Source organism: Enterobacter cloacae complex sp. SHL009 (genome assembly GCF_049237205.1).
GTDB lineage: Bacteria > Pseudomonadota > Gammaproteobacteria > Enterobacterales > Enterobacteriaceae > Enterobacter > Enterobacter cloacae_M.
The window spans coordinates 56878-168996 of the sequence record NZ_JBMKIW010000010.1 but is presented as its reverse complement, the minus strand read 5'-3'; the positions used below and the strand labels follow the sequence as shown (position 1 = coordinate 168996).

Sequence of the window (112119 nt, the reverse complement as noted above, 5' to 3'; positions counted from 1 at the left end):
TTAACAGAATTTGCCTGGCGGCTTTAGCGCGGTGGTCCCACCTGACCCCATGCCGAACTCAGAAGTGAAACGCCGTAGCGCCGATGGTAGTGTGGGGTCTCCCCATGCGAGAGTAGGGAACTGCCAGGCATCAAATAAGTGAAGAGGCCATCCGAAAGGATGGCCTTTTTGCGTTTATACGCTGCACAAACTAATCCCCCAACGCCCTGCTTATACGGTAAACTACCTGCGTTTTTGCATCAGGATAGCGTCTATGAACCACTCCCTTAAGCCCTGGAATACCTTTGGCATTCAACGCAATGCTAAACAAATTGTTCGTGCCGATACTGCACAGCAGCTGCTGGATGCATGGCAAAGCGCAACAGAAAATAACGAACCCGTACTAATTCTGGGCGAAGGAAGTAATGTCCTATTTCTCGATGATTTTGCGGGAACGGTAATCGTTAACCGCATCATGGGGATTGATGTTGCAGAGCGTGCCGATAGCTGGCACCTGCACGTGGGGGCCGGTGAAAACTGGCATCATCTGGTGCAATTCACCCTCGAAAAAGGGATGCCGGGCCTGGAAAACCTTGCGCTTATTCCAGGCTGCGCCGGATCGTCACCAATTCAAAACATCGGTGCCTACGGCATCGAACTGAAACATGTCTGCGAATATGTCGACTGCATCGAACTGGCGACCGGAACGGCTAAACGTTTGACGGCGGAACAGTGCCAGTTTGGCTATCGTGACAGTATCTTCAAACATGAATATCAGGATCGCTACGTGATTGTCGCCGTGGGTCTGTGCCTGTCGAAGAACTGGCAGCCCGTGTTGACCTACGGGGATTTAACGCGTCTCGATCCGGCTACCGTAACCGCCCGCGACGTTTTTGATTCCGTTTGCCATATGCGGATGACCAAACTTCCCGATCCAAAAGTAAACGGAAACGCTGGAAGCTTCTTCAAAAACCCGGTTATCAGCAGCGAAAATGCAAAAATCTTTCTTGAAGGATGGCCAGCCGCGCCACATTACCCTCAGGCGGATGGCAGCGTCAAGCTTGCCGCGGGATGGCTTATCGATCAATGCCAGCTTAAAGGCACTTCAGTAGGCGGTGCTGCCGTTCACCAGCAGCAGGCTCTGGTGCTGATTAATCAACGCGATGCGACCAGCGATGATGTTGTACAGCTGGCTCATTATGTTCGTCAGCGTGTGGGCGAAAAATTTAACGTCTGGCTGGAGCCAGAAGTTCGCTTCATTGGCTGCACAGGTGAAGTTAATGCCGTGGAGGCTATCGCGTGAAGGACAATACCATTCCCTTAACCCTGATTGGTATCCTTGCTGACGGTGAGTTTCATTCTGGCGAGCAGCTGGGTGAACAGCTTGGTATGAGCCGTGCTGCTATCAATAAACATATCCATACGCTTCGCGACTGGGGTGTTGATGTGTTCACGGTTCCCGGAAAAGGCTACAGCCTGCCGGAGCCGATTCAATTGCTGAATGAAGAAACGATCCGCAGCCAGATCGGACACGGCAATGTTGCGGTGCTGCCGGTGATTGATTCGACGAACCAGTATCTTCTGGATCGTCTGCCTGAGCTGACATCCGGCGATGCCTGCGTTGCTGAATATCAACAGGCCGGTCGCGGCCGTCGCGGTCGCAAATGGTTTTCGCCATTTGGCGCTAACCTCTATTTGTCTATGTACTGGCGACTCGATCAGGGCCCGGCCGCTGCTATTGGCCTGAGTCTGGTCATCGGCATCGTCATGGCGGAAGTGCTGCACGATTTGGGGGCGGATAAAGTACGTGTTAAGTGGCCTAATGACCTCTACCTCAACGATCGTAAACTTGCCGGCATTCTGGTCGAACTGACGGGAAAAACGGGCGATGCGGCGCAAATCGTCATTGGCGCAGGCCTCAACATGGTGATGCGCAATGTACAAAATGATGTGGTGAATCAGGCCTGGACTAACCTCCAGGAGGCGGGGATCGTCATCGATCGTAACACCCTTGCCGTGCGTATGATTAAAGAGTTGCGCAGTTCACTCACGCTTTTTGAGCAGGAAGGGCTGGCACCGTTCCTGTCTCGTTGGGAAAAGCTGGATAACTTCATTAACCGCCCGGTGAAACTGCTGATTGGTGATAAAGAGATCTACGGGACTTCACGCGGTATTGACGCACAGGGCGCGCTGCTCCTGGAGCAGGATGGCGTGACTAAACCCTGGATGGGCGGTGAGATTTCACTGCGAAGTGCCGAATAACCGGATCGAGTTAATTATGCGAAAACCCGTGTGCGCAACGCTGGCCGTCATGATGAGTCTGCTGTTCTCGCCTCTCTCTCATGCGGATCGGGCTTGGGAGAGTTACAAGGCCCGCTTTTTCAAACCGGAAGGCCGCATTGTTGATACCGGTAATGGCGGCGTGTCGCATACGGAAGGTCAGGGTTTTGCCATGCTGATGGCGGTGGCCAACGACGATAAAGCCACGTTCGATAAGCTCTGGCAATGGACAGACAGTCAGCTGAAGAACAAAGAAAATGGTCTGTTTTACTGGCGCTATAATCCCGCAGAGTCCAACCCGGTCGCCGACAAAAACAACGCTGCAGATGGCGACGTGCTGATTGCCTGGGCGTTGCTGAAAGCCGACGCCCGCTGGCATGACAAACGCTACAGCGCCGCATCGGATGCAATTACAAAAGCACTGATTGACCACAGCGTGATCCGCTATGCCGGTTACCGCGTGATGCTGCCCGGCGTCCAGGGGTTTAAGCTTGAGGGTGAAGTGGTCCTCAATCCTTCCTATTTCGTGTTTCCGGCCTGGCAGGCCTTCTCCAGACGCAGTCATTTGCCGGTCTGGCGCGATTTGATTAAGGACGGGAAACGCCTGCTGGGGAAAATGGGCTCGGGTAAAGCGAATCTGCCCACTGACTGGGTTTCACTGGCATCAGGTGGCAAGCTGGCTCCCGCAAAAGGCTGGCCACCGCGAATGAGCTATGACGCGATTCGTGTTCCGCTGTACGTTGCCTGGTCTGATAAGCAAAGCCCGCTGCTGACGCCGTGGAAGGCCTGGTTCGGACAGTTTCCCCGGGAACAAACGCCCGCCTGGGTTAACGTGACGACCAACGAATATGCGCCCTACATGATGGAAGGCGGCCTGCTGGCTGTACGTGATTTCACTATGGGGCAGTCTTCCGGTGAACCCGAAATCACCGCTAAAGACGACTACTATTCGGCAAGTCTGAAAATGCTGGTGTGGATCGCCCAGCAATAATGTCGACATTGTCCCTCTCCCCGATGGGAAGAGGGACGTCATACCGTGTTACTGCGGATACGGTACCCAATCCCCGCCGTTCAGGCGAACGTAAGGTTTGTTTTGATACTGAATGACGACCGCGTTAGCGTTCTCTGAGACTTCTGCCGTTTGCGGCAGTTTGCTGGTGAGCTGATCCCAGTTCACGCTATCTTCCACAAACAGCTTCCCGTCAACGGCGCGGGCAACCAGTTCTGAGATCGCCAGATAGCTGGTTGGCTGTGTAATCTCAATCGGTGCGCCCTGATGCGGTGCCTTCATCCCAAAGAATTTAATGCCTGCAGGCACGTTAGTGATGGACGGGCTTGGGATATCACGCAGACCCGACACCTGCATTCTGTCACCTTTCAGCGCACCACCGTGCTCAGGCACCACAACCACCATCACTTTACGGCCTGATTTTTCCAGCTCCGTGAAGAACGCGTCCAGCTCGTCAAAGAACTTCTGCGCACGCACTTTATAATCAGCCGTTTTGCTCACGCCAGGGAAATGGTTACCGTCGTGGAGCGGCAGGGTGTTAAAGAACGTCGCGCTGCGCGGATTACTGTCTTTTTCGATGGTCTGCAGCCAGCGCTGCAGGACGGCAGTATCGTCATAAACGGGCGAACCGTCGAAGCCCAGCAGAGAGACAGGAAGACCGGTTTGATCCATCAGCGGTGCCTGCATGCCGCCCTGTTCGCGCACCTCTTTCAGGAAGTTACCGAACTGGCCGTTATGCCCCAGCATCAGGTGCTGCGTAAAGCCCAGCTTTGCGAGGTTATCGAACAGATAACACTGGTTGCCGGCGGGTTGATACAGGTTTTTATGCGATGTCTGACCGCAGCTTGCACGCAGCAGGCGGATCGCCGCCGGGCCGCTGTACGAGGTGGCAGAGTTGAAATCTTTAAACTGAATATCGAAGTGTGACCACAGCGGATGAGACATCAAACCGGCGGCGTCCACGTCGGCCCAGGAGAGAGAGCAGATATTGATCACCAGCAGTTCAAACGGCTGAGCATCCGCCGGCAGCGCATCCGGGAATTTAGTCTGTCGCTTGTCTTCCGCGGTATAGAAACTGGAGAGCCAGGCGTTCAGGTTGGTTGAGGTCGGCGGTGCGGTCTGGGTTGGGATATCGCCCACCACAGGCGTATCGCCTGCCGTTGTGACGGTTGCCGCCGCGCTTCCCCCTGTGGTAGTCACCGTGGTGGTCGGTTGACCGGCAGGCCACAGCGAAAAGTTCGGCCCAGCCAGCGTCAGCACGTTAAGCCAGATCATAATCGCGACCACAAACACCGTGACGCGGATCCACTGCGACAGGAACAGCCAGGCAACCAGCAGCACAAATACCGCGCCCATCATCTGCCAGTTAATAAAGCGCTCGGTCAGATCGAGGACATAGCTGGCGCTAAAGCCCGCCACCTGCGACCCCTGGCTCATAATGCTGTCCGGCCCCGGTAGCCAGGTATCATGCCAGAACAGCGCAAAGCCGACAGGTATAGCGACCCAGTGGCGCAAGCGATGTAGCCTGATATTCGGCAGCGGCATCAGCAGGAAGGCCATAAACACCAGGTTGAGAAGGGGATGGAAATTCAGATAGCCTGCCCACAGCAGGCCAAACTTCACCAGAAAGTAGAAGTTCCAGCCGGAAAGGCCGCGCCAGTATTGCCAGAGCGGCGAGGGTGACGAAGCGGTATAGGTAGAATTAGTCATGTTTTCGGTCTGCCTTGACGTGTGATGCCCGTGTCAGTGTTCCGGCTGGTTTTACATAGCGAGGTTTAATAAACAGCACTCTGGCCGTATCACGAATACGGCGTATGGAATGGCGCGCATAGTAGCCAAGCGGGAAAAAGATCAGCGCACAGAATATAACCAGTTGAATGATATCGCTGATGTTCATGATGATGCGTTCTCCGCGTTGTCTGTTAATAAGCGAAGGGGTTCCGGAACCCGACGCCAGACGTGTCCATCATGTCTGGCATTGAGGATCGGTTTGGCATCGCTCTTGATTGCGAGCGGTTTGGCCCATTGTTCAGGCTGGAGCGCACGCATCTGCACCAGCTCCGCGCTAATCGTATTATCTTCGAACCAAATCATACGGTTCGAGAAAATATCCCCTGTAGGCAGGGGGAAGATGTGGTTAAGCGCCGTATCGAGATCGTTTACCCGGCAGAAGGACAAAAACAGCACCAGGCGATTGTCGCCAATGGTCATGATGTCCCCTGTACGGTTCGGGCGACATAAGGTGAGAGCCTGTTCAACGCGAATACCCGGTACAGGACGCAGGGCAACCATAACCCCTTTTCCATCAGCAGGCAGAAGCGTGTTGTTCATCATGTTGCCCACGGCGTCGCAGAAGGTATCCCATTTTTGGTAACCACGCAGTTTCATCGGCTGCGTCATGGAGAGCAGCGTGGAAATATCTTCCGGTACGTGGCGGCTAAACTGCTGGCCCTGAACGCTTTCGATAAGCGTCAGGCAGCGTGACAACGGCGCATTCCATGGAATAACCATATTGGCGCCGCAGCCCAGAAGCAGGCGCTCATCGGTGGCGCGCAGGCTGGTATTATTTTCGCGCACGATGATTTTCAACGCACTGCCGCGCTGGCGGCGTAAGGTGTGGATTTGCCGTGCCAGCGTCTCAATCTGGTTATTCTGCATCAGCGAGAAAATAAGAGTTGCCGCCTGGGTTGTGCGGGCTTCATGGAAAAGGGCTTCGTTAGATTCAAACAGCGTCCAGTTTTCCGACAGGGCGGGTGCCCCCTCTAAAACCGCGATATGGCTCAGGATGCGTTTTTCATCACTGCGCGGCTGCACCACGGTTTCTTCCTGCTGCGCCAGGTGCCACTCGCCCTCGATATGTTTCAGCGTAAGCTGTTGCCTGGCACTCACGCCTTTTTCATTACACCAGAAGGCAATATCGTAGAGATAGCTGCCTGCCTGGTCACGAACGCTTGCCAGACCGAACAGGGAGCGATATTCGCCCATTAAAAGTGAAAACAGCTTGTCATTATTACTGCCGGGATTGACTATCAATAGCGTGCAATTTTGAAATTTTGCCCATTTATTGATTTTTTCCAGCCACGGCAGCAGTTTTTCAGCGGGCATATTTTGCAGGACGTTATTTGCGCATTTCAGAATCACTAAATAGTGATCGGGATCAATAGAGCACTGAACGTCGCGGGACAAAAAGTATAGACTATCGGCTTCCGATGTCATGGAAAATAATCGCACCGTCTGGGGGCCGCGACCACTTTCGAGCGTAATAATTTTCTTCGGATCTTCGCCCATGCTAATGACGGCCACGCGGGAATCCTTATCCTGAGCAGCAATTGTCTGGTTTACCAGACTGATAGCATCTTCATTACGGTCCGTATTAATCCACCAGACTCCTCCGACTGGCATGTGGCTCAATTCGTCCCATAATGACTGGATGCCAATAGAAAATATGGAGTCCACGGTGTCCCTCTTTTCGTCTAATTTATCTGTATCTCAGTTTACTAGCGAAAGCATAGAAATAAACCTAACATTGAAATTAAAGAACATCAGATTTAGCATGTAAATGAAATTTGTCAGGGCAGGAGGCCCCGCAACTTCTTTAGCGTGCGATTTTCCTTAAAGGGATGGAAAAAGAATGGATAATAACGAACCTGGAACCCCAGTCGACTCGACTCTGGGTTACACATTCCAAAACGATTTTCTGGCGCTGACGCAGGCCTTTTCTTTACCTGAAATAGATTACACCGATATTTCCCAGCGGGAACAGTTGGCCGCGGCTATTAAACGCTGGCCGTTATTAGCTGAATTCGCCCATCAACAATAAGGGAGCCATTGATGGCCATACTCGGATTACAGGGTGTCCGTGGCGGTGTGGGTACCACATCAGTTACCGCGGCGCTGGCGTGGTCATTACAGCTTTTAGGTGAATCGGTGCTGGTTATTGACGCCTGCGCCGATAATTTGTTGCGTATGTCGTTTAACGTCGACTTTTCTCGTGAAGAGGGCTGGGCCCGGGCGCTGCTTGATGATAAAGACTGGCAGGATGCGGGGATGCGCTATACCTCCCAGCTCGATCTGCTGCCGTTTGGGCAACTGACCACCACGGAACGCGAGAATGAAGCCGCGTATCAGCGCCTGTTTTCGCAATTCACGCTGGCGCTGCAAACCCTGAAAGAAAAGGGACACTACAAGTGGATCCTGCTGGATCTTCCGCACGGCGCTGGCACGCTGACCCGACAGCTTATCGCCCAGTGCGATCATATACTTTCCATCGTCAACGTCGATGCGAACTGCCATATCCGCCTGCATCAGCAGGGGCTGCCTCAGAACGCTCACCTTCTGATTAACGATTTGCGCATTGGCAGCCAGATCCAGGACGATCTGTATCAGGTCTGGCTGCAAAGCCAGCGCCGTCTGCTTCCCATTGTCATCCATCGTGATGAGGGGATGGCGGAATGCCTTGCGTCTAAGCAACCGCTCGGCGAATACCGCAGCGATTCACTGGCGGCAGAAGAGATCCTGACGCTGGCTAACTGGTGTCTGCTGAACTTCGCCAACAGGGCGGAGCATGCAGGGAGTTCTGTATGAGTCGTCTCGCCAGCTGGTTACTCATCCCACCGGTCAGTTCGCGTTTGAGCGAACATTACCGGCATTTTCGCCGTTACGGTGCGTCGGCATTTAGCGCCGCGCTCGGCTGCTTCTGGATGATTCTGGCCTGGATGTTTATTCCACTCGAACACCCGCGCTGGCAGCGCATACGTGCCCGGCACGGTGAGCTATATCCGCACATTAATCCCAACCGGCCGCGTCCTTTGGATCCGGCGCGCTATCTCATTCAGGCCATCTGGCTGGTGGTCACGTCATCCCGCTCAGAGAAAATAACGCCGCACTGGCGCAGCTTCTCCCGCGTCCAGCAGTTACGTGAGCGCTACCACCAGTGGCTGGACAGACTGCCCAACAGCGTAAGTGATAAGACCAGCCATCTGGATAACCATAAAGAGCTCGGGCATCTTCATCCGGGCCTGCGGCGTTTTATCCTCGGCGTGATCGTCGTGTTCTCGCTTATTCTGGCGCTGGTCTGTATTACGCAGCCTTTCAACCCTCTGGCGCAGTTCACCTTCCTGATCCTGCTGTGGGGCGTGGCGCTGCTGGTCCGCCGTATTCCGGGCCGCTTCTCGGCGCTGATGCTGATTGTGTTGTCATTGACCGTCTCCTGTCGCTACATCTGGTGGCGTTATACCTCAACCCTGAACTGGGACGACCCGGTCAGCCTGGTATGCGGCCTGGTGCTGCTGTTTGCCGAAACCTACGCCTGGATCGTGCTGGTGCTGGGCTATTTCCAGGTCATTTGGCCGCTTAACCGCCAGCCGGTTCCGCTGCCAAAAGACACCGCGCAGTGGCCGTCTGTTGATCTCTTTGTACCAACCTACAACGAAGATCTGAGCGTGGTGAAAAACACCATTTATGCCGCGCTGGGCATCGACTGGCCGAAAGACAAGCTCAAGGTCTGGATCCTGGATGACGGCAACCGTCCGGCGTTCCGCCAGTTCGCAGAGGAGGTTGGCGTCGAGTATATCGCCCGTCCGACTCACGAGCATGCGAAAGCCGGGAACATCAACAACGCGTTGAAGTATGCCACAGGAGAGTTTGTCTCGATCTTTGACTGTGACCACGTGCCGACGCGCTCGTTCCTGCAGATGACCATGGGCTGGTTCCTGAAGGAGAAAGAGCTGGCGATGATGCAGACGCCGCACCACTTCTTCTCGCCAGATCCGTTTGAACGTAACCTTGGCCGCTTCCGCAAAACCCCGAACGAAGGCACGCTGTTCTATGGCCTGGTGCAGGACGGGAACGACATGTGGGATGCCACCTTCTTCTGCGGTTCCTGTGCGGTTATCCGCCGTAAGCCGCTGGATGAAATTGGCGGTATCGCCGTCGAAACGGTCACTGAAGATGCGCACACCTCTCTGCGCCTGCACCGTCGTGGCTATACCTCGGCGTATATGCGTATTCCGCAGGCTGCCGGTCTGGCAACGGAGTCTCTGTCGGCGCACATTGGTCAGCGTATTCGCTGGGCGCGCGGCATGGTGCAGATTTTCCGTCTCGATAACCCACTGATTGGGAAAGGGCTCAAGCTGGCGCAACGTCTCTGCTACGTCAACGCCATGTTCCACTTCTTATCCGGTATCCCGCGGCTCATCTTCCTGACCGCGCCGCTGGCGTTCCTGCTCCTTCACGCTTATATCATTTACGCCCCGGCGCTGATGATTGCGCTGTTTGTTCTGCCGCACATGATCCACGCGAGCCTGACGAACTCGAAGATACAGGGTAAATACCGCCATTCCTTCTGGAGTGAAATCTACGAAACGGTGCTGGCCTGGTATATCGCGCCGCCGACGATGGTGGCGCTGATTAACCCGCACAAAGGGAAATTTAACGTCACCGCCAAGGGCGGCCTGGTGGAAGAGGAGTACGTCGACTGGGTGATATCCCGTCCGTATATCTTCCTGGTATTGCTGAATATCGTTGGCGTCATCGCCGGTATCTGGCGTTACTTCTACGGCCCGGAAAACGAAATCCTGACCGTCTTTGTGAGTATGGCCTGGGTCTTCTACAACCTGATTATCCTCGGCGGCGCGGTAGCGGTGTCGGTGGAGAGTAAACAGGTCCGTCGTGCGCATCGCGTTGAAATCTGCATGCCTGCGGCGATCGCCCGTGAAGATGGCCATCTCTTCTCCTGTACCGTGCACGACTTCTCTGACGGTGGTCTGGGGATCAAAATCAACGGCCAGGCGAAGGTGCTGGAAGGCCAGAAAGTTAACCTGCTGCTTAAGCGCGGCCAGCAGGAGTATGTCTTCCCGACGCAGGTTGTGCGCGTGGCGGGCAATGAAGTCGGTTTGCAGCTGATGCCGTTGACCAAAAAGCAACATATCGATTTTGTGCAGTGTACGTTTGCCCGCGCGGACACGTGGGCTCTCTGGCAGGACAGCTTCCCGGAAGATAAACCTCTGGAAAGCCTGCTGGATATTCTGAAGCTGGGGTTCCGTGGCTATCGTCACCTTGCAGAATTCGCCCCGTCGTCGGTGAAATTAATTTTCCGGTCACTTACTTCGCTGGTTTCCTGGGTCGTGTCGTTCATTCCTCGTCGTCCTGAGCGGGATGAGGCGAAGCAGGCGGACCCGGTTATGGCTCAACAATGATGATAACGCGATGAAAACAAAACTTTCCTGGTTATGTGCAGTGGCAATGGGGATGAATGTCCTCCCCGCAACAATGGCTAACGCAGCTCCTGGTAACGCAGCGGCAACGCCTGCGCCAACGGTACCTGTCGTCGCGCAAGCAACCGATCCGGTTGTCACCGCGGCACCTGGTCAAACAGAAAATATCGTGCCGAACCAGCCAACGGAGGGGAACACCCTGCCGGCAGACGGCCAGGTCATCGGGCAGGTGATGCCGGGCGTCCGGGGGGCGAATGCGCCCGTCGTTGCGGACAATGCGCCGTCGCGGGACGTGAAGCTGACCTTCGCGCAAATTGCACCGCCTCCGGGCAGTATGGTGCTGCGCGGCATCAACCCTAACGGTGGCATTGAGTTTGGCATGCGCAGCGATGAGGTCGTCTCTAATGCGGTGCTGAACCTTGAATACACGCCGTCGCCGTCCCTGCTGCCGACACAGTCTCAGCTGAAGGTTTACCTGAATGATGAGCTGATGGACGTACTGCCGGTCACCAAAGAGCAGCTGGGCAAGAAAACCCAGGCGCAGGTGCCGATTAACCCGCTGTTCATCACCGACTTTAACCGTATCCGTCTGGAATTTGTCGGTCACTACCGCGATGTCTGCGAAAACCCGGCCAGCAACACGCTGTGGATGGACATCGGGCGTAACTCCTCGCTGCAGATGACCTACCAGTCGCTGGCGCTGAAAAACGATCTCTCGGCATTCCCGGTTCCGTTCTTCGATCCGCGTGATAACCGTCCGCTCACGCTGCCGATGGTGTTTGCATCATCCCCGGACGTGACCGAGCAGCTGGCGGCCACCATTGTGGCGTCCTGGTTTGGTTCACGTGCTGGCTGGCGTGGACAGAGCTTCCCGGCGATGTATGACAAACTGCCGGACAGAAATGCCATTGTGTTTGCGACCAACGCGAAACGCCCGGCCTTCCTGCGCGATCATCCGGACGTCAAAGCGCCAACCGTTGAGATGATAAGCCACCCGGAAAACCCGTACGTGAAGCTGCTGGTGGTCTTTGGCCGCGACGATAAAGATCTGGTGCAGGCCGCAAAAGCCATTGCCCAGGGCAACGTCCTGTTCCGCGGCAACAGCGTGGTGGTGGATGAGGTGAAACCGCTGCTGGCGCGTAAACCTTATGATGCGCCAAACTGGGTGCGTACCGACCGTGCGGTGACATTTGGCGAGCTGAAAACCTATGAAGAACAGCTGCAGGCGACGGGGCTTGAGCCAGCGCCGATTAGCCTGTCACTGAATCTGCCGCCGGATCTGTATCTGCTGCGCACCAACGGCATTGATATCAATCTGAACTACCGCTATACCGCGCCAGCGACCAAAGACAGCTCGCGCATGGATATCAGCCTGAACAACCAGTTCCTGCAATCGTTCAGCCTGCAAAGCACGCAGGATACTAACCGCCTGATGCTTCGCCTGCCGGTGTTGCAGGGGCTGCTGGACGGTAAAACGGATGTCTCCATCCCGGCACTGAAGCTCGGCGCGATAAACCAGCTGCGCTTTGACTTCCAGTACATGAACCCGATGCCTGGCGGCTCGGCGGAAAACTGCATCACCTTCCAGCCTGTACAGAACCACGTTGTGATTGGCGATGAGTCGACCATCGACTTCTCGAAGTACTATCACTTCCTGGCGATGCCGGATCTGCGCGCCTTTGCTAACGCGGGCTTCCCGTTCAGCCGCATGGCCGATCTCTCTGAGTCCATCGTTGTGATGCCAAAAGCGCCAAGCGAAGGGCAGGTCACGACCCTGCTGGATACCATGGCGACCGTTGGGGGACAGACGGGATTACCGGCGATTAACGTCACGTTGACGGACGATGGCAGTCAGATCCAGAACAAAGACGCTGACATCATGGTGATCGGTACCATTCCGGATAAGCTGAAGGATGACAAACGCATCGATCTGCTGGTGAAAGCGGCCCAGTCCTGGGTTAACACGCCGCTGCGCCAGACCGAGTTCCCGAGCATTATGCCGGATGTGAACGACCGTCAGGCCAGCGCGCAGACGACCGTAACGTCTCAGGGGGCAATGGCCGCGGTGGTGGGCTTCCAGTCACCTTACAACGAACAGCGTAGCGTGGTGGCTCTCCTGGCGGATAGCCCGCGCGGGTATGAACTGCTCAATACGGCCATGAACGACAGCGGTAAACGTGCCGCGATGTTTGGTTCCGTTTCGGTGATCCGTGAGTCCGGCGTCAATAGCCTGCGCGTGGGCGACGTGTACTACGTGGGCCATCTGCCGTGGTTCGAACGCCTGTGGTATGCCCTGGCTAACCATCCGGTTCTGCTCGCCATCCTGGCGGCGGTCAGCGTGGTCTTGCTGGCATGGGTGCTGTGGCGTCTGCTGCGTATCATCAGCCGTCGTCGCCTGAACCCGGATGAGTAAGATGTGATGAAAGCCTTTCGCTGGTGTGCATTAGCAGCGTTGATGCTGGCGGCGCTTCCTCTTCGCGCCGCCTGTACCTGGCCTGCCTGGGAGCAGTTTAAAAAGGACTACATCAGTGAGGGCGGGCGTGTCGTTGATCCCAGCGACACGCGCAAAATTACGACCTCGGAAGGGCAAAGCTACGCCTTGTTCTTTGCCCTTGCGGCGAACGATCGCAGCGCGTTTGACCAGCTGCTGACCTGGACGCGCGATAATCTTGCCAGCGGCAATCTCAACGACAACCTGCCCGCCTGGCTATGGGGCCAGAAAGATAAAGAGACGTGGGCGGTGATTGATACCAACTCCGCCTCTGACGCCGATGTCTGGATCGCCTGGTCTCTGCTCGAAGCGGGCCGGTTGTGGAAACATCCGGACTATACCCGCACGGGTAAGGCGCTGCTGAAACGCATTGTCAGTGAGGAAGTGGTGAAAGTGCCGGGGCTCGGCGCAATGCTGCTTCCCGGTAAAGTCGGTTTTGCCGATGAAAACGTCTGGCGTTTTAACCCCAGCTATCTTCCTCCGCAGCTAGCGAGTTATTTCACGCGTTTTGGTACCCCGTGGACCCAGCTTCGTGAAACCAATCAGCGTCTGCTGCTGGAGAGCGCACCGAAAGGTTTTTCGCCGGACTGGGTTCAGTATCAGAAAAACAAAGGCTGGCGGTTACAGCAGGATAAATCGCTGGTGGGCGGCTACGACGCCATCCGCGTTTATCTCTGGGTGGGAATGATGAGTGATAAAGATCCTCAGAAAGCCCGGCTGCTGACGCGCTTCCAGCCGATGGCGGCAAAGACAATGAAACGGGGTGTGCCGCCGGAGAAAGTGGATGTGGCGACGGGTAAACGCACCGGGAATGGTCCGGTCGGGTTCTCTGCCGCCATGCTGCCGTTTTTACAACAACGTGATGCCCAGGCGGTTCAGCGCCAGCGCGTTGCGGACCATTTTCCCGATAATAATGCCTATTACAGCTACGTGCTGACTCTCTTTGGGCAAGGATGGGATCAGCATCGTTTTCGCTTCACCGCAAAAGGTGAATTAATACCGGATTGGGGCCAGGAATGCGCAAGTTCACAGTAAATCTACTCACTTTATCGCTTGGCCTGGCACTGATGCCGATGGCTGAGGCCGCCAACTCTCCGCAGCAGAAACAGCTGCTGGAACAGGTTCGGCTGGGCGAATCGACACAGCGTGAGGATTTGGTTCGTCAGTCGCTTTATCGTCTTGAGCTGATTGACCCGAACAACCCTGACGTCATTGCCGCACGCTTTCGCTACCTGCTGCGCCAGGGCGATAACGCCGGTGCGCAAAAAGAGCTGGATCGTCTGAAAGGGATCGCGCCGGGCTCAAGTGCATACCAGTCATCACGCAACACGATGCTGCTGTCCACCCCGGATGGCCGCCAGCAGCTCCAGCAGGCGCGTTTGCTCGCCACAACGGGACACACGCAGGAGGCGATTGCAGCCTATGACAAGCTGTTTGACGGCAACCCGCCGGGCGGCGACGTGGCGACGGAATACTGGAATGTGGTCGCGAAAGATCCTGCTCGCCGGAATGCGGCCATTAACCAGCTCAAGAAAATCAACACCAGCAGCCCCGGAAATACGCAGCTGCAGGCGACGCTGTCCCAGCTTTTGTTCCAGAGCGGACGCCGTGATGAAGGCTTTGCGGTATTGCAGGAGATGGCTAAATCGACCAACGGGCGCAGCCAGGCGTCTGATATGTGGTATGACCAAATCAAAGGCCAGCCTGCCAGCAGCGCCAGCGTCAGCGCGCTGCAAAAATACCTGAGCATATTCAGCAGTGGTGATAGCGTCGTGGCGGCGCGTGCCCAGCTCGAAGAACAGCAAAAACAGCTCGCTGACCCGGCGTTCCGCGCGAAAGCGGAAGGGCTGGCGGCGGTGGATGCCGGGCAGGGGAGTAAGGCGGTGGCTGAGCTGCAAAAAGCCGTCAGCGCCAACCATGCCGACAGTGAAGCGGTAGGCGCCCTTGGCCAGGCCTATTCCCAGAAAGGCGACCGCGCCCGCGCGGTGGCGCAGTTTGAAAAGGCGATAGCCCTCGATCCCCAGAGCGATAACCGGGGTAAATGGGACAGTCTGCTGAAGGTCAACCGCTACTGGCTGCTGATCCAGCAGGGCGATGCGGCCCTGAAGGCGAATAACCCTGCGCAGGCGGAGCGTTACTATCAGCAGGCGCGCAGTATCGACAATACCGACAGTTATGCCGTGCTGGGGCTGGGCGATGCCGCCGCGGCGCGTAAAGATAACGACGCGGCGGAGCGTTACTATCGCCAGGCGCTGCGGATGGACAGCGGCAACAGCAATGCGGTCCGCGGCCTTGCCAATATTTACCGTGCCCAGTCCCCGGAGAAGGCCTCGCAGTTTATCCAGTCTCTCTCCGCCAGCCAGCGCCGGAGCATTGATGATATTGAGCGCAGCCTGACCAACGAGCAGCTCTCCGCTCAGGCAGAACAGCTGGAAAATCAGGGGAAATACGCCCAGGCGGCAGAGATTCAGCGTCGTCGTCTGGCACTCTCTCCCGGCGACGTGTGGATAACCTATCGTCTCTCGCGCGATCTCTACAGCGCGGGTCAGCGCAGCCAGGCGGATACCCTGATGCGTCAGCTTGCCAGACAGAAACCGTCCGACCCGGATCAGGTGTACGCCAGCGGGCTCTATCTTTCCGGCAACGATCAGGACCGCGCCGCGCTGGCGCATCTGGACACGCTGCCGCGCAGCCAGTGGAACGGCAATATTCAGGAGCTTGCCGACCGCCTGCAAAGCAACCAGGTGCTGGAAACCGCCAACCGTCTGCGCGACAGCGGCAAAGAGCAGGAGGCGGAAAACCTTCTGCGTCAGCAGCCGACCTCCACCCGCATCGACCTGACGCTGGCTGACTGGGCGCAGCAGCGTGGCGATCTGGCGTCGGCGAAAACGACGTACAGCGCCGTTCTGCAGCGTGAACCGCAGAACGAAGACGCGATCCTCGGCCTGACCGAGATTTACAGCGCGCAGGGTGACAAAGATGCCGCGCGCGCAGAGCTGGCGAAATTGCCCGCCGCGCAAAACGGCCAGCCGCTGTCGCTCAACATGCAGCGCCGGATCGCGATGGCGCAGGCAGGCCTGGGCGATTCCGCCGCCGCAGAACAGACCTTCAACAAAATCATTCCGCAGGCTAAATCGCAGCCCGGCTCCATGGAAAACGCGCTGGTGTTACGTGATGCCGCGCGTTTCCAGGCGCAAAACGGTCAGCCTCAGCAGGCGCTGGAAACCTATAAAGACGCGATGGTGTCGACGGGCATCACCACGACGCGTCCGGCCGACAACGACAGTTTTACTCGTCTGACGCGTAACGATGAAAAGGACGACTGGCTGAAGCGCGGCGTGCGCAGTGATGCCGGTGACTTGTACCGTCAGCAGGATGTTAACGTCACGCTGCAGCACGACTACTGGGGTTCCAGCGGAACGGGCGGCTATTCCGACCTGAAAGCGCACACCACCATGCTGCAGGTGGATGCCCCGCTGTCTGACGGGCGCATGTTCTTCAGAAGCGATCTGGTCAACATGGACGCCGGTTCATTTGATAACAATAACGGGACCTACGATCCAAAATGGGGGACCTGCTACGAAACGCCGTGTAGCGGCAACACCCATCAGTCCGACAATGGCGCAAGCGTCGCCGTCGGCTGGCAGAATAAAACCTGGGCGATGGATATTGGCACTACGCCAATGGGCTTTGACGTCGTCGACGTGGTGGGCGGTATCAGCTACAGCAGCGATCTGGGCCCCATCGGCTATACCGTTAACGCCCATCGCCGCCCAATCTCCAGCTCCCTGCTGGCGTTCGCCGGGCAAAAAGATACTAACACCGGCACCACCTGGGGCGGCGTACGTGCCACCGGTGGCGGCGTAAGCATGAGCTATGACAAAGGGGAAGCGAACGGCGTCTGGTCAAGCCTGAACGCGGAAACGCTGACGGGTAAAAATGTGGAAGATAACTGGCGCGTCCGCTGGATGACGGGTTACTACTACAAGCTCATTAATAAAAACAACGAGCGCCTGACGGTCGGCGTCTCCAATATGCTCTGGCACTATGACAAAGACCTGAGCGGGTATACCCTGGGTCAGGGCGGCTACTACAGCCCGCAGGAGTATGTCTCTTTCGCGCTGCCGGTGACCTGGCGTAAACGCACGGAGAACTGGTCCTGGGAGCTGGGCGGCTCGGTGTCCTGGTCTCACTCTAAAACCAAAGACGAGCTGCGCTACCCGATCCAGAACCTGATCCCGACCGATGAGCCAGACCGCTATACCGACCGGGGCGCGATGGAAACCGGCAGCAGCTCCTCAGGCACGGGTTATACCGCGCGGGCCATTATCGAACGCCGCGTAACGTCCAACTGGTTTGTGGGCATGGGCGTGGATATTCAGGAAGCGAAAGACTATACCCCAAGCCATGCGCTGATCTATGTGCGTTACTCTGCTGCAGGCTGGCAGGGCGATATGGACTTACCGCCGCAGCCGCTTATCCCTTACGCGGACTGGTAATCGGATTTTCCTTAATCCATTTGTAAGTCTCTCTTAATAGCGCGGCAATCGGGTATACTCAGGCGCGCCAGGTTTACACCCTGGCGCGCCCTGCGCTTCGAGTTTTGTGGAGAGTCATTTTGCGTGTCAGCCGTTCCTTAACAATCAAACAGATGGCGATGGTTTCTGCCGTCACCATGCTGTTTGTACTGCTCTTCTGCGTAATTTTGCTGTTTCATTCCGTACAGCAGAATCGCTATAACACGGCTTCGCAGTTAGAAAGTATCGCCCGCTCGGTGCGCGGCCCGCTCTCTGCCTCTATCCTGAAAGGGGATATTCCCGAAGCGGAAACCATTTTAAAACGCATTCAGCCTGCCGGCGTCGTGAGCCGCGCCGACGTCGTCTTGCCCAACCAGTTTCAGGCGCTGCGGATGAGCTTTATCCCGGAGCGTCCCGTCCCGATGATGGTGATGCGCCTGTTTGAACTGCCGGTGCAGATTTCGCTGCCCGTTTATTCGCTCGAACGCCCTGCCAATCCGCAGCCGCTGGCCTACCTGGTATTACAGGCGGATTCCTACCGCATGTATAAATTCGTCATGAGCTGGGTGGTTACGTTAGTGACCACTTGCTTACTTATGACGCTTATTCTTAGCGTGGCGCTCACCTGGTGCATTAACCGGCTGATTGTTCATCCGCTGCGCCGTATCGCCCGCGAGCTGAATACGCTTGCGCCGCAGGATCAGATGGGGCATCAGCTTGAGCTACCGCGTCTGCATCATGACGATGAGATAGGCATGCTGGTGCGCAGCTACAACCTCAACCAGCAGCGCATCCAGCGCCAGCAGGATGAGTTAAACAGCAGCGCCACGCGCTTCCCGGTGTCGGAGCTTCCTAATAAAGCCTTCCTGATGGCGATGCTGGAGCAGACCGTTGCCCGTCAGCAAACTACGGCGCTGATGGTTATCGCCTGTGAAACCCTGCAGGACACGGCTGGCGTGCTTAGGGAGAGCCAGCGCGAAATGCTGCTGCTGACTCTGGTCGAAAAAGTGAAGTCTGTCCTGGCCCCGCGCATGGTGCTGACCCAGGTCAGCGGTTACGACCTGGTGGTGATTGCCAACGGCGTAAAAGAACCCTGGCATGCGATCACTTTAGGTCAGCAAGTACTCACTGTCATTAATGAGCGGTTGCCCATTCAGGGTATCCAGCTTCGTCCAAGCGCCAGTATCGGTATTGCGATGTACTATGGCGATTTAACGGCAGAGCAGCTTTATCATCGCGCGTTCTCGGCGGCATTCACCGCCCGGCGCAAAGGCAAAAATCAGATCCAGTTCTTCGCGCCGGAAGAGATGGAAAAGGCGCAGCAGCGCCTGACGGAAGAGAGCGACATCCTGACCGCGCTGGATAACCGCCAGTTTGCCCTCTGGCTACAGCCGCAGGTGAATTTGCTGACGGGAGAAGTGAAAAGCGCCGAGGCACTGCTGCGCGTGCAGCAGCCGGATGGCTCATGGGAGCTGCCGGAAGGGCTGATTGAGCGCATTGAGTCCTGTGGCCTGATGGTTACCGTCGGCTACTGGGTGCTGGAAGAGTCCTGCCGTCAGCTTGCCGCCTGGCAGGAGCGCGGCGTGACGCTGCCGCTGTCGGTCAATTTGTCTGCCCTGCAGCTTATGCACCCGACCATGGTTTCAGAGATGCTGGAGCTGATCCATCGTTACCGAATCAAGCCTGATACGTTAACTCTTGAAGTGACGGAGAGCCGACGCATCGACGACCCTAATCAGGCGGTCGCGATCCTGAAACCGCTGCGTAATGCCGGCATTCGCATCGCGCTGGACGATTTTGGCATGGGGTACGCCGGGCTGCGTCAGCTTCAGCACATGAAAACCCTTCCGGTGGATGTGCTCAAAATTGATAAAGCGTTTGTCGACGGTCTGCCGGGCGACAGCAGCATGGTGCAGGCGATTATCCAGATGGCGCGCAGCCTCAATCTGCATCTTATTGCCGAGGGAATTGAAACCGAAGCGCAACGCGCCTGGCTGGCAGAGGCGGGCGTGGAGAGCGGACAAGGCTTCCTTTTCGCCCCTGCTGTTCCTTCGGATGTCTTTGAAGAACGATACCTTTCTGGTGCTGACAATAACGCAAAAGTGTAATTTTGTTGCTGGCTTGTGCGAGCCAGCTCAAAGTTCTTAACATTTGTGTTTCAAATTTGAACTGAGTTTATTTCTGTCCTGTTATGTGGGTGTTATTTTAAAGCCGCAGGTTAACCATAACCTTACAAAGCCTGTGGTTTTTCTTCCCAAGGACACCTTATGAAAACCTCACTCTTCAAAAGTCTTTATTTCCAGGTCCTGACAGCCATCGCCATCGGTATTCTGCTGGGTCACTATTACCCTGAGCTGGGCGCGCAAATGAAACCGCTTGGCGACGCGTTCGTTAAGCTCATTAAAATGGTCATCGCTCCGGTGATCTTCTGTACCGTCGTGACGGGCATCGCTGGCATGGAAAGCATGAAGGCGGTCGGTCGTACCGGTGCAGTGGCGCTTCTCTATTTTGAAGTGGTCAGTACCCTTGCGCTGATTATCGGTCTGATCATCGTCAACGTGGTGCAGCCGGGCGCGGGGATGAACGTAGACCCGTCAACGCTGGATGCCAAAGCGGTCGCGGTGTATGCCGAGCAGGCGAAGGATCAGGGCGTGGTGGCATTCCTGCTGGACGTAATCCCGGGCAGCGTCATTGGCGCGTTCGCCAGCGGAAACATCCTGCAGGTTCTGCTGTTTGCCGTGATGTTTGGTTTTGCCCTGCACCGTCTGGGCAGCAAAGGCCAGCTTATCTTTAATGTGATCGAAAGCTTCTCGCAGGTTATTTTCGGCATCATCAATATGATCATGCGCCTGGCGCCGATTGGTGCTTTCGGCGCGATGGCCTTTACCATCGGTAAGTATGGCGTCGGTACGCTGGTGCAGCTGGGTCAGCTGATTATCTGCTTCTATATCACCTGTATCCTTTTCGTGGTCGTGGTGCTGGGCTCCATCGCCCGCGCGACGGGTTTCAACATCTTCAAATTTATCCGTTACATCCGCGAAGAACTGCTGATTGTTCTGGGGACCTCCTCTTCAGAATCGGCGCTGCCGCGTATGCTCGACAAGATGGAAAAGCTGGGGTGCCGTAAATCGGTGGTCGGGCTGGTGATCCCGACGGGCTACTCCTTCAACCTGGACGGCACCTCGATATACCTGACGATGGCGGCCGTGTTTATCGCTCAGGCGACCAACAGCCATATGGATATTTTCCATCAGATTACCCTGCTGGTGGTGCTCCTGCTCTCTTCTAAAGGCGCTGCAGGGGTGACGGGCAGCGGATTTATCGTGCTGGCTGCCACCATTTCCGCTGTGGGTCACCTGCCGGTGGCGGGTCTGGCGTTGATTCTCGGTATTGACCGCTTTATGTCTGAGGCGCGTGCGTTAACCAACCTGGTGGGTAACGGCGTGGCAACGGTGGTGGTGGCGAAATGGGTGAAAGAGCTGGATCACAAAAAGCTCGACGATACTCTGAATAATCGTTCAACTGACAGCAAAAATCCTGGCTTAACCTCTTAATCTTGTCACAAATGCCCGTATTCCCTTGTCGGGATGCGGGCTCCTGCGCATAATAACTGTTCGTACCTGTCATAATTCGACAAGATTTTTTTTGGGTATATTTCACTTCTGACCGTGACGTTTTGCCGAACGCGCGGTCTAATCGACGTGTTTTCATCGTCATCTTTAAGAGTGAAGCGCGTCGCGAAACACTCTTTTTTAACCAGGAATGTTGATCAGGGGTTCACATGCAGGGCACAAAAATTCGACTCTTAACCGGCGGTTTGCTGATGATGGCAGCAGCCAGTTATGTGCAGGCAGATGCGCTCCAGCCAGACCCGGCCTGGCAACAAGGGACATTAGCGAACGGTTTTCAGTGGCAGGTTTTAGCCACTCCGCAACGTCCCAGTGACCGTGTAGAAATCCGTCTGTCCATTAATACCGGTTCCCTCACGGAAAGCACCCAGCAAACCGGTTTTAGCCATTTTATTCCCCGGCTGGCGCTCACGCAGAGCGGCAGCCTGCAAGCGGTTCAGGTGCGTTCGCTTTGGCAGCAGGCCATCGATCCGAAACGCCCGCTCCCACCGGCAGTGGTCTCGTATGACTACACCATGTTTAACCTGAGCCTGCCTAATAACCGTAACGATCTGCTTAAAGAAGCACTTACGTATCTCTCCGATGCATCTGGCAATCTGGCGATTACGCCGGACACCGTCAACTATGCGCTGAGCAACAGCGACATGGTGGCGACCTGGCCTGGAGATACCAAAGAGGGCTGGTGGCGTTACCGCCTGAAAGGCTCAACGTTACTGGGACATGACCCGGCCGAACCGCTGAAACAGCCGGTAGACGCCGAACAGGTAAAATCGTTCTACCAGAAGTGGTACACCCCGGATGCGATGACGCTGATCGTGGTCGGTAACGTGGACAGCCGCGCGGTGGTGGAGCAGATCAACAAAGCATTTGGTGATTTGAAAGGCAAGCGTGAAACACCAGCCCCTGTTCCGACGCTCTCTCCGCTGCGTGCAGAGCCTGTCAGCATTATGACGGACGCCGTGCGTCAGGATCGCCTCTCCGTCATGTGGGATAACGCCTGGCAGCCCATCCGCGAGTCCGCGGCGATGCTGCGCTACTGGCGTGCCGATCTGGCGCGTGAAGCGCTGTTCTGGCACGTTCAGCAGACGCTGAGCAAGAACAACGTGAAGAATATCGGTCTTGGCTTTGACTGCCGCGTGCTGTTCCAGCGTGCGCAGTGCGCCATCAACGTTGAGTCGCCGGGCGATAAGCTGAATGCCAATCTGGGCGTGGTCGCAAAAGAACTGGCAAAAGTGCGTAAAGAGGGGCTTTCCGAAGAGGAATTCAACGCTCTCGTGGCGCAGAAAAAACTTGAGCTGCAGAAGCTGTTTGCGACCTACGCTCGCGCCGATACCGACATTCTGATCAGCCAGCGTATTCGCTCTCTGCAGAACCAGGTGGTGGACATTGCGCCGGAACAGTACCAGAAACTGCGTCAGGACTTCCTGAACGGTCTGACCGTCGATATGCTCAATCAGGACCTCCGTCAGCAGCTGTCGCAGGAGATGGCGTTGATCCTCCTGCAGCCGAAGGGCGAGCCGGAATATGACATGAAGGAACTTCAGAAAACCTGGGATTCCATTATGGCTACCGCGCCGCAGCCAGCGCAGGCCGCCACGGCTGATGATTTACATCCGGACGCGACGGATATTCCGCAGGGGCAGTAATGCGTAGACATTCCCTCTCCCTGTGGGAGAGGGTTAGGGTGAGGGCATCAGCCCGCACCTGACTTAAACAGGCATCGCCTCGCGCGGAATAATCGCCCCGCGATACTGAATCACCGTGCTGGCCGTCAGGTGACCACGCTGTGCCGCAGCTTCCGGCGTTCCACCCGTCAGCCGTACTGCCAGATAGCCCGCGCTGAATGAATCTCCGGCCGCCGTGGTATCAATCACTTTCTCTTTGGCAAGCTTCACCGCCGGCACGTTAACCAGCGCTTCACCCGCCACCGCAACCAGGCATGAATCCGCCCCGCGCTTAATCACCACTTCGCTCACGCCTGCCGCCTGCGTGCGTGCAATCACCTCCTCTACCGGTTTCTCACCCCACAGGGCGTCTTCATCGTCGAGCGTGAGGAAGGCGATGTCGGTGCACTGCAGCATCTGCTGATAGACCTGCTGCGTCTCTTCGCGGCTGGCCCACAGGCGCGGGCGGTAGTTGTTATCGAAAATAACCTTGCCGCCGTTTGCACGGCATTCTCGCAGCAGCGAGAGCAGCTTTTCACGGCTGGTAGGGCTCAGGATCGCCAGGCTAATCCCGCTCAGATAGAGGTAATCAAAGGTCGCCAGCTCTTCGCAGATGGCCGCTGCCGCGTCGCTCTCCAGCCAGAATTTGGCCGCGGCTTCGTTACGCCAGTAATAAAACGTGCGTTCGCCGGTGCTGTCGGTTTCGATGTAATAAAGCCCAGGGAGGCGGTTCTCCATACGCTGAATCAGCGACGTTTCAACATGTTCACTCTGCCAGGCCTCCAGCATTTGCTGGCTGAAGCTGTCCGTACCCAGGGCGGTCACGTAGTTCACGGTAAGCGCGTCAGGCGCAACCTGACGGGCAATATAAACGGACGTGTTTAACGTATCGCCACCAAATCCGCGGCTGACTTCCGCGCCTTTTTGTGACAGCTCAATCATGCATTCGCCAATCACGGCAATTTTTTTGGACATAGTCGTGAACCTGAACAGAAGAATTATCAGCAGTGTGCGCTGAGTGAATTAACCGGTCAACTATATTAAAACAACGTTCCATTATTTTATTTGAACCAGCGCGTGTTCCCGCGCATTTCTGTCATCTTAATTTCATTTTCCCGGTGAATTGAACATAAAGTTCTCAATTGTCGCGCCGATAATCCTGTGACGAGTCCAGAAAGGCTATCCCAACAACAGGACATCTGAAATGAAGTCAGAGCAGGTTATCCAGCGGCTGAGCACTACGCCTGAGGCAAGTATTGAGAACTTGCAGGAGCATCGCTACTGGCTGCAATGTGAGCGTGCGTACACCTATCAGCCGATCTACCGAACAGATGGTCGACTGATGGCAATTGAAATTTTGACCGTCGTTACGCATCCCTCAAACCCTACTCAGCGCATCGCGCCGGATCGCTATTTTGCCGAAGTTGCCGTTCGCCAGCGTCTGGACGTGCTGGAAGAGCAGCTTCGTATGCTGGCGACGAAGCAACCTTTTTTCGAACAGCACGATATCCTCGCCTCAGTAAACGTCGATGGTCCAACCCTGCTGGCGCTGCGTCAGAACGCAAAATTGCAGGAGCTGATCGCCACCCTGCCGTGGATGCGCTTTGAGCTGGTGGAGCATGTCCGCCTGCCGCAGGATTCCTCTTTTGCGTCTATATGCGAATACGGCCCGCTGTGGCTGGATGACTTTGGCACCGGCATGGCGAACTTCTCCGCCCTGAGTGAAGTGCGCTACGACTACATCAAAGTGGCCCGCGACCTGTTCATTATGCTGCGTCAAACCCCGGAAGGGCGGAATCTGTTTACGCTGTTATTACAGCTGATGAACCGCTATTGCCAGGGCGTGATTGTTGAAGGTGTGGAAACACTGGAAGAGTGGCGTGATGTGCAAAACTCCCCCGCAGCGGCGGCGCAAGGCTATTATCTCTCCCGCCCGGTACCCATGGATCGCCTCGATAGCGTTATAACGACCCTCTGATAAGCCCGCTTCCCTTTGTCTGGACTATAGTTTTACAGGACAGGTCATCAGGAAAGGGGATAAAAATGACGAGAACAACCAGGGTAATCTCCTGGACAGCAGGGATTTTCTTGTTGTTGATCGTGGTCGTCGCCATCATTATTGCGACGTTTGACTGGAACCGTCTCAAGCCGACCATCAACCAGAAAGTCTCAACCGAACTGAACCGCCCCTTCGCCATACGCGGTGATTTAGGGGTGGTGTGGGAGCGTCAGAAAGAGGAGCCTGGCTGGCGAAGCTGGATCCCCTGGCCACACGTCCATGCCGACGACATCATTCTCGGCAACCCGCCGGATATCCCGGACGTCACCATGATCCACCTGCCGCGCGTTGAAGCCACGCTGGCTCCGCTGGCGCTCCTCACCAAAACGGTCTATCTGCCGTGGATCAAACTTCAGCAGCCCGATGCGCGTCTGATCCGACTTTCAGAAAAAAACAATAACTGGACGTTTAACCTTGCCAGCGACAGCGAAAAAGATCCGAATGCCCAGCCTTCCTCCTGGTCATTCCGTCTCGACAATATTCTTTTCGATCGCGGACGGATCGCCATCGACGATAAGGTCAGCAAGGCGGATGTGGAGATCCTCGTCGATCCGCTGGGCAAACCGCTACCGTTTAGCGAGGTCACGGGCACGAAAGCAAAAGGCGACGCGGCAAGCGTGGGTGACTATGTCTTCGGCCTGACGGCAAAAGGACGCTACAACGATCGGCCTCTCAGCGGTAAAGGGAAAATTGGCGGCATGCTGGCGCTGCGGAGCGAAGGCACGCCGTTCCCGGTTCAGGCGGACTTCCGTTCCGGTAACACCCGCGTGGCGTTCGTTGGCACGGTCAACGAGCCGATGAATATGGGCGGCGTCGACCTTCAGCTTAAATTTGCCGGCGATTCGCTGGGCGAGCTGTATGAACTGACCGGCGTGCTGCTGCCGGATACCCCGCCGTTCGAAACGGACGGGCATCTGGTTGCCAAAATCGACACCGAAAAATCGTCCGTTTTTGACTACCGGGATTTCAACGGACGCATCGGCGACAGTGATATTCACGGCACGCTGACCTACACCACCGGAAAACCGCGCCCGAAACTGGAAGGGGATGTTGAGTCCCGTCAGCTGCGTCTGGCCGACCTGGGCCCGCTAATTGGCGTGGACTCGGGTAAAGGGACCAAGTCGAAAGAGGTCAAAAAGGATGTTCAGCCTGCCGGCAAAGTGCTGCCATACGATCGCTTCGAAACCGACAAATGGGACGTGATGGATGCGGATGTGCGCTTCAAAGGCGGAAAAATTGAACATGGCAGTACGCTGCCGATCAGCAATCTTTCGACCCATATCCTCCTCAAAAACGCCGATCTGCGCCTGCAGCCGCTGAAATTTGGCATGGCGGGCGGGACGATTTCCTCGAATATTCATCTGGAAGGTGATAAAAAGCCGATGCAGGGAAGAGCGGAGATCCAGGCGCGTCGATTGAAGCTGAAAGAGCTGATGCCGAACGTAGAACTGATGCAGAAAACCCTCGGTGAAATGAACGGTGATGCCGACATTCGCGGCGTGGGGAACTCGGTGGCGGCGCTGCTGGGCAGCGGCAATGGTAACCTGAAGCTGCTGATGAACGACGGGCTGGTGAGCCGAAACCTGATGGAGATCCTGGGGCTGAACGTCGGTAACTACGTCATCGGGCAAATCTTCGGTGATGACGAGGTGCGGGTAAACTGCGCGGCGGCCAATCTGGATCTGGTTAACGGCGTGGCGCGTCCGCAGATATTTGCCTTCGACACGGAAAACGCGGTGATTAACGTGACCGGGACCGCCAGCATGGCCTCGGAGCAGCTTGATCTGACGATTGACCCGGAAAGTAAGGGGATCCGCATCATCACCCTGCGCTCGCCGCTTTACGTGCGCGGAACCTTCAAAAACCCGCAGGCGGGCGTGAAGCCCGGACCGCTGATTGCGCGCGGTGCGGTGGCTGCGGCCCTGGCGACACTGGTTACCCCGGCCGCAGCGCTGCTGGCGTTGATTTCGCCGTCTGAGGGCGAAGCGAATCAGTGCCGGACTATTTTGTCGCAGATGAAGAAGTAGCTCCCTTTCTCCCTCTCCCTGTGGGAGAGGGCCGGGGTGAGGGCATCAGGCCGCAGTGAATTACAGAGCCTGGTGCTTAGTCTCGTGCGTCAGCAGCAGCGCAATCAGCGTCAGCGCCGCCATGGCCGCCAGATAGACCCCCACATAGAACAGACCATAGTTCGCCTGCAGCCAGGTGGCGATATACGGCGCAACGGACGCGCCCAGAATAGAGGCAACGTTGTAGGAGAACGACGCGCCGGTATAACGCACTTCCGTCGGGAACAGCTCGGGCAGCAGCGCGCCCATCGGGCCGAAGGTCAGCCCCATCAGGCTCAGGCCAATCAGCAGATAGGCCATCACCAGCGCCGGGCTACCTGAACCCAGCAGCGGCGGAAAGACGAACAGAGCAAACAGCATGATGAGCGTGGTGATTGTAATCATGCTTGCACGACGACCGAATTTATCCGCAAGCAGACCCGCAATCGGAACCATCACGCCAAACCCGATCACCGCCATCATCAGCATCCACAGCACTTCGTTACGCGGCAGCCCCAGGCCAACCGGCGCGGCGGCGGTACTGAACGTCATGGAATAGACGGTCATAATGTAGAACAGCGTATAGGTTGCCAGCATGATGAACGTTCCCAGTACGGTCACGCGGACGTGTTTGGTCAGCAGCGTACCCAGCGGCACTTTCACCTGCTTGTTCGCCGCGGCCACTTTCGCAAAAACAGGAGTCTCATGCAGCGAAACACGCACATACAGGCCAATCAGCACCAGCACGGCTGAGAAAATAAACGGGAGACGCCAGCCCCAGCTCATGAACTGTTCATCCGTCAGCAGCCACGAGAGCAGCAGGAACGTCCCGTTGGCAAAGAAGAAGCCAATCGGCGCGCCCAGCTGCGGGAATGAACCGTACAGCGCGCGCTTGCGCGCCGGGGCGTTCTCGGTGGCCAGCAGCGCCGCGCCGCCCCATTCACCGCCCAGCCCCAGACCCTGACCAAAACGCGCCAGCGCCAGCAGGACCGGCGCCAGAATGCCGATGGTTTCATAGGTCGGCAGCAGACCGATGGCTACGGTGGAGATGCCCATCGTCAGCAGCGAGGCCACCAGGGTGACTTTTCGGCCAATGCGATCGCCAAAGTGTCCAAACAGCGCAGAGCCAATTGGACGCGCAACAAACGCGATGGCAAAGGTCGCCAGAGACTGCAGCGTGGCCGCCGTCGGATCGCCCTGCGGGAAGAAAATATGCGGGAAGACGATGACCGCGGCGGTGGCATAAATATAAAAGTCGAAGAACTCAATGGCGGTGCCAATCAGCGAGGCGACGACAACTTTATTGCGCGAGTTTACCGGAACGTTTTCCGTTCCTGAGTCGAGTGTGGTGGCTGTTGCTTGCATAATATTTTCTTATTTTTGTCGAACGAAAGGCCATATTACGCACAGCAAAAGCGACATTTCAATCTGTAACAAAGCCGCGCGCTGGTGATAAAAGCAACAAAAAGCGGATAATTTTCAGTCCAGCGAAAACACGTCTATGAAATGCTTCACAGATTTTAAATATTAGTCAATTAAACTGATTTTCGGTTAAATAAAAGTTACGGACTGGATTTATATGCTGAAATGATGAATCGGGCTGAAATTTCAGCCCGAGAGCGGGGCTAGCGGTGCGTTTTACCGGGCATTCGCGTGTCGCCTTTGTACTCGGCGGTGGCAATCCATGCCGCGCAGAACAGGGTCAGGCGCGCGAAAAAGTAGAAGAAGGCCATCAGTCCCAGCACCGAGCCAAACGCCGCGCCAGAAGGGGATTTCACCAGCGACGGCAGCGTGTAGGTCATCACGATTTTGATCACCTCAAAGCCGATCGCCGCAATCAACGTGCCGCGAATCAGCGCCTTCTTGCGCGGACGATGGCGGGGCAAGCGCCAGAAGATCCAGAAGAACAGCAGGTAGTTGGCAAAGATGGAAATGGCCAGCCCAATGCCGCGCCAGGCGGGCTTCAGCCATTCGATGTAATCAAGGTAGAGCGCGGAGATGATCATCTGCTGCGCCGAGCCCGCCACGGAGGTAATGGAAAGCGTCACGATCAGCGCGACGAGCAGGCCAATCAGCGAAACAAAATCGCGGAGATACTTCACCCAGATTTTCTCCTCGTCCTGCGGCTTACGCTCCCAGACGTCGCGCGACTGGGCGCGGATGGCCTCGCGCAGGTTGCCCATCCAGTTAACGCCGGAGTAAAGCGCAATCAGCAAACCGACGATACCCACGGTGGTACGCTGCTGAACGGCGGTATTGATGGTGCTCTTGAGGGTGCTGGCAAGGGTCGGGTCACTGACGTTATTCAGGATTTTATTGAATATATCCTGCAGCAGCGTCGGGTGCGACGCGAGCACAAAACCGGCTGCCGCAAACGACACCATCAGGATTGGGATCATCGACAGGAAGGAAAAATAGGTGATGGCGGCACCAAACTGGTTCCCCATGCGGTCATTAAACCGTTCTGTGGCGCGTATCAGGTGCGCAATCATGGGAAACTGCTGAATTCTCGCGGCGATGCCGGTGACGGTCCCCAGCGCTTTGCTGGCGGTGCCTGGCGTTTTGGCCTCTTCGGGCCCGGTTACCATCTTTTTGACGGGCTCATACTCTAAATGTTGGGTGGGTCGTTGCGGGTTGTTTTCCGGCGTCACGCGCATTTTCCTTTTCGTTGAGCTGGATGTGTTTTTGAATTATAGCTTGCGGCTAGTCCACGTAAGCTTTTGTGAGTTCGGTAAGCCACTCCATGAACAGATGGACCCGGCGGGAGAGGTTGCGGCGGTGAGGGTAAATCAGGGAGACGGGCATCGCTTCGGCCCGGTATTGCGGGAGGATCTCAATCAGTTTCTTCGCGCGCAGTAAATCGCGCACCCCAACCCGCGGAACCTGAATAATGCCCAGCCCGGCGAGACAGGCAGCCTGGTAAGTTTCCGTGCTGTTGACGGTTAACACCCCGCCTGTTTTTATCCACTGCGTCGCACTGCCGTTATAAAACTCAAAGCCCTGCGGGCGGGTTCCCAGCATCGCGGCGTAGTGGATCACGGCGTGCGAGCCTAAATCGTCCAGGGTTTCCGGATAGCCAAATCGCGCCAGATAGTCCGGGCTGGCGCAGTTAATCACCGACAGCTTGCCCAGCGGACGGGCAATCAGCCCTGAATCCTTCAAAGTGCCGACGCGCACCACGCAATCAAAACCTTCGCGGATCACATCCACCAGACGATCGCTGCTGCTGAGCTCGAGTTCAATGCCCGGATAGTGCTGCAGAAAAGCAGGCAGTTTGGGGATGACTAAATTTCGAGCAACGCCGACGGGCATATCCACGCGGAGCCGACCGCTGATGCTGGAGGGATCGTGCTGAAACATACCGTCGAGTTCATCAAGGTTTGCCAGCAGATCTTTCGCCCGTTCGTAATAGACCATGCCGTCCTGCGTCAGGCTGACGCGGCGCGTGGTGCGGTGCAATAGCTGGGTGCCAAGCCGGTTTTCCAGGGCCTGAATTTGCCGCGAGACGCTGCCTTTCGGCAGGGTTAATGTTTCGGCCGCGCGGGAAAAACTTTCCAGTTCCGCGACGCGGACGAACAGCTGCATTGCGTGAATTTTATCCATAGAGGAAGCTCATTGTTGTTTCTGGTGAAACAGTGAAGCGTTTTAACCCATCTTTATTGATTTTCTATCACCTAATAAGCTCTTTCTCAATCTCCTTAACAGCCAAAACGAGGTTTATGATGAGTGAACGTATCGCATTAGTGACGGGTGGTAGCCGTGGTCTGGGCAAAAACGCTGCGTTAAAGCTGGCGGCAGACGGCACGGGAATTGTCCTGACATACAACCGTAGCCAGCAGGAAGCGCTGGATGTTGTGCATGAAATTCAGCAAAAAGGCGTCAACGCAGCGGCATTACAGCTCAACGTCGGTGATATCACGAGTTTTGATCATTTTGCCCGACAGCTTCAGGAAACCCTTAAGACCGTCTGGCAGCGCGAAACCTTTGACTATTTATTGAACAATGCCGGAACGGGTTTATACGCGCCCTATGCCGACACGACGGAGGCTCAGTTTGATGAAGCGCTGAACATTCATTTCAAAGGACCTTTCTTCCTGACCCAGCGCCTGCTTCCGCTGCTTAACGACGGGGGACGGATCCTCAACGTCTCCAGCGGGCTGGCCCGTTTTACCCAGCCGGGCTCAGGGACCTACGCGGCCATGAAGGGGGCGATGGAAGTGCTGACGCGTTATCAGGCGAAAGAACTGGGCGCGCGCGGAATTTCCGTCAATATTATTGCGCCGGGCGCGATAGAAACTGACTTTGGCGGCGGACGCGTGCGCGACAACACGGAGCTGAATCAGCTTCTGGCCTCGCAGACGGCGCTGGGACGGGTGGGGCTGCCGGACGATATTGGCGATGCCGTTGCGGCACTGCTCAGCGATAAGCTGGGCTGGATGAATGCGCAACGTATTGAAGTATCAGGCGGTATGTTCCTGTGATACACGGGCTTAGGGGGAAGGAGCCCCTTAAGGAAACCCTTAGTATGGATGTGTCTGCATACTGACAGTGATAAAGAACGCAGGCAGCCATAGCCGATAACCCATTTTCATCACGATATTTCTCCAGAGAAAGGCCCGGATGTTTTTTTATTAACGCAGCGGCCGCTGAGAATATTTTCAGCGAATGACGTTTGATATTCGTTTCCTCTAAATAGTGACATTAAAGAGGAAACGACGTCCGGGAAATATCTGCTAAAAAGCGGTTGGTCAGGAATTATTATTCAGGTATTCCTGCTGTAATAAACCAAATAGCCAGTCATTTTGCCAGCGCCCCGCAAGGTAATAGCTCTCGCGTAATTCACCTTCCAGACGAAAGCGGGCTTTTTCCAGCAGGCGTCTTGACGCGACATTTCCCGCGGTGACGGTGGCGGTGAGTCGCCGTATACCGCCCTGATGAAAAGCGTAATCGCAAAGCATTTTCAGGGATTCAAAGCCGTAACCTTTCCCCTGCGCCTCGGGCGCGAAAAGGAAGCCCACTTCTGCGCAGTCCTCCTCCCGCTGAATATACCCGGTAACGCCCAGCGGGGCCTGTGAGGCGGTGTCACGTACGACGAGACAAAGCCAGTGGGCGCTGCCCGGTGCCCATGGGGCCAGGCGCGAATCAAACGCCTCGCGGATCGCCGCGACGGGACGGTCTTCCGCCACAAAGCGCATCACGTCCGGGTGCTGCTGTAGCGTCAGAAAAAAGGGCCAGTCTTGTTCCTGCAGGGGCGAACAGGTCAGGCGAGAGGTAATTAAAACCGGCATTCAGATTCTCCTGAAACATTTTAAATCATTTTAGGGTTGTCACTTTATTTCAACAGAAAGTCAGGTATGGTTAACCGCGTATAAATAAAAAGAATAAAGGGCGTTTCGTGCCCATTCCGGATGTCTTCGTTGTCGCTTAAGGAAAACAATGACTCTCAGCACATCACATCATATTCGCGAACAGTTTGAACACTGTCTGGCGGTCATTCGCCATGCGTCGGTGGAAATTTTACTCCTTCTGAATGTACATGCTTCTGAGGGCAAAGATCCACGCTGGTTCCTGGAACAACTCGACAGCGCGCGATTAGCTCTGGGCGGCTGGGGAGCCGTTGCGAAAAAACTCAACCTGAATGATGCCGAGATGTCGGAATTTACGCTCCAGCTGCGCCTGCTGCAGCAGCGCGTTCCGCAGTATGAAAGCGGACAGGATGTGAGTGAAAACCAGCTTATTGCGGCGATGCGGTTTGTGACCGCTCTGGAGCATCTTCGCCTGCAGCAGCCGCTGTTGACCTACAGCACTGACCTGGCACCGGGAAGCGAACTCCAGCAGCAGCAGGCGCACAAGCAGGTACGCGCGATTGAGCTGATGATTAAAGGGCTCATCCAGCAGGCCTGGCCCGATCAGGTGCGGCTGAACAACCATCTCAAGACCCTGTTTAACGCTGACCGCGTGCGGCGCTGGCTGAAGCTTGGCGAGATCAATGATGTCCTCAGCGGCATGATGTTCAGTGAACTGGCGCAGATGCTGGTGGATAAAAAAGAGTTCAGCCGCTATTACGCTTCGCTGTTCAGCGACCCGTCCATGCTGACGCTGCTGGTTGAACCGCGCAAAACGCTGCAAACCTTCCTCGATGACATTCGGCAAATCCGCAACAGCATCACCGTTCAAAAAACGTTAAGCTCGGCGCAAATCCAGCTGCTGGATAACTACTATGCGCAGATCGCGCGGCCCGTTCAGCGCGCGTTTGAAGAGGGGAGAACGCGCGTCAATCCGGCCGGATTCATGGCGGTAGATGCCAGCGAATTGCATACCTTCTGGGAAAAGGCGCAGAAAATGGATCGGGTCACCGGTGGGGATCTGTTTGAAGTCCGTGACACCATTGAAAAGCCGACCCAGCGCGCGCCGCGTACCCCCGAACAACGCGAGCAGCTCATTTCCGGTGCGCTATGGGGGGCGGTTGGCGTCATGGTGATTGCTATCGTGGCGGGGGGCTTCTGGCTGGTGACCAGCAGCAAACCGCAGCCTGCAACCGCCAGCGCGGCTGAAGCGGCTTCTCCGCAGGAAATGCGCGAGACGCCTTCTTCGCGCGAAACGCTCACGCGCATGGGGGTCACCTGGGACGAGAATAATTTCCGCTCGGCCATTAACCGCAACGATACCCGCGTGACCCTGCTGTTTTTGCAGGGCGGCATGGACTGGAAGCTCTCCTGGACCGAAGAGGCGATGTCGGCAGGCTATGACGATGTGCTGGAGCTGATGTTACGCTACCGGCAGAACATGGTGGAAGAGAAGCCGTGCCGTCGCTTCATCAACACGCTCAGCCACGCCATGTCGAACGGCGAGTCTCTGACCTCGGTACGTAAAGAGTATCTCAAAGCTTTCTGCACCGTTCCTGCGGTGGTGAAACGCCAGCAGCACGATCTCGACATGGCCACACGCCGCGCGCAGTCGCAGCCGGATGCCACCACGAAAAAATGGCAGTCCATTCAGACTGCCATTTATGAGGTGATTCGCTGATCTCTTTTCCCTCTCCCTGTGGGAGAGGATCGGGGTGAGGGCACCAGACCGCACCCTGCTTAAGGTTCCCCATATAGCCCAATCAGCCGCCGCACCACGCCGTTCGTCCAGCCGAAACCGTCCTGCAGCGGATACTCACCCCCGCCACCTTCGCGCGGCGTACTGCTGGCGATGTGGTACTTCTCAATCAGCTTGTGATGCGTCTTATAAAAATGGTTCACCGTATGCAGCCAGCTCCAGGCGATCTCATCGCCCAGCGAGTCGTTGCCGTACTGCTTGAACCCCTGAATCGCCATCCACTGCAGCGGCGCCCAGCCGTTGGGTTTATCCCACTGCTCGCCGGTTTCGTACTCGGTGGCCAGAATTCCACCCGGGGTCAGCAGCCGCGATTTGACCGCATCAGACAAACGTTCTGCCTGCTCGTGCGTCGCCATTCCAACATACAGCGGCACAATGCTGGCGGCAGAAAACAGCGCCAGCTCTTCGCGTCGCCAGTCGTAATCGCGGTAGCAGCCGCTCTCCTCGTCCCACAGATAGCGGTTCACCGCCGCGCGGCGATCGTTGGCTTTCTGGCGGAACGCCTCTGCCGTTTCTTTATCTCCTTTCGACGCCGAGATGTTGGCAATAGCGCTTTCCAGTTTGAACAGGAAGGCGTTCAGATCGATGGGGATGAACTGCGTCGTGCGGATGCTGGCGAGCCGCGACGGATCGCGCAGCCAGCGGGACGAGTAATCCCAGCCGGACGCCGCACCCGCGCGCAGGTCGCGATACACCTCGTTTGGCGGACGGCCCGAGTGGCGCGCGGTTTCCACGTCCTCAATCCACGATTCGTCGCGCGGGGTATCGCGGTCATCCCAGTAGCGGTTGAGCAGTGAACCGTCCGGCATGCGCACGGCGCTGCGGTATGCCTGATTAAGCAGCAGCGACTCCGCACCGTCCATCCAGAAGGCGTACTCCATTTTGAGGTGATCAAGATAGCGTTTCGCACCTCGCACGCCGTCCTCCTCAAACAGCTCCACCATCAGCGCAAAGACCGGCGGCTGTGAGCGGCTGAGATAATAGGTGCGGTTGCCGTTGGGGATATGCCCGTAGCGTTCAATCAGCCAGGCGAAGTTGTCCGCCATACATTTGAGCAGATCGTTACGGCCGCTCTCCGCCAGCCCCAGCATGGAGAAATAAGAATCCCAGTAGTAGGTCTCGCTGAAGCGCCCGCCGGGGACGATATAGGCCTGCGGCAGCGCCAGCAGGGAAGACCAGGGAATATGATCCTGCGGCTCGCGCGTCAGCACCGGCCACAGGTTATCAATGTGCTCTTTCAGGGAGAGTCCCGGGTCGGAGACATATTCTGTGCCGTACGTTTCCGGCATCCAGAAGTGGTTCTCCACAAACTGGCGCAGGTCGAAATCCCGGTGGCGTCTGACCTTGCGGTAGCGGATCAGGATATCTAACGGATCCATCTTCGGCGCGCAGTCGGGGAAGGTTTTACTGTCCGCAAACAGCCGCGTCGACTGCACATGCTCGAACAGTTCAAGATAGCGGTCTGCGGGCGTCAACGCATCGGAGGCGGGTAGCCCCTCGATCATTTCGGGTTCCGGCTCCGCCTCAATCATTTCATCCAGTTTCAACTCGCAGGGATCGGTCTCGTAGCGCAGCTCTTCTGCAATCTCGAACTCGATGTTCTCGGTAGCCTGTAGTTTCTGGTTGAACATGGTGATAGGGACCTCCGGTTGTGTGTTCAAAAGACAGGTTTATCCGGGCGTCTTATAAGCGTAGACATTCGCTTCGGTAGATGGGGAGGGAAATGTGCGGTAGATCACTATTTTCGGAGCATTCGTTTTGCAACGATTTATGAATGTTAAAAAAATGCCCCTCAGGAGAGGGGCATCAGGATTAACGCATAGTAACAAACTCTTCCGCGGCCGTCGGGTGGATGGCCACCGTGTTGTCGAAGTCTTTCTTGGTTGCGCCCATCTTCAGCGCCACGGCGAAGCCCTGCAGGATCTCGTCCATACCAAAACCGATGCCGTGGATACCGACAATCTTCTCTTCCGGACCGACGCAGACCAGCTTCATGCGGCACGGCTGACGGTGTGAGGTGACGGCGGTGTACATCGCGGTAAATGCCGATTTATACACTTTCACCTGGTCGTCGCCGTACTGCTCACGCGCCTGCGGCTCGGTTAAGCCGACGGTGCCGATTGGCGGGTGGCTGAAAACCACGGTCGGGATGTTGCTGTAGTCCAGATGCTCGTCCGGCTTGTTGTTGAACAGGCGCTCGGAGAGACGACGACCCGCCGCAACGGCGACCGGCGTCAGCTCAACCGCGCCGGTGTTGTCGCCGACCGCATAAATGCCCGGTACGCTGGTGTTCTGGAATTTATCGACGACGATATAGCCTTTTTCGTCGGTTTTTACGCCCGTCACGCCCAGGTTGAAGTTATCGTTCGCAGGTTCACGGCCAATCGCCCAGATCAGGCAATCGACGGTCTGGCTGCGGCCATCTTCCAGCTCAAGCGTCAAGCTGCCGTCCGCGTTTTTCACCACCGCTTTTGGCACGGCGTTGGTGTGCAGGGTCGGGCCTTCGGTGTTCATCACTTCAACCAGCGTATCGACAATCAGCGGGTCAAAGCTGCGCAGCGGCGCGTGTTTACGTACGAACAGGTGCGCTTCTGCGCCCAGGCCGTTAATCACGCCGGCCAGTTCCACCGCAATGTAACCCGCGCCAACAACGGCAACGCGTTTTGGCAGGGCAGGCAGTTCGAAGAAACCGTTGGAGTCGATGCCGTATTCCACGCCCGGGATGTTCGGGTGGCTCGGACGACCGCCGGTGGCGATCAGGATGTGATCGGCGGTGATCGTCTCGCCGTTCACTTCGATCGTTTTCGCGTCCACAAAGCGGGCGAAACCGTGGATAACGTCAACGTTATTTTTACCCAGCACGTTGTCGTACGAGGTGTGAATGCGGTCGATGTAGGCGGTACGGCTGGCGATCAGTTTTTCCCAGTCGAAGCGGTTGATGGTGGTGTCAAAGCCGTAGTCCGGGCCATACATATGGATAGCCTCACGGATCTGCGCCGCATGCCACATCACTTTCTTCGGTACACAACCCACGTTCACGCAGGTGCCGCCCAGCGCTTTGGCTTCAATCAGCGCGCACTTCTGGCCGTACATGGCCGCACGGTTGATGGAGGCGATGCCGCCGCTGCCGCCGCCGATGGCGATGTAGTCATAATGCTTAGTCATTGCTTTTGTCCTTAATCGTGAATTGCCGCGATTGTATACCTGAAATCAATAGTTTCCACCGATGGCTGCGATTACTCCGGCACAATCCAACTGACGGTGGCGTGGCCTGTACCCGCTGGCACCAGCGTTTTATGCAGCCACGGCAGCACGTTGTTCATCTGCGCTTCAAGCTTCCACGGCGGGTTGATCACAATCATGCCGGAGGCGGTCATGCCGCGCTGATCGCTGTCAGGGCGTACCGCCAGCTCGATCTGCAGGATCTTACGGATGCCGGTTGCTTCCAGGTCTTTGATCATGCGTTTGATTTGCGCGCGCAGCACCACCGGGTACCACAGGGCATAGGTGCCGGTAGCAAAGCGTTTGTAGCCTTCGTGGATACCGGTCACCACCGCCTGATAGTCGGTTTTGATTTCGTACGGCGGGTCGATCAGCACCAGGCCGCGACGGGAAACCGGCGGCAGTTTGGCCTTCAGCTGCTGGTAACCGTCGGATTTTTCCACGCGGGCGCGGCTGTCTTTCTGAAATTCGGAACGCAGTAGCGGGTAGTCGCTCGGATGCAGTTCGGTCAGCTGGAGGCTGTCCTGCTCGCGCAGCAGCTGGCGCGCAATCAGCGGTGAGCCAGGGTAGTAGCGCAGCTGGCCGTTGCGGTTGAAGTGATTCACCACGCCGATGTACGGCTCCAGCTCGGCAGGCAGGTCGTCCTGCTGCCAGACGCGGGCAATCCCTTCCAGATATTCACCGGTACGCTCGGCATGCTCGCCGCTCAGCTGATAACGGCCCGCGCCCGCGTGCGTGTCCAGATAGAGAAACGGCTTCTCTTTCTCTTTGAGCGATTCGATGATCAGGCTCTGAACGGTGTGTTTAAGGACGTCGGCGTGGTTGCCTGCGTGGAAGCTGTGGCGATAACTGAGCATGGATGAATGTGTTCCAGGTAGTAAACGTAGGCCCGATAAGCGTAGCGCCATCGGGCAAAAATAGAGCGTATCGCCACAGTATACAGAAAAGTTTCCACTGCCGCGAAAGCGCAACGTCCGGCATTGAAATCCTCTACACTTAACCCCATTCTAGATCCCATATGCACAGCGCCGGATGCGCGCTTCATTCACCTATTTCAACAGGACAGCGTTTATGACCAATCCATTACTGACGCCTTTTTCGTTGCCGCCGTTTTCTAAAATCCTCCCTGAGCATGTGGTTCCAGCCGTTACGCAATCGCTGGACAACTGCCGCGCGGCGGTAGAAAGCGTGGTAGCGCAGGGCGCGCCGTACACCTGGGAAAATCTGTGTCAGCCGCTGGCCGAAGTGGACGACGTGCTGGGGCGTATCTTCTCCCCGGTGAGCCACCTGAACTCGGTAAAAAACAGCCCGGAACTGCGCGAAGCCTACGAACAGACCCTGCCGCTGCTCTCTGAGTACAGCACCTGGGTCGGCCAGCACGAAGGGCTGTACAAAGCCTACCGCGACCTGCGCGACGGCGACCACTATGCCGAACTGAGCACGGCGCAGAAAAAATCGGTCGATAACGCCCTGCGTGATTTTGAGCTGTCCGGGATTGGCCTGCCAAAAGAGAAGCAGACCCGCTATGGCGAAATCGCCGCGCGCCTGTCCGAGCTGGGCAACCAGTACAGCAACAATGTGCTCGACGCCACCATGGGCTGGACGAAGCTGATTACCGACGAAGCTATGCTTTCCGGTATGCCGGAAAGCGCGCTGGCGGCGGCAAAAGCCCAGGCTGAAGCGAAAGAGCAGGACGGTTTCCTGTTAACGCTGGATATCCCGAGCTATCTGCCGGTGATGACCTACTGCGACAACCAGGCCCTGCGCGAAGAGATGTACCGCGCGTACAGCACCCGCGCCTCCGATCAGGGGCCGAATGCCGGTAAGTGGGACAACAGCCCGGTAATGGCGGAAATCCTCGCCCTGCGTCACGAGCTGGCGCAGCTGCTGGGCTTCGAAAACTACGCCGATAAATCCCTCGCCACCAAAATGGCGGAGAACCCGCAGCAGGTGCTCGACTTCCTGACCGATCTGGCGAAACGCGCCCGTCCGCAGGGTGAGAAAGAGCTGGCCCAGCTGCGCGCCTTCGCGAAAGCCGAGTTCGGCGTGGACGAGCTGCAGCCGTGGGATATCGCGTACTACAGCGAAAAACAGAAGCAGCACCTCTACAGCATCAGCGACGAGCAGCTGCGCCCGTACTTCCCGGAAAACAAAGCCGTTAACGGCCTGTTCGAAGTGGTAAAACGCATCTACGGCATCACCGCCAAAGAGCGTACCGATATCGACGTCTGGCACCCGGACGTGCGTTTCTTCGAGCTGTATGACGAGAAAAACGAACTGCGCGGCAGCTTCTACCTCGATCTCTACGCGCGTGAGAACAAGCGCGGCGGGGCGTGGATGGATGACTGCGTGGGCCAGATGCGTAAAGCCGACGGTTCTCTGCAGAAGCCGGTCGCCTACCTGACCTGTAACTTCAACCGTCCGGTAAGCGGCAAACCGGCGCTGTTCACCCACGACGAAGTGATTACCCTGTTCCACGAGTTTGGTCATGGTCTGCACCATATGCTGACCCGCATCGAAACCGCAGGCGTGGCCGGTATCAGCGGCGTGCCGTGGGATGCCGTCGAGCTGCCAAGCCAGTTTATGGAAAACTGGTGCTGGGAGCCGGACGCGCTGGCGTTTATCTCCGGTCACTACGAGACCGGCGAGCCGCTGCCGAAAGAGCTGCTGGATAAAATGCTGGCGGCGAAAAACTACCAGGCGGCGATGTTCATCCTGCGGCAGCTGGAGTTCGGCCTGTTCGATTTCCGCCTGCACGCCGAGTTTAGCCCGGAGCAGGGCGCGAAAATCCTTGAGACCCTGGCCGAGATTAAAAAGCAGGTTGCCGTTATTCCAGGGCCAACCTGGGGCCGCTTCCCGCATGCCTTCAGCCACATCTTCGCAGGCGGCTACGCTGCCGGCTACTACAGCTACCTGTGGGCCGACGTGCTGGCGGCAGATGCCTTCTCTCGCTTCGAAGAAGAGGGGATCTTCAACCGCGAAACCGGCCAGTCGTTCCTCGATAACATCCTGACCCGCGGCGGGTCTGAAGAGCCAATGGTGCTGTTCAAACGCTTCCGCGGACGCGAGCCGCAGCTGGATGCGATGCTTGAGCATTACGGGATCAAAGGCTGATTGTTACGTGAAGATCTGCTTAGTTGATGAAACAGGCGCCGGAGACGGCGCCTTATCTGTTCTGGCGGCCCGCTGGGGGCTGGAGCACGATGAAGAAAACCTGATGGCGCTGGTGATGACGCCGGAACATCTCGAATTACGCAAGCGCGACGAACCGAAGCTCGGCGGGATTTTCGTCGATTTTGTCGGCGGCGCGATGGCGCACCGGCGCAAGTTCGGCGGCGGTCGCGGCGAAGCGGTGGCCAAAGCGGTCGGCATCAAAGGGAGCTACCTCCCGGACGTGGTCGATGCCACGGCGGGGCTGGGGCGCGATGCGTTTGTGCTGGCGTCTGTCGGCTGTCGCGTGCGGATGCTGGAGCGTAATCCGGTGGTCGCTGCGCTGCTCGACGATGGGCTGGCGCGAGGCTACGCGGACCCGGAAATCGGCCCCTGGCTGCAGGATCGTTTGCAGCTGATCCACGCCTCCAGCCTGACGGCATTGACGGATATCACCCCGCGCCCGCAGGTGGTCTATCTCGACCCTATGTTCCCGCATAAGCAGAAAAGCGCGCTGGTGAAGAAAGAGATGCGGGTGTTTCAGTCGCTGGTGGGGCCGGATTTGGATGCCGATGGCCTGCTGGAGCCGGCTCGTCAGCTTGCTACGAAGCGGGTGGTGGTAAAGCGCCCGGACTATGCGCCGCCGCTGGCGGACGTTGCGACCGCTAACGCAGTGGTCACGAAAGGGCACCGGTTTGATATTTATCCGGGTACGCCGGAATAAAAAAAGCCGGGTGGCGACTTCGCCTTACCCGGCCTACTTCCTCGAACTATCCCCTCAGCCTTTGGGAGAGGGTTAGGGTGAGGGGCGTTTAACGCACTTACTCGTCTTCTTCGTCACGCAGTGGAACAATCAGCATATCCACGTGAACGGTGTTAATCAGCTGGCGCGCTGAAGACATCAGCTTGCTCCAGAAGTCCTGATGATGACCGCAAACCACCAGGTCCATATCGTATTTCTTGATCGCATCAACCAGCACCTGGCCCAGGTCGCCGCTGCCGCTCAGGGTTTCGGTAATCGGATAGCCCGCGTTGGTGGAGAGTTCGCTCAGGGCATGGTGAGTCTCTTCGGAAATGCGTTTCTGCATATCGCCAAGATTCACGTCGATCAGACCGGTGTAGAGGTCGGAGTAATTCACGTCAACGTGAATCAGCGAAACTTTCGCATTGTAGGGACGTGCCATGGATACCGCTTTATCAACCAGCACTTTGCTCTCAGGGGAGAGGTCAACCGCGATGAGAATGTGTTTGTAAGCCATAGTGTTACTCCTTCCTTAAGTTATCGATGACTAAGTGAGAATGCCGTCGTCTGATACTTTCATTACGGCCCAGTTAAACATATTTTTCAAGCTTTGGTGTTGATAACGATTAACCTTGTGGCAAAAAAATTAACGGATCTCCTACACTATTAAATGAGCCGTTCGGATATTAAAACGCGAACCGGATCGACTTTTGGTCATTCTTTCACTGAACTGTCTGTCAGGGCATTGGGGTGCGGTAGCTCAGGAGCCTTGCTTCGTGGGCGGACGCCGGGGAGGATGTATGATTAGCACCGTCGCATTGTTTTGGGCGTTATGCGTGGTTTGCATAGTGAATATGGCGCGCTACTTCTCATCGTTACGTGCGCTGTTAGTGGTACTTCGTGGTTGCGATCCGTTGCTTTATCAGTATGTGGACGGTGGAGGGTTCTTCACCTCGCATGGACAGCCCAGCAAGCAGATGCGTCTGGTGGGATACATCTACTACCAGCGCTACCGCGATCATCACGATGAAGAGTTTATTCGTCGCTGCGAGCGCCTGCGTCGTCAGTTCATTTTGACCAGCGCCCTGTGCGGGCTGGTCGTGGTCAGTATGATTGCATTGATGATTTGGCACTGAGCATCACAGCAGGCGGGGAAAGCCCCGCCTACTTTCATCTGGCTCAGGGCTTAACTGAGAACCGGAGACTGGAGATATTGTTCTCAATCGAAATAACCTTTCCGCTATAGGCAATGTTCACTTCCCCGCTTGTATCAATACTGGCCGAGGTTATCGTGCCTGTACCTTCGATTACCGGATACTTCATAGCAAGCTGATGGATAATATCAGTGTCTTTCCCTGCAAGCGCCCCCGAGAGATAATAACGGTAGATTGGTGGTACGGTTGTGCCGCCCTGATTGTTCACGGTCATATAGAGCCAGACGCTATCGGATAATTTATAAGCGCGCTGTAGCTCATCGCTATTTCGCTGATTGGGCTGATGGTTTAACCAGAGAAATCCAATGACCAGAACCAGAAGTGAAGCGGTAACAAGGCGATGAATCCATTTAATAGCCGTTTTGAATGGCATAGTCTATTCCTTCTCTGATGTTGCGTTGGTCCGTTGGGTCGTCTCCGTAAGGCGGCTTTTCGTACCATTTTCCCCATTCCGGTTTTGAGGTACCTGCCCGGCCTTGAGCCCAGCCTGCGCCCATAAGAAGGATGTTTGCAGGGATACCTGCCGCAGTACCTGCGGCTCCGAAGTTGAAGTTACCAAATGCAGCAAAATAAGGGTCGAATTTTTTATAATCCCAGGGACTGCCATTTCGGACTTTTTGGTAGAACCAATAATACGTTGAGGGCGTGGCCATATTGCGTGACATTCCGTTAAGGCGTGCCTCACGCATATTGTTCGCTATAACGATTGAACCCGGTCCTGAGATAGGGACAGAAGCCATACATTCTCCTTTGTCTGGATTTATCTTCTGGCCGCCATGATAGTTTTTTCTGTGTTTTGAAATTGAGCAAAAAATGTTCATAAAATCCTCATGTTATCAAACACCTCATGGCAAATAGCAGCCATAAAAAAAGCGGGTCAGTTTCCTGACCCGCTTTTTTATCGCCTTCAACCGATTAAATCAGCTTCAGCGAAATCCAGTACAAACCGCCAGACAGCAGGATTGAGGCCGGAAGGGTGAACACCCAGGCCATCAGAATGTTGGTCACGGTTTTGCGCTGCAGACCGCCGCCGTCAACAATCATGGTACCTGCCACGGACGAGGAGAGTACGTGGGTGGTGGATACTGGCATACCGGTGTAGCTCGCCAGACCGATAGACACTGCCGCCGTCATCTGCGCGGACATACCCTGCGCATAGGTCATGCCTTTCTTACCGATCTTCTCGCCGATGGTGGTCGCCACACGACGCCAGCCAATCATCGTACCAATACCGAGTGCCAGCGCGACGGCCATGATGATCCAGATTGGCGCGTACTCAATGGTGTTGAGCATATCGCTTTTCAGTTTCTTCAGCAGACGTTTGTCGTCACCATTCACCTCTGGCAGCTTCGCGACTTTATCGGTCACGTCAGAGATGCAGAGCATGATACGACGCAGCTGACCACGCTGTTCAACGGCCAGTTTGTCGTAGCTCTCGATGTCGCCCAGCATGCCCTTGGCGCGTTCCAGCGCGTTAATCGCGTTAGCTGGATGGCAGTGGAATTCGCCAGGCGCGGTGGTTGCACCTGCTTCCGGAGAAGGGATCAACTGATCTACGCCGGTCGCTTTTTTCAGCAGGTCAGGATGCTGCTGGAAATAGGTTTCAACGTTGTTGACCGCATCGCGGGTACGTGTGATTTCGTAACCGGAGGCATTCATGTTCACCACGAAGCCTGCCGGTGCGACGCCGATCAGAACCAGCATCACCAGACCAATGCCTTTCTGCCCGTCGTTCGCGCCGTGTGAGAAGGCCACGCCGATAGCAGAAATGATCAGGGCGATACGCGTCCAGAACGGCGGCTTTTTCTTGCCGTCTTTCTTCTCACGCTCTGCTGGCGTCAGGTGGATACGCGCACGTTTTTTCGTGTTACTCCAGTAGCGACGCAGGATGAAAATCAATCCCCCCGCGACTACCAGACCCACGATAGGGGAGATGATCAGGGAGCCGAAAATGCCCAGTACTTTAGGCAGGTTCAGCGCATCAACAACCGATGTCCCGGTCATCAGGGCGTTGGTTAACCCGATGCCGATAATCGCGCCGATGAGCGTGTGAGAACTGGATGCAGGCAGGCCAAAATACCAGGTACCGAGGTTCCAGATAATTGCAGCAAGCAGCATTGAGAACACCATAGCGAGGCCATGGCCAGAACTAACGTTAAGCAGCAGATCCGTTGGCAGCATATGCACGATGGCATACGCAACGCTCAGCCCGCCCAGGAGAACACCAAAAAAGTTAAATACCGCCGCCATAACAACCGCAAGCTGCGATCGCATTGCGCGAGTGTAGATAACCGTCGCTACTGCGTTTGCAGTGTCGTGGAAGCCGTTGATCGCTTCGTAAAACAGTACAAAAACCAGAGCAAGCAATAATAAAAGCCCGGTATGTAAATCCAGGCCGGCAAACAAATGTAGCATAGGACGTTACGCCATTTTGAGGACATGAACGCGGCGCATTATCCAGGACAAATGCGCGGCGGGCAAAGTGAAATATAGACTTTTTTTGACATACCACCTGATTTGAGAAATGCCTCATAAAGGATATTCTTTAAATTTCAATGGAATGCCTTTGTAATATCTTTTTACGCTGGTGTGACCACAGAGGAAACTTTACAATCCGCGGCAGTTAACAAAGAGGGTTTTGACGTGGAAAGGTTTGATGCCGTGGTAATTGGCGCCGGTGCGGCGGGTATGTTTTGTGCGGCAATGGCCGGACAGGCGGGTCGTCGCGTACTGCTGCTGGATAACGGTAAAAAGCCCGGCCGTAAGATCCTGATGTCCGGCGGCGGGCGCTGCAACTTTACTAATCTGTATGTTGAACCCGCGGCCTATTTGAGCCAAAACCGTCATTTTTGTAAATCTGCGCTGGCGCGCTATACACAATGGGATTTTATCGATCTCGTGGGCAAGCACGGCATCGCATGGCATGAGAAGACGCTGGGACAGCTGTTCTGCGACGACTCCGCGCAGCAGATTGTCGATATGCTGGTGGCCGAGTGCGAGAAGGGCGGCGTCGTCATGCGTCTGCGCACGGAAGTGCTGGAGGTCGCCCGCGACGACCAGGGCTATACGCTGCAGCTGAACGGTGAAACCGTCAGCGCAAACAGCCTGGTGATCGCCACCGGCGGCCTGTCTATGCCGGGGCTGGGCGCCTCCCCGTTCGGCTATAAGATTGCCGAACAGTTTGGCCTGAAAGTCTTGCCTACGCGCGCCGGGCTGGTGCCGTTTACGCTGCATAAACCGCTTCTGGAACAGCTGCAGACGCTGTCCGGCGTGTCTGTTCCCTCGGTCATTACCGCCGAAGACGGCACGGTGTTCCGCGAAAATCTGCTCTTTACCCATCGCGGCCTCTCCGGCCCGGCGGTACTGCAAATCTCCAGCTACTGGCAGCCGGGTGAGTTCGTCACGGTTAACCTACTTCCGGAGTGCGATCTGGATGCTTTTCTTAACGAGCAGCGTACCGCGCACCCGAATCAAAGCCTGAAAAACACCCTGGCGATGCAGCTGCCAAAACGTCTGGTGGAATGTTTGCAGGCGCTGGGGCAGATCCCGGACGTGTCGCTCAAGCAGCTTAACAGCCGCGAGCAGGAGATACTGGTGGAAACTCTGACAAACTGGCGCGTTCAGCCAAACGGCACCGAGGGCTACCGTACGGCAGAGGTCACGCTGGGCGGGGTCGACACGAATGAGCTCTCTTCCCGCACCATGGAAGCGCGCAACGTGCCGAGGCTCTATTTTATTGGCGAAGTGATGGATGTGACCGGCTGGCTCGGCGGGTACAACTTCCAGTGGGCATGGGCAAGTGCCTGGGCGTGTGCTCAGGCGCTGGCAGAAGACAAGTGACATAAGCGCGCTGCCACTCGTCACGGTTGGCTTTATGGGCTGACGGTGGTTGCGTCCGTCACGGCCAGAATATTGCTCGCGGCCACGGTCCCCATCTTGATATATGACGCTGCGGTAACGCCGCCAATATGCGGTGAAATAACCACGTTTTCTACGGACTGCCAGAGGTGCGGCGCCGTCAGCGGCTCGTGGGGAAAGCTGTCCAGCGCCGCGCTGTGCAGCGTGCCATCCCTGAGCGCCGCCAGTAACGATTCACTGTGGATCAGTCCGCCGCGTGCCGTGTTGACCAGAATGGCGTTCCGCTTGCAGTGTGCAAGCGTCTGGCTATTGATCATTCCCCGATTCTCATCGGTCAGCGGACAGTGCAAAGAGATAACATCGGAACGGGAAAGAAGTCCGTTCAGCGTTTCTGCGCGTTCGCACAGGGCAGGCATGGTCTTAGCATAGGGATCGTAAGCCAGCACCTTCATGCCGAAAGCGTGACCAATAGTCGCCACGCGCGAGCCGATAGCACCCAACCCAATTAGCCCTAACGTTAAGCCCTCCAGCTCAATGGATTTATGCGTCGCCTTATCCCAGTGCCCGTCTCGCAGCCGCTTGTCCAGAGGCACCACTGACTTTGCGCAGGCCAGGATCAGCGCCCAGGTATGTTCAGCCACTGCCGCCGCGTTTGCGCCAGGCGCAGAGCGGACGGCGATGTTGCGCTCGGCCGCTGCCTCCTGGTCTATCACATCGATCCCGCTTCCGTGCTTGGAAATAACCTGCAGAGCCGGAGCCGCATCCATGACCTTCGCGGTGATCTTGCCGTAACGTACCAGGATTGCCACAGGATTGTGTCGTTTACACAGCGCGATCAGGTCATCTTCTGTGGGCTGACGGCCCGCAAACACTACCTCAAAGCCCTGCAACATCACCATGGCCTGCTCCGCCAGGTCGCTACCGGTAACCAGTACTACGTCTTTGCCCCCCATCACAGCGTCTCCCCGTCAGCTAACATTCCTGCTTTACGAAGCGCGTCATCAAGCCAGTGTGGACGTAAATCGCCTTCACGGATGGCGGCAAGGCGCCGGGTCTCCATCTCCAGCTTTTCTTTTGCCAGAGCGATAACCTCCTGAACCTCATCTCGCGGGATAACGACCACGCCGTCGATATCCGCGACAACCAGATCCCCGGCCTGAACCGTCGCCCCGGCGACTGAAATGGGATGATTAACCCGGCCAGAGATTAACTTTGTCGGGCCGCAGGGGTTCAGACCGGCAGAAAAGACGGGGTAGTGACCTTTGCTCAGGGTGTCGGCGTCACGTACAGCGCCATCAATAATAATGCCCGCAATGCCGCTCGCCTGAGCCTGAGTGGCCATGATTTCCCCAAGCAGCGCGCAGCTCAGGTCGCCTTTGCCATCGACGACCAGGACATCACCGGGCTGCGCCACCGCCATCGCGGCATGAATCGCCAGATTATCACCCGGACGGACTTCCACGGTGACGGCCGGACCCGCAACGGACATATGTGGGGCCAGCGGTTTGATGCGGCCATGAAACGTACCGCGGCGACCGGCCACGTCGGCCAGAATAGCTGCCTGATACTCGGCAGCCCGACGAACGTCCTCGGCAGAAACGCGCTCGAAATGGCGATTAATCTGTTTTTTTTCAGTAACGGACATAAATGCCTCCATATTGTTTTACTTAGTACAATGCAGGTGTACAGAACAAAACAACTATAGCGGTGTTGCTTTTCTTTTAGCCAGACCCGAGGTGGCGTTTGTGATGTAAACACGAAGTGACTCACAAAATTTGAGGTACACTCACTGCCGGGCTAACAAGGAGATAATGATGGGGAATGAAGGCGTTGTAGCGGTTGAAAAAGCGCTGGCTTTACTGGATTGCTTCCGTCCTGGAGATGAGAGCCTGACGCTGACCGCGCTGGCACAGCTGTCGGGTTATCACAAAACCACGGTTTACCGCTTGATGAATTCTCTTGAACGGATGAATTACGTCGTCAGGCATGAGGACGGCAATTATGCGCTGGGCCCACGTCTGCTTTACCTCGGCAAGCTGTATGAACAATCTTTTCACCTTTCCCGGGTGGTTCAGCCAGAGCTTCAGGCCTTATCCCTGGCGTCTCAGGAGAGTGCCAGCTGGTATGTGCTGGAGGGAGGGCAGCGGCTTTGCCTGTTTCGCGCTGAAGCGTCGCATGGCCTGCGACACAGCAATCTTCCCGGCAGCCAGTTCCCGCTCGATAATTCGGCCATCAGTAAGGTATTGCGTCATTGGGGGCTCAATGAAAGCCTGCCGGAAGAAGACGCGGAACTCCCTTTCTACACGTCAGGCGCACGCGATCCCCATACCGCTGCGTTTGCGATGCCTGTCTTCGGCGTTCACGACAAGCTGGTTGCGGCGTTAGCCCTGACCGGTCCCATCTCGCGGTTGACGGAAGATCGTCGTGAGAAGGAAATAGGGCAGTTGATGAAGGCGGCTGCAAGCCGTCTTTCGCAGAAAATGGGAGCCAGTAAGCCCTTCTGTCAGCAGTTCTTTGGTGAAACGAGCGACGCGGCGGAAGAAAATCTTTAAACGCAGAAGCGGGACAAATGTCCCGCTTCTGTCATCGTTAATGCGTGACCTGTTTTTCGTGTAGCTGAGCGCGGCGGGCCTGTCGCCCCATAATGAGCACCGCGATACCCCCGGCCACGCACAGCGCGGCCAGCGGAAGCATAGCCAGCGTGTAGCTGCCCGTCCGCTCATTGATAATGCCGTACGCGTTTACCATCACCGCCCCGCCTATCATGTTTGCGATGGCGCCAATCGCGGCCAGTCCCGCCGCCGCTGAGGTACTGCTCATCCAACCGGATGCCAGCGCCCAGAAAGGCCCTTTCATTGAATAAGCGCCTATCAGCATAATGCTGAGGATAACGATCGTGGCAGACAGCGAGACGCTCACAAAGGCGGCGAACACACCGGCGGCAATCATGAACAGCGTGAGTGCGGTATGCCAGCGGCGTTCGTTGGTACGATCGGAATTCCGTCCCCATACAATCATGAGAACAGATGCCAGACCGTAAGGAATAGCGTTAAGCAGACCTGTCTCAAGGTTATCGAGATGGAAGGATTTCAGCAGTTGAGGAGACCAGACGCTGATCGTGGTGCCCGCGGAAGATGCGCCCGCGTAAATCAGCGCCATCAGCCAGATTTGGCGATGCTTCAGCAGCTGCCACGTCGTCTGGTGCCCGATACTCTTTTGCTGATTGCGCTCGGTTTCCAGCGTGGTTTCCAGCCACTGTTTCTGTTCGCTGCTGAGCCAGCTCGCCTGATGAGGGCGATCCCGGAGAATAAACCAGGCTGCAATACCCAGCAGCACCGCCGGCAAGCCTTCAATAATGAACAGCAGATGCCAGCCGCGAAGACCCAGCCAGCCATCCAGTGACAGTATCAATCCGGAAAGCGGGGAGCCGATGAAGTTAGCGAGCGGGATGGCGACCATAAATGACGCAATAATGCGTGCGCGGTAGCGGGACGGGATCCACCAGGTCAGATACAGCACGACGCCCGGGAAGAAGCCCGCCTCTGCAGCACCGAGAAGAAAACGGACGATATAGAGCGACGTGGTGTTCTGCACCAGGGACATACACATGGAAACGATGCCCCAGCTGATCATAATGCGCGGGATCCACAGTCGGGCGCCGACTTTCTGCATTGCCAGGTTACTGGGTACTTCAAACAAAAAATAGGCCACGAAGTAAAGGCTGCTGGCGAAGCCAAACGCCGCTTTGCTGAGGCCAAGGTCCTCATTCATCTGCAGCGAAGCCATGCCGATATTCCCGCGATCGATAATGGAGACCAGGTAACTGACAATCAGAAACGGGAGAATACGCCAGATCACCTTCCGCATCGTCTCTCTTTCTATGTCCTCGGTGGCGGTAGCGCCGTTACGTAAATGTTCTGTCATTGTGTCCTCGCAGGGTTTGTTCTTTGTTTTATTAGGTACAACTCAGTTTTATTAAACAAAACCACTATAGCGACGGCGCGTTATTTTTATCCAGTTAATGGAAGGTTTAAATGATGTAAATAAGAGGTGACTCACAGATAGTGCGCTTCAGATATATCGTTCACAGCAGCCGAACCAGCCGCAAAGAGAGTACGCTGCAAGGGAGATAATCACGCAACGCAATTATTGCACCAACTTTTCCTCGCCATTCAACTAAGCTTCGACCGGGTGCCCCGCCGCATTAGCGGGGCCATATTTCTTTTGGTCGAGCACGCATCATGCAGCTACTCAGTATTATTATTTTGCTTACCCTAACCGTGGTGATCCATTCGCTGTGGATGTTTGGCGTTTTAAAATTCATCAAATTAGAAGTCGATTCGGCGGTACGCATTGTTTTACGCAATGTCGGTATCGTGATCTCCATGATCTTCGCCCATCTCCTTGAGGCCGGGTTGTTTGCTGCGTTTTATTTTGTCATCGATGCGTTTAATGACTGGAACACCAGCTTCTATTTTTCACTGGTCAGCTACGCCACCGTGGGATACGGCGACGTCACGTTACCCCAACACTGGCGGCTTATCGGCGGGGTGGAAGGACTGGTGGGCGCGTTGATGGTGGGCTGGTCCGTGGCGGTTCTGGTGGCGGTGCTGCAGCGTTTGCGCGGCATGAGCGCCTAAACGACAGATGCGCGATCCCCGCCTGGTAAGGTAAAGTACACCCCTCTTTACGTAGCCGACAGGGCTGCGGCTTTGAGGGTGAAAAGGCTGATTAACGGCCCACCCTTTTCTGTTCCTGGTTTACGCCAGTTTGCATGGTGTTGTGTTTTGTCTGCCAAAAGGGTTTTGTATGTCTGCTGCTCATCTCGGTTTCCCGACGGAAACCATTGTTGTCTTTGTGGTGATGGCCGTTGGGGCGATGTTTATCGACCTCTTTATGCACCGTCACGATAAACCCGTCTCGCTGAAAAGCGCGGCGATGTGGTCCATTTTCTGGGTCATGATGGCGATGGCCTTCGCCGGATTCCTGTATGTTCACCACGGCGCCGAGATGGCGAGCCTGTTCCTCACCGGCTATGCGCTGGAAGAGGTGCTCTCCGTCGATAACCTGTTCGTGATGATGGCGATCTTCGCCTGGTTCGGCGTGCCGGATAAGTACCGTCACCGCGTGCTCTACTGGGGCGTGCTGGGGGCGATTGTCTTCCGCGGCATCTTTGTGGCTATCGGCACCAGCCTGCTAAGCCTGGGGCCGTACGTTGAGGTGATCTTCGCGCTGGTCGTCGGCTGGACGGCGGTGATGATGCTCAGGCGCAATGAAGAGAGCGACGAAGTGGAGGATTACTCGGGTCATCTCGCCTATCGTCTGGTGAAGCGCTTCTATCCGGTCTGGCCAAAAATTAGCAGCAATGCCTTTATTCTGACGCAGAAAGAGGTGGATGCGGAGCTTGAAAAGCCGGAAAACCAGGACGTGATGGTCGGACGCGTGAAGAAGGCGAAGCGCTATGCGACGCCGCTATTACTTTGCGTGGCCGTCGTCGAGCTCTCTGACGTCATGTTCGCGTTTGACTCCGTGCCGGCCATTATTGCCGTGAGCCGCGAGCCGCTGATTATCTACAGCGCCATGATGTTCGCCATTCTCGGCCTGCGTACGCTTTACTTCGTGCTGGAAGCGCTGAAGCAGTATCTCGTGCACCTTGAGAAAGCCGTGGTGCTGCTGCTGTTCTTCGTGGCGTTCAAGCTGGGGTTAAATGCCACCGATCACTTCTGGCATCACGGTTACAGCATTGGCGCCACGGCCAGCCTGTTTGTGGTGCTTGGCGTGCTGGCGCTGGGGATTATTGCAAGCGTGATGTTCCCGGGAAAACGTGAGGCCTGATGTACCGCCTTTCTCCCTCTCCCTGTGGGAGAGGGCCGGGGTGAGGGCACCGGACCGCACCTAACCCTTAATCGGTGAATTCCGACGCTTGCGCGGGTGGTGGAAGTGCCGCCAGTGCGGATCCTGCGCCGCCGCCAGCAGTTCGTGGTCGCCGCGAGTGTCTCCCCAGGCGCGCAGGTGATAGGCGTTAAGATCGCCATACACTTTCTCCAGCCTTGCCACCTTCTGGGCGCAGCGGCAGTTATTGCCCGTGATGCGCCCCGTCAGCTTGCCGTCTTTCACTTCCAGCTGCGTGCCAATCAGCTTAATGCCGAGCTTATCAGCCCACGGCTGGAGCACCAGCGCCGGGGACGCGGAACAGATGGTCACTTCCGCACCGGAATTCACCTCAGCCGCCACCGCCAGAACCCCTTCGGGGCGCATCAGTTTGTTCCAGTATTTTTCGCAAAAGGCTTCCGCCTGCTGGCGCAGCCAGTGTTCATCCACGCCCGTCAGGAAGGTTTTAATCAGCACTTCCTTCAGCTCATCGCGCGTCAGCTTGCGACGCACGCAGTGCAGCGTAGGCAGCGCCATGCGCACCAGTCGGCCCGCGAAGTAACGTTTGCCGAAGGCAAAACGCAGGAAAGGAATAAAGCTGTCGTGGTGCGTTAATGTCCCGTCAAAGTCAAAGACAGAGAGCACGCTGGATTTAGCCACCGTCTCGTCGGCAATCATATTGGTCATAAATACGTCTTAGCTGAAATACACATTCTGCGGATCAGTTTACCTGCTTTAGCTGGACAGTCCTTATATCACCACTCTTTTTTCTCGATCTTGCGATCTCAAAGTGAGTCCATTTTTGGCCTCGATAACAATTGGTGAAAAAACGAGCTGTCTATATTATCGCCACATCGCAAGATATTTAGGGGAACCATTGGCCCCCACAGGTAAGGAAAAACTCACTCACTACTTCTTTTTTGATATGACTCTTAGATCGCTTATTTCAATCCTCACGTTAAGTTTTGCTTCGTTTTCTGCGTTCAGCTTTCAACTTCCAGCGTCGATGTTATCGATGAACAGTGAACTGGCAGCATCACCGGCGAAATCTGCGCTGGTGCATCAGGAAACAGGCCCGCTGCGCTCGCGTATTCTCGATCAATACCAGAAGTGGAAAGGCACCCAGTACCGGTGGGGCGGAACCACGCATCGCGGGGTAGATTGCTCCGCGCTCATGCAGCACCTGTTCACCGACGCGGCACATCTTAATTTGCCGCGCACGACGAGTGAACAGATCCATCGCGGCGTGCAGGTGGCGCAATATCGCCTGAAAGCCGGCGATCTGGTCTTCTTCCAGACGGGCCCGAACCGCAAGCACGTTGGCGTTTATATTGGCGAAAACCAGTTTATTCATGCCTCAACCAGTCAGGGCGTAACGGTTTCAACCCTGACGGATGATTACTGGCAGGCACACTACATTACCGCCCGTCGCATCGCAGGCAGTGCGGCCTGACAGAGCGTCAGATGATGTCATCCACGACGCCACCGTCGACGCGCAGCGCCGCGCCCGAGGTGGCGGAGGCCTGGGTCGAACAGACATAAATCACCATATTGGCCACCTCTTCAACCGTGGCCGCGCGCTGGATAACCGAGCTGGGGCGGTTGGTCATCACAAACTCTTTCGCCAGCTGCTCCAGCGATTTGCCGGTTTTTTCGATTTCATCTTTCATCATCTCTGCGAAACCGTCAGACATCGTCGGGCCCGGCAGGACGCTGTTTACCGTCACGCCGCTCCCCGCCACGAACTTTGCCAGCCCGCGCGCCAGCGAGAGCTGCGCCGTTTTGGTCACGCCGTAGTGGATCATATCCGCCGGAATATTGCAGGCCGACTCGGAGGAGATAAACACCACGCGTCCCCAGCCTTTCTGCACCATGCCCGGCAGCAGGGCGCGGGACAGACGCACGCCGGACATCACGTTAGTCTGCCAGTAACGCTCCCAGGTCTCATCGTCGGTGGCATAGAAATCCTGCGGACCGTAAATCCCGGCGTTGTTGACCAGAATATCGACGTCATTCGCCACCTTCAGAAGCGACTCGACCCCTTCCGCCGTGCTGAGATCGGCAATCGCGGCGCGCACCTGCACGCCCGGCACCACCTGCTGGAGCTGCTGAATGCCTTTATTCACCGATTCCGTGCTGCGGCCATTGACGATCACTTCCGCACCGCTTTCTGCCAGACCTCTGGCAATGGCGAACCCGATCCCGCCGGTTGAGGCGGTCACCAGCGCCACTTTCCCCGCAAAGTCGATTTTCATCATCTGCTCCTTATCGTTTTAACGTTCGGACCTTAAAGCGTAGCAGGTGAGGATGACGGCTCCTGGCTAAAAAGGCGCAATAGCGTCTCAACCTGTTCATCAAGCGGGGCGAGGGAACGCTTAACAATCAGGTGTAGCGGCGTTGCCCTGCGCGCGCCGTGGCTCAGCGGCAGGCGTTTTAGTACGCCCTGATCCAGCTGGGTCTGGATGCGTTCCTCCGGCAGCCAGCCGTAGCCGACCTGAGAGACGACGGCCTCTATGGCGGCATCGATGGTGGAGAAGGTCCACGACTCGCCGGCAGCACGCGCGGCGGGCTGGCTGTCCGCAATCTGGATGAGCGGCCACGGGCGCAGCATCTCATCATTGAGCGGCGCGTCGAGGTGAAACAGGGGATGCCGGGAATGGGCCACGGCAACAAAGTCGATATTCATCAGCCATTCGCCGAGCCCGGTAATGTCCTGGCGGCGGGTTAAGACCATCACATCGGCTTCGTCGTTAATGGCGTCGGCGCGGGTATTTTCCAGCACCTCGGTCAGACGTACCTGAGTCTGCGGATACTGCTGCTGGAACTGACTAAGAATAGCGAACAGGCGGCGGCGCGGGAAAATGGAGTCCACCACCAGATCTAACCTCGTGCGCATCCCGTTGCGAAGAGTCGCTGCGCGCGTCTCAACATACGAAAACGCTTTCAGCAGCGGTTTAACCTGGTTGAGAAGAAGCTCTCCGGCCGGGGTTAACACCGCCCGTCGCCCCTCCGGGACCAGCAGCGCCACGCCGAGTCGCTCCTGCAGCAGCGACAGGTTATAGCTCACCGAGGACTGGCTGCGGTGCGTTTCTTCCGCCGCTCTGGCAAAGCTGCCCGCCTCAACTACCTTTTCCAGTAAAGACCATTGTTCAAGCGTCGTCTTATGCATGATTTATCTAAAATTTGGATGGATTTGATTAAAACATAGCGTTATTTATTCATTTTTTGAAGGGGTACAATCTTCTCATCAAAACAAAGGAGACATTTTATGAACACCTTCGACAAACACGACTTGAGCGGCTTTGTTGGTAAACATCTTGTATATACCTACGATAACGGCTGGAACTACGAGATTTACGTCAAAAATGAGACCACGCTTGATTACCGTATTCACAGCGGTCTGGTAGCCAACCGTTGGGTGAAAGATCAGCAGGCTTACATCGTGCGGGTAGGGGAGAGCATCTATAAAATTTCCTGGACCGAGCCAACCGGCACCGACGTCAGCCTGATTGTGAACCTGGGCGACAAACTGTTCCATGGCACCATCTTCTTCCCGCGCTGGGTCATGAACAACCCGGAAAAAACCGTCTGCTTCCAGAACGATCATATTCCGCTGATGAACAGCTATCGCGATGCGGGCCCGGCGTATCCAACCGAAGTGATTGATGAATTTGCCACAATCACCTTTGTACGCGACTGCGGTGCAAATAATGAAAGCGTTATTGCCTGCGCAGCCAGTGAATTACCGAAAAACTTTCCAGATAACCTGTAATAAGCGCGACAATTAACTAAAAAGAAAAGTTCCCGGCTATTTCATATTATTATGAAATAGCTGGGATTTTTTTTGTTTGTTGAGGATTGGTTTAAAACAATTCATTTCAGAATGTTGCAGAAGATCACATTAAAAATAATTAAACGTAATTTAACTTGTTGTTTTTCAAGCAGCTGCTAGTTGTTTTATAACGTTGCATACCTTGTCTTAATTTTTCCCTAAGGAAAGAGAGCTACTTTGATATAAGTTTATGGTTCGTTGAAATAAACGGGCTGGCATTTGGTTAATATCAAAAACATGCCATTTTTATTGCAAGGAAATTAATAATGAGTGATTTTCTGCCTTTTTCGCGGCCGTCGATGGGCGCTGAGGAAATTGCGGCGCTTCAGGACGTTTTGATGTCGGGCTGGATCACCACCGGGCCAAAGAATCAGGAACTTGAAGAGGCATTCTGTCAGCTTACCGGGAATCAGCATGCGATTGCCGTCTGTTCAGCCACCGCGGGTATGCACGTCACGCTGATGGCGCTGGATATTGGCCCGGGCGATGAAGTCATTACCCCTTCCCAGACCTGGGTCTCCACGCTGAATATGATCGTGTTGCTGGGTGCCACGCCGGTCATGATTGATGTGGACAAAGATACATTAATGGTGACGCCAGAAGCCGTTGAAGCCGCCATTACCCCGCGTACCAAAGCCATTATCCCCGTTCATTATGCCGGCGCGCCGTGTGAAATCGACGCCATTCATACCATCGGCGAACGTCACGGTATTCCGGTTATTGAAGATGCGGCCCATGCCGCCGGAACGTACTACAAGAACCGTCATGTGGGCTGGAAAGGAACGGCGATTTTTTCCTTCCACGCCATTAAAAATATGACCTGCGCGGAAGGCGGCTTAGTCGTCACGGATAATGCCCAGCTGGCACAGCGGATCCGCAGCCTGAAATTCCATGGCCTGGGCGTAGATGCCTATGACCGCCAGACGCACGGCCGCGCGCCGCAGGCGGAAGTGATCGCGCCGGGCTATAAATACAATCTGGCGGACATCAACGCCGCGCTGGCGCTGGTGCAGTTAGGCAAACTGAAAGAGGCCAACAGACGCCGCCAGGAAATTGCTGAACGCTACCTGCGTGAGCTTGCCGATACGCCGTTCCAGCCGCTCACCATTCCGTCATGGCCGCACGTGCACGCCTGGCACCTGTTTATTATTCGCGTTGACGAAACGCGCTGCGGGATCTCACGCGACAACCTGATGGCGGCGCTGAAAGAGAAAGGCATCGGTACCGGCCTCCACTTCCGCGCGGCGCACACCCAAAAATACTACCGCGAGCGTTTTCCTGATGTATCGCTCCCGAATTCTGAATGGAATAGCGCGCGTATTTGTTCGCTCCCTCTTTTCCCGGATATGACTCATGACGACACAACCCGCGTCATTACCGCACTCCATCAGCTTACAGGACATTGATATGTTCAGTGCACCGCCTGTACAAAAAGTTTCCGTGGTAATCCCGGTTTATAACGAGCAGGAGAGCCTGCCCGAACTGATCCGCCGTACAACCGCCGCCTGCGATACGATGGGCAAGGCTTATGAAATTCTGCTGGTAGATGATGGCAGTAGCGATCATTCCGCGCTGATGCTGACCGAGGCCGCGCAGGCCGAAGGCAGCCATATTGTTGCCGTGCTGCTCAACCGCAACTACGGCCAGCACTCGGCGATTATGGCGGGGTTTAGCCACGTCACGGGCGATCTGATCATCACCCTGGACGCTGACCTGCAAAACCCGCCGGAAGAGATCCCGCGTCTGGTCGCCAAAGCCGATGAAGGCTATGACGTGGTCGGCACGGTACGTCAGAACCGTCAGGACAGTCTGTTCCGCAAGCTGGCCTCACGCACCATCAACCGCCTTATCCAGCGCACGACCGGTAAAGCGATGGGCGATTACGGCTGCATGCTGCGCGCCTACCGCCGCCACATTGTCGACGCGATGCTGCACTGCCATGAGCGCAGCACCTTTATTCCGATCCTCGCCAACACCTTTGCCCGCAAGGCAACGGAAATTCCGGTTCTGCACGCCGAGCGCGAGCACGGGGAATCGAAGTACAGCTTTATGCGTCTCATCAACCTGATGTATGACCTCATCACCTGCCTGACCACCACGCCGCTGCGTCTGCTGAGCGTGTTCGGCAGCATCATCGCCGTGGCCGGTTTTGCGCTGTCCGTTCTGCTGGTGGTGCTGCGACTGGTCTTTGGCCCGCAGTGGGCGGCGGAAGGGGTCTTCATGCTCTTTGCCTTGCTGTTTATGTTCATCGGCGCCCAGTTTGTCGGGATGGGCCTTCTCGGTGAATACATTGGCCGTATCTATAACGATGTTCGCGCGCGTCCGCGCTACTTTATTCAACGTGTTGTCCGTCAGGAACACAAAGCATCTCAAGAGGAAATTCACCCATGAAAGCTGTTGTATTTGCCTATCACGATATGGGGTGCACGGGCACGCTGGCCCTGCTGGAAGCGGGCTATGACATTGCGGCAATCTTTACCCATCCGGACACGGCCGGAGAGAATAACTTTTTTGGCTCCGTGGCGCGTATCGCCGCCGAGCGCGGGATCCCGGTTTATGCTCCGGACGACGTCAACCACCCGCTGTGGGTGGAGCGCATCCGCGCGCTCGCGCCTGACGTAATCTTCTCGTTCTACTATCGCAGCCTGCTTTCCGACGAGATCTTAGGTCTGGCCGCAAAAGGCGCCTTTAATCTTCATGGTTCTCTGCTGCCCGCCTACCGCGGCCGCGCGCCGCTGAACTGGGTGCTGGTGAACGGTGAAACGGAAACGGGCGTAACGCTGCACCGCATGGTGCGCCGTGCGGACGCGGGCGCTATCGTGGCACAGCAGAAGGTCGCTATTGATGCGGACGAAACGGCGCTGCAGCTGCATCAAAAGCTGAATGCGACGGCGCAGACGCTGCTGCGTGATGCACTTCCAGGCATCCTCAACGGCACCTTCAGCGAGACCGCGCAGGATGAGAGCAAGGCAAGCTGCTTTGGCCGCCGCGCGCCGGAAGATGGTCGTCTGGACTGGAATAAGCCTGCCCGCCAGCTGCACAACCTGGTGCGCGCTGTGACCGACCCGTGGCCGGGCGCGTACAGCTTTGCTGGCGTAAGCAAATTTATCGTCTGGAAATCCCGCGTGCGTGACGATATTCCGGCTGCCAAACCGGGCACCGTCGTCTCTGTCTCTCCGCTGATTGTGAGCTGCGGCGAGCAGGCGCTGGAGATCGTCACCGGACAAACCGACAACGGCCTGTACGTTCAGGGCACGCAGCTGGCGCAGTCTCTGGGTCTGGTGGCCGGGGCGCTGATTACTAGCGCGCCGGTGGTTGCCATCAAGCGCCGTACCCGCGTGCTGATCCTCGGCGTGAACGGCTTTATCGGTAACCACCTGACCGAACGTCTGCTTAAAGACGACAACTACGAGATTTACGGTCTGGATATCGGCGCGGATGCCATCAGCCGTTTCCTCGACAACCCGCGTTTCCACTTCGTGGAAGGGGACATCAGCATCCATTCCGAGTGGATTGAATACCACATTAAAAAATGCGACGTGGTGCTGCCGCTGGTCGCCATTGCCACGCCAATCGAGTACACCCGTAACCCGCTGCGCGTGTTCGAGCTGGACTTCGAAGAGAACCTGAAGATCATCCGCGACTGCGTGAAATACGACAAGCGCATCATCTTCCCGTCCACGTCTGAAGTGTACGGCATGTGTACCGATAAGAACTTCGATGAAGACACCTCCAACCTGGTGGTCGGGCCGATCAACAAACAGCGCTGGATTTACTCCGTCTCCAAACAGTTGCTGGACCGCGTGATTTGGGCCTACGGTGAGAAAGAAGGCCTGCGCTTTACCCTGTTCCGTCCGTTCAACTGGATGGGCCCGCGTCTGGATAACCTCAACGCGGCGCGTATCGGCAGCTCCCGTGCGATCACCCAGCTGATCCTGAACCTGGTAGAAGGCTCGCCAATTAAGCTTATCGAAGGCGGGAAACAGAAACGCTGCTTTACGGACATCAGCGACGGTATCGAAGCGCTGTTCCGCATCATCGAAAACAAAGATAACCGCTGCAACGGTGAAATCATCAATATCGGTAACCCGGACAACGAAGCGAGCATTCGCGAGCTGGCAGAGATGCTGCTGGCCAGCTTTGAGCGCCATCCGCTGCGCGACAAGTTCCCGCCGTTTGCCGGCTTCCGCGAAGTGGAAAGCAGCAGCTACTATGGTAAGGGCTACCAGGACGTTGAGCACCGTAAGCCAAGCATTCGCAACGCGAAGCGCTGCCTCAACTGGACGCCGACGGTGAAGATGGAGCAGACCATTGACGAAACGCTCGATTTCTTCCTGCGCACCGTGGAGCTTTCGGAACAGGCCTCATGAAAAAAGTCGGTTTACGCATTGATGTCGACACCTTCAGGGGAACGCGTGACGGCGTACCCAAACTGCTGGAACTGCTGAACAAACACGATGTGCGTTCCAGCATTTTCTTCAGCGTGGGGCCTGACAACATGGGGCGCCATTTATGGCGTCTGATTAAACCGGCATTTCTGTTCAAAATGCTGCGCTCGCGCGCAGCATCCCTCTACGGCTGGGATATTTTGCTGGCCGGCACCGCCTGGCCCGGCAGACGTATCGGCGCGGGTAATGAAGCCGTTATCCGCGAGGCGGCGCAGCATCATGAGGTGGGTCTGCACGCCTGGGACCACCATGCCTGGCAAGCCTGGGCGGGCGTCTGGGATATCCCGCGCCTGTCCCGTGAGGTCGAGCGTGGGATGCTGGAGCTGGAGGCCATTACCGGTCAGCCCGTGCGCTGCTCCGCCGTGGCTGGATGGCGTGCGGATCAGCGCGTCGTGAAGGCCAAAGAAGCCTTTGCGTTTCGCTACAACAGCGACTGCCGCGGAACCGGACCTTTTTTGCCGCTGTTAGGCGAAAATCGCTACGGAACGGTGCAAATTCCGGTCACGCTTCCCACCTGGGATGAAGTGGTCGGGCGCGAGGTGAAGGCGGATGAGTTCAATCGCTACATTCTGGACCGCATCCATCGTGACGCCGGCACGCCGGTGTATACCATCCATGCCGAAGTGGAAGGGATTGCGTATCAGCATGATTTCGACGAACTGCTGACGATGGCCGCTCAGGAGGGCATTGAATTTTGCCCGTTGAGCGAGCTGCTGCCGGACGACCTCAGCACCCTGCCCGTGGGTAAAGTCGTCCGTAATGAAATGGCTGGCCGGGAAGGCTGGCTTGGCTATCAACAAACCGTGAGTCCGGTCCCATGAAAACAGCCCGTTATGGCTTAGCGCTTTTCGCACTGTTTATCGTTTACTACCTCATTCCGGTCGATGTCCGCCTGCTCTGGCAGCCTGATGAAACGCGCTATGCGGAAATCAGCCGCGAAATGCTGGCATCCGGAGACTGGGTAGTCCCGCATTTTCTGGGGCTGCGTTACTTTGAAAAACCGATTGCTGGCTACTGGATCAACAGCATCGGGCAGTTGCTGTTCGGGCACACGAACCTCGCCGTGCGCGCCGGGTCTATCTTCTCTACCGGCTTAGCCGCGCTGCTGGTCATCTGGATGGCATGGCGTCTCTGGCGAGATAAGCGGACCGCTATTTTCTCCGGTCTTATCTTCCTGACCCTGTTCCTGGTGTATGGCATCGGCACGTATGCGGTGCTGGATCCTATCATCACCCTGTGGCTGGTGGCGGCGATGTGCAGCTTCTGGCTGGCGTCGCAGGCCCAAACCGTTTCCGGAAAAGCGGGTGGCTATGTGCTGCTTGGGCTGGCCTGCGGGATGGGGGTGATGACCAAAGGCTTCCTGGCGCTGGCCGTTCCGGTGATTGGCGTGCTGCCGTGGGTCATTGCCCGGAAGCGCTGGAAAGAGGTGCTGATTTTTGGCTGGCTCGCGATCCTGAGCTGCGTGCTGATTGTTCTGCCGTGGGGGCTGGCCATTGCGCAGCGTGAGCCTGACTTCTGGCGTTACTTCTTTTGGGTTGAACATATTCAGCGTTTTGCCCAGAGCGACGCGCAGCATAAAGCCCCGTTCTGGTACTACATACCGTTCCTGATTGCGGGCAGCCTGCCGTGGCTGGCACTTTTGCCCGGCGCGATTCGTCTTGGCTGGAATGACCGACAAAACGCGGGTGGCGGGTTCTATCTGCTAGGTTGGGTGGTGATGCCGCTGCTGTTCTTCAGCATCGCCAAAGGCAAGCTGCCGACCTATATCCTGCCCTGCTTTGCCCCGCTGGCTATCCTGATGGCGCGCTATGCCTGCCTCGCGGCGGAAAAAGGTGCCAGAGCGTTACGCATTAACGGCGGGATTAACCTGGCGTTTGGCGTTATCGGCGTGGTGGCGGCGCTGGTGGTCTCGCCGTGGGGACTGTCGAAGCATCCGGTCTGGACGTCGGTTGAACTGTATAAAGTCTTCTGTGCGGTGGTGGCGTTCCTCATCTGGGCCGCGGTAGGCTGGTTTACGTTCAGACAGAGCCAGCAGCGCTGGTGGCTGGCGGCACTGTGCCCTGCAGGGCTGGCGCTGCTGATTGGTTTTGCCATTCCGAACCTGGTGGTGGATTCCAAACAGCCGCAGTCGCTGGTCGATACCGTGCGCGAGCCGCTTCAGGAAAGCCGATTCGTGCTGGCCAATAACGTTGGCGTGGCCGCGGGCCTGGCGTGGGAGCTGAAGCGCAATGACATCACGATGTTCGATCAAAGCGGCGAACTGCGCTACGGACTGGATTATCCCGATGCGAAAGATCGTTATGTTGATAAAGATGACTTCGCGCAGTGGCTGGCGGAGCATCGTCAGCAGGGGCGCGTATCGCTGGTGATTCTTCTGTCAAAACACGATGAAATCGCGCGCGCAAATCTGCCGAAACCGGACAGCCTGTATATTCAGGGGCGTCTGGCCCTGCTGGAGTATCTGCCGAAGTGATGACCTGGATCTGGCTGATACTGGCAAGCCTGCTCAGCTGCGCGGGACAGCTGTGCCAGAAACAGGCCACCCGTCCGGCGAAAGCCGGGCGGCGCGGGGCGCACATCGCGCTGTGGCTTGGCCTGGCACTGCTGGCGCTGGGCAGCGGGATGCTGGTCTGGCTGGTGGTGCTGCAACGCCTGCCTGTCGGTATTGCCTATCCTATGCTGAGCCTCAATTTTGTCTGGGTGACGCTGGCGGCGAAGGCGTTCTGGCGTGAGCACGTTGCTGCGCATCACTGGCTGGGGGTAGGGTTCATCATCATTGGGATTGTTATCCTGGGAGGGAGCCTGTGAAGGGTGCATTCTGGGCCATGTGCAGCGTGCTGTTAGTCAGCGCGGCGCAGCTGCTGCTGCGCAATGCCATGCAGGCACTGCCACCGGTCAGTGAGATCCTGGTGTTTGTTTCCGCGCTGTGGCACTTCTCGTCCGGCACGGGCGCGCTGCTGCTGGGGTTGACGGGGTATGTGGCGTCCATGGGCTGCTGGTATCTTGCGCTACACCGTATGGCGCTCAGCAAAGCCTATGCCCTGCTGAGCCTCAGCTATATTCTGGTGTGGGCCGCCGCGATCCTGCTGCCTGGCTGGGGGGAGCGCTTCTCCTGGCACGGGCTGGCGGGCGTCGGGTTTATTATTCTGGGCGTGTTAGTGATTTTTCTGCCCCGAACGTCCCAACGTGAATAATCGACTCGTGGGTCAGGGTATAAGGGGTCGATGTGCAGACGGCAAGGCTCAGCGAGCCGACCTGTAGCTGACTGACCGCGTGCGTCTGCGCCGTGCTGTCGATGCTGACAATCTGCCATGCGCTGCCGCCACGCTGTTTCACAATCGCTTCTTTCCGCGTCCAGATACGCCAGAACGCGGAAAGCCGTTCCTCGGGCGCTTCATGCTCCAGCTCGTCATGCTCCGTCATGCTGAACACCGCATTAGCCAGCGCCTGCCAGTTCTTCCTCGGGCGAATCACTTCGATATCGCAGCCGACTTCGCCTTCATCGCTCATCAGCAGGGCAATATCGTCACCGCTGTGGCTCAGGTTGAACCACAGCGGATGACCCTTCGCAAAGGCCGGTTTGCCCTGCTCGCCGTAAATGATGTCGGGGAGCGGGCGAGGGGATAACGTTCTGGCGAGCAGCGTCCTCCCGGCCAGCCAGGAGGCCTGTCGGGCACCCTGAGGCGCCCTGTCTGCGAGCGCTGACGCCATCGGGTCCGCGCAAAGAGTGGAGATTTTTCCCAGTAATAACTGGTACATAGCTACGCCCAGCGTTTAATGATAATCGAGGTGTTGATGCCGCCAAACGCGAAGTTATTGCTCTGCAGATACTCGCAGTCAATCTGACGGGCTTCTCCCATAATATAATCTAAAGCACCGCATTGCTCATCCGGCTGCGTTAAATTGAGCGTCGGGGCAAACCAGCCTTCACGCATCATCTGCAGGCTCATCCACGCTTCCAGCGCGCCGCAGGCACCCAGCGTATGGCCAAAATAGCTCTTCAGCGAGGAAACCGGCACGCTGTCACCATAGATAGCGGCGGTGGCCAGGCTTTCGGCGATATCGCCGCGATCGGTGGCGGTACCGTGCGCGGAGATATACCCCATATCCCGGCCGCTTAATCCCGCCATGGACAGCGACTGCTCCATGCAAATCTGCATGGTTTCACGCTGAGGCTGGGTGATATGAGCCGCGTCGCAGTTAGTGGCAAAGCCCACGATTTCGCCGTAGATCGTGGCCCCGCGCGCTTTTGCGTGCTCGAGCTCTTCCAGAATCAGGGTGCCTGCGCCTTCTCCAATCACCAGACCATCGCGCTGCGTATCAAATGGCGACGGGGTGTGCTTAGGGGCGTCATTGCGCTGGCTGGTGGCGAACAGCGTATCAAATACCGCCGCTTCAGACGGACAAAGCTCTTCCGCGCCCCCCGCGACCATCACGGTCTGATACCCGTGGCGAATCGCCTCCCAAGCGTAACCAATCGCCTGGCTGCCGGAGGTACAGGCGCTTGAGGTCGGGATGACGCGGCCGCGTAGTCCAAAGAACAGGCCGGTATTCACCGCCGTAGTGTGCGGCATCATCTGGACGTAGGTTGTCCCGGTGATGTTATTGGTGTGCTTTTCGGTGAGCATGGTCGCGAATTCGCTGACCGGACCGGTGCTGCCTGTCGAAGAACCGTAGGCGATACCGGTTTGACCGTTGGTGAGCACCGCTTCGCCAATCAGCCCCGCCTGCTCCAGCGCCAGCTCGGTGGCGCGGGTCGACATCAACGACACCCGGCCCATGGCGCGAATACGCTTGCGGGTGTAGTGTTCCGGCAGCGAGAAATCGTCGATCGGCGCGCCCAGGAGGGTATGCAGGCCATCATACACCTGCCATTCCGGCATTTTACGCACCGCGTTTTCATACGCCAGCAGCCTGCTGGACACGGAATGCCAGTTTTCGCCAAAGGCGGTCACGCCGCCCATGCCCGTAATCACCACGCGACGCGTCATAGCATTCCTCCGTTAATGGAAATGACCTGGCGGGTAACATAGCCCGCGATATCCGACATCAGATAGCTTGCCAGCCCGGCGACCTCTTCAGCCTGGCCCATACGTTTCATTGGGATGATGGACATGGCTTCCTTCAGGGCGGCTTCTTCCATCTCAATCATGCCGGTATCAATCAGGCCCGGGGCAATGCAGTTGACGGTGATTTTGCGTTTTGCCAGCTCAATCGCCAGCGCTTTGGTGGCGCCGATAATGCCCGCTTTGGCCGCGCTGTAGTTCACCTGTCCGCGGTTGCCCATCACGCCGGAGACGGACGATAAGGTGATAATGCGCCCCCCTTTACGGGTGCCAATCATCGGCATAATGCAGGGGTGAATGACGTTATAAAAACTGTCGAGATTGGTGTGGATAACGCTGTCCCAGTCGTCTTCGCTCAGCGCCGGAAAGGCGCCGTCGCGGGTAATTCCGGCGTTGCTGACCACGCCATACCATGCGCCATGGGCTTCAATCTCCTGCTCCAGCACCTCGCGGCACTGTTCGCGGTTGCCCACATCAAAGGCGAGTAAACGACCGTTGCCACCCGCCTGCGTGATGGCGTCCAGCGTCTCCTGCGCGCCTGCGGCATCACGATGGTAATGCACGCCTACGGTAAACCCGTCGGCGGCGAGCTGGCGGGCAATGGCGCGCCCTATGCCTTTGCTGGCCCCTGTGACCAGTACGGAACGACTCATGCGTTAGATCCCTGATTAAAAAGCGATGTTAATTCTTCTGCGCTCGGCTGGAAGGTGTTGACCCGGCCCGTGGCCAGCGTCTCTTCATTAGCGGAAATCGCGCATTCAAAGCTGCCGAAGCGTTCGTCCTGCATCAGCAGCTTAACGGTGATGTCCAGCGTCAGGCCTGCGGCGAAATGCCCGCTGGCGCAGACCAGCTCGCGCGCGCCGAGCACCATGCCCAGCGCGATATGTTCCTGCCCCTGCTGCTGGCGATGCCAGCCCGACCAGACGCCGACGGTCTGCGCCATCAGCTCGAGCGCGAACCAGCCCGGCAGGTCGCCATCGGCATTGAGAAACGGCGCCAGCACGCTTTGCCCGTTGACGGCCACGCGGCAGACCGCCGTGTCGTCCGTAACGTTCTCAACGGACCCCAGCAGCATCATTGGCGCCTCGTGCGGCAAATAGGCTTCGGGTGATAAGTAGCTCATGAGGCTCTCCCCAGCAGGATGCTGGCGTTATTGCCGCCAAACGCGAACGAGTTAGACAAAATGACCGGTTTTTTCAGAGCGGCGCGCTGGTGCAGCAGGCCGCACGGTGCCAGCGTGTCGTCCGGCGCGTAGCGGGCGAAGTCCTGCGGCGGCAACGGCAGATCGCGCGTCAGAATCAGCCAGCTCAGGGCCGCTTCGGTAATACCGGCGGCGCCCAGCGTATGGCCGGTAAGGTGTTTGGTTGAGCTGCACGGCACGCTTTCCCCGAAGAGATCGTGCACCACCTGCGATTCAATCTGATCGTTGAGCGGCGTGGCCGTGCCGTGCAGGTTGATGTAGCCGATATCCTGCGGCTGCATACCCGCTTCGTTAAGCGCCTGCGCGATCGCCCTTATCGCCCCTTCGCCCTGCGGATGCGGAGCGGAAATATGGTACGCATCGCTGGATTCGCCCGTTCCGAGCAGCGCCACGTCGGCGGGCTCCCGGCTCAATACCATCAGCGCGGCGGCTTCACCGATGGTGATCCCCCGGCGGTCGCGACCAAACGGCTCGCAGAGCGTGGGGGAGAAGGATTCAAGGCTGTTAAAGCCGTTGACGGGCATCCGGCTCAGGGTATCGGCCCCGCCGACGATGGCGATGTCCACCAGCCCGGCTTCAATAAGACGTTTGCCGCCGATCATCGCCCGCGCGCTGGAAGAGCAGGCCGTCGAGATCGTATAGGCCGGGCCTTCGAGCTGAAGCCAGTTGGCGAGGAAGCGGGACGGATCGCCAAGCTCCTGCTGCGGATACTGCCAGCGCGTGCTCGCTTCGCCATGGGTCATGCGGCGCACGTGCTCATCGCCCTCATCCAGCCCAGAGGTGCTGGTCCCCAGCACCACGGCCACCCGGTCGCGGCCGACGCGGGCGATAGCCTCGTCAACGGCGGGCTGAATCTGCGCCAGCGCGGCCAGCAGCAGCTGGTTATTGCGGGTGCGGTGTGCGGAGAAGGCGTCCGGGATGGGCGGAAGCTCGCCTTCCACGCCGCCCAGTACGGCTTCGGGTAAACCCTGCAGCCAGCCGGTCCGGGCGTGCATCCCCGGCGCCACGCCTGCCGTCAGGTTCGCGGCAATCTCGTCAGGCGAGTTGCCCAGCGCGTTGACCATGCCAACAGCGGATATATAAATCATCTCAGTCACCCAGATATTGAATGGTGATGTGGTATTTAAAGACGTGTTGCTCGATGCTGATCGGCTCGCGCTTGCCTTTGCGCTGAAGGTAGACAATCTCCGTCACCAGCTTGCCGCTGGCGTTGCGCAGCTCGCGCCGATCGCCATTGTCCGTTAACGTCCAGCCCTTCGGCAACTGTGGCTGCCAGGCGCTAATCGGCCAGTGGCTGAGCATCACATCGGCCAGCACCTGGCTGGCGGGCGGCAGCTGCGGCACGACGATCGACTGCTCGGTATGAATACCGGTCTCATCGTACGTCGCCAGGAACAGGCGAATGCCCACGGAAGAGAGCCCGGCCAGCGTCACCTTATGCGCATCCGCGTTGAGCATCACCAGCAGGGACTGCGTTTGTCCGTTAAAGCTGCCTGTCAGCAGCTGCTGGGAGCTTACCGCCGGGCTGATGCCGGGCGGCGGCAGCGTAACTTTGGTACCCGGCTGGAGCCAGGCCTGAGGACGCGTCTCTTTGGTATCGGTCGAATGGCTGCAGCCCGCCAGCAGCAGCGCCGCGGCCAGCGCAACGGCGCGATAAAAAGCGTTCATTTACGTTTTCTCTCTTTCTTATCCGGCATCGCCAGCGGAGCCAGCAGGAAGGCGGTAAAAATACCGCTCACCAGCACGATACCAAAGCTGCTGATGGCCTGGGTGGCGCTGAAGACGAGCATGCCCAGCGTCAGCAGCGTGGTCATCATGGCCAGCGTAATCGCCAGCATTGAGGTCAGCGGCGTACCGCGCGGGTTGCTGAAAAACAGCGTGTAGTTAATGCCAATGCCGAGCACCAGTACCAGCGCCAGCAGTGAGAACAGATTCACCGGGTGGCCCGTTGCGGCCAGCACCGCCAGGCCGCAGCTCAGCGACAGCACGGACGGCACCAGGCTTATCAGCCCTTTACGCCAGCCGAGGCGCAGCATCGCCCCGCAGGCAATCACCGCCAGCGCGGCAAACAGTAGCCCCGTCAGCAGCGTGCGGTAGAGGGCAAACAGGCTGTCAAAGCTGGCTTTGCGATCGACCCAGACGACGCCGTCATGGCGCGCGGCCAGTTCACCGAGGTAAGCGCTGTTTTTCGCGCCGTCCACCGGCACCAGCACGCCGCTTTCCCCGTTGGGCAGGGTCAGCCAGAGCAGACGCCAGCCTTCGCTGACCGGGCTTTTAAGCCACGCGTCCACGCTGACCGGCATGGCGTCGAGGTTCGGGGATACGGCGCTGAGCCCGGCGCTTTTTAGCACGTTCGTTACCGCAGGAGCAGCCTCGCGCAGCAGCTTCAGATCGCTTTTCTGGCGCGCCAGCGAGTTCAGCGGCAGGGTACGCCAGCGGGCGATCTCTCCGGCTTTCTGCGCCTGTGCCAGCGCCGGGGTAAAGGCTTCCAGCCGCTCCAGCGTTTGCTGAGGCGAGGCGCCATGGACCACAAACCATTTCTGATCGACGCTCTGTCCGGTCAGGGCGGTAATGACCTTCTCCTGCGCCAGAATATCTTTCGGCAGCGCCTGCAGCTGGGCGATGTCGTCGTCCACCCTCAGGGTGCTCATCCCTACGGCGGAGAGCAGCGCCAGCGCGACGGGCAAACCAACGGACAGTTTTTTATTGCGTCGCCAGGCGGCCAGCCAGCGCAGCATGATAACCATCAGCGGAACCGGGCGCACCGGTAAACCCCGGCACAGCCACGGATGCCAGAAAATCACCGTCAGGCAGGAGGCGCTCAGCCCGACGGCGGCGAACACTGCCATCTGGCGGATCCCGGGGAAGGGGGCCAGCATCATAATCAGGTAGGCGGCGACGGTCGTCAGCAGCGCCAGCAGCAGCGCATTGCGTACTTTGGCCAGGCTTTGCCAGGGGGAATATTCCGCGCCGTGCACCATCCGTTCGGTCAGGTAGTAGAGCGTGTAGTCGGCTGAAATACCGATGATGCTCATGCTCATCACCAGCGTCATCAGGTGCAGTTCGCCAAAGAGCAGCAGCGTCACCACCGTACCCGCCAGCGCGCCGATGGCAATGGAGAGCACGCTCAGCAGCAGCGGGCGCAGAGAGCGGAACACCGCCACGATGAGCAGGAACACGCCAAGCAGGGTGGCGATGCCCAGCGTCGAGACGTCGCGTTTGGCCTGCTGGCTGGCGTAATCGCTGTAGAACACGGTTCCGCGGGAAAGCAGCTGCGCCTGCGGGAAACGCGCTTTTAGCCTCTCCTGCAGCGCGTTAAGCGTCGTCACGAGCCGGTGGGTCTGCTGCATATCAAATGACGAGCCCGCCAGCTCGCCGTGCAGCAGATACCAGTAGTTTCCCGCCTCATCCTGTGTGACCAGCCAGCCGTCCATCAGCCGCAGCTTCTGGCCGTTTTGCGCCAGAGCGAGCTGCGAGCCGCGCATCAGCATCAGGGGATCGTTTTGCAGCTCTTTGCCGCTGACGCCGGAAAAGGCCGAATAGAGCTGAGATAAAATCCACTGCGCCTGCGCTTCTCCGCCGTTTTGCAGGCGGGCGCGGGTGGCGGGATCGATCAGGCCATTTCGGTGCTGCCAGAAGAATTCCCCCCAGGCCTTTTGCCCGGCGGCGTCCATCGGGCCTTTGACCTCGCTGAGCGAATCGCTGCTTTGCAGCAGCGCCAGCCACTGCTGCGCCACGCTCGGATCGGGCTCTTTGCCGGGGCTGACCATCCAGACCAGCTGGCGGTCGAGACGCTGCATAAACCCGTCGTTGAGCGTCGGCGGGATCGCCCCCAACGTCTGCTTCGGCAGCATGGCCAGCACGCTGCTGTTCAGACGCGCGCCGGGCAGCAGGGACAGCAGTACGCCCAGCAGAATCAGGCATAGCGTGGCCCACAGCAGCGCCGGGCGCAGGGATTTACGGTGCGGCAAAGCGTTGGCGTTCGTCATCGGTCAGGCTGGCGGGCGTCAGTTGGTGGCGTGAAAGGGCGATATCGGTACGGTCGCCCTGTTTGTCGTTGAGGCGAATCGTCTCCAGATAGGTCGCGCCGCTCAGATCGAGGGTGGCGAAAATCTTGTCCAGCGGCGTCGTTTTTGGCGTAAGCACCAGCGACCAGCGGCCAGCGCCCAGGTCTTTAAAATCGATGCGGAAGTTCTCTTCAAGCACCCTGCGGTCGGCCTGGAACAGGGCCCGCAGAAGATGGTTGAACTGGAACATCTGAGGATTATTGTCGGCGGTGACGGTCTGCGGCGGCTGGCCGTTAATGGCCTGAACCATCCGCTTGTCGTCCAGCAGGAGCGTCATCGGAAACGGCGCTTTTTGATCCCACAGCAGGCCGCTGTCGCGGGCGATCAGCATCTCGCCCAGCGAGCGCAGCGGCTGCGGCATATCTTTTATGGTGCGAACCTGTTCGAAGTGCGCGCGCACGACGGGCTGCCCGGTGAAGCGCTGCTGCAGTTCATCCAGCGTCACGGCGCTGACCAGCGGGCTGACGATCAGCGCCAGCAAAGGCAACCATCTCATGGCGTCACTCCCATTCGTTCAAACAGTATTGCCGGACTCACAAAGCACATTTCGCGGGTGGCTTCTTCCACCGCCACCTGGATGGTGTAACCGGTGGTTGTGCGTTTGCCGGTCTGCGCATCGAAAATTTGATAGGCAATGCGCAGGCGGTTTTCATACTCTTCAACGTGCGCGCGGACGCGAATACGCTGCTCAAAGGTCACCGCATCGCGGTATTTCACCCGGGTATCGACGACGGGCCAGACGTAGCCGGAGGCCTTCATCTGGCGATAGCCATAGTCAAACTGATTGAGCAGCGCCTCGCGGGCGATCTCAAAGTAGCGGAAATAGTTACCGTGCCAGACCACGCCCATCATATCGACGTCGTGGAACGGAACGGTGATCTCGACTTCAGTCGTAAAGCGGGGATCGGTCAGCACCCTTTACTCCTTTTCACTGGACTCTGGCAGATGCCAGAAATCGAAAAAATTAAACCAGTCGAGCGGCGACATGAGGGCGTAATGCTCCAGCCGCTGCGCGTAGCGATCGACGGTATTCTGCAGCGCCTGCTGGCGTTCACCGCGCGGCAGGTGCAGCGGATCTGCAAACGGTTCACAGTGCAGGACGAGCTTACCCTGCTGGCGCAGGGCAAAAATCAGCACCACAGGGCAGCGCAGGATGGAGGCCAGGATAAACGGCCCCTGTGGGAACGGCGCTGGCTGCCCCATAAACGTACTCCAGATCACCCGCCACTCGCCGCCACGCTGCGGATTCACCGCGATGCGATCGCCCACAATCGCGACCCATTCTCCCCGCTCAAGCTTCTCTTTGATGGCAATCGCGGTGTCCGGGCCGATATCGGTAACCGACATCAAATTCACGCCCGCCTGGGGCGCCATTTCGCTCATGATTTGCTTAAAGCGCTGGGCGTTCTCGCTGAAGACCAGGGCGGTGATAGTTTTGCTGCCGTCCAGCTGGGCCAGCGCCCGGCAGGCCTCAACGTCGCCAAGATGCGAGGCCAGCAGCAGCTTGCCCTGCGGCGCCGCGATATTAAGTGTTTCGCTCGCGCCGGGGGCAAAGACCACGTCGCGATCAAACTTCAGCTCACCGCGCCAGCTGGCGACTTTATCCAGCATCGCGTTGCCGAAGCGCATGAAATGGAAAAAGCTGTTGAGCCGCGGGGGAACGGGCATGTTCCGCTGACGCAGCTCTTGCTTCACCCTTCCAATCCACTGCCGCGAGGCCTGCCGCGCCGGACGCGCGATAAGCCAGTACACGCCGATCACTGGCCAAAGCAGCACGGTAAAGGCCCGCCGACCCAGCAGTTTCCAGACGCGCAGCATCAGGCGCATCCCCCACAGACCCTTGACCTCGTCCTGCTGCGCCCAGTGCTGGCGGCGTCGACGGAAAAGCAGGCCGGGCATGCGGGGCAGCATGCCGAAGAAGAGTCGGGTATGCATCAGGGAGATCCGCACGTTATCTTTTAACGCGTCGAAGTGGGACAACCCGTCTTGCGGGTAGGTGACGCGGGTGGGCAGAAAGATGCTGGTGTTGCCCTGCCAGTAGAGACGAACCATCACTTCGGTGTCAAAGTCCATCCGTTTGCCGAGCGTTTCACGCGCTGCCAGCCGCAGCGTGGGCGAGACCGGATAGACCCGAAAGCCGCACATACTGTCTTTAAGCTGCAGGGATAAGGTCTCAATCCACACCCAGACGTGGGTTATCCAGCGCCCGTAGAGCCGCGAGCGTGGAATGGAATCATCGTAAATGGGCTGGCCGGAAATCAGCGCATCCGGGTGGCGCTCCGCCAGCGCCAGCAGTTTGGGGATATCTTCAATGGCGTGTTGACCGTCCGCGTCCACCTGCACGGCGTGGGTATAGCCCGCGCGCGCGCACTCCTCCAGCCCCCTGATGACCGCGGCACCTTTCCCGGCGTTTTGTGCCAGACGGACCAGCGTCATCTGCGGCTGTTCTGCCGCAAGGCGTTCGAGCTCCTGACGGGTGACCGCTTCGCTGCCGTCATCCACCACCAGGCACGGCAGGCCGAACGGCGCGAGACGCGACAGCACGCGGGCGATCATGGCGCCGTGGTTGTAGCACGGGATCAGCACGCAGGGGCGAAAGGTTACTGACATAGCCGAATTTTCCCGCTGCTGGCGGTATGGCGCTCCGCCCCGGCGTGACGCTGGTAGCTGAAGGTCAGCATCTGACGTTCGGCATGCCACTCAAGCACCAGCGTCACCGTGGTTTCCGGCAGCAGAGGCGCCTGGAACTTCACGTTTTGAATGCTGTGAAAGCGGTAGCCCGGCGCCAGTAACGTTGTGGCGTAGTGCATCACCCAGTCAAGCTGCGCAACGCCGGGCAGCAGCGGCTGTACGGCAAAATGGCCCTGAAACCAGAACAGCGCCGCGTCGAGATGCAAAATGATTTCCAGCTTCTCCGGCTGTGTCTGGTGGCGCTCAATTTCAGGAATTTTCATGAAATAACTCCTCTAACTGCGCATAGACACGCTTGTTCATACTGTTTACCGGCATTTCATCGACAATGCGCCAGTAGCGCGGAACGGCGACCGGCTCAAGCCACGGCAGCAGGGCGCGACGCCAGGCGAACTCCTGCGCTTTTTTATCCTGCATATACCCGCGCTGGCGAACCGCTTCGTCCAGAACCAGCAGGGCGCCAATCCCCTGACGGCCTCCGCGCGTGACCGGCAGCGCCGCCGCTTCGCAAATGCCGTCGAGCTCCAGCAGGCGACGTTCGATCTCGTTAAGCGAGATGCGCTTTTCTTCAATTTTGACCACCCGCCCGCGACGACCGGCGATGCTGAACAGCCCCTCGCTGTCGAAGTGCAGGATATCGTCCAGCTGGAGTCCTTCAGCCTCGTGGATCAGTGGCGACGTGACGCGACAGGCGTCATCTTCCTGATGGAAGATAACGCCGGGGAAGGCAAGCCACGGGACGTTATCCTGCTGGCGATGGCGCCAGGCGAGGATCCCGGTTTCGGTGCTGCCATAAATTTCATCCGGGCAGATGTTAAGCCAGCCCGCGGTGGTGGAAACGTCACACCAGGGCAGCATGCCCCCTGCTGAAATCAGCATTCTGACGGGCGGCGCGGGCAGTTCCGTATCCAGGCGCTTCAGGAACGCCGGGCTGCTGATGAACAGGTAATGTCTGTCATGAGGAAGGGCGGCCAGCTGTTCAGCGTAGTAGAGCATCGCGGCATGCAGCGGCAGCCCCAGCGCCATCGGCAATACGATGCGGAATGTCAGGCCGTACAGGTGTTGCGGTACGACCGAGGCGACAACGCTACAGCCGGTCAGACGTTCGCCGAAGCGGTCAGCCAGCAGACGGGCTTCGCGATCCAGGCTGACGATGTGCTTAATCACCCGGCGCGGGGTACCCGTGGAGCCGGAGGTGAACAGCTCAACGAAGCGGCTTTCGTCAATGGCCGGCAGGGGTGCCCAGCGGCTAGCCGTCTGATGGCTGGAGGCCACCACAATCAGCTTGCCATGGAAACCGAGAGTCCGATCGCTCAGAACGCCGCTAAACAACGACTGCTGTTCTTCAAGCTGCGAGACGCGGCTATGGCCGGGGATGACCGGCGTTTTACCGGCATGCAGCGAGGCCAGCAGCGCAACGATAAACAGGTAGCTGTTTTCAAAGCACAGCGCCCAGCGCTCGCCATCCTGCTGACGCAGGGTGTCGACCAGCAAGGTCACGTCGTGGCGCAGCTGGCCAAGCGTCCAGCTACGATCGTCAAGCCAGGCAACGGGCGTATCGTCAGGGCGGGGCGCATTTAACCACTGGCCCAGCGGAAGGGGGTTAGTCATTGTGCATCTCTTTTTTAATCACCCGCTGGCGCACCAGCCACTCTGTCGCCATCAGCGTCCCCATCAGGATGTAGGCCACCATACCGTTCCACAGCGTCCACAGATGCATGTCGCCGTGGAGCACGGTGAACAGCGCCATCGCGCCGTTACCGATGAAAAAGCCGCACCAGACGAGGGTCACCTTGCGGGTATAGCGCACGCCCTCCGGGGGCAGGTTTGGCTCGAGCAGGCGCGCCAGTCGCTCGACCAGCGGCATCGCGGTCCAGAGCGAACCCCCGAACACGGCCAGCATCACGAGATTGACGACCACAGGGTAAAACAGCAGCCACTGGTGGGTTTTCAGCAGGTAGCTTGCCGCGCAGAGCGCGATGCCCGCGAGCGCCACGCACTGCACCACATACCGCATCGGGCCGGAGTTCCGCCGCGCCTGGCGCAGCCGCAGCAGCAATATCAGCGCCATCACGGGCAGCAGCCACGGCAGGCTGTTATGCGTCAGCCCAAATCCAATCAGGAAGGGCCACGCCAGCAGCATCAGCCCCGTCAGCAGTGGGATGACCGGGAACGTCCGTCCACCACGCACGAGGTCTTACTCTTCGCGCAGAAGCTGTTCGACGGCGTCTACCACATCCTGAACGGTACGAACCGACTTGAAGGTTTCCGGCTTGATTTTCTTGCCCGTTTTCTTCTGCAGATGAACAATCATGTCCACCGCGTCAATGCTGTCCAGCTCCAGGTCTTCGTAAAGACGGGCTTCGGGCGTAATGTCCTGCAGGTCGATTTCAAAGAGCCTGGTCAGCAGGCCGCAGACTTCCTGATAAATGGTTTCTTGTTCAGTCATCGTTCACATCTCAGGCGCGTTGAGCGTTGATAAAGGACGCCAGCGTGGCGACGGAAAAGAAGTGCTGGCGCATCTCTTCGCTTTCGGCAGAAAGCACCACGCCATACTGGTTTTTTACCGCCAGACCCAGTTCCAGCGCGTCAATGGAGTCCAGACCCAGCCCATCGCCAAACAGCGCGGCATCGGTATCAATATCCTCTGCGGTAAGCTCGTCCAGATTCAGCGTGGTGATTATGAGATTCTTAATTTCAAGATAAAGCGCTTGCATCATTAATTCCTGACAAAGATTGAAGGCCTGATGTTAATCGATGCTGCAGATGCCGGTTTAACTGCCTTGCCGCCAGCGCCGGTTCTTGTTCATTTGCATCGTAAAATTCGTCGATGTTCACGCGGTCGCGGACATCCACGGTGAAAACAGGTTTTTCTGGCGGTACATCATACCAGCGGCTTTTTTTATCCAGCAGGTGTTCGCTACAGTGGATCAGCACCACCCGCAGATCGCTGTTACAGCGCACGGCGATATTTGCCGCGCCGCGCTGGAGGGAGATAGCCTCGCCAAACCGGGTACGCGTGCCTTCCGGGAAGATTAACAGCGTGTCGCCCTGAGCCAGACGCTGCTGGCTGGTCGCGAGCAGGGGCTCGGCTTCGCTGTTAATCAGGTAATCCGCCGCGCGGATGACGCCGCTGACAAAGGGATTGCGCAGCAGCGCGCTTTTCACCAGGCAGTCGGTTTCGGGCATCACCGACGCCAGAATCACGTAGTCTATTAACGTTGGGTGGTTAGCCACCACCAGACAACCCCGATCGCTGCGCAGCGCGTCAAGATTGTGAATGCGATAGTCCAGTACGCCGAGGCCGCGCGCTACGGTCAGGAAGAAGCGGAAGCTGGCCGCAATGCTGCGACGCGCCAGGCGACGACGGCTGGCGCGGTCGCGCTGGACGATGAGCAGCAGGTTGAACCAGACCAGCGACAGCAGCAGCCCGCCCACGCCAAACAGCGCGAAGCAGAAGCCGGTCATCGCCAGGCGCCATAGCCAGTTAATTCGGGCAGCCAGGCGGTTCATGCGCGCGTCCATTGCCACAGCAAACGTTCGCCGGGCACCACGAACTGACGCTCCTCGCTGAGATAGCGCTGCAGGAACATCAGGCTTTGCGGCAGGGCGGGTTCTTCACCCGTGCTGCCGCTACGGGTTTCACACTGCAATCCGTTGCCGGATTCAATCACCAGCGCCAGCGCGTAGGGCCAGGTGGGCATCTGCGGCGGTAGCGCCGGATGGTAAAATTCCGGCAGCGCGCCGTCAAAATCGACCAGCAGGACGCGGGAATAGCCCGCCTGCAGCAGGCTCAGCACTTCACATAAGGCCTGCTGGAAGGTGTCCAGCCCGGCAGAAATGGATGACGAAACGATGGCCTGGCGTGCGGTAATCGTAAGATTGCCCACCGCGGAATTGTGCACGGACATCGCGAAGTCGGTGGGTGAAACGGACTGCCCGGCCGCCAGGGCATGCAGAATACGGTCGTTGCGCTCCAGCTCGCCGTGGCGGCTGGAATAGACGACGGCATCAATGGCGTGGTTTTGCAGCATGGCAAGACCAATATCCACCGCCAGCTTACTGCCTGAGTTGAGGCGGCGCGCGGTCATCATGGGTAAAGCGGTCAGGCGGGGAAGCGGGGCCGCTGGATCGACGGTCAGCTGCAGGCGTGACCACGCCTGCCACTCTGTGGCATCGCTGAGTCCTGGCGCTCTCGCCTGCCAGTCGATAATGTTCAGTGAAAATTTCATCTACGCGCGTCCGCGACAAAAAAACCGTATTCAAAGGGCAGGCTGGGCCACCCGGGCAGCTAAGCTGCTCTATTGTTCACGTTTGGTGCATATCAGCAGGGTATGACCGACCCCAAGGTTGTCCAGCCGCTGTTCAACGCTGAAACCTGCGCTCTCCAGGTAGCGATAAAACTTCTCTACGCTGTAAAACCGGCTATTGCCATTCGCCATACAGGTGAAATAGAGCGAGGTGGCATTCAGGCTGAAAGAGGCTGCTTCAAATTTCTGAGCATCCCAGAAAAGCTCCATGATGCACAAACGTGCGCCTGGCTTCATGGCCTGTGCGACGCGCGTCAGCATGGCGACAATCTGATCCGGAGAGAAACAATCCAGGAACTGGCTCATCCACCAGACGTCGGCGTCACCCGGCAATGTTGCTGGGCTAAGCATATCGACAGCATGGAATGCAATACGATGAGAAAAACCTGCTTTTGCGATGTTTTCCTGCGCCAGCGCTATCTGCTGCGGCAGATCGAGGATCGTCACGGCAACATTTTCGTCATAGCGGCAGCAGCGTAACGACCATTTACCCGTATTTCCGCCCACATCGTACAATTTTGTCGGCGAGCTTGCGAATATATATGGCAAAGCAGCGTCAAAAGCGGCGTCAGAATAGTAATGATCGAAGGCGAACCAGCTCTCTTTCGCCGGAGCTGGTAATTGGGATAACGCCGGGTAGATGGTTGGCCAGTTGCCAAACACGGCTAATCCGGCCGGTTTTTCCTCCTGCAGGGCGTCCGCCAGGTGAAATAGCCCCTGATAACAAACGTCCTGGGTGAAATCCATATTTACGCGGGTCATTTCGTCGTGTAGTAAAAAATGGCCCACTTTTGCCAGGAAATAACGTCCATTCTGTTGGGTAACGATTCGACCGCTTAATCCCATATCCAGCAGTACGCTGACGCCATAGCTGCCGAGCGTGCTGTGTTCGGTTATTTCCTCGAGGCTTGCCCCCTCTTTTCCTTGTTTATCGAGCCAGGCGAGAACGCCTGAGTTACGCAGACAAAGCGCAGTCTGGAATAACATCGGGGCAAAGGCGATGCGTTGCGCTTCGGTAATGGCATCCAGTGCGCTGAGTGTGTCCTTTTCGTACATTCCTGCGTAACCTTTGAGGGCAATAAAGAGAGGTTATCGGGCCATACGCGGCCCGACTTTAGAAAAAATTACAGCGCGGCGCCAGCGGAGAGGTTCAGCTGAATGTCGTGGTCGAGGTTATTCACCCAGCGGTTATAATTTTTGTGGATTTTACCGTCTGCCGCTTTCAGGTTAAGGCTGTTTTCATAGTTGATTGAATAGCTTGTGGCCGTGTACGGAATACTCACCTGGACCGAGTGATCGCGTGACTGCAGACGCCCCTTAATCATTCCCGGGCCGGTTTCCGTCATGATCCAGTCGCGTTTTTGGCCTGCTTTCAAAATTGCTGTTTTTACCTGATCGGCAGTATGGCCCGCGCTTACAATAGAGTGAACCTGAGCGATTGGGGCGGTACGCGCGCAGCCTGCCAGCGCGCCAACGAATACGGCAGCAGCACACCATTTAACGATCTTTTTCATCAACAACTCCATATCAATAATAACAATTAAAGGCAGTGGTTTTTACAAATAATACTCATCCGGCTTTTTGTTATCGCCAGGTGTAATTTTTAATCAATATTAATGGTTACATTACGTTGAAGCGAAGGCGGGAATAATAACATGGAAAATAAATAAGGATTTCATTTTTTATAATTTGCGTTAAATCATGAATTGCGTTTGAACGTAATGCGCGCGGCGTAATTAAAACCGGAATGAATATCGCCTTAACGCAAATAAAAATACCGCGACGGATTAGGGACGCGGTAATTTACGGTGTATTACTGACGGTTTAAACCTACCTGTACAGGCGGGTCCGTTACCCGGGTAATCGGCTTTTCGGCCTCCCCGGGCCGAGCAGGATCGCCAGCTTGCTGCCGCCTTTGGTGGTTTCCATCCAGATTTTACATACGCTGGTCAGGGGGACCGACAGCAGCATACCGACCGGGCCCAGCAGCCATCCCCAAATCAGTAAGGATAAAAATACCACCAGCGTCGACATGCCCAGACGGTGTCCCATCATGCGCGGTTCAAGAATATTGCCCAGCACCATATGCACGACGAGGAACAGCGCGCCGACCAGCATGCATTCGTAGAAACCGTTGAACAGAAACGCCTGAATCATCGGCGGCACGGCGGAAAGCACCGCGCCAATATTCGGCACGTAGTTCAGCAGAAATGCCAGCACGCCCCACATCAGCGCGAACTGCACGTCCATCAGCATCAGGCCCAGCCAGACAATGACCCCGGTCCAGACGCTCAGAAGCGTTTTCAGCGCCAGATATTTTGAGACGCCCTTCAGTGCCCGGTGTAATCCGGCAATGTGAATTTGTGGGTTGTTCAGCGCAAAGCGCAGCTTATAGGGGACGTGGCGGACTTCGAACAGCATAAACACTACCGTCATGACCAGCAGCAGAATGCTGGCCATCGCGCCGGAAAGCCCCGTCATCAAGGTGGTGGCGTAGGTCATGACCTTCTCGGAGTCCATTCTGCGCAGCATCCGTTCGGGTGAAATATGCAGATTAAGAAAGGGTACCATCTCCTGCAGCGCGACAATTTTACGCGTCAGCTCTTTGTTGTACTGCGGCAGCATGGTGGAGAATTCGCTCAGCGATGCCGCCAGCACGCCGAAGAGCGCCGTCAGGCCAATCAGCATAACAATAACCACAATGGTGATGGCTACCGGGCGGCTGACGCCCCGACGTAAAAACCAGGTGACCAGAGGATTAAGCACGATGGCAAAAAAGAGCGCCAGCAGGAGCTGAACAATAATGTCGGCGGCAGCATGGATACCCGCAAGGATAACCACCAGACAGGCGAGTTTTAATAAGATGTGGAGTCCTGCTTTGTCGGACGGGTTAGCGATCATGCGTGTTCCTTAATATGATGACCCGATAAGTGTAGTGCCCGGGCTTCGCTTCGTCTGGCACCGTTAATCTGAAAGTCGGGGCTGATTTTCTTATTGCGCCGTGGTAATAGTGAAACACTGTTGTAAAAAATCCAGGTAGAACCCCATGCCCGAACCTGCCGCTGAACCGGCACTGAGCGGACTGCGCCTCAATCTGCGCATCGTTTCCGTTGTGATTTTCAACTTTGCCAGCTATCTGACCATTGGCCTGCCGCTGGCGGTCCTGCCGGGCTATGTCCATGACGTGATGGGCTTCAGCGCCTTCTGGGCGGGGCTGGTGATAAGCCTGCAATATTTCGCCACGCTCCTCAGCCGCCCGCATGCCGGGCGCTACGCGGATACGTTCGGTCCAAAAAGCATCGTGGTGGTGGGACTGTGCGGCTGTTTTCTCAGTGGCCTGAGCTATCTGCTGGCTGCCGCAACCGGCCACTGGCCGCTGGTCAGCCTGGCGCTGCTCTGCCTGGGCCGCGTCATTCTTGGCATCGGGCAAAGTCTGGCGGGAACCGGCTCAACGCTGTGGGGCGTGGGGGTGGTAGGCGCGCCCCACATTGGCCGGGTGATCTCCTGGAACGGGATTGTCACCTACGGTGCGATGGCGCTCGGGGCGCCGCTCGGCGTGGCCTGCTATGCGCTTGGCGGGCTGTATGGGCTGGCTATCACCATTATGGCGGTCGCGCTGCTGGCAATCCTCTTTGCGCTGCCGCGTCCGAAAGTTAAGGCCAGCAAAGGCAAGCCGCTGCCGTTTCGGGCGGTGCTGGGGCGCGTCTGGCCGTACGGCATGGCGCTGGCGCTGGCGACCACCGGCTTTGGCGTAATCGCGACCTTCATTACCCTGTTCTACGACGCCAAAGGCTGGGACGGCGCAGCCTTTGCGTTAACCCTGTTTAGCTGTGCGTTTGTTGGCGCCCGCCTGCTTTTCCCTAACGGCATCAACCGCCTTGGCGGGCTAAACGTGGCGATGATCTGCTTTGCGATAGAGATTGTCGGGCTGTTGCTGACCGGAATAGCGATGGTGCCCTGGGTCGCGAAAGTGGGCGTGTTCCTCGCGGGGGCTGGCTTTTCCCTGGTCTTCCCGGCGCTGGGCGTGGTGGCGGTAAAAGCCGTGCCGCAGCAGAACCAGGGGGCAGCGCTGGCGACCTATACGGTGTTTATGGATATGTCTTTAGGGATTACCGGCCCGCTGGCGGGGCTGGTGATGTCCTGGGCAGGCGTGCCGGTGATCTATCTTGCCGCGGCGGGGCTGGTGGTGATTGCGCTCCTGCTGACGTGGCGGCTAAAAAAATGGCCCCCGGTGCAGGCACCGGAGGCCACGTCATCATCGTGAAGCGTTACTGGATCACGATGGTGTTAATGATGTTTTCAGCAGCCGTCTGCGCTTTCTGCTGATCTTCGGCTGGCAGGGTGATCTGCAGGGTCAGCAGTTTGTTATCAACCTTGCCCAGCACCACAGAAGAGTATGCGGTCTGGCCTTTTGCAGAGATGATGCTGTCGAGCTGTTGCAGCGTGTGGCCTTTCAGCTCGATGGATTTATTGGTCACGACCTGCAGCTGAGGATCGCGGCCGCGCTGCTGATCTTCCAGACGTTTGGACAGGACGGCCAGATCTTCGCTGGTGTCGTCGCCCACAATCACAATGACCGCTTTCTGCCCGGTTGCGTCGGAGTAAACGTGCATGTTGTTCGCCTGGGTCCCCAGCTTGCCGCTCTGATCGGTCATATCGGCTGGCAGAGAGAAGCTGAGTTTGCCATCCATCAGATTCACCGGCTGGCCGGTCGCGTTGCTCTCTGCGGATGCGCCCTGAGCAGGCGTTTTCGTGTCGCTGTTATCACAGGCTGCAAGACCCACAACCAGCAGGCCAATCCCGACATATTTAACCAGATTGCGCATTGACTTCTTCCTTTCGATAAACGGCCATAACGGCTCATTCGCTCATCTTATCACAACTGATAAAGCGAACCCTTAACCAGCCTGCAATGCCGTGATTTCAGATTTATCTGCCAGCCTTTTCAGCAGCATATTGAGCAGCACGCCGTACATCGGCAGGAAGAACACAATGCTGATGAGGACCTTGAAGCAGTAGTCCACCAGCGCGATTTCCATCCAGTGTTGAGCCATGAACGCATCCGGGCTGCGCCAGAAGGCGATGAAGAAGAAGGCCAGCGTATCGCTCACGTTACCGAACAGCGTGGAGGCGGTTGGCGCCATCCACCAGCGATGATTCTGACGCAGGCGGTTAAACACGTGCACGTCGAGGATCTGCCCCAGCGCGTAGGCCATAAAGCTTGCGGCAGCGATACGGGCAACAAACAGGTTGAAGTGGGTTAACGCCTCAAAGCCCTGCCAGCTTCCCATATAAAACAGAGACGAAACCACGTACGAGATGAACAGCGCCGGGAGCATGACCGAAAAAATAATACGGCGAGCCAGCGGTGCGCCAAAGATACGCACGGTCAAATCCGTCGCGAGGAAAATAAACGGGAAGCTGAATGCGCCCCAGGTGGTGTGAAAACCAAAGATGGAGATCGGCAGCTGCACCAGATAGTTGCTGGAGGTGATCACCAGCAAATGGAAAAGCGAAAGCCAGAACAACGCTTTTACGCGCTGTGATTCAGAAAACGACGTCATATTGTGACCTTTTTATACGTTGGGGTGAGGGAACCCAATAAAAACCGCAGCATGATACTGCTTTGTCAGGACATTGCAATGGTTAGTTTTTACGCAATCGTTAACCTGGTTTGCATTGATTGCAACCGGGCGTAAACTACAGCCGTTTTTACCAGACCGAGAAGACCATGACCGACCTGTTTTCCAGCCCAGACCACACTCTTGATGCCCAGGGCCTTCGCTGCCCGGAGCCGGTAATGATGGTACGCAAAACCGTGCGCAACATGCAGACCGGTGAAACGCTGCTGATCATTGCCGACGACCCGGCCACGACCCGCGATATTCCCGGCTTTTGTACCTTTATGGAGCATGAACTGGTGGCACAGCAGACCGAAGCGCTGCCGTACCGGTATCTGATTCGTAAGGGGTAGATGGGTAGTCCTCTGCGGCCTGATGCCCTCACCCCGCCCCTCTCCCACAGGGAGAGGGAGAAAGTCATCCCTTCATCCACGCGCGGATCCCGTCCAGGAACATCTGCGTTGCCATCATCACCAGAATCAGCCCCATCAGGCGTTCCAGCGCGTTCACCCCTTTCTCACCCAGCAGGCGCAGGAACAGCGACGACTGCAGCAGGATGATAAACGTCCCGCCCCAGGCGATCAGCAGGGCAATCACCAGATGGCTCATCTGGTTCGGATACTGATGCGACAGCAGCATCAGCGTGGCCAGAATCGTTGGCCCGGCGACGAGTGGAATCGCCAGCGGCACGATAAACGGCTCTTCACCCGCGGGCAGGCCGCTGCTGCTGCCTTCCGCGCTCGGGAAAATCATCTTAATGGCAATCAGGAACAGAATAATCCCGCCGGAAATCGAAACGGTTTCGGCGCGCAGGTTGAGGAATGCGAGAATTTTTTCACCGGCAAACAGGAAGATAAACATCACCAGCAGGGCGATGAGCAGCTCGCGGATCATAATCGCCCGGCGGCGCTTCGGCTCGGTGTGCTTCAGCACCGACATGAAGATAGGCAGGTTTCCCAGTGGATCCATAATCAGGATCAATAAAACCGCCGCGGAAATGATTTCACTCATCTTTAAATTATCCCTGATACTTAGTAGTGTTATTTCGATGATTAGCGCTTTTTCTGATTGCCGGGCAATCATCGATTAATTTCGCTTGCGACTTTGGCAGCATTTTGTAATGTGAAGCATATCCCAGTTCAATACTGGCTTGCACAATCAGCACACACCCTCAGCAGGAAAAAAATGCTATGAAAAACGTTGGTTTTATCGGCTGGCGCGGTATGGTCGGCTCTGTACTCATGCAACGCATGGTTGAAGAGCGCGATTTCGACGCTATCCGCCCGGTCTTCTTCTCCACTTCCCAGCTCGGCCAGGCTGCTCCGTCCTTTGGTGGTACCACAGGCACGTTGCAGGATGCTTACGATCTGGAAGCGCTGAAGGCACTCGACATTATTGTGACGTGCCAGGGCGGCGATTATACCAACGAAATCTATCCAAAGCTGCGTGAAAGCGGCTGGCAGGGCTACTGGATTGACGCGGCTTCTTCGCTGCGCATGAAAGACGATGCCATCATCATTCTCGACCCGGTGAACCAAGGCGTCATCACCGACGGCCTGAACAACGGCGTGAAAACCTTTGTCGGCGGTAACTGTACCGTCAGCCTGATGCTGATGTCCCTCGGCGGCCTGTTCGCGCAGGATCTGGTTGAGTGGGTCTCCGTGGCGACCTACCAGGCGGCGTCCGGCGGCGGCGCGCGTCATATGCGCGAGCTGCTGACCCAGATGGGCCAGCTGCACCAAAGCGTCGCGACCGAGCTGGCAAACCCGGCGTCCGCGATCCTCGATATTGAACGTAAGGTCACTCAGCTGACCCGCAGCGGCGAGCTGCCGGTGGATAACTTCGGCGTACCGCTGGCCGGTGGCCTGATCCCGTGGATCGACAAACAGCTGGATAACGGCCAGACCCGCGAAGAGTGGAAGGGCCAGGCTGAGACCAACAAAATCCTCGCGACCGCGAACACCATTCCGGTTGACGGTCTGTGCGTGCGTATCGGCGCGCTGCGCTGCCACAGCCAGGCCTTCACCATTAAACTGAAAAAAGATGTGTCTATTCCGACCGTGGAAGAGCTGCTGGCCGCGCACAACCCGTGGGCAAAAGTAATTCCAAACGATCGCGATATCACCATGCGCGAGCTGACCCCGGCTGCCGTTACCGGCACGCTGACCACGCCGGTTGGCCGTCTGCGCAAGCTGAACATGGGGCCGGAGTATCTCTCCGCGTTCACCGTCGGCGACCAGCTCCTGTGGGGTGCCGCCGAGCCGCTGCGCCGCATGCTGCGCCAGCTGGCGTAATAATTTGTTAACTACCGGGGGTGATTTTCACCCCTTTTTTTTGCGTACTACATGGAGTAACACGCGTATGTCTTATTTTTTATCAGGAGTCATCTAGAGCGTTGGCTATGCTTTAAGGAAGAGTCATTTCTTACCTGAGGTTCGAACGGAGCAGAATGGATGCACATTTTTGTGCTGTCCCGTTCAGGTCACATTAAAAGTCGTCCCGGAGCGCTTAAAAAGGACGACATAAAAAACAGGATGAATACCATGTCCGATCGTGTGGATAGAGACGTGATTAATGCGCTTATTGCGGGTCATTTTGCTGACCCCTTTTCTGTGCTTGGGATGCATCAAACTGAGGATGGCCTTGAAGTTAGGGCACTGTTACCGGATGCCACAGAAGTCTGGGTGATTGAACCCAAAACCGGCCGCAAGGTCGGTAATCTTGAATGCCTCGATTCCCGTGGCTTCTTCTCGGGCGTAATGCCCCGCCGTAAAAATCCTTTTCGCTATCAGCTCGCCGTTCTCTGGCACGGTCAGCAAAACCTGATTGACGATCCTTACAGCTTCGGCCCTCTGCTTAAAGAGATGGACGCCTGGCTGCTCTCCGAAGGAACGCATCTTCGCCCTTATGAAACACTGGGTGCCCATGCCGATACCATGGACGGCATTACCGGCACGCGGTTCTCCGTGTGGGCACCTAACGCCCAGCGCGTCTCCGTTGTCGGCCAGTTCAACTACTGGGACGGTCGCCGCCATCCGATGCGCCTGCGCCGGGAAAGCGGCATCTGGGAGCTGTTTATCCCCGGAGCGCACCCCGGGCAGCTTTATAAATTCGAGATGATCGACGCTAACGGCAAGCTGCGCATTAAAGCCGACCCGTATGCCTTCGAAGCGCAGATGCGCCCGGATACCGCGTCGCTGATTTGCGGCCTGCCGGAGAAGGTCGTCCAGACGGAGGAGCGCAAACAGGCCAACCGCTTTGACGCGCCCATCTCCGTCTATGAGGTACACCTTGGCTCCTGGCGTCGCCACACCGACAACAACTTCTGGCTCAGCTACCGTGAGCTTGCCGACCAGCTGGTGCCCTATGCCAAATGGATGGGCTTTACCCACCTTGAGCTGCTGCCGGTCAACGAGCACCCGTTCGACGGCAGCTGGGGCTATCAGCCTACCGGGCTGTATGCGCCAACGCGCCGCTTTGGCACCCGCGATGACTTCCGCTATTTCATTGATGCCGCGCACGCCGCCGGGCTGAACGTCATCCTCGACTGGGTGCCGGGACATTTCCCATCGGATGATTTCGCGCTGGCAGAGTTTGACGGCACGAAGCTGTACGAGCACAGCGACCCGCGCGAAGGCTATCACCAGGACTGGAACACGCTGATCTACAACTACGGTCGCCGTGAGGTCGCAAACTACCTGGTCGGGAATGCTCTGTACTGGATCGAGCGGTTTGGCATTGACGCCCTGCGCGTCGATGCGGTGGCGTCGATGATCTACCGCGACTACAGCCGCAAAGAGGGCGAGTGGATCCCGAACGAGTTTGGCGGCCGTGAAAACCTGGAAGCGATTGAATTCCTGCGCAATACCAACCGCATTATCGGCGAACAGGTGGACGGTGCCGTGACCATGGCGGAAGAGTCGACCGACTTTGCGGGCGTCTCCCGTCCGCCGTCATCAGGCGGCCTGGGGTTCTGGTACAAGTGGAACCTGGGCTGGATGCACGACACGCTCGACTACATGAAGCTGGATCCGGTTCACCGTAAGTATCATCACGATAAGCTGACGTTCGGGATGCTCTACAACTACACCGAAAACTTCATGCTGCCGCTGTCGCACGATGAAGTGGTGCACGGCAAAAAATCCATTCTTGACCGCATGCCGGGCGACGCGTGGCAGAAGTTTGCCAACCTGCGCGCCTACTACGGCTGGATGTTTGCCTTCCCGGGCAAGAAACTGCTGTTTATGGGCAATGAGTTCGCACAGGGACGCGAGTGGAACCACGACGCCAGCCTCGACTGGCACCTGCTGGAAGGCGGCGACAACTGGCACCACGGGGTGCAGCGTCTGGTGCGCGACCTGAACCTGACCTACCGCCACCACAAAGCGCTGCACGAGCTCGACTTCGATCCGTACGGCTTTGAATGGCTGGTGGTGGACGACCATGAGCGCTCGGTGTTTGTCTTTGTGCGTCGTGACAAGGCCGGTAACGAGATCATCGTCGCCAGCAACTTCACCCCGGTGCCGCGCGAACACTACCGCTTCGGCATTAACCAGCCGGGCAAATGGCGTGAAATTCTGAATACCGATTCGATGCACTACCACGGCAGCAACGCCGGTAACGGCGGGCTGGTACAGAGTGACGCCATAGAAAGCCACGGGCGACCCAACTCACTGAGCCTGACGCTGCCGCCGCTTGGCACCATCTGGCTGATGCGGGAGGGCGAATGACGCAGCTTACGGCAGGTGAACCCGAACCGCTCGGCGCGCGTTTTGACGGAAAGGGTGTCAATTTCACCCTCTTTTCCGCTCATGCTGAGCGGGTAGAACTGTGCGTGTTTGACGGGGAAGGTAACGAGCACCGTTACGATTTACCCGCGCGCACGGGGGATACCTGGCACGGCTACCTGGCCGGAGGACGGCCAGGCGTGCACTATGGCTTTCGCGTACACGGTCCGTGGGATCCGGCGAAGGGCCACTGGTTTAACCCGGCGAAGCTGTTGATTGACCCGTGCGCGCACCGCGTGGACGGCGAATTTAAAGACGACCCGCTCTTCCACGTGGGCTACGGCGAGCCCGACCACCGCGACAGCGCGCCCGTCGCGCCAAAAAGCGTGGTGGTGAACGATCTTTATGACTGGGAAGACGATGCCCCGCCGCAGACGCCGTGGGGCAATACCGTTATTTATGAAGCCCACGTCAAAGGGCTGACGTACCTGCACCCGTCGATCCCCAAAGAGATGCGCGGCACCTATAAGGCGCTCGGGCATCCAACCATGATCGCCTACCTGAAGCACCTCGGCATCACCGCCCTGGAACTGCTTCCCGTCGCCCATTTTGCCAGCGAGCCGCGTCTGCAGCGGCTGGGGCTTAGCAACTACTGGGGCTACAACCCGCTGGCGATGTTCGCGCTTGAGCCGCGCTATGCCGCCCATCCGGAAAAGGCGCGGGACGAGTTTCGCGATGCGGTGAAGGCGCTCCACGCGGCGGGCATTGAGGTCATTCTGGACGTCGTGCTGAACCACAGTGCCGAAAGCGATCTCGACGGTCCGACGCTCTCCATGCGCGGAATTGATAACCGTAGCTATTATTGGATCAGGCAGGATGGTGATTATGAGAACTGGACCGGCTGCGGTAACACGCTCAACCTCAGCCATCCGGCGGTCACGCATTTTGCTTATGAATGCCTGAAATACTGGGTGGAGACGTTCCACGTCGACGGTTTTCGTTTCGACCTGGCGCCCGTAATGGGGCGCACGCCGGCGTTCAGCCAGCAGGCTCCGCTGTTTGAGGCGATAAAAAACTGTCCGGTGCTCTCGCAGGTGAAGCTCATTGCCGAGCCGTGGGACATCGGGGAAGGCGGTTATCAGGTCGGGAATTTCCCGCCGCTGTTTGCCGAGTGGAACGATCACTACCGCGATGCCGCGCGCCGCTTCTGGCTGGAACGGAATCTGTCGCTGGGGGAGTTCGCCGGACGCTTTGCCGCTTCAAGCGATCTCTTTAAGCGCGACGGCAAACGCCCGTCGGCCACCGTCAATCTGTTGACGGCACACGACGGTTTTACGCTCAGGGACTGCGTTTGTTTCAATCAGAAACACAATGAGGCAAACGGCGAAGAGAATCGCGATGGCACTAACAATAACCATAGCTTTAATCATGGTATAGAAGGGTTAGGCGGAAGCCTGGACGTCATCGAGCGGCGACGCGCCAGCGTTCACGCTTTGCTGACAACGCTTTTATTGTCGCAGGGCACGCCGATGCTGCTGGCAGGCGATGAACACGGCCATAGCCAGCACGGTAACAACAATGCGTATTGCCAGGACAACACGTTAACCTGGCTCGACTGGGGTGAAGCCAACAGCGGGCTGATTCATTTTACCGCTGCGCTGATCCATCTTCGCCAGCAGATCCCCGCGCTGACCGCCGACCGCTGGTGGGAAGAGGGTGACGGCAACGTTCGCTGGTTGAATCAAGACGCGCAACCCTTAAGCGCGCAAGAGTGGCAACACGGCGTACCACGCCTGCAAATCCTGCTGTCGGATAAATGGCTGGTCACGCTGAACGCGACGGATGACGTCGCAGCGATTGTTTTACCTGAAGGGGAATGGCGAGCTGTTCCCCCCTTTGCCGGAGCGGATAATCCGGTAGTAATGGCTGTCTGGCACGGGCCTGCGCACGGAGTGTGCGTATTCCAAAGATGATAAAAAAGGAGTTAGTCATGGTTAGATTAGAGAAGAACGATCCCTTAATGTTGGCGCGCCAGCTACCATTAAAAACGGTTGCCCTGATACTTGCGGGTGGACGTGGTACCCGTCTGAAAGATTTGACCATCAAGCGCGCGAAACCGGCCGTTCACTTTGGTGGTAAGTTCCGTATCATCGACTTTGCGCTCTCCAACTGTCTCAACTCGGGCATTCGCCGTATTGGCGTCATTACGCAGTATCAGTCGCACACGCTGGTTCAGCATATCCAGCGCGGCTGGTCATTCTTCAGCGAAGAGATGAACGAGTTTGTCGATCTCCTTCCCGCTCAGCAACGCGTCCACGGCGAGAACTGGTACCGCGGAACGGCGGATGCGGTGACGCAGAACCTCGACATCATTCGCCGCTACAGCGCGGAATACATCGTGATCCTCGCCGGGGACCATATCTACAAGCAAGATTACTCCCACATGCTCATCGACCACGTCGAAAAAGGGGCGCGCTGCACCGTGGCGTGTCTGCCTGTGCCCGTTGCTGAAGCGACGGCGTTTGGCGTGATGCACGTGGATGCCGACGACAAAATTATCGACTTTGTTGAAAAACCGGCGAACCCGCCAACCATGCCCGGCGATGACACCAAATCGCTCGCCAGCATGGGGATTTATGTCTTTGATGCAGATTATCTTTATGAGCTGCTGGAAGACGATGACAAAGACGAAAACTCCAGCCACGACTTCGGTAAAGACATTATTCCGAAAATCACTAAAGCTGGCATGGCGTATGCACATCCTTTCCCGCTGTCCTGCGTGCAGTCCGACCCCAATGCGGAACCTTACTGGCGCGATGTGGGAACCCTGGAAGCCTACTGGAAAGCGAACCTCGACCTGGCGTCAGTCACGCCTGAGCTGGATATGTACGACCAGAACTGGCCGATTCGTACCCATATGGAATCGCTGCCCCCGGCCAAATTCGTGCAGGATCGCTCCGGCAGCCACGGTATGACGCTGAACTCGCTGGTGTCCGGCGGTTGCATTATTTCAGGCTCGGTGGTGGTGCAGTCGGTGCTGTTCCCCCGCGTGCGGATAAATTCATTCTGTAATATCGATTCGGCAGTCTTACTGCCTGATGTCTGGGTAGGGCGATCGTGCCGTCTGCGTCGCTGCGTTATCGATCGTGCCTGCGTCATCCCAGAAGGGATGGTGATTGGTGAGAACGCGGAAGAAGACGCTCGTCGTTTCTATCGTTCGGAAGAGGGGATCGTGTTAGTCACACGGGAAATGTTGCGGAAGCTGCAGATCAAACAGGAGCGATGATGCAGGTTTTACATGTATGTTCTGAGATGTTCCCGTTATTAAAAACGGGCGGTCTGGCAGATGTTCTGGGTGCATTACCGGCGGCGCAAATCGCCGGAGGCGTGGATACCCGAGTCCTGCTGCCCGCCTTTCCGGATATCCGGCGCGGTATACCTGATGCGAAAGTGGTGACCCGCCGTGAAACGTTTGCCGGACGCATTACCCTGCTGTTTGGACATTACAATGGCGTAGGGATTTACCTGATCGACGCGCCGCACTTATACGATCGACCGGGCAGCCCGTATCACGATACGAACCTGTTCGCCTACACCGATAACGTGCTGCGCTTTGGGCTGCTCGGCTGGGTCGGGGCAGAAATGGCGACGGGGCTGGATCCGTTCTGGCGCCCGGATGTGGTGCACGCGCACGACTGGCACGCCGGGCTTGCCCCGGCGTATCTCGCGGCGCGCGGCCATCCGGCCAAATCGGTCTTTACCGTGCACAACCTGGCGTATCAGGGGATGTACTATGCCCATCACATGAGTGAAATCGATCTGCCATTATCGTTCTATAACATGCACGGGCTGGAATTTAACGGGCAGATCTCGTTCCTGAAAGCCGGGCTGTACTACGCCGATCACATCACGGCGGTGAGCCCGACCTACGCGCGTGAGATCACCCAGCCGGAGTTTGGCTACGGCATGGAAGGGTTGCTGCAACAGCGCCACCGCGAAGGTCGCCTGTCGGGCATTCTGAACGGCGTGGATGAACAGATCTGGAGCCCGGAGACCGATCTCCTGCTGGCGGCGCGCTATGGACGTGATTCCGTGGAGGACAAAGCGGAAAACAAACGCCAGCTGCAGATTGCGATGGGCCTGAAGGTTAACGACAAAGTGCCGCTGTTCGCGGTGGTCAGCCGCCTGACCAGCCAGAAAGGGCTGGATCTGGTGCTGGAGGCGTTGCCCGGTTTACTGGAGCAGGGCGGACAGCTGGCGCTGCTCGGCGCGGGCGACCCGGTGCTGCAGGAAGGTTTCCTTGCCGCCGCGGCGGAACATCCGGGGCAGGTGGGCGTGCAGATTGGCTACCACGAAGCGTTCTCGCACCGCATCATGGGCGGTGCGGACGTCATCCTGGTGCCGAGCCGTTTCGAACCCTGCGGCCTGACGCAGCTTTACGGCCTGAAATACGGCACGCTGCCGCTGGTGCGCCGCACGGGCGGGCTGGCGGACACCGTATCCGATAGCTCTCTGGAAAACCTGGCGGACGGTATCGCCAGCGGGTTTGTCTTTGAGGACAGTAATGCCTGGTCGCTGCTTCGGGCGATTCGGCGTGCTTTCGTCTTGTGGTCCCGTCCATCGCTCTGGCGTTACGTTCAGCGTCAGGCGATGTCCATGGACTTTAGCTGGCATGTCGCGGCGCAGTCATACCGCGATCTCTATCAACGCTTGATGTAACGAGGCGAAGTTACTGATATGAACGCTCCATTTAGCTACTCTTCACCCACGCTCAGCGTTGAGGCGTTAAAGCACTCCATCGCCTACAAGCTGATGTTCACCATCGGGAAAGATCCGGTTATCGCCAACAAGCACGAGTGGCTGAACGCCACCCTGTTTGCGGTGCGTGACCGCTTAGTTGAACGCTGGCTGCGCTCAAACCGCGCCCAGCTCTCGCAGGAAACGCGTCAGGTTTACTACCTGTCGATGGAATTTTTGATTGGCCGCACGCTGTCCAACGCGCTGTTGTCGCTCGGTATTTATGACGATGTCAAAACCGCACTCGAAGAGATGGGGTTAGATTTAGAAGAGCTGATCGACGAAGAGAACGACCCGGGCCTCGGTAACGGCGGCCTGGGGCGTCTCGCCGCCTGCTTCCTCGACTCGCTGGCGACGCTGGCGCTGCCGGGCCGCGGCTACGGTATTCGCTACGACTACGGTATGTTCAAACAGAACATCGTCGACGGGCGCCAGAAAGAGTCGCCGGACTACTGGCTGGAGTACGGCAACCCGTGGGAATTCAAGCGCCACAACACGCGTTACAAGGTGCGCTTTGGCGGGCGTATCCAGCAGGAAGGGAAAAAATCCCGCTGGGTGGAAACGGAAGAGATCCTGGCCGTGGCCTACGACCAGATTATCCCCGGCTACGATACCGACGCCACCAACACGCTGCGCCTGTGGAGTGCCCAGGCCAGTAGCGAAATTAACCTCGGTAAATTTAACCAGGGTGACTACTTCGCGGCGGTGGAGGATAAAAACCACTCCGAGAACGTGTCCCGCGTGCTGTACCCGGATGACTCGACCTACTCGGGTCGCGAGCTGCGCCTGCGTCAGGAGTATTTCCTCGTTTCGGCGACCATTCAGGACATCCTCAGCCGCCACCATCAGCTGCACAAAACCTACGCCAACCTGGCGGAGAAAACCGCGATCCACCTTAACGACACCCACCCGGTGCTCTCAATTCCGGAGCTGATGCGCCTGCTGATCGACGAGCATAAGTTCAGCTGGGATGACGCCTTTGAGGTGACCTGCCAGGTGTTTTCATACACCAACCACACGCTGATGAGCGAAGCGCTGGAGACGTGGCCGGTGGACATGCTCGGCAAAATCCTGCCGCGCCATCTGCAGATTATATTTGAGATTAACGACTACTTCCTTAAGACGCTGCAGGAGCAGTATCCGAACGATACCGGCCTGCTGAGCCGTGCGTCCATCATTGATGAGTCGAACGGTCGTCGCGTGCGCATGGCCTGGCTGGCGGTCGTCATCAGCCACAAGGTCAACGGCGTGTCCGAGCTCCACTCGAACCTGATGGTGCAGTCGCTGTTTGCGGACTTCGCGAAGATCTTCCCGACGCGGTTCTGCAACGTGACCAACGGCGTCACGCCGCGCCGCTGGCTGGCGCTGGCCAACCAGCCGCTCTCTGAGGTGCTGGACGAGAATATCGGCCGTACCTGGCGTACCGATTTGAGCCAGCTGAGCGAGCTGGAACAGCATATTGATTTCCCGACGGTGAACAAAGCCGTGCGCGAAGCCAAGCTGCTGAACAAAAAGCGTCTGGCGGTCTGGCTGGCGATGCACCTCAACGTGGTGGCAAACCCGAAAGCGCTGTTCGACGTTCAGATCAAACGCATCCACGAATACAAGCGTCAGCTGATGAACGTGCTGCACGTGATCACCCATTACAACCGCATCAAGGCCGATCCAACGGCCGAATGGGTGCCGCGCGTGAAGATCTTCGCCGGTAAGGCGGCTTCCGCCTACTACATGGCGAAGCACATTATTCATCTCATCAACGATGTGGCGAAGGTGGTTAACCAGGATCCGGATATTGGCGACAAGCTGAAGGTGGTATTCATTCCAAACTACAGCGTAAGCCTGGCGCAGATGATCATCCCGGCGGCGGATCTCTCTGAGCAGATTTCCACGGCGGGTACGGAAGCATCCGGCACCAGTAACATGAAGTTTGCCCTTAACGGCGCGCTGACCATTGGTACGCTGGACGGGGCGAACGTCGAGATGCTGGAGCACGTGGGCGAAGAAAATATCTTTATCTTCGGTAACACGACAGAAGAGGTGGAGGCGCTGCGCAGGAAAGGCTACTCGCCGCGTCAATATTACGAAGAGGATGAAGAGTTACGTCAGGTGCTGACGCAGATCGCGACCGGCGTGTTTAGCCCGGATGAACCGAGCCGCTATCGCGATCTGGTGGATTCGCTGATTAACTTTGGCGATCACTACCAGGTGCTGGCGGATTATCGCAGCTACGTGGACTGTCAGGATAAGGTGGACGAACTGTACCGTCAGCAGGAGAAGTGGACCAGCGCCGCGATGTATAACATCGCTAATATGGGCTATTTCTCGTCCGACAGGACCATCAAGGAGTATGCCGAGACGATCTGGCATATTGATCCGGTGAGGTTGTAAAAGCAAAACGGCAACCTCGGTTGCCGTTTTTAGTGTTTGTTCCCTCTCCCTGTGGGGGAGGGTCAGAATGAGGGCAACAGCCCGCACCGATCGTATTACGACGCCAGCGACAGCTCACGTTTCCCCGCATTTTGCTGTAACCACTGCGCCACGCGAGACTGCTGCTCGGCGTTGAGCCACATACCTTCTTTGGTACGACGCCAGATAGCATCATCCAGACGACGAACCCACTCGTGCTCAACCAGGTAGCGCAGCTCGGCTTCATACAGCTCGTGGCCGAAATGCTCGCCCAGATCCGCAATGTCCTTCGCATCGCTCAGGAACAGCTCGGTATTGCTGCCGTAGGTGCGGGCATAGTGGCGCGCCATCCCTTCGGTGATGAACGGGAAGCGACGGCGCAGCTTGGCGGCGTAATCATCGCGATTGTCGCCGATATCACCGCCGGGCAGTACCGCGCCTTTGGTCCATGCCGGGCCAATGCCTTTATAGTACGGCGCCAGTTTTTCCAGCGCGTGCTCGGCCAGCTTGCGGTAGGTGGTCAGCTTGCCGCCAAACACGGAAAGCAGCGGCGCCTGGCCGTCAACGTCGTGAATATCGAGCGTATAGTCGCGGGTAATCGCCTGCGGTGAATCAGACTCGTCATCGCACAGCGGACGCACGCCGGAGTAGGTCCAGACCACGTCATCGCGTGACAGCTGCTTCCTGAAGTGCGCGTTATACACTTTGAGCAGGTAGTTCACTTCGCTCTCGTCGATCTCGACGTTCTTCGGATCGCCTTTGTACTCCACGTCGGTAGTGCCGATGATCGAGAATTCGTCCATCCACGGGATCACAAACACGATGCGCTTGTCTTCGTTCTGCAGAATGTAGGCCTGCTTCTGGGTATGCACGCGCGGTACCACAATGTGGCTGCCCTTGATCAGGCGAATGCCGTACGGCGAAGGCAGATGCATGCCGTCGTCGAAGAACTGCTTCACCCACGGGCCGGTAGCGTTCACCAGGCCGCGTGCTTTCCAGCTGAATTTCTCGCCGGTATCGATGTCTTCCGCTTCCACAATCCACAGGCCGTTTTCACGACGTGCAGAGGTCGCGCGGGTACGGGTTTTCACCTCGCCACCTTTCTTCTCGACCATCTGGGCATTCGCCAGCACCAGACGCGCGTCGTCCACCCAACAGTCTGAATATTCGAAACCGCGCACGATTTCAGGCTTAAGGACCGATTCTGAGCCAAAACGCAAACCTTTCGAACCCGGAAGGCTGGTGCGTTTACCCAGATGATCGTACATAAACAGACCAATGCGGATCATCCACGCCGGACGCAGATGCGGGCGATGGGGCAGGCGGAAGCGCATCGGAATCGCCAGATGCGGTGCCATTTTCAGCAGCACTTCACGTTCGGCCAGTGCTTCACTGACCAGGCGGAATTCGTAGTGTTCCAGGTAGCGCAGGCCACCGTGAATCAGTTTGGAGCTGGCGGACGACGTCGCGCAGGCGAGATCGTTAGCTTCCAGCATCAGTACGGATAAACCGCGTCCTGCGGCATCGACCGCAATACCGGCACCGTTGATGCCACCGCCTATCACAATCAGATCTTTGGTTTCCATAACACCCTCATGCACTTTCGTTAAAGCTCAGAAATGTTCGATATCGCTCATAATAGCAAAGGAACGCGCTTTTGGTAACATCAAAAAAACAATTTAGAGTGATATGGATAACATAATGGCGTTTACCCGCCGCCAGGACGTACACTACGGGGTAAAATAGTGCGACTAACTTTTCTCCCTCTCCCCGTGGGAGAGGGCTGGGGTGAGGGCATCAGCGCGCACCCAACCTGAACAACAGAAAGAGAACACCATGGATCAGTTTGAATGTATTAACGTAGAAGAAGCCCACCAGAAGATGCACCAGGGAAAAGCAGTGCTGGTGGACATCCGCGATCCGCAGAGTTTTGCGATGGGCCACACGCCGGGCGCGTTTCATCTCACTAACGACACGCTGGGCGCGTTTATGCGCGATAACGACTTCGAGACGCCGGTGATGGTCATGTGCTACCACGGCAACAGCAGCAAGGGTGCGGCGCAGTATCTGATTCAGCAGGGCTACGACGCGGTATACAGCGTCGACGGCGGCTTCGATGCCTGGCATCGTCATTTCCCGGCAGAAGTGGAATACGCTTTTGAGCGCTGATCCCGCTATACTGTCCCCTTTTGTGTGGAAATAAGCGACCGCTGCCCATGTTGATGATCACCTCTTTTACCAACCCGCGCGTCGCCCAGGCGTTTGTCGACTATATGGCGACGCAGGGCGTTATTCTGACCATTCAGCAACATACGCAGACCGACGTCTGGCTGGCCGACGAGAGCCAGGCCGCGCGCGTAAACGAGGAGCTGGCGCGTTTTCTTGAGAACCCGGGCGACCCGCGCTATCTGGCGGCCAGCTGGCAGTCCGGGCAGACCGACAGCGGATTGCACTACAGCCGTTTTCCCTTCCTCGCCACCATCCGCGAGCGCGCCGGCCCGTTTACGCTGCTGCTGATGGCGGCCTGCATTATCGTCTTCATTATCATGAACGTGGTGGGCGACCAGAGCGTGATGATTGCTCTGGCCTGGCCCTATGACCCGTCTCTTGAGTTTGACGTCTGGCGCTACTTTAGCCACGCGCTGATGCACTTCTCGGTGATGCATATCCTCTTCAACCTGCTCTGGTGGTGGTATCTCGGCGGCGCCGTTGAAAAGCGTCTGGGCAGCGGCAAGCCGATCGTTATCACCCTTATCAGCGCCCTGCTCAGCGGCTATGTGCAGCACAAGTTCAGCGGGCCGTGGTTCGGCGGGCTGTCGGGCGTCGTGTACGCCCTGATGGGCTATGTCTGGCTTCGCGGGGAGCGCGATCCGGAAAGCGGCATCTATCTGCAGCGCGGATTAATAACCTTTGCGTTAATATGGCTAATTGCCGGTTGGTTTGATCTGTTTGGTATGTCTATCGCCAACGGTGCACACGTTGCCGGGCTGGCCGTGGGGCTGGCGATGGCCTTTGCCGACACGCTCCATGCGCGAAAACGAACATAATTCTCAGGGATAATTGATGAAACAAACACAACGTCATGACGCTATTATCGAACTGGTAAAAAAACAGGGATACGTCAGCACCGAAGAGCTGGTGGAGCAGTTTGCCGTCAGCCCACAAACCATTCGTCGTGACCTGAACGACCTGGCCGATCAGAACCGCATTCTTCGCCACCACGGCGGCGCGGCGCTGCCGTCCAGTTCGGTCAATACCTCCTGGCACGACCGTAAAGCCACGCAGACGGCAGAGAAAGAGCGCATTGCCCGCAAGGTCGCCAGCCAGATCCCGAACGGCGCGACGCTGTTTATTGATATCGGCACGACGCCGGAAGCGGTCGCCCATGCGCTGCTGGATCACGAGAACCTGCGCGTGGTCACGAACAACCTGAACGTGGCCAATACCCTGATGCAGAAAGATGACTTCCGCATCATCCTCGCGGGCGGCGAACTGCGCAGCCGCGACGGCGGGATTATCGGCGAAGCGACCCTCGATTTTATCTCTCAGTTCCGCCTCGACTTCGGCATTCTCGGGATCAGCGGCATCGACAGCGACGGCTCGCTGCTGGAGTTTGATTATCACGAGGTGCGCACCAAGCGCGCGATTATTGAGAACTCACGCCACGTGATGCTGGTGGTAGACCATTCGAAGTTTGGCCGAAATGCGATGGTGAACATGGGCAGCATCAGCATGGTGGATGCGGTCTACACCGACGTGATGCCGCCAGCGGGCGTGATGCAGGTGATTAAAGATAATAATTTGCAGCTGGAATTGTGCTAGGACTTGTGTCGGGTGGCGCTGCGCTCACCCGACCTACAAAACTTTCTCCCTCTCCCTGTGGGAGAGGGCCCGGGTGAGGGCATCAGGCCGCACAAAACCTAAACGCCATACCCCATCATCTTCAACAGCTGCTGCGCATGCTGTACCGCATCCTGACGATGCGCCACGCCCAGCTTCTGATACAGATTGCGGATATGCGTTTTGATGGTGGTCGCCGCCACCGCCAGCTCGCCGGCAATCTGCTCGTTACTGTAGCCTGAATAGATCAGCCCCAGAACCTGCCATTCGCGCTGCGTGAGCGGGCTGGTGCGGATAAGCTCCGGCACTTCCGGGTGGTTCAGCAGACGTTCAACGAAGTTCTCATCAAAATGCGCAAACTTGTGCCGATGATGCTGGTTTATCTCGCGCAGAATGCGCTGGGCGCGATGCTGATCCAGCTCCGGCAGCGTGTTGAGCTGAATAAGCTGACGCAGCTGCTGCGCCATCACTTCACCTTCAATCACAAAGTGGCTGATAAACCCTGTGCGGTTAGCCAGCTGCAGCGCTTCCAGCAGCACGCGCTGGGCATCGTTTTTACGACCCGCCTGCCAGTAAAGCTGGTTCAGCAGCAGCAGGTTACGGTTCAGGTCGCTCATCAGACGCAGGCTGCGCGCGTTCTCGTTCAGCTCTTCCAGCACAATCTCTGCGGGCTCTATTTCACCGAGCAGGATCTGCGCGCGGGCAATGTTGCGCCACTGGCTCTGCAGGAAGTGGTTGTTAGCAAATTCCGGTTTTGGCGTCTGACGCAGCCAGTTGGCGGCGGATTTTTTATCGCCGGTCATCTGCCAGTAAATCACCCGGACCTTATCGGCGTTAGAGACCCAGTCGCTATGATACTGACCGTTGCCGAGCAGGTTCTCCAGGCGGTTCAGATGGTTGCGGGCGTTATCGAGATCGCCGCGCGCCAGCGAGCATTGCACCAGCAGCGCCAGGCACTGCAGCTGCTGCTGAGGCTGGAAGCTGGAAAGGACATCCACACCCTGGCGGGCGCAGCTTTCCGCTTCATCCAGACGCGACCAGGCCCACAGCAGCTGAGCGCGAATACGCAATAGGAACTCGTGCATCGGCAGCTGTTCCAGATGCTGCTCGCGAATCAGCTGGAACGCTTTCTCCTGGTTTTCCCAGGCGGCCTGCAGGAACCCCTGCGCGAATAAAATCTCGCTCTGCTGGATCAGGCTCCACAGCGCGTAGTGCCAGACATCATGACGACGCGCCATCTGTTCGGTTTGCTGCATCAGTGAAAGCGAACGCGTGAGGTCGCCTTTGCAGTGCAGCACTTCGCCGTGGACGGAGGTCGCAACGATGCGGCTGTAAAAGTTAGCCAGCGGCAGTTCATCCAGCGCGACCATCGCCAGCCGTTCAGCTTCGTCCGGGTCGCCGTCGTTAATGGCCACCTGAGCGCGCAGCGCGTTAAATTCGCCGTGCAGGGTGGTATCCATTTCGCTTTCCATCTCCTGCTCGGCGCGCGCCAGCAGGGTGTTCACTTCGCTGTAGCGGTGCTGGCTCTGCATCAGCCAGGCCTGCAGCAGCACCAGACGCGGGTTCTCCAGCAGGCTTTCCCACGGCAGGGCTTTGAGAGACTCTTCCAGCAGCGTCAGCTCGCTGTGGTTAAACAGGCCCCACGCATGATTGAGGAGGATATCGCGCAGCATGCTGGCATCACCGGCGGCCAGCGCGTGGTGGATGGCCTCGCTCGGAAAGCCTTGCGCCATCCAGCTTTCGGCAGCGGCGCGGTGGATCTCCGGCAGTTCAACCGCCAGTTCCCACTGACAGCGCTGGCGCAGGAAGCTGCCAAACAGCGGGTGATAGCTAAACCACTCGCCGGGATCGTCCATGCGCGTCAGGAAAAGACCCTGACGTTCAATCTCTTCGAGCTGCAGCTGGCCGTTTTCACACCCCGTCACGCGCACGATGAGCGCATCGTTCATGGAGCGCAGCAGAGAGCTTTTCAGCAGGAAATTACGCGTCGAGGGATCGACGCTGTCCAGCACCTCATCCACCAGGTAGTCAGAAAGGTGACTGGCGTTGATGCCCGCCAGACGCCGCGCAGACTGATGCGCCGGACTGTTGTTTTGTCGGGCAGAGAGCGCGATAAGCTGCAGCGCCGTGGCCCAGCCGGCAACGTCATCACACAGACGGCTGCTTTCGGCGGCCTCAATCGGTGATGTCAGGCGGCAGTCAAAGAACTGCTTCGCTTCCTGGTGGGTAAAGGCCAGCTGCTGGCTGCCCACTTCCAGAAGCTGATCGCGCACGCGCAGGTTGGCAATGCCCAGCTGCGGCAGGTTGCGTGACAGCACCACTAAAGTCAGGTTTTCCGGCTGATGGCGGAGGAAGAAACGCATCGATTCATGAATCACCGGATTCGTGATGAGATGGTAATCGTCGATCACCACGTAAAGCGGGCGATGCCATTCGGCCAGTTCGATAAACAGCTGAGAGAAAAGGGAGGACAGGCTGGCGTACTGGCGCTTTTGCACCATCACCTCACTGGCGACGCAGTGTCCATGGGTGGCTTGCTGTATGGCGGCAATCAGATAGCTGGCAAAACGCTCCTGCTGGTTATCGCCCTCGTCGAGGGAGTACCAGCCAAGATCGCTTTTACCCGCGGCCCATTGCGAAATGAGCGTTGTTTTTCCATAGCCTGCAGGACTCGTAACCAGCGCCAGTCGGAAATTATGCGCGCCGGAAAGTTTAGCCAACAGACGCTCGCGGACCACTGTATGGTCAAGACGAACCGGGCGACTTAATTTAGACGGAATCAACATAGGTTTCACTTCACTGTGGGGAACGAGAGATTTTATTTTTTTTGCGCTTCGTAATTAATACGATATAAGGTCGAACAGAAAGAGAACTATTGCAAGTTATGTCTGGGTTTTGTGGTTCTGAATTTGCACTCTGTCACAAAACATTCAGGCAAATGTTGGAACTTTCTCGAAAGGGCCGTAACGCCGCGTCACTGCTGGCTTGTCTGTATACATTGCCGCTGCGCTGAAACTGGTTTCAGAAAGGTATAGTGACGTCAAATTTAATAAAGTGCGGGTAAAGTTGAGTGAGAGTAATAGTCTCCGGAGATGTAACCCGATAACTAAATTATTATTCTACGTAAGTAATCATTTCAGAACGGATTAATCTCACCCGAAACTGCATTTCATTTCTTTGACATTCTCCCCGATTACTTTTTTATCTTCCGGGCACACTCGAACTATGCTCTGAGAGTGGCCTCGATCACACTTTTATGCTCATCCCCGCTACTCCTCCCTGTCTAATCCCCCACAGGAGGAGGAAGAGGGGAAATGAGCCAGGCACACTAGCGCCAACTTGTGTTTTCTTTCTAAAGGATGCCGATCCCCTATGTCACAGCCTACCTTCAACAAAGCTCAATTCCAGGCTGCCCTGACGCGTCAGTGGCAGCGTTTTGGCCTTCATGCTGCAAACGAGATGACGCCTCATCAGTGGTGGCAGGCCGTGAGCGGTGCGCTCGCAGAGCAGCTGGATGCTCAACCGGTGGCGAAGCCTGTTAAAGGCCAGCGTCACGTGAACTATATCTCTATGGAATTCCTGATTGGCCGTCTGACGGGCAACAACCTGTTGAACCTTGGCTGGTATCAGGACGTCGGTGACGTCCTCAAAGAACACGACATTAACCTGACCGACCTGCTCGAAGAAGAGATTGACCCGGCGCTGGGCAACGGCGGCCTGGGACGTCTGGCAGCCTGTTTCCTTGACTCCATGGCGACCGTCGGCCAGTCGGCGATCGGCTATGGTCTGAACTACCAGTACGGCCTGTTCCGTCAGTCGTTTGCCGATGGCCATCAGATGGAAGCGCCGGACGACTGGCATCGCAATACCTATCCGTGGTTCCGCCACAACGCGCAGCTGGATGTGCAGGTCGGCATTGGCGGGAAAGTGACAAAGCAGGGGCTCTGGGAACCGGCGTTCACCATCACCGGCGAAGCCTGGGATCTGCCGGTGCTCGGCTATCGTAACGGCGTGGCGCAGCCGCTGCGTCTGTGGCAGGCGAAGCACGCGCATCCGTTTAACCTGACCAAATTCAACGACGGCGATTTCCTGCGCGCCGAGCAGCAGGGCATCGACGCCGAGAAGCTGACCAAAGTCCTCTATCCGAACGACAACCACCTGGCCGGTAAAAAGCTGCGCCTGATGCAACAGTACTTCCAGTGCGCCTGCTCCGTGGCGGACATTCTGCGTCGCCATCACCTGGAGGGCCGCAAGCTGGCGCAGCTGCCGGACTTTGAAGTGATTCAGCTCAACGACACGCACCCGACCATTGCCATCCCGGAGCTGCTGCGCGTGCTGATCGACGAGCACCAGCTGAGCTGGGACGACGCCTGGGCCATCACCAGCCGTACCTTTGCCTACACCAACCACACCCTGATGCCAGAAGCGCTTGAGTGCTGGGATGAGAAGCTGGTGAAAACGCTGCTGCCGCGCCACATGCAGATCATCAACAAAATTAACGACCAGTTTAAAAAGCTCGTGGATAAAACCTGGCCGGGCAACAAGGCGGTCTGGGCGAAGCTGGCGGTGGTTCACGACAAGCAGGTGCGCATGGCGAACATGTGCGTGGTCAGCGGCTTTGCGGTGAACGGCGTGGCGGCGCTGCACTCGGATCTGGTGGTCAAAGATCTCTTCCCGGAATACCACCAGCTGTGGCCGACCAAATTCCACAACGTGACCAACGGCATCACGCCGCGTCGCTGGATCAAGCAGTGCAACCCGCTGCTGGCCGGTCTGCTGGATAAGACCCTGAAGAAAGAGTGGGCCAACGATCTGGACCAGCTCATCAACCTGGAAAAACAGGCTGACGACGCGAAATTCCGCGAGCAGTACCGCGCGATCAAGCTGGAGAACAAGGTTCGCCTGGCTGAGTTCGTGAAAATGCGTACCGGGATTGAGATCAACCCGAATGCCATTTTCGACATTCAGATCAAACGTCTGCACGAGTACAAACGTCAGCACCTGAACCTGCTGCACATTCTGGCGCTGTACAAAGAGATCCGCGAGAACCCGCAGGCCGACCGCGTGCCGCGCGTGTTCCTGTTCGGTGCGAAAGCGGCGCCGGGCTACTACCTGGCGAAAAACATTATCCTCGCCATCAATAAAGTGGCGGCGGCGATCAACAGCGATCCGAAAGTGGGCGACAAGCTGAAGGTGGTGTTCCTGCCGGACTACTGCGTCTCGGCGGCGGAAATGCTGATCCCGGCGGCGGATATTTCCGAGCAGATCTCTACCGCAGGTAAAGAAGCATCCGGTACCGGCAACATGAAGCTGGCGTTGAACGGCGCGCTGACCGTCGGCACGCTCGACGGGGCCAACGTCGAAATCGCCGAGAAGGTGGGTGAAGAGAACATCTTTATCTTCGGCCACACCGTGGAAGAGGTGAAAGCCATCAAGGCTAAAGGCTATGACCCGGTGAAATGGCGTAAGAAAGACAAGGTGCTCGACGCGGTGCTGAAGGAGCTGGAAAGCGGTAAATACAGCGACGGCGACAAGCACGCGTTTGACCAGATGCTGCACAGCATGGACAAACACGGCGGTGACCCGTATCTGGTGATGGCGGACTTCACGGCCTACGTTGAAGCGCAAAAGCAGGTCGACGTGCTGTATCGCGACCAGGAGGCCTGGACCCGCGCGTGCATTCTGAACACTGCGCGCTGCGGTATGTTCAGCTCTGACCGTTCAATCCGTGATTATCAGGCCCGTATCTGGCAGGCAAAACGCTAAGGAAGCGCGATGGAGAGTAAACGTCTGGACAGCGCCGCGCAGGCGGCGGGGATCAGCCTCAGTTACATTAATGCGCACGGCAAACCGCAGTCTATTGGCGCCGACACCAAAAGACGTTTGCTGGATGCCATGCACAAGGCCGACGCGAAAGCGTCGGTTGCGCCGGTGCCGAACGTGAAGGTGTTCACCGCAGGCAAAAAGATGCCGCTGGCGGTGGAGGGGCGCGGCGAGTTTAGCTGGCTGCTTACCACCGAAGAGGGGCATCAGCACAAAGGCCACGCCACCGGCGGCAAAACGTTAAACCTTCCGGCGAAGCTGCCGGAGGGGTATCACACCCTCACGCTCACCCAGGATGACCTGCGTTTCCATTGCCGGGTGATCGTCGCGCCAAAACGCTGCTACGAGCCGCAGGCGCTGCTCGAAGGCAAAAAGCTGTGGGGCGCCTGCGTGCAGCTCTACACCCTGCGCTCCGACAGCAACTGGGGCATCGGTGATTTTGGCGATCTGAAAAAGATGCTGGTGGATGTAGGCGAGCGCGGCGGCGCGTTTATCGGGCTCAACCCGATCCACGCGCTCTATCCGGCCAACCCGGAGAGCGCCAGCCCGTATAGCCCGTCGTCCCGCCGCTGGCTGAACGTGATTTATATCGACGTTAACGCGTTAGATGACTTCAAAAACAGCAAAGAGGCGCAGGCGTGGTGGAAACTCAGCACCACGCAGCAGGCACTGAAGCAGGCGCGCGACGCGGACTGGGTGGACTATTCCACCGTCACGGCGCTGAAAATGGCCGCTCTGCGTCTGGCGTGGAAAGGCTTTTCGCAGCGTGATGACGAGCAGATGGCCGCGTTCCGCCAGTTTGTAACGCAGGAGGGCGAGAGCCTGTACTGGCAGGCGGCGTTTGATGCGCTGCACGCGTATCAGGTGAAAGAGGACGAAATGCGCTGGGGCTGGCCGGTCTGGCCGGAAGCGTATCAGTCCGTCGACACGCCTGAAGTAAAAGCGTTCTGTAAAAAATATGCCGATGAAGTGGACTTCTACCTGTGGCTGCAGTGGCTGGCGTACAGCCAGTTTGCCGCCTGCTGGCAGGTGAGCCAGGGCTATAAGATGCCGATTGGCCTGTACCGCGATCTGGCCGTGGGCGTGGCGGAAGGCGGCGCGGAAACCTGGTGCGACCGCGAGCTTTACTGTCTGAAAGCCTCCGTCGGCGCGCCACCGGATATCCTTGGCCCGCTCGGCCAGAACTGGGGATTGCCGCCGATGGATCCGCACGTCATGGCGGCGCGCGCCTACGAGCCATTTATCGACCTGCTGCGCGCGAACATGCAGAACTGCGGGGCGCTGCGTATCGACCATGTGATGTCCGTGCTGCGTCTGTGGTGGATCCCGTACGGTGAAACGGCCGATCACGGCGCGTACGTGCAGTATCCGGTTGACGATCTGCTGTCGATCCTGGCGCTGGAAAGTAAGCGCCATCAGTGCATGGTGATCGGTGAAGATCTCGGTACCGTGCCGGTGGAAATTGTCAGCAAGCTCCGCGACAGCGGCGTCTACTCCTATAAAGTGCTCTATTTTGAAAACGACCATGAGAAAACCTTCCGCGCGCCGAAAGCGTACCCTGAACAGTCAATGGCAGTCGCGACGACGCATGACCTTCCTACGCTTCGTGGCTATTGGGAAAGCGGCGATCTGACGCTCGGTAAAACGCTGGGTCTGTATCCTGATGAAGAGGTTTTGCGCGGCCTGTATCAGGATCGCGAGCTCTCTAAGCAGGGGCTGCTGGATGCGCTGCACAAGCAGGGCTGTCTGCCGAAACGTGCCGGACATAAGGCGTCATTGATGTCGATGACCGCGACCCTCAATCGCGGCCTACAGCGCTATATTGCCGACAGCAACAGCGCCCTGCTGGGCCTGCAGCCTGAAGACTGGATTGATATGGCGGAGCCGGTGAACATCCCAGGCACCAGCTATCAGTACAAGAACTGGCGTCGAAAGCTGTCCACCACGCTTGAGGCGATGTTTGCCGATGACGGGGTGAACAGGCTGATCAAGGATTTGGATAAGCGCAGAAGGGCGGTGGGCAAGAAGTAGTAATTCTACCCTCACCCTAACCCTCTCCCAGAGGGAGAGGGAATAGAATATAGGCCGGGTAAGCGTCAGCGTCACCCGGCTTTTTTACATCAGACCACCATATTCAACAGCAGCACCCCGACCAGACCGCACACCGAAATAATGGTTTCCAGCGCGGACCAGGACTTGATGGTTTCACCGATAGTCAGGTTGAAGTACTCCTTGAACAGCCAGAAGCCCGGATCGTTAACGTGAGAGAAAATCACGCTACCGGAACCGACGGCGATAACCATCAGCTCAGGGCTGACGCCCGTGGTCGCAATCAGCGGGGCAACGATACCGCCTGCGGTGATCGCCGCAACGGTCGCTGAACCCAGCGCAATACGCAGAACCGCGGCAATAGACCAGGCCATCAGGAGCGGCGATACGTTGGTTTCATGCATCATGGCGGCGATGTATTTGTCCACGCCGCTGTCGACCAGAACCTGCTTGAATGCACCGCCACCGCCGATGATCAGGAGCATCATGGCAATGATTTTGATGGAAGAGGTCAGCGTATCGTTGATCTGATCCATTGAACGGCCGCGGTTCAGGCCGAAGGTGAACATCGCGATCAGCACGGCAATCAGCGTTGCCATCACCGGGTCACCCAGGAATTCCGCCACGGACAGGAACGCATGACCTTTAGGCAGGATCATCTCCGCTACGGCGCGCATCGCCATCAGGATCACCGGTACCAGGGAGGTCCAGACGCTGACGCCAAAGCCCGGCATCTCTTCTTCGGTGAAGGTTTTGGCGCTGTACAGACCTTCCGGAATCGGCTTATCAATGCCTTTCAGGAAGCGGGCATAAACCGGGCCGGCCAGAATCACCGTCGGGATCGCCAGAATCGTACCGAACAGCAGAGTTTTACCCATATCCGCGTGGAAGATGGTCGCGATAGCGGTTGGACCCGGGTGCGGCGGCAGGAAGCCGTGGGTCACGGACAGCGCCGCAGCCATTGGCACGCCGACATAGAGCAGCGGGATGCTCGCGGCAGCCGCAATGGTGAACACCAGCGGCAGCATCAATACGAAGCCCACTTCATAGAACAGCGCGAAACCAACGGTAAAGCCGGTTAACACTACTGCCCACTGAATGTTCTTCTTACCGAATTTGTCGATAAGCGTGGTGGCAATACGCTGCGCGCCCCCGCAGTCTGCCAGCATTTTGCCGAGCATGGCGCCGAAGCCCATGATCAATGCCAGGCTGCCGAGCGTGCCGCCGACACCGGCTTTAATCGAGCTGATAACTTTCACCAGCGGCATCCCTTGCATCAGACCGACTGCAAGTGCCACCAGAACCAGAGCGATAAATCCGTTCATTTTGAAACGGATCATCAAGAGCAGTAATAACACAACACCGATAGCAACGATGACTAATGGCATGATTTACCTGGCCTTTGAATTGTTATGGGTAACGTCATTGTTTCAACGACAAATTCCGATTGTCCCAACTGGGAACAGAGAAGTAACGGCACTAATACTGATGCCTTTTAAACGATTAAGTTTAGTCGGCTGTTATGGGTGTGCTTAGTGCCCATGAGAATGATACGGGTAACATGACGTGATTGAGAATCACCCTGGCAGGCAAAATGTGAATTATGAGACGCAGGTCAACATATAGAGGGGAGCGAAGAGGGGGAGCAGGGTTTTGTAGGCCCGGTAAGCGCAGCGCCACCGGGCAATACAGATGGGCAATGAATCAGTAGTAAGAGTGCTCGCCGCGCTGGTGTTCGGTCAGGTCACGCACGCCTTTCAGTTCCGGGAACTCGTTCAGCAGCTGCTTCTCGATCCCTTCTTTCAGGGTGACATCGACCATTGAACAACCGTTACAACCGCCGCCAAACTGCAGGATGGCAAAACCTTCGTCGGTGATTTCCATCAGGGAAACACGGCCGCCGTGGCCCGCCAGCTGTGGGTTGATCTGGGATTGCAGCAGATACTCAACGCGCTCCATCAGCGGGGCATCGTCAGAGACTTTACGCATTTTCGCGTTCGGTGCTTTCAGGGTCAGCTGAGAACCCAGCTGGTCGGTGACGAAGTCGATCTCCGCATCTTCAAGATACGGTGCGCTCAGCTCATCAACGTAGGCGGTGAGCTGCTCAAATTTAAGGGCAGTGTCGGTGGCTTCCACAGCGTCCGGAGGACAATAAGAAACACCACATTCTGCATTCGGAGTGCCTGGATTAATCACAAACACGCGGATCTGCGTCCCTTCTTCCTGATTTGCCAGCAGTTTGGCAAAGTGCGCTTGTGCAGAATCGGAAATACGGATCATAGCTTTGGCCTAATAGTTGACTAAATTACCTGGGTATAATCATACGCCCATTGAAGAAGGGCTACAAGGTACGGCACAGACACCATACCTGAACCGACGCGGCGCCGCTTCGCAAAAGCAGTCGGGAAAGTTCAGCAACGGTACTGCCCGTGGTGACGACATCATCCACAATCGCGATATGGAGACCGTCGACCGGCAATTCAAGGCGAAAGGCATTTTTGAGGTTTCTTTTGCGAAGCCGGGCGCTGAGCTGATGCTGGATGGCGGTGGCATGAACGCGTGTCAGCGCGTGGGCCTCATACCGGCAGCCGAGCCACCGCGCGAGGGGACGGCAGAGCAGGTCACTCTGGTTATAGCCGCGCCGCCAGTGACGACGCCGGTATAGGGGGACACTCACCACCATGTCGATTTTTGGCAGAGCCCGCTGACGTCGCGCCTGCAAAACCGCCAGCAACAGCAGGCGAGCAAGGGGCTGTGCCAGCGAGCTCTGCCCGGAAAACTTCAGCGCGTGGATCAGCCTGTTCAGCGGCGGAACATAATCATCCACCGCCACCATCGCGCTCCACGGCGGGGACTTTTTCAGGCAACGGCCACAGGGCAAAGCGGGATTCGTGGCCGGTAAACCACATTGTGGGCAGATCCCGATACGCCATTGCAGCGATCGCGTGCAGACGGAGCATACGCCCCACCCGCTGAGCGCCAGCGGCATTTGGCATAGCCAGCACAACCCAGGTACTGTTAGCATGTGCAACCTCCATGTGAAAAAAGAGAACAGTAACTGATGAAGACGCTGTGGTGGCAGACCGTCGGGACAGGAAATTGCCATCTTGTGCTGCTGCACGGATGGGGACTGAATGCTGAAGTATGGCGTTGCGTAAGCGAGGAACTCGCCTCGCATTTCACGCTGCATCTGGTGGATTTGCCGGGGTATGGCCGCAGCCGCGGTTTTGGGGCCATGTCGCTTGATGAGATGGCGGAGCAGGTTCTGAACGCTGCTCCGCAAAATGCCATCTGGCTGGGCTGGAGCCTGGGCGGGCTGGTGGCGAGCCAGATTGCGCTGTCGAGACCTGACCGCGTAAAAGCGCTGGTGACGGTGGCGTCGTCGCCCTGTTTTAGCGCGCGGGACGCGTGGCCCGGTATCAAGCCAGAGGTGCTGGCGGGGTTCCAGCAGCAGCTGAGCGACGATTTCCAGCGGACAGTAGAGCGGTTCCTCGCGCTGCAGACGATGGGTACTGAAACCGCGCGTCAGGATGCCCGTACGCTGAAGCAGACCGTGCTGTCGCTGCCGATGCCGGAGGTTGAGGTGCTTAACGGCGGTCTTGAGCTCCTGAAAACGGTTGACCTGCGCGAACCGCTGGCAGCTCTGACGGTGCCGCACCTGCGTATCTACGGTTATCTCGACGGGATTGTGCCGCGCAAAGTGGTTCCGCTGCTGGATTCGCTCTGGCCGGACAGCGAATCGCAGATCGTTGCCAAAGCCGCGCATGCCCCGTTTATCTCTCATCCGACGGAATTTTGTTCAGCGCTCATTGCGTTAAGTCAACGTTTAGACTGATTATTTTCTATCCATCCTGGAAAAAATAACACACCGCAACCATACTCCAGATGTCGTTGCGGTTGTTCTGCCTACGATAATCAAAACAACAATCCTATGGAGAGTCAGGCTATGAAACTTGTTACAGGTATTGTCACTTCTCTGGTTATTGGGTCACTGTCATTTGGCGTCTTTGCGGCAAAAGAGCTGGAAAAAGATAAAGTTGCCGGTATGAATTTGACGAAAATTGGTGAGATTTCTACGTCTGACACCACCGCGCCGATGGACGCGAGAAAAGAGCTGTCGAAGAAAGCGGATGAGCTGGGCGGAACGTACTACGTCGTCACCAGCGCTGAAAAGCAGACCAAAAACGTGCGCGCAACGGCGGACGTCTACAAGTAATACGATAAAGCCGGGCAGCTATGCCCGGCTTTATTAACGCAGCGCCCACCACTCCTTGAGGCAGGCCTTTCCTTCCGGACAGCTTTTACAGCTGCCGGAGAGACAGCCCTCCGCGTCTTCCTGAATCCGTACGGCTTTCCCCATGGCTTCCAGTCTTTCCAGCATGGCATCGATCATCGGCTGCGGCGTATGCAGGCTGAGGCTCAGCTGTTTCGCCTGCATTCGCCCTTGCAGTGCCAGCAGGTCACGAACCTGAATCAACGATGCCATAGGTTGCTCCTTAGTGACAGTCGCCCGCCGGGCTGCTGCAGCAGGTTGCGGCGGTTTTACGGTTTGCCAGCAGGTCGATGTCGACGCGGCTGCGCGCACGCCGCAGCAGGCCGAGCACTAACACGTTAAACAGCACAACCGCGAGAATGCAGACCAGGCTGTAGCGCGGATGCTGGCTGAAGTTAACGATTTGATAAAACAGCGTCGCCAGCGAGTAGGCAATGTTTAACCCCCACAGGATGGAGAAGCCCATCCAGCCGCGGCTGGACTCGCGGGCAATCGCCCCCATCACGGAGATGCACGGAATGTAGAGCAGAACAAAGATGAGGTAGCTGTAGGCCGCGGACGCGCTGCCAAATTTCTCGCCCATCACGCCCATGGCACCCGTCGCCATTTCGCCGTCACCTTTGCTGGCCTCAATCGGGTTCGCCAGCACGCTCAGGCTAAAGGTGTCCTTCAGGCTCTGCCAGGTTTCCTCTACGGCACCCAGCAGTTCATGACCGAGATGAAACTCTGCCGGATTAAAGTCCTGCTCCTGAATGTTCTCAGCGGTGTAGAGCGTGTTCAGGGTACCGACAACCACCTCTTTTGCCATCGCGCCGGTGAACAGGCCGACGGTTGCCTGCCAGTTATCTTCATGCACGCCAATCGGTTTGAAGACCGGCGTGATGACGCGGCTGACGGAGGCGAGGGCAGAGTCGTTAATG

The 112119-nt window shown here is 57.3% G+C and carries 98 protein-coding genes, 1 rRNA gene and 1 pseudogene (1 of these 100 only partly in view); 48 read left to right on the top strand and 52 right to left on the bottom strand.

Annotated elements, in window-relative coordinates:
- The first annotated feature begins 13 nt into the window (after nucleotides 1–13).
- The 4 genes from rrf (at nucleotide 14) to ACOTZC_RS20110 (ending at nucleotide 3250) form a co-directional block, all read left to right on the top strand.
- Nucleotides 14–129: ribosomal RNA gene (gene rrf / locus ACOTZC_RS20125) — 5S ribosomal RNA — on the top strand.
- A gap of 124 nt (nucleotides 130–253) precedes the next feature.
- On the top strand, nucleotides 254–1282 hold the full coding sequence (gene murB / locus ACOTZC_RS20120) for a UDP-N-acetylmuramate dehydrogenase (RefSeq protein ID WP_045404785.1): 1029 nt from the start codon (nucleotides 254–256) through the stop codon (nucleotides 1280–1282).
- A complete protein-coding gene (gene birA / locus ACOTZC_RS20115; protein ID WP_023309597.1) occupies nucleotides 1279–2241 on the top strand; it encodes a bifunctional biotin--[acetyl-CoA-carboxylase] ligase/biotin operon repressor BirA in 963 nt (320 codons plus the stop codon). The genes murB and birA overlap by 4 nt, the downstream gene beginning before the upstream one ends.
- Nucleotides 2242–2257: 16 nt before the next feature.
- Complete coding sequence (locus ACOTZC_RS20110) at nucleotides 2258–3250, top strand: glycosyl hydrolase family 8 (RefSeq protein ID WP_047173989.1); 993 nt, start codon at nucleotides 2258–2260, stop codon at nucleotides 3248–3250.
- Between the two features lie 48 nt (nucleotides 3251–3298).
- On the opposite strand, the gene bcsG is transcribed toward ACOTZC_RS20110, so the two are convergent.
- The 3 genes from bcsG to bcsE are packed head-to-tail and all read right to left on the bottom strand — an operon-like array spanning nucleotide 3299 to nucleotide 6724.
- Nucleotides 3299–4978 carry a cellulose biosynthesis protein BcsG gene (bcsG, locus tag ACOTZC_RS20105; RefSeq protein WP_045404780.1) on the bottom strand — a complete coding sequence of 560 codons (1680 nt, stop codon included), beginning with the start codon at nucleotides 4976–4978 and terminating at the stop codon, nucleotides 3299–3301.
- Entirely contained in the window at nucleotides 4971–5168 is a 198-nt protein-coding gene (gene bcsF, locus ACOTZC_RS20100; protein WP_024908822.1) for a cellulose biosynthesis protein BcsF, read from the bottom strand. The genes bcsG and bcsF overlap by 8 nt, the downstream gene beginning before the upstream one ends.
- Nucleotides 5162–6724, bottom strand: a complete 1563-nt coding sequence (gene bcsE / locus ACOTZC_RS20095; protein WP_045404779.1) for a cellulose biosynthesis c-di-GMP-binding protein BcsE — start codon at nucleotides 6722–6724, stop codon at nucleotides 5162–5164. The genes bcsF and bcsE overlap by 7 nt, the downstream gene beginning before the upstream one ends.
- Nucleotides 6725–6899: 175 nt before the next feature.
- Here bcsE and bcsR point away from each other — a divergent pair, with 175 nt between their 5' ends.
- From bcsR to ACOTZC_RS20050, 9 genes are all read left to right on the top strand, one after another.
- The gene (bcsR, locus tag ACOTZC_RS20090) at nucleotides 6900–7088 is read left to right on the top strand and encodes a cellulose biosynthesis protein BcsR (RefSeq protein WP_008503237.1); all 189 of its coding nucleotides are present in this window, start codon (nucleotides 6900–6902) and stop codon (nucleotides 7086–7088) included.
- Between the two features lie 11 nt (nucleotides 7089–7099).
- Nucleotides 7100–7852 (top strand): cellulose biosynthesis protein BcsQ, encoded by a 753-nt coding sequence (bcsQ, locus tag ACOTZC_RS20085; protein WP_023333774.1) that lies wholly within the window; start codon nucleotides 7100–7102, stop codon nucleotides 7850–7852.
- On the top strand, nucleotides 7849–10464 hold the full coding sequence (gene bcsA / locus ACOTZC_RS20080; RefSeq protein WP_213751890.1) for a UDP-forming cellulose synthase catalytic subunit: 2616 nt from the start codon (nucleotides 7849–7851) through the stop codon (nucleotides 10462–10464). Before bcsQ ends, bcsA begins: the two co-directional genes overlap by 4 nt.
- 10 nt (nucleotides 10465–10474) lie before the next feature.
- Nucleotides 10475–12895 carry a cellulose biosynthesis cyclic di-GMP-binding regulatory protein BcsB gene (gene bcsB / locus ACOTZC_RS20075; RefSeq protein ID WP_126304165.1) on the top strand — a complete coding sequence of 807 codons (2421 nt, stop codon included), beginning with the start codon at nucleotides 10475–10477 and terminating at the stop codon, nucleotides 12893–12895.
- 6 nt (nucleotides 12896–12901) lie between these two features.
- A complete protein-coding gene (bcsZ, locus tag ACOTZC_RS20070; protein ID WP_126304246.1) occupies nucleotides 12902–14008 on the top strand; it encodes a cellulose synthase complex periplasmic endoglucanase BcsZ in 1107 nt (368 codons plus the stop codon).
- Nucleotides 13990–17472: a cellulose synthase complex outer membrane protein BcsC gene (gene bcsC / locus ACOTZC_RS20065; RefSeq protein WP_163354569.1), complete on the top strand. Its 3483-nt coding sequence runs from the start codon at nucleotides 13990–13992 to the stop codon at nucleotides 17470–17472. The genes bcsZ and bcsC overlap by 19 nt, the downstream gene beginning before the upstream one ends.
- Nucleotides 17473–17591: 119 nt before the next feature.
- Nucleotides 17592–19598, top strand: coding sequence for a biofilm formation regulator HmsP (hmsP, locus tag ACOTZC_RS20060; protein WP_163354570.1), 2007 nt, complete (start codon nucleotides 17592–17594; stop codon nucleotides 19596–19598).
- Between the two features lie 159 nt (nucleotides 19599–19757).
- Nucleotides 19758–21044 carry a dicarboxylate/amino acid:cation symporter gene (locus ACOTZC_RS20055; protein WP_023309587.1) on the top strand — a complete coding sequence of 429 codons (1287 nt, stop codon included), beginning with the start codon at nucleotides 19758–19760 and terminating at the stop codon, nucleotides 21042–21044.
- A 227-nt stretch (nucleotides 21045–21271) separates the two neighbouring features.
- Nucleotides 21272–22765 carry a M16 family metallopeptidase gene (locus tag ACOTZC_RS20050; protein WP_047173984.1) on the top strand — a complete coding sequence of 498 codons (1494 nt, stop codon included), beginning with the start codon at nucleotides 21272–21274 and terminating at the stop codon, nucleotides 22763–22765.
- A gap of 63 nt (nucleotides 22766–22828) precedes the next feature.
- On the opposite strand, the gene ACOTZC_RS20045 is transcribed toward ACOTZC_RS20050, so the two are convergent.
- On the bottom strand, nucleotides 22829–23758 hold the full coding sequence (locus ACOTZC_RS20045) for a sugar kinase (protein WP_045404761.1): 930 nt from the start codon (nucleotides 23756–23758) through the stop codon (nucleotides 22829–22831).
- Nucleotides 23759–23987: 229 nt separating this feature from the next.
- Between ACOTZC_RS20045 and pdeH the strand changes: the two genes are divergently transcribed.
- Nucleotides 23988–24761 carry a cyclic-guanylate-specific phosphodiesterase gene (gene pdeH / locus ACOTZC_RS20040; protein WP_023309584.1) on the top strand — a complete coding sequence of 258 codons (774 nt, stop codon included), beginning with the start codon at nucleotides 23988–23990 and terminating at the stop codon, nucleotides 24759–24761.
- Nucleotides 24762–24826: 65 nt separating this feature from the next.
- The gene (locus tag ACOTZC_RS20035; protein WP_213751885.1) at nucleotides 24827–26869 is read left to right on the top strand and encodes an AsmA family protein; all 2043 of its coding nucleotides are present in this window, start codon (nucleotides 24827–24829) and stop codon (nucleotides 26867–26869) included.
- A 60-nt stretch (nucleotides 26870–26929) separates the two neighbouring features.
- On the opposite strand, the gene ACOTZC_RS20030 is transcribed toward ACOTZC_RS20035, so the two are convergent.
- The 3 genes from ACOTZC_RS20030 to ACOTZC_RS20020 form a co-directional block, all read right to left on the bottom strand.
- The gene (locus ACOTZC_RS20030) at nucleotides 26930–28252 is read right to left on the bottom strand and encodes an MFS transporter (RefSeq protein ID WP_045404756.1); all 1323 of its coding nucleotides are present in this window, start codon (nucleotides 28250–28252) and stop codon (nucleotides 26930–26932) included.
- Between the two features lie 260 nt (nucleotides 28253–28512).
- A complete protein-coding gene (gene yhjD / locus ACOTZC_RS20025; protein WP_126304175.1) occupies nucleotides 28513–29538 on the bottom strand; it encodes an inner membrane protein YhjD in 1026 nt (341 codons plus the stop codon).
- Between the two features lie 52 nt (nucleotides 29539–29590).
- On the bottom strand, nucleotides 29591–30490 hold the full coding sequence (locus ACOTZC_RS20020) for a LysR family transcriptional regulator (RefSeq protein WP_023309580.1): 900 nt from the start codon (nucleotides 30488–30490) through the stop codon (nucleotides 29591–29593).
- 119 nt (nucleotides 30491–30609) lie between these two features.
- Here ACOTZC_RS20020 and ACOTZC_RS20015 point away from each other — a divergent pair, with 119 nt between their 5' ends.
- Entirely contained in the window at nucleotides 30610–31368 is a 759-nt protein-coding gene (locus tag ACOTZC_RS20015) for an SDR family NAD(P)-dependent oxidoreductase (protein WP_045404752.1), read from the top strand.
- 97 nt (nucleotides 31369–31465) lie between these two features.
- On the opposite strand, the pseudogene ACOTZC_RS20010 reads toward ACOTZC_RS20015, so the two are convergent.
- Together ACOTZC_RS20010 and ACOTZC_RS20005 are read right to left on the bottom strand one after the other, a co-directional pair.
- A pseudogene (locus ACOTZC_RS20010) lies at nucleotides 31466–31564 on the bottom strand (lysozyme); the annotation flags it as partial.
- A gap of 71 nt (nucleotides 31565–31635) precedes the next feature.
- Entirely contained in the window at nucleotides 31636–32175 is a 540-nt protein-coding gene (locus tag ACOTZC_RS20005; RefSeq protein WP_248194477.1) for a GNAT family N-acetyltransferase, read from the bottom strand.
- 148 nt (nucleotides 32176–32323) lie between these two features.
- Between ACOTZC_RS20005 and ACOTZC_RS20000 the strand changes: the two genes are divergently transcribed.
- Entirely contained in the window at nucleotides 32324–33913 is a 1590-nt protein-coding gene (locus ACOTZC_RS20000) for an STY4199 family HEPN domain-containing protein (RefSeq protein WP_023309577.1), read from the top strand.
- A gap of 59 nt (nucleotides 33914–33972) precedes the next feature.
- On the opposite strand, the gene ACOTZC_RS19995 is transcribed toward ACOTZC_RS20000, so the two are convergent.
- The 3 genes from ACOTZC_RS19995 to ACOTZC_RS19985 form a co-directional block, all read right to left on the bottom strand.
- Nucleotides 33973–35622, bottom strand: a complete 1650-nt coding sequence (locus ACOTZC_RS19995; RefSeq protein WP_045355923.1) for an alpha,alpha-trehalase — start codon at nucleotides 35620–35622, stop codon at nucleotides 33973–33975.
- 181 nt (nucleotides 35623–35803) lie between these two features.
- A complete protein-coding gene (gene gorA, locus ACOTZC_RS19990; protein WP_421635970.1) occupies nucleotides 35804–37156 on the bottom strand; it encodes a glutathione-disulfide reductase in 1353 nt (450 codons plus the stop codon).
- 71 nt (nucleotides 37157–37227) lie between these two features.
- A complete protein-coding gene (locus ACOTZC_RS19985; protein WP_045355925.1) occupies nucleotides 37228–38070 on the bottom strand; it encodes a 23S rRNA (adenine(2030)-N(6))-methyltransferase RlmJ in 843 nt (280 codons plus the stop codon).
- Between the two features lie 214 nt (nucleotides 38071–38284).
- On the opposite strand from ACOTZC_RS19985, the gene prlC reads away from it, so the two are divergent.
- A complete protein-coding gene (gene prlC / locus ACOTZC_RS19980) occupies nucleotides 38285–40327 on the top strand; it encodes an oligopeptidase A (RefSeq protein WP_047743420.1) in 2043 nt (680 codons plus the stop codon).
- 7 nt (nucleotides 40328–40334) lie between these two features.
- Entirely contained in the window at nucleotides 40335–41087 is a 753-nt protein-coding gene (gene rsmJ / locus ACOTZC_RS19975; protein WP_248169784.1) for a 16S rRNA (guanine(1516)-N(2))-methyltransferase RsmJ, read from the top strand.
- A gap of 97 nt (nucleotides 41088–41184) precedes the next feature.
- Here rsmJ and uspA read toward each other — a convergent pair whose 3' ends face one another.
- Nucleotides 41185–41622, bottom strand: coding sequence for a universal stress protein UspA (uspA, locus tag ACOTZC_RS19970; protein WP_003861223.1), 438 nt, complete (start codon nucleotides 41620–41622; stop codon nucleotides 41185–41187).
- A gap of 283 nt (nucleotides 41623–41905) precedes the next feature.
- Here uspA and uspB point away from each other — a divergent pair, with 283 nt between their 5' ends.
- On the top strand, nucleotides 41906–42241 hold the full coding sequence (gene uspB / locus ACOTZC_RS19965; protein ID WP_003861224.1) for a universal stress protein UspB: 336 nt from the start codon (nucleotides 41906–41908) through the stop codon (nucleotides 42239–42241).
- A gap of 43 nt (nucleotides 42242–42284) precedes the next feature.
- Here the strand turns inward: uspB and ACOTZC_RS19960 are convergent, their stop codons facing one another.
- The 3 genes from ACOTZC_RS19960 to pitA all read right to left on the bottom strand — a co-directional run bounded on the left by ACOTZC_RS19960 (nucleotide 42285) and on the right by pitA (nucleotide 44734).
- Nucleotides 42285–42692 carry a hypothetical protein gene (locus ACOTZC_RS19960; RefSeq protein WP_045404741.1) on the bottom strand — a complete coding sequence of 136 codons (408 nt, stop codon included), beginning with the start codon at nucleotides 42690–42692 and terminating at the stop codon, nucleotides 42285–42287.
- Nucleotides 42670–43059, bottom strand: coding sequence for a polymorphic toxin type 44 domain-containing protein (locus ACOTZC_RS19955; protein WP_047173978.1), 390 nt, complete (start codon nucleotides 43057–43059; stop codon nucleotides 42670–42672). Before ACOTZC_RS19955 ends, ACOTZC_RS19960 begins: the two co-directional genes overlap by 23 nt.
- 175 nt (nucleotides 43060–43234) lie before the next feature.
- Entirely contained in the window at nucleotides 43235–44734 is a 1500-nt protein-coding gene (pitA, locus tag ACOTZC_RS19950; protein WP_023309552.1) for an inorganic phosphate transporter PitA, read from the bottom strand.
- A 228-nt stretch (nucleotides 44735–44962) separates the two neighbouring features.
- On the opposite strand from pitA, the gene ACOTZC_RS19945 reads away from it, so the two are divergent.
- A complete protein-coding gene (locus ACOTZC_RS19945; protein WP_421635969.1) occupies nucleotides 44963–46159 on the top strand; it encodes an NAD(P)/FAD-dependent oxidoreductase in 1197 nt (398 codons plus the stop codon).
- A 32-nt stretch (nucleotides 46160–46191) separates the two neighbouring features.
- Here the strand turns inward: ACOTZC_RS19945 and ACOTZC_RS19940 are convergent, their stop codons facing one another.
- Together ACOTZC_RS19940 and ACOTZC_RS19935 are read right to left on the bottom strand one after the other, a co-directional pair.
- Complete coding sequence (locus ACOTZC_RS19940; protein WP_239633129.1) at nucleotides 46192–47130, bottom strand: NAD(P)-dependent oxidoreductase; 939 nt, start codon at nucleotides 47128–47130, stop codon at nucleotides 46192–46194.
- Complete coding sequence (locus ACOTZC_RS19935) at nucleotides 47130–47822, bottom strand: RraA family protein (protein ID WP_421635968.1); 693 nt, start codon at nucleotides 47820–47822, stop codon at nucleotides 47130–47132. The genes ACOTZC_RS19940 and ACOTZC_RS19935 overlap by 1 nt, the downstream gene beginning before the upstream one ends.
- Nucleotides 47823–47991: 169 nt before the next feature.
- On the opposite strand from ACOTZC_RS19935, the gene ACOTZC_RS19930 reads away from it, so the two are divergent.
- A complete protein-coding gene (locus ACOTZC_RS19930; protein ID WP_023309548.1) occupies nucleotides 47992–48729 on the top strand; it encodes an IclR family transcriptional regulator in 738 nt (245 codons plus the stop codon).
- Between the two features lie 37 nt (nucleotides 48730–48766).
- Here the strand turns inward: ACOTZC_RS19930 and ACOTZC_RS19925 are convergent, their stop codons facing one another.
- On the bottom strand, nucleotides 48767–50101 hold the full coding sequence (locus ACOTZC_RS19925) for an MFS transporter (protein ID WP_421635967.1): 1335 nt from the start codon (nucleotides 50099–50101) through the stop codon (nucleotides 48767–48769).
- 317 nt (nucleotides 50102–50418) lie between these two features.
- Between ACOTZC_RS19925 and ACOTZC_RS19920 the strand changes: the two genes are divergently transcribed.
- Nucleotides 50419–50817, top strand: coding sequence for a potassium channel family protein (locus ACOTZC_RS19920; protein WP_023309546.1), 399 nt, complete (start codon nucleotides 50419–50421; stop codon nucleotides 50815–50817).
- 169 nt (nucleotides 50818–50986) lie between these two features.
- Nucleotides 50987–52012 carry a TerC/Alx family metal homeostasis membrane protein gene (locus ACOTZC_RS19915; RefSeq protein WP_421635966.1) on the top strand — a complete coding sequence of 342 codons (1026 nt, stop codon included), beginning with the start codon at nucleotides 50987–50989 and terminating at the stop codon, nucleotides 52010–52012.
- 60 nt (nucleotides 52013–52072) lie between these two features.
- Here the strand turns inward: ACOTZC_RS19915 and ACOTZC_RS19910 are convergent, their stop codons facing one another.
- Nucleotides 52073–52735, bottom strand: coding sequence for an HAD family hydrolase (locus tag ACOTZC_RS19910; RefSeq protein WP_014885577.1), 663 nt, complete (start codon nucleotides 52733–52735; stop codon nucleotides 52073–52075).
- Between the two features lie 238 nt (nucleotides 52736–52973).
- Between ACOTZC_RS19910 and ACOTZC_RS19905 the strand changes: the two genes are divergently transcribed.
- On the top strand, nucleotides 52974–53501 hold the full coding sequence (locus ACOTZC_RS19905; RefSeq protein WP_045403295.1) for an NlpC/P60 family protein: 528 nt from the start codon (nucleotides 52974–52976) through the stop codon (nucleotides 53499–53501).
- A 7-nt stretch (nucleotides 53502–53508) separates the two neighbouring features.
- Here ACOTZC_RS19905 and ACOTZC_RS19900 read toward each other — a convergent pair whose 3' ends face one another.
- Nucleotides 53509–54303: an SDR family NAD(P)-dependent oxidoreductase gene (locus ACOTZC_RS19900; RefSeq protein WP_023309543.1), complete on the bottom strand. Its 795-nt coding sequence runs from the start codon at nucleotides 54301–54303 to the stop codon at nucleotides 53509–53511.
- 32 nt (nucleotides 54304–54335) lie between these two features.
- Nucleotides 54336–55217, bottom strand: a complete 882-nt coding sequence (locus ACOTZC_RS19895) for a LysR family transcriptional regulator (protein ID WP_421635965.1) — start codon at nucleotides 55215–55217, stop codon at nucleotides 54336–54338.
- 99 nt (nucleotides 55218–55316) lie between these two features.
- On the opposite strand from ACOTZC_RS19895, the gene ACOTZC_RS19890 reads away from it, so the two are divergent.
- From ACOTZC_RS19890 to arnF, 8 genes are all read left to right on the top strand, one after another.
- Entirely contained in the window at nucleotides 55317–55820 is a 504-nt protein-coding gene (locus tag ACOTZC_RS19890; protein ID WP_008503103.1) for a phenolic acid decarboxylase, read from the top strand.
- 326 nt (nucleotides 55821–56146) lie between these two features.
- Nucleotides 56147–57286, top strand: coding sequence for a UDP-4-amino-4-deoxy-L-arabinose aminotransferase (gene arnB / locus ACOTZC_RS19885; RefSeq protein WP_421635964.1), 1140 nt, complete (start codon nucleotides 56147–56149; stop codon nucleotides 57284–57286).
- A gap of 1 nt (nucleotide 57287) precedes the next feature.
- A complete protein-coding gene (gene arnC, locus ACOTZC_RS19880; RefSeq protein ID WP_421635972.1) occupies nucleotides 57288–58271 on the top strand; it encodes an undecaprenyl-phosphate 4-deoxy-4-formamido-L-arabinose transferase in 984 nt (327 codons plus the stop codon).
- Complete coding sequence (gene arnA, locus ACOTZC_RS19875; protein ID WP_063931064.1) at nucleotides 58268–60250, top strand: bifunctional UDP-4-amino-4-deoxy-L-arabinose formyltransferase/UDP-glucuronic acid oxidase ArnA; 1983 nt, start codon at nucleotides 58268–58270, stop codon at nucleotides 60248–60250. The genes arnC and arnA overlap by 4 nt, the downstream gene beginning before the upstream one ends.
- Nucleotides 60247–61149, top strand: a complete 903-nt coding sequence (gene arnD / locus ACOTZC_RS19870) for a 4-deoxy-4-formamido-L-arabinose-phosphoundecaprenol deformylase (protein ID WP_023309538.1) — start codon at nucleotides 60247–60249, stop codon at nucleotides 61147–61149. Before arnA ends, arnD begins: the two co-directional genes overlap by 4 nt.
- Nucleotides 61146–62801: a lipid IV(A) 4-amino-4-deoxy-L-arabinosyltransferase gene (arnT, locus tag ACOTZC_RS19865; protein WP_045403309.1), complete on the top strand. Its 1656-nt coding sequence runs from the start codon at nucleotides 61146–61148 to the stop codon at nucleotides 62799–62801. The genes arnD and arnT overlap by 4 nt, the downstream gene beginning before the upstream one ends.
- Complete coding sequence (arnE, locus tag ACOTZC_RS19860; RefSeq protein ID WP_039263049.1) at nucleotides 62801–63136, top strand: 4-amino-4-deoxy-L-arabinose-phosphoundecaprenol flippase subunit ArnE; 336 nt, start codon at nucleotides 62801–62803, stop codon at nucleotides 63134–63136. Before arnT ends, arnE begins: the two co-directional genes overlap by 1 nt.
- Nucleotides 63133–63522 carry a 4-amino-4-deoxy-L-arabinose-phosphoundecaprenol flippase subunit ArnF gene (gene arnF / locus ACOTZC_RS19855; protein ID WP_126304197.1) on the top strand — a complete coding sequence of 130 codons (390 nt, stop codon included), beginning with the start codon at nucleotides 63133–63135 and terminating at the stop codon, nucleotides 63520–63522. The genes arnE and arnF overlap by 4 nt, the downstream gene beginning before the upstream one ends.
- Here arnF and acpT read toward each other — a convergent pair.
- The 20 genes from acpT to ACOTZC_RS19755 form a co-directional block, all read right to left on the bottom strand.
- Nucleotides 63470–64087, bottom strand: a complete 618-nt coding sequence (gene acpT / locus ACOTZC_RS19850; protein WP_126304199.1) for a 4'-phosphopantetheinyl transferase AcpT — start codon at nucleotides 64085–64087, stop codon at nucleotides 63470–63472. The two genes, arnF and acpT, sit on opposite strands and share 53 nt — an antisense overlap.
- Before the next feature lie 2 nt (nucleotides 64088–64089).
- Nucleotides 64090–65319: a beta-ketoacyl-ACP synthase gene (locus ACOTZC_RS19845; RefSeq protein WP_126304201.1), complete on the bottom strand. Its 1230-nt coding sequence runs from the start codon at nucleotides 65317–65319 to the stop codon at nucleotides 64090–64092.
- Nucleotides 65316–66047 (bottom strand): 3-ketoacyl-ACP reductase FabG2, encoded by a 732-nt coding sequence (locus tag ACOTZC_RS19840; RefSeq protein ID WP_032662188.1) that lies wholly within the window; start codon nucleotides 66045–66047, stop codon nucleotides 65316–65318. The genes ACOTZC_RS19845 and ACOTZC_RS19840 overlap by 4 nt, the downstream gene beginning before the upstream one ends.
- A complete protein-coding gene (locus tag ACOTZC_RS19835) occupies nucleotides 66044–66517 on the bottom strand; it encodes a 3-hydroxy-fatty acyl-ACP dehydratase (protein ID WP_126304203.1) in 474 nt (157 codons plus the stop codon). Before ACOTZC_RS19835 ends, ACOTZC_RS19840 begins: the two co-directional genes overlap by 4 nt.
- Nucleotides 66514–67683, bottom strand: a complete 1170-nt coding sequence (locus ACOTZC_RS19830) for a beta-ketoacyl-[acyl-carrier-protein] synthase family protein (RefSeq protein WP_023309530.1) — start codon at nucleotides 67681–67683, stop codon at nucleotides 66514–66516. The genes ACOTZC_RS19835 and ACOTZC_RS19830 overlap by 4 nt, the downstream gene beginning before the upstream one ends.
- 1 nt (nucleotide 67684) lies before the next feature.
- Nucleotides 67685–68263 (bottom strand): DUF3261 domain-containing protein, encoded by a 579-nt coding sequence (locus ACOTZC_RS19825; RefSeq protein WP_023309529.1) that lies wholly within the window; start codon nucleotides 68261–68263, stop codon nucleotides 67685–67687.
- Nucleotides 68260–70584: an MMPL family transporter gene (locus tag ACOTZC_RS19820; RefSeq protein ID WP_421635963.1), complete on the bottom strand. Its 2325-nt coding sequence runs from the start codon at nucleotides 70582–70584 to the stop codon at nucleotides 68260–68262. Before ACOTZC_RS19820 ends, ACOTZC_RS19825 begins: the two co-directional genes overlap by 4 nt.
- The gene (locus ACOTZC_RS19815) at nucleotides 70553–71158 is read right to left on the bottom strand and encodes an outer membrane lipoprotein carrier protein LolA (RefSeq protein WP_126304207.1); all 606 of its coding nucleotides are present in this window, start codon (nucleotides 71156–71158) and stop codon (nucleotides 70553–70555) included. The genes ACOTZC_RS19820 and ACOTZC_RS19815 overlap by 32 nt, the downstream gene beginning before the upstream one ends.
- Nucleotides 71155–71577, bottom strand: coding sequence for an acyl-CoA thioesterase (locus ACOTZC_RS19810; RefSeq protein WP_023309526.1), 423 nt, complete (start codon nucleotides 71575–71577; stop codon nucleotides 71155–71157). Before ACOTZC_RS19810 ends, ACOTZC_RS19815 begins: the two co-directional genes overlap by 4 nt.
- 3 nt (nucleotides 71578–71580) lie before the next feature.
- Nucleotides 71581–73272: a glycosyltransferase family 2 protein gene (locus ACOTZC_RS19805; RefSeq protein ID WP_126304209.1), complete on the bottom strand. Its 1692-nt coding sequence runs from the start codon at nucleotides 73270–73272 to the stop codon at nucleotides 71581–71583.
- A complete protein-coding gene (locus tag ACOTZC_RS19800; RefSeq protein WP_045403321.1) occupies nucleotides 73263–73616 on the bottom strand; it encodes a hydroxymyristoyl-ACP dehydratase in 354 nt (117 codons plus the stop codon). The genes ACOTZC_RS19805 and ACOTZC_RS19800 overlap by 10 nt, the downstream gene beginning before the upstream one ends.
- Nucleotides 73603–74964, bottom strand: coding sequence for an acyl-CoA synthetase (locus ACOTZC_RS19795; protein WP_126304211.1), 1362 nt, complete (start codon nucleotides 74962–74964; stop codon nucleotides 73603–73605). The genes ACOTZC_RS19800 and ACOTZC_RS19795 overlap by 14 nt, the downstream gene beginning before the upstream one ends.
- Nucleotides 74957–75544, bottom strand: a complete 588-nt coding sequence (locus ACOTZC_RS19790) for a hypothetical protein (RefSeq protein ID WP_047173961.1) — start codon at nucleotides 75542–75544, stop codon at nucleotides 74957–74959. The genes ACOTZC_RS19795 and ACOTZC_RS19790 overlap by 8 nt, the downstream gene beginning before the upstream one ends.
- Before the next feature lie 6 nt (nucleotides 75545–75550).
- A complete protein-coding gene (locus ACOTZC_RS19785; protein WP_126304213.1) occupies nucleotides 75551–75802 on the bottom strand; it encodes an acyl carrier protein in 252 nt (83 codons plus the stop codon).
- 10 nt (nucleotides 75803–75812) lie between these two features.
- Nucleotides 75813–76070: a phosphopantetheine-binding protein gene (locus tag ACOTZC_RS19780; protein ID WP_008503081.1), complete on the bottom strand. Its 258-nt coding sequence runs from the start codon at nucleotides 76068–76070 to the stop codon at nucleotides 75813–75815.
- Nucleotides 76051–76866, bottom strand: coding sequence for a lysophospholipid acyltransferase family protein (locus tag ACOTZC_RS19775; protein ID WP_239631514.1), 816 nt, complete (start codon nucleotides 76864–76866; stop codon nucleotides 76051–76053). Before ACOTZC_RS19775 ends, ACOTZC_RS19780 begins: the two co-directional genes overlap by 20 nt.
- Nucleotides 76863–77585, bottom strand: coding sequence for a beta-ketoacyl synthase chain length factor (locus ACOTZC_RS19770; RefSeq protein WP_239631513.1), 723 nt, complete (start codon nucleotides 77583–77585; stop codon nucleotides 76863–76865). The genes ACOTZC_RS19775 and ACOTZC_RS19770 overlap by 4 nt, the downstream gene beginning before the upstream one ends.
- Before the next feature lie 69 nt (nucleotides 77586–77654).
- On the bottom strand, nucleotides 77655–78719 hold the full coding sequence (locus ACOTZC_RS19765; protein ID WP_032662220.1) for a methyltransferase: 1065 nt from the start codon (nucleotides 78717–78719) through the stop codon (nucleotides 77655–77657).
- 68 nt (nucleotides 78720–78787) lie between these two features.
- A complete protein-coding gene (locus ACOTZC_RS19760; RefSeq protein WP_023309518.1) occupies nucleotides 78788–79177 on the bottom strand; it encodes a hypothetical protein in 390 nt (129 codons plus the stop codon).
- Between the two features lie 337 nt (nucleotides 79178–79514).
- Nucleotides 79515–80564 carry an AI-2E family transporter gene (locus ACOTZC_RS19755; RefSeq protein WP_023309517.1) on the bottom strand — a complete coding sequence of 350 codons (1050 nt, stop codon included), beginning with the start codon at nucleotides 80562–80564 and terminating at the stop codon, nucleotides 79515–79517.
- Nucleotides 80565–80709: 145 nt separating this feature from the next.
- Here ACOTZC_RS19755 and ACOTZC_RS19750 point away from each other — a divergent pair, with 145 nt between their 5' ends.
- Entirely contained in the window at nucleotides 80710–81927 is a 1218-nt protein-coding gene (locus tag ACOTZC_RS19750; RefSeq protein WP_047173958.1) for an MFS transporter, read from the top strand.
- Nucleotides 81928–81931: 4 nt separating this feature from the next.
- Here ACOTZC_RS19750 and ACOTZC_RS19745 read toward each other — a convergent pair whose 3' ends face one another.
- Nucleotides 81932–82489: a DcrB family lipoprotein gene (locus ACOTZC_RS19745; protein WP_023309515.1), complete on the bottom strand. Its 558-nt coding sequence runs from the start codon at nucleotides 82487–82489 to the stop codon at nucleotides 81932–81934.
- A gap of 72 nt (nucleotides 82490–82561) precedes the next feature.
- Nucleotides 82562–83227, bottom strand: coding sequence for a 7-cyano-7-deazaguanine/7-aminomethyl-7-deazaguanine transporter (locus ACOTZC_RS19740; protein WP_223605020.1), 666 nt, complete (start codon nucleotides 83225–83227; stop codon nucleotides 82562–82564).
- 167 nt (nucleotides 83228–83394) lie between these two features.
- On the opposite strand from ACOTZC_RS19740, the gene tusA reads away from it, so the two are divergent.
- The gene (tusA, locus tag ACOTZC_RS19735; RefSeq protein ID WP_008503071.1) at nucleotides 83395–83637 is read left to right on the top strand and encodes a sulfurtransferase TusA; all 243 of its coding nucleotides are present in this window, start codon (nucleotides 83395–83397) and stop codon (nucleotides 83635–83637) included.
- Between the two features lie 64 nt (nucleotides 83638–83701).
- On the opposite strand, the gene yhgN is transcribed toward tusA, so the two are convergent.
- Nucleotides 83702–84295 carry an NAAT family transporter YhgN gene (gene yhgN, locus ACOTZC_RS19730; protein ID WP_003861574.1) on the bottom strand — a complete coding sequence of 198 codons (594 nt, stop codon included), beginning with the start codon at nucleotides 84293–84295 and terminating at the stop codon, nucleotides 83702–83704.
- A gap of 179 nt (nucleotides 84296–84474) precedes the next feature.
- Here yhgN and asd point away from each other — a divergent pair, with 179 nt between their 5' ends.
- The 6 genes from asd (at nucleotide 84475) to glgP (ending at nucleotide 95196) form a co-directional block, all read left to right on the top strand.
- On the top strand, nucleotides 84475–85578 hold the full coding sequence (gene asd, locus ACOTZC_RS19725; RefSeq protein WP_047173957.1) for an aspartate-semialdehyde dehydrogenase: 1104 nt from the start codon (nucleotides 84475–84477) through the stop codon (nucleotides 85576–85578).
- Between the two features lie 249 nt (nucleotides 85579–85827).
- Nucleotides 85828–88014, top strand: a complete 2187-nt coding sequence (gene glgB / locus ACOTZC_RS19720; protein WP_045403403.1) for a 1,4-alpha-glucan branching enzyme — start codon at nucleotides 85828–85830, stop codon at nucleotides 88012–88014.
- The gene (gene glgX, locus ACOTZC_RS19715; protein ID WP_045403335.1) at nucleotides 88011–89984 is read left to right on the top strand and encodes a glycogen debranching protein GlgX; all 1974 of its coding nucleotides are present in this window, start codon (nucleotides 88011–88013) and stop codon (nucleotides 89982–89984) included. The genes glgB and glgX overlap by 4 nt, the downstream gene beginning before the upstream one ends.
- Nucleotides 89985–90001: 17 nt before the next feature.
- Nucleotides 90002–91297, top strand: coding sequence for a glucose-1-phosphate adenylyltransferase (gene glgC / locus ACOTZC_RS19710; protein ID WP_023309510.1), 1296 nt, complete (start codon nucleotides 90002–90004; stop codon nucleotides 91295–91297).
- Nucleotides 91297–92730, top strand: a complete 1434-nt coding sequence (gene glgA, locus ACOTZC_RS19705; protein WP_421635971.1) for a glycogen synthase — start codon at nucleotides 91297–91299, stop codon at nucleotides 92728–92730. The genes glgC and glgA overlap by 1 nt, the downstream gene beginning before the upstream one ends.
- An 18-nt stretch (nucleotides 92731–92748) precedes the next feature.
- Nucleotides 92749–95196 (top strand): glycogen phosphorylase, encoded by a 2448-nt coding sequence (glgP, locus tag ACOTZC_RS19700; RefSeq protein WP_045355952.1) that lies wholly within the window; start codon nucleotides 92749–92751, stop codon nucleotides 95194–95196.
- Nucleotides 95197–95291: 95 nt separating this feature from the next.
- Here glgP and glpD read toward each other — a convergent pair whose 3' ends face one another.
- Entirely contained in the window at nucleotides 95292–96800 is a 1509-nt protein-coding gene (glpD, locus tag ACOTZC_RS19695) for a glycerol-3-phosphate dehydrogenase (RefSeq protein WP_213751869.1), read from the bottom strand.
- 250 nt (nucleotides 96801–97050) lie between these two features.
- Here glpD and glpE point away from each other — a divergent pair, with 250 nt between their 5' ends.
- From glpE to ACOTZC_RS19680, 3 genes are read left to right on the top strand one after another with little or no spacing between them, the layout of a single operon-like run.
- Nucleotides 97051–97383 carry a thiosulfate sulfurtransferase GlpE gene (glpE, locus tag ACOTZC_RS19690; RefSeq protein ID WP_028014686.1) on the top strand — a complete coding sequence of 111 codons (333 nt, stop codon included), beginning with the start codon at nucleotides 97051–97053 and terminating at the stop codon, nucleotides 97381–97383.
- A 47-nt stretch (nucleotides 97384–97430) separates the two neighbouring features.
- Nucleotides 97431–98261: a rhomboid family intramembrane serine protease GlpG gene (gene glpG, locus ACOTZC_RS19685; RefSeq protein ID WP_421635962.1), complete on the top strand. Its 831-nt coding sequence runs from the start codon at nucleotides 97431–97433 to the stop codon at nucleotides 98259–98261.
- A gap of 16 nt (nucleotides 98262–98277) precedes the next feature.
- Nucleotides 98278–99036: a DeoR/GlpR family transcriptional regulator gene (locus ACOTZC_RS19680; RefSeq protein WP_008503060.1), complete on the top strand. Its 759-nt coding sequence runs from the start codon at nucleotides 98278–98280 to the stop codon at nucleotides 99034–99036.
- Nucleotides 99037–99134: 98 nt separating this feature from the next.
- On the opposite strand, the gene malT is transcribed toward ACOTZC_RS19680, so the two are convergent.
- The gene (gene malT / locus ACOTZC_RS19675) at nucleotides 99135–101840 is read right to left on the bottom strand and encodes an HTH-type transcriptional regulator MalT (protein ID WP_023309505.1); all 2706 of its coding nucleotides are present in this window, start codon (nucleotides 101838–101840) and stop codon (nucleotides 99135–99137) included.
- Nucleotides 101841–102426: 586 nt separating this feature from the next.
- Between malT and malP the strand changes: the two genes are divergently transcribed.
- Both malP and malQ read left to right on the top strand, forming a co-directional pair.
- Nucleotides 102427–104820 carry a maltodextrin phosphorylase gene (gene malP / locus ACOTZC_RS19670; protein WP_126304225.1) on the top strand — a complete coding sequence of 798 codons (2394 nt, stop codon included), beginning with the start codon at nucleotides 102427–102429 and terminating at the stop codon, nucleotides 104818–104820.
- Nucleotides 104821–104829: 9 nt separating this feature from the next.
- Nucleotides 104830–106908 carry a 4-alpha-glucanotransferase gene (gene malQ, locus ACOTZC_RS19665; protein WP_045403350.1) on the top strand — a complete coding sequence of 693 codons (2079 nt, stop codon included), beginning with the start codon at nucleotides 104830–104832 and terminating at the stop codon, nucleotides 106906–106908.
- A gap of 89 nt (nucleotides 106909–106997) precedes the next feature.
- On the opposite strand, the gene gntT is transcribed toward malQ, so the two are convergent.
- From gntT to gntX, 3 genes are all read right to left on the bottom strand, one after another.
- Complete coding sequence (gntT, locus tag ACOTZC_RS19660) at nucleotides 106998–108314, bottom strand: gluconate transporter (protein ID WP_024907902.1); 1317 nt, start codon at nucleotides 108312–108314, stop codon at nucleotides 106998–107000.
- Nucleotides 108315–108630: 316 nt separating this feature from the next.
- On the bottom strand, nucleotides 108631–109206 hold the full coding sequence (nfuA, locus tag ACOTZC_RS19655; protein ID WP_008503055.1) for a Fe-S biogenesis protein NfuA: 576 nt from the start codon (nucleotides 109204–109206) through the stop codon (nucleotides 108631–108633).
- A gap of 61 nt (nucleotides 109207–109267) precedes the next feature.
- On the bottom strand, nucleotides 109268–109951 hold the full coding sequence (gntX, locus tag ACOTZC_RS19650) for a DNA utilization protein GntX (protein ID WP_421635961.1): 684 nt from the start codon (nucleotides 109949–109951) through the stop codon (nucleotides 109268–109270).
- A gap of 36 nt (nucleotides 109952–109987) precedes the next feature.
- On the opposite strand from gntX, the gene bioH reads away from it, so the two are divergent.
- Together bioH and ACOTZC_RS19640 are read left to right on the top strand one after the other, a co-directional pair.
- Nucleotides 109988–110761, top strand: a complete 774-nt coding sequence (bioH, locus tag ACOTZC_RS19645) for a pimeloyl-ACP methyl ester esterase BioH (protein WP_163354614.1) — start codon at nucleotides 109988–109990, stop codon at nucleotides 110759–110761.
- 111 nt (nucleotides 110762–110872) lie between these two features.
- Nucleotides 110873–111142, top strand: a complete 270-nt coding sequence (locus ACOTZC_RS19640; protein WP_023309499.1) for a YdgH/BhsA/McbA-like domain containing protein — start codon at nucleotides 110873–110875, stop codon at nucleotides 111140–111142.
- A 33-nt stretch (nucleotides 111143–111175) separates the two neighbouring features.
- On the opposite strand, the gene feoC is transcribed toward ACOTZC_RS19640, so the two are convergent.
- Nucleotides 111176–111412 carry a [Fe-S]-dependent transcriptional repressor FeoC gene (gene feoC, locus ACOTZC_RS19635; protein ID WP_045403358.1) on the bottom strand — a complete coding sequence of 79 codons (237 nt, stop codon included), beginning with the start codon at nucleotides 111410–111412 and terminating at the stop codon, nucleotides 111176–111178.
- A 10-nt stretch (nucleotides 111413–111422) separates the two neighbouring features.
- A protein-coding gene (gene feoB / locus ACOTZC_RS19630; RefSeq protein WP_163354615.1) for a Fe(2+) transporter permease subunit FeoB crosses the window boundary here: on the bottom strand, nucleotides 111423–112119 show its 3' portion. 1622 nt of this gene lie beyond the right edge of the window; 697 of the gene's 2319 nt are visible here — the last part of the coding sequence; its start codon lies beyond the right edge, outside the window; it ends in the stop codon at nucleotides 111423–111425.

Coding starts and splice junctions, on each gene's coding strand:
- arnA (WP_063931064.1), top strand. CDS start 58,268: ATGAAAGCTGTTGTATTTGCCTATCACGATATGGGGTGCACGGGCACG.
- bcsQ (WP_023333774.1), top strand. CDS start 7,100: ATGGCCATACTCGGATTACAGGGTGTCCGTGGCGGTGTGGGTACCACA.
- ACOTZC_RS19840 (WP_032662188.1), bottom strand. CDS start 66,047: ATGAGTCGTTCCGTACTGGTCACAGGGGCCAGCAAAGGCATAGGGCGC.
- ACOTZC_RS19925 (WP_421635967.1), bottom strand. CDS start 50,101: ATGACAGAACATTTACGTAACGGCGCTACCGCCACCGAGGACATAGAA.
- ACOTZC_RS19900 (WP_023309543.1), bottom strand. CDS start 54,303: ATGAAAATCGACTTTGCGGGGAAAGTGGCGCTGGTGACCGCCTCAACC.
- prlC (WP_047743420.1), top strand. CDS start 38,285: ATGACCAATCCATTACTGACGCCTTTTTCGTTGCCGCCGTTTTCTAAA.
- ACOTZC_RS19800 (WP_045403321.1), bottom strand. CDS start 73,616: ATGAAAATTCCTGAAATTGAGCGCCACCAGACACAGCCGGAGAAGCTG.
- ACOTZC_RS19805 (WP_126304209.1), bottom strand. CDS start 73,272: ATGTCAGTAACCTTTCGCCCCTGCGTGCTGATCCCGTGCTACAACCAC.
- arnT (WP_045403309.1), top strand. CDS start 61,146: ATGAAAACAGCCCGTTATGGCTTAGCGCTTTTCGCACTGTTTATCGTT.
- arnC (WP_421635972.1), top strand. CDS start 57,288: ATGTTCAGTGCACCGCCTGTACAAAAAGTTTCCGTGGTAATCCCGGTT.
- ACOTZC_RS19640 (WP_023309499.1), top strand. CDS start 110,873: ATGAAACTTGTTACAGGTATTGTCACTTCTCTGGTTATTGGGTCACTG.
- ACOTZC_RS19960 (WP_045404741.1), bottom strand. CDS start 42,692: ATGCCATTCAAAACGGCTATTAAATGGATTCATCGCCTTGTTACCGCT.
- arnD (WP_023309538.1), top strand. CDS start 60,247: ATGAAAAAAGTCGGTTTACGCATTGATGTCGACACCTTCAGGGGAACG.
- ACOTZC_RS19745 (WP_023309515.1), bottom strand. CDS start 82,489: ATGCGCAATCTGGTTAAATATGTCGGGATTGGCCTGCTGGTTGTGGGT.
- bcsG (WP_045404780.1), bottom strand. CDS start 4,978: ATGACTAATTCTACCTATACCGCTTCGTCACCCTCGCCGCTCTGGCAA.
- ACOTZC_RS19785 (WP_126304213.1), bottom strand. CDS start 75,802: ATGACTGAACAAGAAACCATTTATCAGGAAGTCTGCGGCCTGCTGACC.
- bioH (WP_163354614.1), top strand. CDS start 109,988: ATGAAGACGCTGTGGTGGCAGACCGTCGGGACAGGAAATTGCCATCTT.
- ACOTZC_RS19835 (WP_126304203.1), bottom strand. CDS start 66,517: ATGAGCTACTTATCACCCGAAGCCTATTTGCCGCACGAGGCGCCAATG.
- ACOTZC_RS20015 (WP_045404752.1), top strand. CDS start 30,610: ATGAGTGAACGTATCGCATTAGTGACGGGTGGTAGCCGTGGTCTGGGC.
- ACOTZC_RS19895 (WP_421635965.1), bottom strand. CDS start 55,217: ATGCATAAGACGACGCTTGAACAATGGTCTTTACTGGAAAAGGTAGTT.
- pdeH (WP_023309584.1), top strand. CDS start 23,988: ATGAAGTCAGAGCAGGTTATCCAGCGGCTGAGCACTACGCCTGAGGCA.
- nfuA (WP_008503055.1), bottom strand. CDS start 109,206: ATGATCCGTATTTCCGATTCTGCACAAGCGCACTTTGCCAAACTGCTG.
- ACOTZC_RS19755 (WP_023309517.1), bottom strand. CDS start 80,564: ATGATCGCTAACCCGTCCGACAAAGCAGGACTCCACATCTTATTAAAA.
- ACOTZC_RS20020 (WP_023309580.1), bottom strand. CDS start 30,490: ATGGATAAAATTCACGCAATGCAGCTGTTCGTCCGCGTCGCGGAACTG.
- pitA (WP_023309552.1), bottom strand. CDS start 44,734: ATGCTACATTTGTTTGCCGGCCTGGATTTACATACCGGGCTTTTATTA.
- glgP (WP_045355952.1), top strand. CDS start 92,749: ATGAACGCTCCATTTAGCTACTCTTCACCCACGCTCAGCGTTGAGGCG.
- bcsC (WP_163354569.1), top strand. CDS start 13,990: ATGCGCAAGTTCACAGTAAATCTACTCACTTTATCGCTTGGCCTGGCA.
- ACOTZC_RS20045 (WP_045404761.1), bottom strand. CDS start 23,758: ATGTCCAAAAAAATTGCCGTGATTGGCGAATGCATGATTGAGCTGTCA.
- ACOTZC_RS19820 (WP_421635963.1), bottom strand. CDS start 70,584: ATGACGAACGCCAACGCTTTGCCGCACCGTAAATCCCTGCGCCCGGCG.
- ACOTZC_RS20110 (WP_047173989.1), top strand. CDS start 2,258: ATGCGAAAACCCGTGTGCGCAACGCTGGCCGTCATGATGAGTCTGCTG.
- ACOTZC_RS19680 (WP_008503060.1), top strand. CDS start 98,278: ATGAAACAAACACAACGTCATGACGCTATTATCGAACTGGTAAAAAAA.
- malP (WP_126304225.1), top strand. CDS start 102,427: ATGTCACAGCCTACCTTCAACAAAGCTCAATTCCAGGCTGCCCTGACG.
- tusA (WP_008503071.1), top strand. CDS start 83,395: ATGACCGACCTGTTTTCCAGCCCAGACCACACTCTTGATGCCCAGGGC.
- ACOTZC_RS19770 (WP_239631513.1), bottom strand. CDS start 77,585: ATGAAATTTTCACTGAACATTATCGACTGGCAGGCGAGAGCGCCAGGA.
- arnB (WP_421635964.1), top strand. CDS start 56,147: ATGAGTGATTTTCTGCCTTTTTCGCGGCCGTCGATGGGCGCTGAGGAA.
- ACOTZC_RS19930 (WP_023309548.1), top strand. CDS start 47,992: ATGGGGAATGAAGGCGTTGTAGCGGTTGAAAAAGCGCTGGCTTTACTG.
- glpG (WP_421635962.1), top strand. CDS start 97,431: ATGTTGATGATCACCTCTTTTACCAACCCGCGCGTCGCCCAGGCGTTT.
- ACOTZC_RS20000 (WP_023309577.1), top strand. CDS start 32,324: ATGACTCTCAGCACATCACATCATATTCGCGAACAGTTTGAACACTGT.
- ACOTZC_RS19940 (WP_239633129.1), bottom strand. CDS start 47,130: ATGGGGGGCAAAGACGTAGTACTGGTTACCGGTAGCGACCTGGCGGAG.
- glgA (WP_421635971.1), top strand. CDS start 91,297: ATGCAGGTTTTACATGTATGTTCTGAGATGTTCCCGTTATTAAAAACG.
- ACOTZC_RS19985 (WP_045355925.1), bottom strand. CDS start 38,070: ATGCTCAGTTATCGCCACAGCTTCCACGCAGGCAACCACGCCGACGTC.
- gorA (WP_421635970.1), bottom strand. CDS start 37,156: ATGACTAAGCATTATGACTACATCGCCATCGGCGGCGGCAGCGGCGGC.
- uspB (WP_003861224.1), top strand. CDS start 41,906: ATGATTAGCACCGTCGCATTGTTTTGGGCGTTATGCGTGGTTTGCATA.
- ACOTZC_RS19845 (WP_126304201.1), bottom strand. CDS start 65,319: ATGACGCGTCGCGTGGTGATTACGGGCATGGGCGGCGTGACCGCCTTT.
- ACOTZC_RS19935 (WP_421635968.1), bottom strand. CDS start 47,822: ATGTCCGTTACTGAAAAAAAACAGATTAATCGCCATTTCGAGCGCGTT.
- ACOTZC_RS19765 (WP_032662220.1), bottom strand. CDS start 78,719: ATGTACGAAAAGGACACACTCAGCGCACTGGATGCCATTACCGAAGCG.
- arnE (WP_039263049.1), top strand. CDS start 62,801: ATGACCTGGATCTGGCTGATACTGGCAAGCCTGCTCAGCTGCGCGGGA.
- ACOTZC_RS19995 (WP_045355923.1), bottom strand. CDS start 35,622: ATGTTCAACCAGAAACTACAGGCTACCGAGAACATCGAGTTCGAGATT.
- ACOTZC_RS19775 (WP_239631514.1), bottom strand. CDS start 76,866: ATGAACCGCCTGGCTGCCCGAATTAACTGGCTATGGCGCCTGGCGATG.
- gntT (WP_024907902.1), bottom strand. CDS start 108,314: ATGCCATTAGTCATCGTTGCTATCGGTGTTGTGTTATTACTGCTCTTG.
- ACOTZC_RS19955 (WP_047173978.1), bottom strand. CDS start 43,059: ATGGCTTCTGTCCCTATCTCAGGACCGGGTTCAATCGTTATAGCGAAC.
- glgB (WP_045403403.1), top strand. CDS start 85,828: ATGTCCGATCGTGTGGATAGAGACGTGATTAATGCGCTTATTGCGGGT.
- ACOTZC_RS19915 (WP_421635966.1), top strand. CDS start 50,987: ATGTCTGCTGCTCATCTCGGTTTCCCGACGGAAACCATTGTTGTCTTT.
- glgX (WP_045403335.1), top strand. CDS start 88,011: ATGACGCAGCTTACGGCAGGTGAACCCGAACCGCTCGGCGCGCGTTTT.
- ACOTZC_RS19920 (WP_023309546.1), top strand. CDS start 50,419: ATGCAGCTACTCAGTATTATTATTTTGCTTACCCTAACCGTGGTGATC.
- uspA (WP_003861223.1), bottom strand. CDS start 41,622: ATGGCTTACAAACACATTCTCATCGCGGTTGACCTCTCCCCTGAGAGC.
- bcsR (WP_008503237.1), top strand. CDS start 6,900: ATGGATAATAACGAACCTGGAACCCCAGTCGACTCGACTCTGGGTTAC.
- ACOTZC_RS20035 (WP_213751885.1), top strand. CDS start 24,827: ATGACGAGAACAACCAGGGTAATCTCCTGGACAGCAGGGATTTTCTTG.
- asd (WP_047173957.1), top strand. CDS start 84,475: ATGAAAAACGTTGGTTTTATCGGCTGGCGCGGTATGGTCGGCTCTGTA.
- ACOTZC_RS20030 (WP_045404756.1), bottom strand. CDS start 28,252: ATGCAAGCAACAGCCACCACACTCGACTCAGGAACGGAAAACGTTCCG.
- ACOTZC_RS19910 (WP_014885577.1), bottom strand. CDS start 52,735: ATGACCAATATGATTGCCGACGAGACGGTGGCTAAATCCAGCGTGCTC.
- glpE (WP_028014686.1), top strand. CDS start 97,051: ATGGATCAGTTTGAATGTATTAACGTAGAAGAAGCCCACCAGAAGATG.
- ACOTZC_RS19750 (WP_047173958.1), top strand. CDS start 80,710: ATGCCCGAACCTGCCGCTGAACCGGCACTGAGCGGACTGCGCCTCAAT.
- ACOTZC_RS19795 (WP_126304211.1), bottom strand. CDS start 74,964: ATGACTAACCCCCTTCCGCTGGGCCAGTGGTTAAATGCGCCCCGCCCT.
- ACOTZC_RS20050 (WP_047173984.1), top strand. CDS start 21,272: ATGCAGGGCACAAAAATTCGACTCTTAACCGGCGGTTTGCTGATGATG.
- malT (WP_023309505.1), bottom strand. CDS start 101,840: ATGTTGATTCCGTCTAAATTAAGTCGCCCGGTTCGTCTTGACCATACA.
- gntX (WP_421635961.1), bottom strand. CDS start 109,951: ATGCTAACAGTACCTGGGTTGTGCTGGCTATGCCAAATGCCGCTGGCG.
- ACOTZC_RS20055 (WP_023309587.1), top strand. CDS start 19,758: ATGAAAACCTCACTCTTCAAAAGTCTTTATTTCCAGGTCCTGACAGCC.
- yhgN (WP_003861574.1), bottom strand. CDS start 84,295: ATGAGTGAAATCATTTCCGCGGCGGTTTTATTGATCCTGATTATGGAT.
- feoC (WP_045403358.1), bottom strand. CDS start 111,412: ATGGCATCGTTGATTCAGGTTCGTGACCTGCTGGCACTGCAAGGGCGA.
- ACOTZC_RS19780 (WP_008503081.1), bottom strand. CDS start 76,070: ATGCAAGCGCTTTATCTTGAAATTAAGAATCTCATAATCACCACGCTG.
- malQ (WP_045403350.1), top strand. CDS start 104,830: ATGGAGAGTAAACGTCTGGACAGCGCCGCGCAGGCGGCGGGGATCAGC.
- ACOTZC_RS19905 (WP_045403295.1), top strand. CDS start 52,974: ATGACTCTTAGATCGCTTATTTCAATCCTCACGTTAAGTTTTGCTTCG.
- bcsA (WP_213751890.1), top strand. CDS start 7,849: ATGAGTCGTCTCGCCAGCTGGTTACTCATCCCACCGGTCAGTTCGCGT.
- ACOTZC_RS19830 (WP_023309530.1), bottom strand. CDS start 67,683: ATGATTTATATATCCGCTGTTGGCATGGTCAACGCGCTGGGCAACTCG.
- ACOTZC_RS19760 (WP_023309518.1), bottom strand. CDS start 79,177: ATGAAAAAGATCGTTAAATGGTGTGCTGCTGCCGTATTCGTTGGCGCG.
- murB (WP_045404785.1), top strand. CDS start 254: ATGAACCACTCCCTTAAGCCCTGGAATACCTTTGGCATTCAACGCAAT.
- ACOTZC_RS19740 (WP_223605020.1), bottom strand. CDS start 83,227: ATGACGTCGTTTTCTGAATCACAGCGCGTAAAAGCGTTGTTCTGGCTT.
- acpT (WP_126304199.1), bottom strand. CDS start 64,087: ATGTACCAGTTATTACTGGGAAAAATCTCCACTCTTTGCGCGGACCCG.
- ACOTZC_RS19825 (WP_023309529.1), bottom strand. CDS start 68,263: ATGAACGCTTTTTATCGCGCCGTTGCGCTGGCCGCGGCGCTGCTGCTG.
- glgC (WP_023309510.1), top strand. CDS start 90,002: ATGGTTAGATTAGAGAAGAACGATCCCTTAATGTTGGCGCGCCAGCTA.
- ACOTZC_RS19890 (WP_008503103.1), top strand. CDS start 55,317: ATGAACACCTTCGACAAACACGACTTGAGCGGCTTTGTTGGTAAACAT.
- ACOTZC_RS20005 (WP_248194477.1), bottom strand. CDS start 32,175: ATGCCGGTTTTAATTACCTCTCGCCTGACCTGTTCGCCCCTGCAGGAA.
- bcsB (WP_126304165.1), top strand. CDS start 10,475: ATGAAAACAAAACTTTCCTGGTTATGTGCAGTGGCAATGGGGATGAAT.
- bcsZ (WP_126304246.1), top strand. CDS start 12,902: ATGAAAGCCTTTCGCTGGTGTGCATTAGCAGCGTTGATGCTGGCGGCG.
- ACOTZC_RS19815 (WP_126304207.1), bottom strand. CDS start 71,158: ATGAGATGGTTGCCTTTGCTGGCGCTGATCGTCAGCCCGCTGGTCAGC.
- glpD (WP_213751869.1), bottom strand. CDS start 96,800: ATGGAAACCAAAGATCTGATTGTGATAGGCGGTGGCATCAACGGTGCC.